The sequence below is a fragment of the Streptacidiphilus jeojiense genome (genome assembly GCF_000719095.1).
GTDB lineage: Bacteria > Actinomycetota > Actinomycetes > Streptomycetales > Streptomycetaceae > Streptacidiphilus > Streptacidiphilus jeojiensis.
Window position 1 is genome coordinate 1 of sequence record NZ_JOEH01000026.1, and the last position, 112,773, is coordinate 112,773.

The following is a 112,773-nucleotide window of genomic DNA, read 5'->3' on the forward strand; positions in this document are numbered from 1 at the left end:
TGAGCACCACCCGAAGCCGCCTAGGCCGACTCGTCCGCCAAGGCGTCCTCACCCAACCCGGACGAGGCATCTACCAAAAACGGACTTAACGCCCTCTGACACCTCCTCGGGCGAGGGCGGTTCGACCCAACCGAGTGCCGCACCTCCACGGACCAGGTCCGCCAGGATCCGATGGGCCGACTCCGAAAACCGGGCCCCGAGGTCCGGATCGGAGGCCAACTCCTTCACGTCGAGGATGACGGGCTCACGGCTCCCGCCGCTGGTCACGGTCGTATTCATGACCAGCAGCCTAACCAGATCAAATCCCGGAGGAGACCCTCCGCCCCCGGGGCCAATCGTGAACGCGGCACGTTACTGACCCACGTTTCCAGGGTGTGAAGCAAGCGGCGCATCCTGCGCAGCGTGCGCTGGGGCCACGTAGCAGTGCGCGGTGGTGACCATCTTGACGGACCGTCGGAGATCACGGGACTGTCGTAGAACACCCTGCAACACGTTTGGTAGGGGAGGGCATCATGGCGCTACGTTTCATCGGGATCGACCCCAGCACGGACACCGGCGACTCGCCGACCGTTTGGATCGACGAGGATGCAAGGGAGTTCGTCATTCAGGGATGGAGAGCGGGCGAAGGTCTGCGTGAGCAGGTGACTGCGACACCTGCGCCGAACCACAAGGCGGGCGTCCCTGACCACGAGGACGTGATCCGCGTTCCGCTGCGAATGGCCGGTGTGCTTAGGAAGGCGTGCGATGTCGCCGACGGCCTTGGCTGACCTCTTCAAAGAGGCCCAGCACACCGCTGTACACCTGGAACTGCGCGACCTGTATGCGGTGGACCACGAGTCAGCCGCCTACAAGGCGTGGCGCCGCGAGGGACACCGCGGTGAAGAGGGGATGGACCCCGACGGTCCGTACTGGGGAACGTGGACGCGCACGGTGCGTGAGGCGGTCGCTCGCGGTGTGGCGGTGCGGCGGGCACGGGTCGTCTCGGAGCCGGTCAGCGACTACATCCGCTACGAGCACTCCGGTACGGCAGTGAACCTGGCTGCGGGCGAAGAGGTCCGCTGGCTGCCTCGGGCCCAGGCGAGCGACCTGCTTCTGCCGGGCAACGACTTCTGGTTGTTCGACTCGACAACTGTGCGACTGGGCCTCTTCTCCGGTGACGGCGCTCTGGTGGGCCATGAAGTGTCCACCGACCCCGGTCTTGCCCAACTGTGCGACGAGGCATTCCAGCGCGTGTGGGAGCGGGCCGTCCCGCACGAGGAGTACAAGATTCAGTAGCCGTAACGTCGAACACAGCACAATGTCCCGGTCTCCCAGTTCTTCCGCCCAGCAGGCGCGCGAGCGTGTCGCCGCGCGGCTGCACGAGCTCCGCAGCGACGCCCGGTTGACCACGCGGGCGCTGGCCGAGGCGTGCGGCTGGGCCGCGTCGAAGGTCTCCCGGATCGAGAACGCGATCACCGCGCCCTCGGACGCCGACCTGTGGGCCTGGTGCCGCGCCTGCGGCGTTGCGGCCCTTGCCCCGGACCTGGAGGCGATGAACCGCCAGGCCGACGAGCTGTGGACCGAATGGCACCGACGCCACCGCCCCGGCCTGCTGGCAGCCCAGGAGCGCCAGCTCCGCATCGACACCGAAGCCCAGCTGCAGCGCTCCTACAGCAGTGTCGCGATCCCCGGGGCGTTCCAGACCCTGAACTACACCATGGCGATGCTCTCCGCCTTCAACCGGTTCCACGACGGGCAGGCCGCAGCCCCCGACATCGAGGCAGCTGCCGCCAAACGGCAGGAGCGCTCCCGGCTCCTGCGCTCTGGCAAGCACCGCTTTGTCGTCCTGATCGAGGAGCACCTTCTCCTGCATCGCTTCGGCAGCACCGCGATCCTGGCCGAGCAATTGCAACACCTTGCCGAACTCCAGCGCCTGCCCGGGGTGGCCATGGGCATCGTGCCGCTCTCCGCCGAACGCCCGGCGATGTGGTGTCCGGAGTCATTCCACATCTACGACCGCGCGCGGGTATCGGTGGAGACGCTGACCGCGATCATCAGCATCACCGTGCCGGCCGACATCGCCCTGTACGAGAAGGCGTTCGGTGCGCTCGGGTCGATGGCCGTGTACGGACCTGCAGCCACCCGGAGGATCGAGAGAGCGCTGGATGTGCTGCTGCTGTGAGGGGCGACGCGGTGTGCAACACGGCAGAACAAGCCTCGACCTGGACCCCGGCTCGGGAGGAGCGTGATGATCCGTCAGCACACGTACCAGCAATCCCCGGAGCCCACGATGCCCGACGCCCCCAGAGACTGGCCGACCGATCCGGCAACCCGCTGGTTGGTCAAGCAGTACACCGGCCCCTCCAAGAACATCTACGCCCGCTGGCGGGACCCCGGCGTCCTGTCCTTCCCGTTGGGAGAGAACTTCGACGCGATCGTGGTCACCCTGCACCTGGGCCGTGCGGTCGTCGAGGCGCTGCGCAGCTCAGACCTGCTGGTCGGCCCGGTGGTGGTGGACCAGCGCTCCGCCCACGCCACATTCCTGGTCCCCGCCGGGACGGCCGGGACCTGGACCCACCCCTTGACCGTCGCGCACGGCGTGGGCGAGTCGTTCTTCTGCCCGGAGCCGAGCAAGGTGGCCTGCCGCCGTGGCTGGCTGGTCAACCCCGACCAGGCCGGGGTCCTCACCGACCCGGATCAGCTCCTGACGGCGCTCGAGAGTGCCGGCGAGGAACTGATCGACAAGCAGCTGATCACAGGGAGTGGCGGCCGATGAGCGCCCCTCCCCTCGCACTCGACACCGCCCAGGTTGTGCGAGCGCTGCGCGAGGCCCTGCACGCCCGGGGCATAACGACCCCCGTGGAGGACGGTGCCCATCTGTTCCCCGAGTCGACCAAGGGCTGGGTACGCCTCGGGCTGCTCGACCTGGACAGCGCCGCGCTCCTGGTGAGACTGCTCGCGCAGACCCCCGACTCACCACCGAGGGCGGGCTGTGAGTCCTAGCCAGCCGCTGCCGCTGTTCGAGCAGCCGGCGCGGCCCGACGAGGTCCGCGCGCAGATCGGCACGTCGGGGCGCGACCGGCGCAGCCGCGTCGTGGGTGTCGTCGTCGATTGGACACCGTCCCGTCTGCGAATGCGGCGGCACGGGCCCTTGGACTGGACCGGGGTGCACGACGATGTTGTGCCCCTGGCAGGTCCCTTGGCCACTGCGGGGATGGCCTGTCGATGCGTCAGAATGCCGTCGTAGCAGTCGGGCCCGCGCAGTCTCACATCCGGGACCTCAGCGCGTCGACCTCACAGCCCGGCGCGAACGGGTCGAAGCCGTGCTCGACCAGCCAGCGAACCGCCAGCAGGCTTCGCAGCGACCACCAGGCGTGGATCACGTCGAGGTCGATGTCGGCGCCGTAGCCGGCGACGACGTCTTCGAGGTGCTCCTCGTGTCCGAGCGTGAAGGTGGCGAGGTCGTACAGGGCGTCTCCCCGGCCCGCCTCGGACCAGTCGATGATGCCGGTGACCTCGTCGCCGTCGACGAAGACGTGGGCGATCTGCAGGTCGCCATGGGTGAACGCCGGAGTCCACGGCCGCAGCGCGGCCTCGGCGACCCGACGGTTGTGGGTGACCAGGTCCGCGGGCAGGAGGCCGTTCGTCACCAGCAGCCCGCACTCGTCGTCGAGTTCCGCCGCCAGCGCGGCGGTGCTCCGCCCGGCCCGGCCGGGCCACGGCGGCAGCGGCGCGTCGTGCAGCTTCCGGATGGCGGCGCCCGCCGCGGCCCACGCCGCCGGCGACCCGGTCGACGGCCCGCCGAGGCGTCCGAGCGTCGTCCCCGGGAGCGCGGCGATCGCGAGCACGGGCGGCCTGCACCACAGCACCTCCGGGGTCGGCACCGGCGCGAGGGACATCGCCTCGACCTCGACGTCGAGGCGCGCCTGATCGGCGTCCACCTTCAGGAACACGTCGCCGACGCGCAGGGTGGCGCGCTCGGAATGGGCGACGACGACTTGGACCTCATCCATGGGCGACCAGTATCCCGGGCCGGGCGACGATCGCCGAGGGGCCTAAGCCGGCGGGGCGACCAGGGTGTCGGACTGGTCGGCCCGGCGCAGGGCCTCGGCGACGAAGCCGTTCGCCTTCAGTTCCTCGACCAGGTGGCGCAGGAAACCGACGGTCTCGGGCAGCCGGGTCCTGGTCGTGCCGACGGCCTGCTGGATCTGCATGAACCGGTCCTCGATCAGGCGGTACTCCGGATGCGCCGCGACGAACTCGGTCATGGGCTGCCTGATCCCGGCCGCGACCTCCAGCCCCCCGGCGCGGAACGCGTCGACACCGTCCTCGCCGTCCGCACCGCGCACGATGCCCGCGTGCTGGAGCGTCCGGGTGAGGTAGAGGTCGTAGGCGGAGCCACGCTTCACGCCGATGCGCACGCCGGCCCGGTCGACCTCGGCCACCGTGGTGATGGCCGAGTCCTGGGGCACCGCGAACACCCCCTCGATGACCACGTACGGTGCGGTGAAGGCGACCTCGGCTTCACGCGCGGGCTCGACGGCCAGGAAGCACATGTCGGCCAGGCCGGACGCCATCGCCTCGTAGGACTTCCGCGCCGCGTCGAAGCAGAGGAGCTCCACCGGCAGGCCCAGCCGCGCGCCGACCTCCCGCGCGATGTCGACCGTGACACCTGAGGGAGCCTCCGGCATGCCCTGCGCCAGGACCGGATTTCCCAGGTTGACGGAGACCCTCAGTACGCCACTGGGAGCCAGGTCCTTGCTGATGGCAGCACTCTCGATCATGAAGCGGATTATATGACCACGCACGACCGAGCCACCGGAAGCGCCCAGGCCGTAGCCGAAGGAGTCGCCAGACGCCCCGTCACGCCGGGCCGGGTCGTCCCGAGGCGGACGTGGGCGATCTTCACGGTCGGCCTTGCCGCCGCACCGTACGCGACACCAGGATCCCGGGCGGGCACGTGGTCTCCTGGGGGTCGGGGCGAATCGGGCCCCCGTCGAAACCGGACAGGGTTCCGGTGCCATTTGCTGAGCGGACGCGGTTCCGGTGATGAGGCCGGTCCTTCCGCCGCACTGCCAGGGAACGAGGAGTGCCATGGGTGAGAGCCTGATCACCACACCGTTCGGTGCCACCAGCACGGCTGCCGAAGTCGTCGCGGGAGTCGACCTGACCGGCAGGCGGGCCGTGGTCACCGGCGGGTCCTCGGGCATCGGCGTGGAGACGGCCCGCAGCCTGGCGGCGGCGGGCGCCGAGGTGACACTCGCCGTGCGGGACACCGATGCCGGCCACCGGACCGCGGCGGACATCGCCGCGTCCACCGGACGCGCCCACCCGCTGGTCCGCCGCCTGGACATCGCCGACCAGGCATCGGTACGGGCCTTCACCGACGGGTGGAGCGGTGCGCTGCACGTTCTGGTCAACAACGCCGGGGTCATGGCCGTTCCGGACCTGCGGCGCAGCGCCGAGGGCTGGGAACTGCAGTTCGCCACCAACCACATGGGTCACTTCGCCCTGGCTCTGGGCCTGCACCGGGCACTGGCCGAGGCCGGCTCGGCGCGGATCGTGGCGGTCAGCTCGGTCGGCCACATCGACGGACCCGTCGACTTCGAGGACCTCAACTTCGAACGCCGTCCGTACAACGAATGGGCCGCCTACGGTCAGTCCAAGACCGCCAACATCCTGTTCGCCGTGGAGGCGTTCCGGCGCTGGGCCGACGACGGGATCACCGCCAATGCACTGAACCCCGGCCGCATCCCCTCCACCCGCCTGATGCGGCATATGGAACCCTCCCCGCAGGCTCTCGCTCCGGGGAACGCCAACAGCACCGGCGTCTCCGTCAAGACCGTGGAGCAGGGCGCCGCCACCTCCGTGCTGCTGGCTGCCTCCCCGCTGCTGGACGGCGTCGGAGGGCGCTACTTCGAGGACTGCAACGAAGCCGGACCGCACCAGCCCGGGATCCGGCGCGGTGTCGCCGACTACGCCCTGGATGCCGACAACGCCGCCCGGCTGTGGCGGGCCTCGCTCGACCTGCTGGCTGCGGTGTAGCTCGGTCTCTCCGTAAGGCGTGAAGTGCAGTGCGAGGCTGGGGCTACCACCAGGGAGTATTTCTGTCGTGGCGGGGGAGGCGGGCCGTGCGCAGACTCGTAGCGAGAGCCGGGCGAAAGAGGTCGCCCCGGCGATCGTGGAAGCGAGCACCTGGTCATGAGCAACACCACGCAGCACGTCGCCGTCGTCACCGGCGCCTCCCAGGGCATCGGCGCCGCCCTGGTCACCGCCTACCGCAAGCTCGGGTACGCGGTCGTGGCGACGTCCCGCTCCATCGAGCCGTCCGACGATCCGGGGCTGCTGACGGTGCGTGGCGACCTGGCCGAGCCGGGTATGGGAGCCCGCGTCGTCGAGCAGGCACTGGCGCGGTTCGGGCGGATCGACACGCTGGTCAACAACGCGGGGATCTTCGTCGCCAAGCCGTTCACCGAGTACACCGACGAGGACTTCCAGGCGGTGGCCGGCCTGAACCTCCGCGGCTTCTTCGAGATCTCCCGCAGCGCCGTCGCGGCGATGCTCGCTCAGGGCGGTGGCGGCCACCTGGTGAACGTCTCCACCAGCCTGGTCGACCACGCCGATTCGCACGTGCCCTCGGCGCTCGCCTCGCTGACCAAGGGCGGCCTGAACGCGGTCACCAGGTCGCTGGCGATCGAGTACGCCTCCCGCGGCATCCGGGTCAACACCGTCGCGCTGGGCATCATCCGCACCTCGATGCACCCGGCCGACACGCACGCCGACCTCGCCACGCTGCATCCGCTCGGCCGGATGGGCGAGATCGAGGACGTGGTGGACGCCATCCTGTACCTGGAGAACGCCGGATTCGTGACCGGCGAGATCCTGCACGTCGACGGAGGCCAGAGCGCCGGGCGGTGACCCCCGAGCAGGGCCCTGACGACCGATCATCTCCCAGGAGGAGAGCCGATGAACAGCACAGCGGGCAACGAGAAGGTCCTGCGCGGTGTCCTGGACGCGTGGAAGGCCGCCGTCGACGCGCACCAGCCCGAGCGGGTCGCCGCCGGCTTCACCGAGGACGCGATCTTCCAGGGGCTCCACCCCTACAGCGTCGGCAGGCAGGGCGTCGCCGACTACTACGCCTCCCAACCGCTCGGGATGACCGCCGAGTACCGGATCCTGGAGACCAGGCAACTGGGCGAGGGCCTCGTGCTGGGCTACCAGACCGTCGACTTCTCGTTCACCGACCGGCCGACGCTCACGGTGTACCTGAGCCTGGTGGTCCGTCAGCAGGCGGACGGCTGGTACATCAGCCACTACCAGGTCTCCAGGCTCCGCTGAGGAACCGGCCGGCGGGACCGCACAGCCTCCGGCCGGAAGCTCTCTGAAGCCCACTCCCAGGCCGAGGGCTGACGCGCGTTCGACAAATGAACGCAGTGAGACCTCTTGACGGTCATTCATGGGCCTGTCTTGATATGTGACGGCGCAACGAGTGCGGTGAGGCTGCGGGACTTGAACCGATGGCTGCCCCACTCCCTGCTCGTGCGCGGTCGCCACCTTTCACCCACTCCATGAAGGGTCTGACGTGTCAACGAGACTGGGAGCGCTCCCATATCTGGCGGGCCGTACCTCGCTGCGGATCGGGCTGGCCCTGGCCGCGGTCGGGGCCGCGCTGGGGGCGGCCGTCGCCCTCTCGCCGTCGGCCGGGGCCGCCGGTGCGGTCGGCGCCGGCTACTGGCACACCTCCGGCAGCCGCATCCTCGACGCCGGGGGCAACACCGTGCGCATCGCGGGCATCAACTGGTACGGCTTCGAGACCCCGGACGCGGTGGCCCACGGGCTCTGGAGCGCCGACTACAAGGCCGTCATCGACGACATCAGGAACCTGGGCTACAACACCATCCGGATCCCCTTCTCCAACCAGATGGTCGAGACCGACCCGGTGCCCACCAACCTCGGCTACTACGGCAGCACCGGCCCCATCAACACCGACCTCAAGGGCCTCACCTCACTGCAGATCCTCGACAAGATCGTCGCCTACGCGGGCCAGGACGGACTGCGGATCATCCTCGACGACCACCGCTCCGAGGCCGGCAACAGCGCGGAGCAGAACGGTCTCTGGTACACCAGCGCCTACCCGAACTCCGCCTGGCTCGCGGACTGGGACACCATGGCCAAGCGCTACGCGGGCAACCCCACCGTGATCGGCTTCGACCTGCGCAACGAGCCGCACACCCCCGCCTACACCGCCTACTCGGCCGGCGCGACCTGGGGCAGCGGCGACCCCGCCACGGACTGGCGGCTGGCCGCGGAGGCCGCCGGGAACCGGGTCCTCGCCGACGACCCCGGCGCCCTGGTCTTCGTCGAGGGCATCAGCAACTACCCCGACGCCACGGTCAGCGGGGGCTACTCGACCGACTGGTGGGGCGGCAACCTGGACGGCGCCGCGGCCTACCCGGTCACGCTGACCTCGCCCGGCCACGTGGTCTACTCCGCCCACGACTACGGGCCGCACGAGTACGCGCAGAGCTGGTTCAACTCCACCACGACCCCGGCCAGTCTGGCGGCGGTGTGGGACAAGCACTGGGGCTACCTGGCCGAGCAGGGCATCGCCCCGGTCTGGGTGGGGGAGTTCGGCACCCCCAACGCGGCCACTGACGCGGCCGACAGCACGGCCGGATCCCAGGGCCAGTGGTTCAGCAGTCTGGTCGGCTACATCAAGACCAACAGCCTGAGCTGGACCTACTGGGCGCTCAACGGCGAGGACCCGTACGCACTGCTGGACAACGGCTACGACCCCACGCCGGTCTCGGCGGCCAAGCAGTCCGCACTCAACGGCATCGAGTTCCCGCTGGCCGGGAGCGGGGCCGGGAGCCCGAGCGCCTCGGCGAGCGCGTCCGCCACACCCACCACCGGCCCGACGGCGTCGGGTAGTTGCAAGGTGACCTACACGCTGCAGAGCGAGTGGGCCGGCGGCTTCAACGGCGTGGTCGACATCAAGAACACCGGCACCGCCGCCGTCAACGGCTGGAGCCTCGGCTTCACCTTCGGCGGGGACCAGAAGGTCACCAACTCCTACAACACCGCCCTCACCCAGAGCGGCACCAAGGTCACCGCCGCCAACCTCGCCTACAACTCCACGATCGCCCCCGCAGCCGATGTCAGCTTCGGCTTCCAGGGCACCTGGGCCGCCAGCGACGCCGCACCGTCGGGGTTCACCCTCAACGGCACCCCCTGCGGCTGACCCGGCCCCACCGACCTCCGGGCGCACGCGGAAAAACCGCGCACGCGTGCGCCCGGAGCACCACCCCAGCGGACCGCCCTCATCCCCCACCCGGGAAGGACCATCCCGTGCACCTCCGACCCCGGCTCCTCCTGCTCCGGCTCGACCCGATCCGACGCCTCAGGGTGTCCCTGCTGATCATGGCCCTGGCCGCGCTGGTCACCCCCCTCGCCGCGAGCCCCGCCGCCCACGCCGCCGACGGTACGTCGATCTGCACCGCGACCGGCACCCTGCCGATCAACAACGGCGAGTACACCCTGCAGTCCAACGAGTGGAACTCCAGCGCCTCCCAGTGCGTCACCGCCACCGGCGGCACCGCCTGGTCGGTGTCCACCGCGAACTTCAACCTCACCACCAGCGGACCCCCGGCCACCTACCCCTCGCTCTACAAGGGCTGCCACTGGGGTGCCTGCACCACCGGCAGTGGGCTGCCGATCCAGATCAGCCAACTCGGCAGCGCCACCTCGTCCTGGAGCACGGTCCAACCCGCCTCCGGCGCCTACGACGTGGCCTACGACCTGTGGATCAACTCCACCCCCACGACCACCGGGCAGCCCGACGGCACCGAGATCATGATCTGGCTCAACAGCCGCGGCGGGGTCCAGCCCTTCGGGTCGCAGACCGGGACGTCCACGGCCGCCGGCCACAACTGGAACGTCTGGACCGGCCAGCAGACCTCATGGAAGATCATCTCCTATGTGCTGCAGGGCGGCGGAACCTCGGTCACCGGACTCGACGTCAAATCCCTGATCAGCGACGCGGTCTCACGCGGCTCGGTCAACCCGGCGCACTACCTGATCGACGCCGAGGCCGGCTTCGAGATCTGGCAGGGCGGCCAGGGACTCGGCACCAGCAGCTTCTCCTTCGCCGCCACGACCACCGGCAGCGGCGGTGGCGGCGGAGACACCACGCCGCCCAGCGCACCGACCGGCCTCACGGTCACCGGCACCACCAGCAGCTCCGCCTCGCTCAGTTGGACCGCCGCCACCGACAACACCGCCGTCACCGGATACGACGTGTACCGGGGCGGGACGCTGGTCGGTACCACCGCAGGAACCTCCTACACCGACACCGGACTGACCGCCTCCACTGTCTACACCTACACGGTCAAGGCATTCGACGCCGCCGGAAACCTCTCGCCCGCATCAGGCAGTGCCACCGCGACCACCCAGGCCGCGTCCGGAGGCGGCGGCGGTGGAACCGGCGGCTGCACAGCCGCACTCGCCGTCACCAACCAATGGACCCCCGGGTTCACCGACACGGTCACCGTGACCAACAAGGGCACCGCGGCCACCCATGGCTGGACCGTCACCTGGACCTGGCCCAACGGCCAGCAGGAGACCAGCTACTGGAACACCGCCCTGACCCAGACCGGCAGCGCCGTCACCGCCACCAACCTCAGCTACAACGGCGCCATCCCCGCAGGCGGCAACACCACCTTCGGCGTCCAGGGCACCTGGAGCGGAACCAACGGCACACCCACCCTCAGCTGCACCGCCAGCTGACCGCAGTCGGCGGCCCCGGACGCGGTTCCACCCACCGCGCCCGGGGCCGCTCACTCCTGCACGGACCCCGGCCGTCTGCATATCCTGGCGAACGTGATCGAATACGAGACCTTTGACCTGGGTGACTTCCCGCTCCAGCACGGAGGAACGCTTCCCGGAGCGGTGCTGGCGTACCGGACCTACGGCGAGCTGGCACCGGACCGCTCGAACGCGATCGTCTCCCCGCACTGGTTCGCCGGAACGCACACGGCCAACGAGTGGCTCATCGGCCCCGGGAAGGCGCTGGACACCGATCGCTACTTCGTCGTCGTGCCCGGCCTGTTCGGCAACGGGCTGTCCAGCTCGCCGAGCAACACGGCCGCGCCCTACGACCGGGGCCGCTTCCCCAAGGTGACCATCCACGACAACGTGTCCGCCCAGCACCGGCTGGTGACGGAGCGGTTCGGGATCGAGCGCCTGGTGCTGGTCGCCGGCGCGTCGATGGGCGCGGGGCAGACCTACCAGTGGGCGGTCAGCCACCCCGACATGGTCGAGCGGATCGCCCCGATCGTCGGGTCCCCGCGCACCAGCCCGCACAACCAGGTGTTCCTGGAAGGGATCCGGGCCGCCCTCACCGCCGACTCGGCGTTCTGCGACGGCGACTACGAGGACCAGCCACGTACCGGGCTGCGCGCCTTCTCCCGGGTCTACGCGGGCTGGGGGCTGTCCCAGGCGTTCTACTGGGAGCGTTTGTACGAGCAGCTGGGATTCGCCACCCTGGAGGACTTCCTCGTCGGCTTCTGGGAGGCCAACTTCGGCGACTGGGACGCCAACGACCTGCTCACCATGGTCTGGACCTGGCAGCACGCCGACGTCGGCCTGACCCCCGGATTCGATGGCGACACCGTGGCCGCACTCGCCTCGGTCAAGGCGCGGGCGCTGGTGCTGCCCTCGGAGCGGGACCTCTACTTCCCGCCCCAGGACGAGGAGTGGACCGTCCGGCAGATGTCCGACGCCAGGCTCCGCGTCATCCCCGGTCTATGGGGACACCTGGCGGGCGGCGGCGCCGACCCGGAGGCAGCCGCGTTCATCGAAGCGAGCCTGCGCGAACTGCTGGCAGAACGCTGAACGCTGGCCTGGACACCGGTCCCGTTCCCGGTCCCGTTCCCGTGCGGCCTCAGCGGTCGAAAGCGCCGCTGGGCCGCGCGAGTCCGGATTCGTAGGCGTAGACCACGGCCTGCACCCGGTCCCTGAGGTGGAGTTTGGCCAGGACCCGGCTGACGTGGGTTTTGACGGTTCCTTCGGTGACGTGGATGCGTGCGGCGATCTCCGTGTTGGACAGGCCCCGGGCGATGAGTGCCAGGACCTCGCGTTCACGCTCGGTCAGCGCCTCCAGTCCGGGCGCCGGGGTGGGGGTGAGGGGCGCGGGCAGGGTGCCGACATGGCGGTTGATGAGCCGTCGGGTGACGCTCGGGGCCACCACCGCGTCACCGCGGACCACCACGCGGACGGCCGACAGGAGATCGGCCGCGAGGGTGTCCTTGAGCAGGAATCCGCTGGCACCGGCGTGCAGGGCGGCGTAGACGTACTCGTCGAGGTCGAAGGTGGTCAGGATCACGATCCGGGCACTGTTCGCGCCGTCGGCGCAGATGCGGCGGGTCGCCTCGACTCCGTCCACATCGGGCATGCGGACGTCCATCAGGACGACGTCCGGGCGGAGTTCGGCCGCCAGGGCCGCGGCCTCGGCCCCGTCGCCCGCCTCACCGACGACCGCCATGTCGGGAGCGTTCTCCACGATCATTCGGAAGCCGGTGCGGACCAGGGCCTGGTCGTCGGCGAGCAGGACGCGTATCACTCGGCGTCACCCCCGCTGCCGGTGGATGGGGAGCCCGGCCCGTACGACGAACCCGCCCGCGTCGCCGGGTCCGGCGCTGAGGTGGCCGCCGAGCAGGGTCACCCGCCGACGCATACCCGGCAGCCCATTGCCGCTGCCGACGGTGCCCGCGCCGTCGCCGGTGGGGCCCTTGCCGTCGTCGCCGACCTCGATGGCGATCTCGGTGTCACTGTAGGAGACGACCACATCGGCGCTCGCGCCGGGGCCCGCGTGCTTCATGACATTGGTCAGCGCCTCCTGCACGATGCGGTACGCCGACAGGTCGACCGGCGACGGCAGCGCGGCAGGTGATCCCTCGATCCGCAGGTTCACCGGCGTGCCGGAGTCCCGTACCCGGGTGAGCAGGCTCGGCAGGCGGGCCAGCCCGGACTGCGCATGCCAGGCGTCCTCCACCTCGCCGAGCGCGCCGAGCACCCGGCGCATGTCGGCCAGGGAGTCGCGTCCTGTGCTGACGATCGTCTGCAGGGCGGCGCGGGTGTCGGCGGGACGGTTGTCCAGCGCGGCCTCGGCGCCCTGTGCCTGGACCACGATCAACGACAGGCCGTGAGCGACCACGTCGTGGACCTCGCGGCTGATCCGTCCGCGCTCGGCGGCCACCGCGAGCGTGGCCTGGTGGTCCTGTTCCCGTTCGAGGTCCTGGGCGCGCGCGTGGAGCTGTTCGAGGTAGGCGCGGCGGTTGCGGCTGCCGTTCCCGACCGCCCAGGCGGCGATCAGCCCGGACCCCAGCACGGGCAGGCCGCGCCATGGATCGGACCCGCTGTCGTGGCAGGACGTGTCGACCCTGCCGGCCCGGGTCGGCCCTGACGGGACGTCACTGCGGCTGCACACCCGCAAGGTCGGTATCCGCAGCGACTGATCGACGGGGGAGCCGCCGATCAGCCAGGCCGCGCCCAGCAGCAGCCCGGCCAGGGCCAGCAGCGAGGTGAGCCGCGAGCACCGGGCCGCGACCGTGCAGAGAAGCACCAGCACGGCCAGGTCCATCACGGTGGGAAGCACGCCCACGGCCACCCGCACGATGGTGGACACCGCACACACGATGAGCATCGGCACCGGCCGACGCCGGCGCAGGGTGACGGCGACCACGGTGAACGCCGTGGCGACCCACCAGGCCCACACCGCACCCGACCCGCCCCACCCGGCGCCGACGGAACGGTCGGCCTGAACCCGCACCAGGTCGAACGCGTCGTTCACCAGCAGGCACGCCACCAACAACCCGCAGGCCAGCGCCGCGTCCTGGACCATCGGCCGACGAATCCCGGCGCGAAGGGCGACAACCACCGGAGCCATCATGGTGGGGGAGTCTACGGACGGCTGCTGTGCGCGGTATCTGCCGTACGGAGGAGGCCCACGCGCTGCCGTACATCCCTGGACAGACACGGCTGTTGGACGTCAGCCAGACGCGCGGGCCGGTCGGTGCGCGGCAGGGTCGTGCCATGAACCGAACGATGGAGAACGATCACGTCCGCGACGGCCTCGGCCGGCGGGCCTTTCTGCGGCGGGCCGGCCTGGCCGCGGGTGCGAGCGCGGTCCTGCCGCTGCTGGGCGCTGCGGGATACCCGGCGGCCCCGACCGGTGACCCCGACCAGCTGTTCCAGTCGGGGCAGTTCGCCGCCGCCGAGCGGGGCTACGCCCGGCTGCTGCGCGACGATCCCGACAATGCGCACGCCGCAGGGCAGTTGGGGTACATCGCCCTGCTGTCCAACCGCTTCGACCGCGCCGAGCACTACCTGGGCGCGGCGCACCGGCTGGCCCCCGAGGACGCGAATGTCCAGCGGCGGCTCGCGGACTGCTTCGTGCGCCAGGACGCGTTCGCCCGGGCCGTGCCGCTGCTGCCGGCCGCCCAGGCAGCGCAGCTCGCCAGCGTGACCGGTGCGCCGTACCAGGTGCACGGGGCGCAGGCCACCCGGGTGCCCTTCCTCGACATCGACCCGCTGCCGCAGGTGGCGGCAGCCGTGAACGGGGCGGCACCGGGGAGATTCGTCCTCGACACCGGCGCCATGGGCCTGACCCTGACCACGGATGCGGCGGAGCAGGCAGGGCTTCGCGCCGTCTCCACAACGACGGCCACCATCAACGGCAGGACCGTCACGACCTTCCTCGGCATCGCGCCGACGCTGCGGATCGGGGCGATCGAACTGCGCAACGTGCCGGCTACTTGGACGGACGGGGCGATTCTGACCTTTCCGAACGGTGTGGTGCCGGCCGGGACGATCGGAACCGCGCTCTTCTACCACTTCCTGACCACGATCGACTACCGGGGCCGGGCACTTGTCCTGCGGCGCAGGACGACCGCGCAGCAACGGGCGTTCCAGGCCGGCGCGGCTCGCGCCGCGCTTCGTCCGCAGCCGCTGTGGCTGGCCGGCGACCACCTCCCCTGCACACTGGGGAAGCTCAACGACTACGGTCCGCGGGTGGCCGTCATGGACACCGGCACTGTCGCCATTGGCCTCAACACGAGTGTGGCCAATGCCGAACGGGCAGGCATCACCATCGACTGGTCCGACCCGATCCCGGTCAACGGCGGTACGGCCACGGTCTATCCGATCACCCCGGACCGGATCAGCATCGGGGACGCGGTGGGCCGGCACGTTCCCGGCTCGGTCGGACCGACACCGTGGGAGGCCATGACCGGGTTCGACATCCTCGGCAATTTCACCCACGAGTTCTTCAAGCCGTTCGCCGTCACCTTCGACTTCGTCGGCATGCACCTCTACGTCGGCTGACGGCTCTGTTGCGCGTAGTGGCGGGCTGCCTTGGCGCGGTTGCCGCAGCGGGACATGTCGCACCAGCGGCGGCGGCCGTTCTGCGAGGTGTCGAAGAAGGTGAGGATGCAGCGCTCGTGCGTGCATTCGCGGATCCGCTGCGGCCCGCGCGCGAGCAGCTGCAGGTAGTCGTCGGCGGCCAGCCAGGCGGGTAGCCAGGTCGGGTCGGTGACTTCGGGTTCCTGGTGCGGCAGGCCGTCGGCGTCCAGGGTGCGCAGCACCCGGCCGTGGGCCAGGACGGCGTTCAGCGTGGTGACGTCGTGCGGGTCAGCGCGCAGCGCGAGCAGGGCGTCGCGGGCCTCCAGCAGCGCGGTCAGCGTCGCCGGCTCGTCGGGTGCGCGGCCGGTGAGGCCGTTGGACGCCAGCCAGACGGCGAGGCCGTCGGGCTGCTGGAAGAGCCGGCCGTCGTGCCAGCGGGTGTTCAGCAGGTCCAGCGACAGCGGTTCGCCGCGCAGCGGTCGGGGATCGACGAGGACGTCCATACGACCACTCTAACTGTTCAGCAGCCTTGGAACGGTTGCATGCCCTGACGTCTAACCCTTATGGTCATGGTGAACGGTTAGAGCAGTTCCTTTCGAATAGGAGCCCCGCCATGCCCGCCTCCCTGCGCACCGGACACGTCGGCATCAACGTCACCGACCTGGACCGCTCGGTCGCCTTCTACCGCGACGTCCTCGGCCTGCACGTACTCGGCGGCTCGGCCCCCGGCACCGCGCCCGAACGCCGCGTCGCCCAGCTGGGGAAGGACGGGTCGCTGGTGCTCACCATCTGGCAGCAGGCCGCCGGAGCCCACCAGCGCGACCAGGCCGGGCTGCACCACCTCGCCTTCGAGGTCGACACCGTGGAGGAGGTGCGCGAGGCTGAGTGGGCGCTGAAGGAGCGCGGCGCGACCTTCCAGTACGACGGCGTCGTCCCGCACGGCGAGGGCCGCGACTCCGGCGGGGTCTTCTTCAGCGACCCGGACGGGACGCGCCTGGAGGTCTTCACCGTCAGCGGCGTCGCGGGGGAGGGCAAGGCCCCGTTCGCCGACGCCCCCACCTGCGGCTTCTTCTAGGCCATGGTCACCGTGCCCACGGCGGGCTACCACGCCGGCGAGCGCGCAGCGCAGGCGCGCACCGGGGAGACCGAGCGGGCCGAGCACCTCGGCCGCAGCATCCGCGACACCGTGCCGGCGGTCGCCGCAAGCTTCCTGGCGCAGCGTCAACTACTGGTCGTCGGCGCCGCGGACGCGGACGGCCGGATGTGGGCGACGGTGCTCGCCGGCGAGCCGGGCTTCGTCTCCGTCCCCGACGAGCGGACGCTGAGCGTCGCAGCCCTGCCACATCCGGACGACCCGCTGCGCGATGCCCTGCGCGGCCCGGCCACCCAGGTGGGCACGATCGCACTCGAATCGGCCACCCGACGGCGGATGCGCGTCAACGGAACCGCGCAGGCACGGGATGGCGGCTTCCTGCTGCACGCCGAGCAGGTCTTCTCCAACTGCCCCAAGTACATCCAGAAGCGCGTCCCGGTTCCGGCAACCCCGACCGCCGCGCCAGGGCCGGGGCGGCGGGGACGGGAGCTGACAACGGCTCAACGGCTCGTCATCGGCACCGCGGACACCTTCTTCCTCGCCACCGCGGACCGCGAGGGGCAGGCAGACGCCTCGCACCGGGGCGGCAACCCGGGCTTCGTCGAGTCCCTCTCCCCGACCACGCTGCGCTGGCACGAGTACCCGGGCAACGGCGCCTACATGACGCTGGGCAACCTCGAACTGAACCCGCGCGCCGGGCTGGCCTTCCCCGACTGGGAGACGGGCGACCTGCTGCTGCTCACCGGTACGGCCCGGACCGACTGGCAACAGCGGTCGGTCACCTTCCACCTGACGGCGGTGGTCGACCTGCCCGGTGCCATGCCCCTGCGCTGGAGCGAACCGCAGTACTCACCCGCCAACCCGCCACTGAGCGTCAACAGTTGCCGCTGAGCGGCTCCACCGTTACGGAGGACCCGGTCTTGAGGCCCAGCGCCTGCAGGTAGTCCCCCTGGTTCACCCGGTACCAGACGTTGTCCGGGCCGCTCGCACCGCCGACATCGTCCAGCTCCGTGCACCAGTTCTCCGGCCGGACGACCTTGCGGTAGGTCTCGGTGCCCTGCTGCACCTGGGTGCAGACGGTGTGCTCCTCGTTGGTGTACGTGGTGCGCTTCTTGCTCCCGGAGCCGGTGGTGTGCCGCACCCGTTCGGTCTCGGTGCGGCAGCGGCGGACCATGTGCGGCCGGGTGGCGGTGCGGGCCAGCAGTGTGACGTGGCGGGTGGCCACCAGGCGACCGGTGACCGTAGTAGGGCTGGGCGCGACTTCCGCGGACGCGCCGTCAGCACTGGCGCCGCCGGTGGCGTCGCAGCCGCAGAGCAGCACCATTGCCGCCACCGCCGCCGCCACCGAACGAATTGCCACCCCGCGCGCGAAACCCTGCACGTCCCCTACCTCTACACCTGTGACCAGTGGTTCTTTAGATGCGGAAGCATATCGTCCGACTGGGCGGCCCGAGAGCCGGTCCCTTCGTCGAGCAGTGGGCCGGAGCCGCGCTAGTGTTCGGCTCCGGGCCCTGGCTGCGGCTGTTCAGGGGCGCTGTACGCAACCTCGACCCCAAGGAACGCCGAGCCGATGACGCAGACCCCGCTCGCCAGCACCGTGAGCGCTCCCGAGCAGGACGGCCCGGAGACGGACACCGCCCTCAGGTGGGCCCGCTTCCTGACCCGAGCCGTGGACCCGACGAACATCGTGCTCGGGGTGATGCTGGGCTTCGGCGCGGTCCGCTACGGGCTGTCAGGTGCCGTGTGGGGGCTGGTCGGTGCGTTGTTCTCCGCGGTCCTTCCGCAACTGGGCATCACGGCCGGGGTACGACGCGGCCGGGTGGGTGACCGGTACGTCGGCGACCGGGCCAGGCGGGTGGTGATCCTGCCGTTGATCATGGTGTCGGTGGGTGTTGGGCTCGCCCTGATGTACTTCGGCGGTGCACCGCGCCCGCTGACCGCGATGATCCTGGGTCAGTTCGCGACGATGGTCCCGGTCACTGCCATCACCACCCGGTGGAAGATCTCGATCCACACCAGCGCAGGAGGCGGCGCGGTCGCCATGCTGGCGGTGGCCTTCGGCGCGTGGGCCCTGCTCGGCTACGCCGTCGTGGCCGCAGTGGGGTGGTCGCGGGTGGTGCTGCGGGACCACACCCGCGCCCAGTGCCTGGCCGGAGCCGTGCTCGGGTCCCTGGTCGCCGGCTCGGTCTTCTGGGCGGCGCGCTGAGCGCAGGGGCACTGAGCGGATCGGGGCGACGCCGCCACCCCTGGCCGGTATTGAGCCGGAATTGCGCACGGAACGCCCTAGCCTGGGCAGACGCAGTGCGCAGCACCCTCTCTCTCAATGACCGGTGACAACCCAGTGCGGAGCGGGACGAGACCTTGAGAATCTATTCGCAGATCCCTGCACGCAGGACCCGTCAGGTCGTGGCCGACCTGCTGGCCCTGGCCGTGATCGCGGTGTCGGTGTGGTTCGCCCTGCTGATCCATGACGTGATCATGCGGCTGGCCGCTCCGGGGCGGGCGGCGCAGAGCGCCGGTGACCAGCTCGCCGGCGGACTGAACGACGCGGGCAACGCCGCGGCCAGGGTGCCGCTGGTGGGGGACACCCTGAAGCGGCCGCTGCTGTCGGCGGCCGGGGCCGGCAACGGCCTGGCCTCGGCGGGCGAGTCGGTGCAGCACACGGTCAGTCACCTGGCGTTCCTGGTGGCGTTCGTGCTGATCGCGGTGCCGGTACTGCTGGTACTGCTGGTCTGGCTGCCGCCCCGGATCCACTGGATCCGCGGAACGGTCAACGCTCGCCGACTGCTGGACGCCCCCGGCGGCGCCGACCTCTTCGCGCTCCGGGCGCTCACCGGCCCGCTGCGCAACCTGGCCACGGTCGAGATCCCGCCCGGCGGCCTGGCCGACGCCTGGCGCCGGGGCGACGCGTCCGTGATCGACGACCTCAGCCGCATCGGCCTGAAGCAGGTCGGGCTGCGCCCGTGACGCCCCCCGCCGCGCCCCGGGATCCGCCTCAACGGGTCCCGGGCGGAGTCCCTCCGTCGCGCGGGACGGCCATGAGGTAGGCGAGGACGGCGAGTACGCGGCGGTTGTCGTCGTCGGAGGGGGCCAGGTCCAGCTTGGTGAAGATGCTGGTGCTGTGCTTGGACACGGCCTTCTCGCTGATGAAGAGCCGGTGCGCGACCGCGCTGTTGGAGCGCCCTTCGGCCATCAGCTCCAGGACCTGGCGCTCCCGGTCGGTGAGCCGGGACAGCGGTTCGCTGCGCCCGCTGCGGCCGAACAGCTTGGTGACCACCTCGGGATCCATGACGGTGCCGCCGCCGGCGACCGTACGGATCACGTCGACGAACTGGCCGTCGCTGAACACCCGGTCCTTGAGCAGGTAGCCGACCCCTCCGGCCTGGTCGGCGAGCAGTTCCCGGGCGTAGATCTGCTCGACGTACTGCGACAGCAGCAGGATCGGCAGACCGGGGATCTGCTGCCGCGCGGACAGTGCCGCGCGGAGCCCGTCGTCGGTGTGGGTGGGCGGCAGCCGGATGTCCACGATCGCCAGGTCCGGCCGGAACTCCAGGAGTGCGGCCAGCAGGCCCGGCGCGCTGTCGGTGGCCGCCGCGATCTCGAACCCACGGGCCTTGAGGAGCCTGACCAGCCCTTCGCGGAGCAGGAAGAGGTCCTCCGCGACGACTATCCGCACGGCACCTCCATGACCACGATCGTCGGGCCCCCGGGCGGGCTGCTGATCGCCAGGATGCCATCGAAGGCCGCCAGCCGTCGCTCCACCCCGGCCAGTCCGCTGCCCGCGGCTGGATCGGCGCCGCCCACGCCGTCGTCGACCACCTCGATCCGCAACTGCCCGCCGGTCCGGGCCATCGAGATCCGCAGGCTGCTCGCCGAGGCGTGCCGGACGGCATTGGTGACCACCTCGGCGACGGCGAAGTAGCAGGCCGACTCGATCGGGGCGCCGAGCTCTCCGAGCGGCTCGATCTCGGTCACGCAGGGCAGTGGCAGGTCCAGCGCCAGCGCCCGGACCGCCTCGCCCAGGCCCCGGTCGGCCAGCACCGGCGGGTAGATCCCGCGGACCAGGCTGCGCAGTTCCTCCAGCGCCGCCGCCGACGAGACCCGGGCCTCCGCGACCAGTGCGACGGCCTCCTGCGGGCTGCTGAGGAGGATCTCCTCGGCGGTCAGCAGGTTCATCCCGATGGCCACCAGCCGCCCCTGGGCGCCGTCGTGCAGGTCGCGCTCGATCCGGCGCAGCTCCGCGGCCGCGGAGCTGACCGCCTCGGCCCGGGTCTCGGTCAGCACCCGCACCCGCCGGGCGAGCGCCGGATCGGGCTCGCGCCCGAGCAGCCGCCTGGCGTCCGGCAGCACGGTCAGCGGCAGCAGCCGCAGTCCCAGGGCCAGCAGCAGCGTCCCCTGGATCCCGCCGAGCACCACCAGATGGTTGGCCGCGTCGGCGGAGAAGCCCGACACCGGCCAACTGCCGGCGCCGAAGGTCCGCACCACCAGGGAACGACCGAAGATGCCCTGGACGATGCCGTTCACGCCGATCCCGAGCAGACCCAGGACCGCCAGGTCCGCCGCTGCCCGCGGCCTGCGCACCAGCAGGACCACGGTGGCCGCCAGGAGCGCCAGCCCGACGAAGTAGGCGGTCACCGCGCCACCGATCCCGGCGTCCGGCGGTGCGGCCGACCAGGGATCGAGGCTGGACAGGCCACCGAGCATCACCACGACGGCGGGCAGCAGCAGCGCCCAGCGCGCGGATCGTGCCGCCTCGTTCCCGGCCGGGCGCCCCGCCCTGCCCGCCGCCGGTCGGACCAGCCCGATTCCGGCGACTGCGGCCAGCACCAGGACGCCGAGGACCGCCGGCAGCAGATCCAGCCGCAGGGTGTGCCCGTGCGCGACCGCGTTCACCCCCACCAGCAGTTCACCGCTCGCGACCGCGACCACCGGCAGCAGACCCGGCCTGGGCGCCGGCCCCTGCCGGAGCAGCATGGTCGCCAGCAGGCCCGCCAGCAGCAGCGCCACCGGGAGCACCCCGACCGAGGCCAGGTCCGGTACGTTCACGAAGACCGAGTTGCCGTGCGCTCCGGGGTTGTGCAGGTCCACCACCAGCACGGACACGCTGCCGTAGGCGGCCATGCCCACCAGCGCGGCGAGGACCGGCCAGCCGATCCGCGTGACCGGACCCGCCGCTCGCACCGGGCGCTCCGGCGCCCGCTCCACCCTGAAGGCCGCCAGCGCGCAGAGCGCGGTCAACGCCATGATCACGCCCTGCGGCCAGGCCCCTGTGGGCATCGGAAACGGCCACATAGTCGGCCCCCGTCCTGTCTCGTCCGGCTTCTCCCGGGCCGCACGCTGCGACCTGGGATCATGCTGCTGCCCGGACCGGGCGGACGCCATGGACCGGAACCCACTCACCAGGTAGGCCTACACCTACCTCCGCCGGAACCACCCCCTAGGCTGGTGCCCATGACGGCAACGGGCTGGACCGGAATCGGCCGGGACGAACAGGGGGTCGTCACCCGGTTGTCAGCCCGGGGGCAGGGCCTTGCGGAGGTCCCGGCCCTGGGGCCGGAGGGACTCGGCCTGCTGCGCACTATCGACCTGTCGTTCACCACGATCGCCGACCTCCCCGGCGAGCTGAAGTCGCTGCCCTCGCTCACCGAACTGCGCCTGGACGGCAACGGGTTGGCGGCGGTCCCGGAGGTAGTGCTCCAGCTCCCGCAGCTCGAACTGCTCAGCCTCTACCGGAACCGGCTGACCTCCGTGCCGGCGGCCATCGGGGGACTGCACACGCTGCGCACCCTGAACCTGGCGGACAATGAGCTCCAGGAGATCCCCGAGACGATCGGAGGTCTCAGCGAGCTGCACACGCTCGATCTGGGGCACAACCGCATCGATTCGCTGCCCGACTCCATCGGCCGGCTCACCGGACTGAGCCGCTACCTCTACCTGAGCAACAATCAACTCACCTCAGTACCAGCAACATTGTGCGGACTGACCCGGCTGCGCTACCTCAACGTCACCGACAACCGGCTGACCGGCCTCCCGGCCCGCTTCGGCGACCTCGCCGCCCTGCAGGAGCTGCGGCTCTACCGCAACCGGCTGGCCTCGCTCCCCGAGTCGATCGGGGCCCTGTCCGACCTGCGCGAGGCCCATCTGATGGACAATGAGCTCACCACCCTGCCCGACTCCATCGGCGACCTCGCCGACCTGCGTGAACTCCGGCTGATGGACAACCGGTTGAGCGCGCTCCCGACGTCCCTCGGGAAGCTGCACCGGCTGACCCGGTTGGACCTGCGGAACAACAGCTTGAGCGCACTTCCGGAGTCGGTCGCCGAGCTGACCGCGCTGACCCATCTGGATCTGCGCAACAACCGGCTCGATGACCTGCCCGCCGGGCTGGCCCACCTGCCGGCCCTGGAGAAGCTGGACCTGCGCTGGAACCTCATCGACCCCTGGCCGGACTGGTTGCAGGGGCTGGAGCAGCGCGGATGCGCCGTCCTGCGGTGAGCTGAGGGTGGATCAGTTCCCCGGCAGCAGCGCGACATCGGACACCGGTCCGAGGTGGCTGAGCTTGTCGGGGTTGGACACCGAGTGGACCGCCCGGATCGCACCGTCGACGATCTCGAGTTCCAGCACGCTGGCCACCCGCCCCTGGGAGTCGGACAGCACCGCGCCGGGACGGCCGTTGACCAAGGCCGGCTGCAGCGAGACGCCGACCCTCCCGGTACGGCGGAACCCGCCGATGAGCAGTTGGGCGACGCGCCGCAGTCCGGTCAGCGACGTGCCGATGGCCCGGGCCTTGCCGCCGCCGTCGCCGTGGAAGACGACCTCGGGCGCGAGCATGGCGAGCAGCGCGTCCAAGTCGCCGCCCGCGGTGGCCGCGAAGAACCTGCGGGCGAGTTCCTCGCCCTCCGCGCGCCGGGCCGGTGGCGGCGGGCTGTCGACCTCATGCCCTTCGGCGGCCAGGTGCTTCCTGGCCCGGGCGAAGATCTGCCGACAGTTGGTCTCGGACTTGCCGACGGCGGCCGCCAGGTCCGGATAGCCGTACCCGAAGGCCTCGCGCAGCAGGAACACCGCCCGCTCCACCGGGGAGAGGGCCTCCAACAGCACCAGGAACGCCATCGACAGCGAGTCGGCCAGCTCGGCGTACTCGGCCGGCCCCGGCCGGTCGGCGGATACGACGACCGGCTCGGGCAGCCACTCGCCGACGTAGGACTCCCGGCGAACCCGGGCCGAGCCCAGGTAGTTGATCCCCAGGCGGGTCACCGAGGTGGTGAGATACGCCTTCAGTTCGAGGATCTCGGTGCCCGCCTGCTGCGCCCGGGTCACGCTGAGGAAGGCGTCCTGGACGATGTCCTCGGCGTCGCCCACGGAACCGGTCATCCCGTAGGCGATGGAGAACAGCAGCGGCCGGTAGTCGGCCATGTCCGTCGCAACTGCTGTGCCTGGCACGGGATCTCCTCGCTCTGTCTGCGCAGCAGGTTATCCGAGGCGCGGGCCCGGCCGCGCCGGCGGGAGACGCAGGTCACATCCGCTGCTGTCACAGCTCGACGGGGTGCCCTGTCTCAGAGGGACGACAGCAGACAACGGACATCGGACCACGGACCCCGCAAGGAGACACGTCGTGAACATCGCTCTGTGGATCGTCGCCGGAGTGCTCGCCGCCGCCTACTTCCTCGGCGGCGGCTACAAGGTCGTCACGCCGAAGGAGAAGATCGCGGCGGCCGGGCACAGCGCGCAGTGGGTCGAGGACTTCAGCAGCGGTGGCGTGAAGGCCATCGGGACCCTCGAAGTACTGGCCGCGCTGGGCCTGATCCTGCCCGCCGTGCTCGACATCGCGCCGGTACTGGTGCCGCTGGCGGCGCTCGGCCTGGTGCTGATCATGGCCGGTGCCACGGCCACCCGGATCAGGCGGCACGAGGCCGCCCTGGTGCTGGTGGACCTGACCTATCTCGTCCTGGCCGGCTTCGTCGTGTGGGGCCGTTTCGGCCCCGCTGCCTTCGGCGGCTGAGGAGCGGAAAGAACAGGACTAGACAGCTATAGACATGTCTAGATAGGTATGCCTATCGTGAGGGCATGAGCGAGGTACTCAGCAAGCACCAGCGGATCGCGGATCTCCTGACCCAGGAGATCCGCGCCGGTCGGCTGCGACAGGGCAGCCAGCTGCCCGGCGAGCACGCGCTGACCAAGCGTTTCGCCGTCAGCCGCACCACCGTGCGGCAGGCCCTGCGGAAACTGAGCGACGAGGGGCTGATCGCCACCCGGGCTGGGATCGGCTCGGTGGTCACCTTCGACGGCACACCGCTGGACGACCGCGAGGGCTGGACCGCGGCATTCGCCTACGCGGGAACACCGCTGGCGGCCACGGTGCTACGCCTGGAGGGCCTCCTGGACGCCGAGCTGGCGCAGCGGCTGGGGCTGGCCGAGGAGACCGGGTTCCTGGCACTGGACCGGGTGCGGTCCCTGGCGGACTCCGACGGAAACGGGGACGTCCCGGTCTCGCTGGAGCTCAGCCGCTCGCTCCTGGTCCCGGAGCTGGCCGAGATTCCCCGCACCGGACTGCTGGACGGTTCGCTGACCCGGACCCTGGCCGCGGCCGGTCTGATCCAGCGTCGGGGACGGCAGGTCGCCTCGGTGGCCCCGCTGCCGCCGAGCGAGGCCACGGCGCTCGCCCGACCTGCCGGTGAGGCCTTCCTCAAGGTCGAGCGGACCAGTTGGGACCAGGACGACGGCTTCGTCGAACACGTCACCAGCTGGCTGTCGCCCGAACACTTCCGGCTGGAGCTGACCTTCGGCGGGCCCGCAGGCTGAACCCGCAGCACGGACCCCACCCCGCAGTACCGACCGACATGACCAGAGTCAAGGACAGGCGCATGCACAACCAGAACGCTCTCCACCCGACGGCCACCATCACCGACACCGCAGTGGGGGACCGCGCTCTGGGAGCCCTCTACGGGCTCGCCCTGGGCGACGCGCTGGGGATGCCGACGCAGGTGATGTCCCGGGCCGCCATCACCTCCCGCTTCGGCCAGGTCACCGGGTTCGAGCCGGGCCCGCCGGACAACCCGGTCGCCGCCGGACTGCCCGCCGCGAGCGTGACCGACGACACCGAACAGGCCGTGCTGGTCGGCCGGCTGCTGGTCCGCGGTGACGGGCACATCGACCCGCACACCCTGGCCCGGGAACTGCTCGACTGGGAAGCCACCATGAAGGCGCGCGGCTCCCTGGACCTGCTCGGTCCCTCGACCAAGGCCGCCCTGGACGCGGTGGCCCGCGGAGCCTCGGTCGAAGAGGCAGGACGGACCGGCACCACCAACGGCGCGGCCATGCGGGTCGCCCCGGTCGGCATCGCCTTCCCGTTCGGGTCCGAAGGCCGCGACGGCGACCTCGACGGTGATCTCGACCTCGACGGGTTCCTGGACCGGGTGGTGGAGTCCTGCCAGGTCACCCATGCCACCGGCATCGGGATCGCCGCCGCCGCGGCCGTCGCAGCCGCCGTCAGCGCCGGCGTGTCCGGCGCCGGCCTGGACCGGTGCATGGACGCCGCCGAACAGGCGGCCGCCGCAGGTTCGCTGCGCGGCGCCTGGGTCGCCGGCGCCGACATCGCCACCCGCATCGGCTGGGCCCGGCGGCTGGTGACCGGTGTGCCCCGGGACCAGGCGATCGAGCTGATCGTCAACCTCGTCGGCACCAGCGTCGCCAGCCAGGAATCCATCCCGGCCGCCTTCGCCGTCCTGACCCTGGCCGGCGCCGACCCCTGGCAGTGCGGACTGATCGCCGCCAACCTCGGCGGCGACTGCGACACCATCGGCGCCATCGCCTGCGCCATCGCCGGCTCCGTCTCGGGCCACGCGGCACTGCCCGCCGAAGCCGTCACCGCCCTCGACGCCGTGAACGGCATCGACCTGCGCGGCCTCTCGGCCGATCTGCTCACCCTCCGGTCCGCCACGCACGGCTGACCCTCCGTCACCCGCAGCGGGCCCCGATGACCGGCCCCCACAGGCCGGCCACGCGCCGTCCCGCGCCACCTGACCCCGCGTCAACTGCGGGGCACCCCATCACACTGAGCAAGGAGGTACCACCGTGAGCGACTCAACGGCGAGCGAACGGGTGGGAACGGTAGAGACCCGAGGCATTGAACCTGTCCCCGACGCCGAACGGCACGGGCAGTCGCGCCAGATGTTCTGGACCTGGTTCGCGGCCAACATCAGCATCCTGGGACTGCCGCTGGGCGCCAGTCTGGTCGCGTTCCACGCGCTGAACATCTGGCAGGCCGTACTGGTTGCGGTCATCGGCTCGTTCGGGTCGTTCGCCATGGTCGGCGCGCTCAGCATCGCGGGAAAACGCGGCGGAGCCCCGGCGATGACACTGTCCCGTGCCGTCTTCGGCGTGCGCGGCAACCTGGCACCCACGCTGATCACCTGGATCAGCCGGGCGGGCTGGGAGACCATCAACACCACCACCGCGGCCTACGCCATGCTGGCGCTGGTCTCCATCGCCTTCGGCTGGCACCAGAACGACGCGCTCACCATCCTCTGCCTGCTGCTATTCATCGGCCTGACCCTGGTGATCAGCGGGCTGGGCCACGCCACCATCATGTGGATCAACCGCTGGGCGACCTATGTGTTCGGCCTGCTCAACCTGGTCGTGATGGGCTTCCTGGTGGCCACGGTGGACTGGCACGCCGTACTGCACGCCCACCCCGCACCGCTGAGCGCGGTGATCGCCGGCGCCGGCGTGATCGCGGCCGGGACCGGCATCGGCTGGGCCAACGCCGGCGCGGACTACGCCCGCTACCTGCCCCGCAGGACGCCCGCCGCCCGCCTGGTCGCCGCCTCCGCGTTCGGGGCGGGGATCCCGCTGGTCCTGCTGATCTCCCTGGGCGCGCTGCTCACCGCCGGCGACACCTCGCTGGCCACCGCCTCCGACCCGGTCGCCGCCATCAACGCCATGCTGCCCAGCTGGATGGCGATCCCCTACCTGATCGCCGCCGTCGGTGGGCTGCTGCTGTCGAACCACCTGTCGGTCTACTCCGCCGGGCTGACCCTGGTCACCCTGGGCATCCGCGCCAAGCGCACCGTGGCGGTGGGCCTGGACGTCATCGTCACCCTGGTCGGCGGCGTCTACTTCATGCTGATCGCCAAGAACTTCTACGGCCCCTTCACCACGTTCCTGACCATCCTGGCGGTCCCGATCACCGCCTGGGTCGCGGTCTTCGGCACCGACCTGCTGCTGGGCCGCAGCTACGACGCCAAGGCCCTGATGGACACCGGCCGCGGCAGCCGCTACTGGTACCGCGCGGGCGTCAACCCCGCCGCCGTGGCGGCCTGGGCGGTCGGGATCGTCGTCGGACTGCTGCTGACCGAGGTCAAGACCAGCGACACCGACATCTGGTTCTCAGGCCCCTGGTCCGGCAGTTGGCTCGGCGCCAGCGGGCTCGGCTGGGTGGTCACCTTCGTCGTCACCGCAGCGCTCTACGTGCTGCTGCGTCCGCTGGACCGCACCGTGGTGCGGGAGCACCAGGACCAGGCCGCACTGCGGAACCCGGCAGCCGCCGGCACCGGCGATGCCGGGAGCGACGGCGGCCAGGACGGCATACACCCGCTCGACCCCCGTATCCAGGCCGTCGACCACCACTCCAGCACCACCACGACGGGATCCCGATGAGCACCGACGACCGCACCCGGGCCGACGCCGAGCCCAACACCGGCGGCCCCCGACTCTTCCTGGCCGGCAGCGTCCTGGTCGACCTGGTGGTCCGGATCCCGACCCTCCCCGAACGCGGCGGCGACATGCTCGCCGAGTCCGCCGAGTTCACCACCGGCGGCGGCTTCAACCTGCTGTCCGCCGCCGGCAGGCTGGGACTGCCCGGCACCTACGCCGGTCCGCACGGCACCGGCACCTTCGGCGACCGGACCCGGGCCTCGTTGGCCGCCGAGGGCATCGACCTGCTGCTGCCCGCACGCACCGGCCAGGACACCGGCTTCAGCATCGCCCTGGTCGACAGCGGCGAGCGGACCTTCGTGACCAGCTCGGGCGCGGAGGCGGACTTCACCGACGCGGACACCGAAGCCCTCGCCGCCCAGCTCCGCCCGGGCGACGTCGTCCAGGTCTCCGGATACGGCCTGGTGCGCCCGGCCACCGGGGAGACGCTGGCCGCGCTGGTCGGACGGCTCCCGGACGGGGTGCTGCTGAGCTTCGACCCCGGACCGCTGGTGGCCGACATCCCGCCCGCCCGGCTGGACCGGATCCTGGCCCGGTGCGACTGGTTGAGCTGCAACGCCCGCGAGGCCGGGCTGCTGACCGCAGGCGCATCGGGCCGCGAGGCGGCCCAGGCGCTGCGCGCCAGGCTGCGCCCCGGGGCCGGAGTCGTGGTGCGGGCGGACTCGGACGGCTGCTGGGTGGCACCGCCCGCCGCCGGCGACCGGGCCGATGTCCAGGCGCCGGTGCACCTGCCGGGCTTCGAGGTCACCGCGGTGGACGCCAACGGCGCCGGCGACGCCCACGTAGGAGCCTTCCTGGCCTTCCTCACCCAGGGCGCGGACCCCCTCGAAGCCGCACGCAAGGCCAACGCCGCCGCAGCCTACGCAGTCACCCGCCGCGGCCCGGCCACCGCCCCCGACCGCCCCGAACTGAACCGTTTCCTGGCAACGGCGACCACCCGCCGGGACGCGGACTGACGTCGACCCGGCCCCCGGACGCAGCCCGTCCGGGGGCCGGGTCGACGGATCAGGGCGACCACTGGTTGACTGCTCGTCCGGCGCGGCCCAGGATTGAGCTGGAAAGCGCTTTCCCAAGCTTTCCCACAGCTGCAGTCAGGAGGAACCAGGTGCCACCCAGCAGGTCAGGTGCGGTCGGGGTCGAGTCGGTCGTGGCGATGGACGTCGGGGGGACGGAGGTGAAGACGGCGGTCCTCGCGCTGGACGGGAGCGTGCTGGAGGCCGGTTCGTGGCCCACCCGTCGTGAGGACGGGGCGATCGCCACGGCGGAGCGGGTGCTCGGGCTGGGGGTGGAGCTCGTGTCCCGGGCGGTCGAACTGACCGGTCGTCGGCCGCTGGCGGCCGGTGTCGTGGTGCCGGGTGTGGTGGACGAGGGTGCCGGGGTGGCGGTGCACGCGGCCAATCTCGGCTGGCGGGAGCTGCCGCTGCGGGCGCGTCTGGAGGAGCGGCTCGGGCTGCCGGTCGCCTTCGGGCACGATGTGCGGGCCGGTGCGCTGGCCGAGCAGCGGCTCGGGGCGGGGCGCGGGCAGGACCCCTTCCTCTTCGTTCCGCTGGGGACCGGTATCGCCGCCGGCGTCGTGCTGGGCGGACGGCTGGTCCCGGGGTGGGCCGGCGGTGCGGGGGAGATCGGCCATCTGACGGTGCGTCCGGACGGTGAGCTCTGTGGCTGCGGCGGTCTGGGGTGCCTGGAGACGGTGGCGTCCGCGTCGGGCGTGGCTGCCGGCTATGTGCGCGCGGGCGGGGCCCCGGGCAGTACCGCGGCGCAGGTCGCGGCGGCGGTGCGGGCCGGCGACCCGGTGGCCGGGAAGGTGTGGGCGCAGGCCGTCATCGCGCTGGCGGACGCGTTGGCCACCTGCGTGACGGTGCTGGCGCCGCAGGCCGTCGCCGTCGGCGGCGGGTTGGCCCAGGCCGGGGAACTGCTGCTGGCCCCGCTGCGGGAGGCGCTGTCGGAGCGGTTGAAGCCGTTCCAGCCGTCGCCCTCGATCGTGGCGGCGGAGCTGGGCTCCCGGGCGGGCTGTCTGGGGGCCGGGTTGATGGCCGGTGATCTCGTGGCCGGTGATCTCGTCGGTGGTCCGGTGAGCGGTCCTTGAGCGGTTCTTGAGCGGTGCGGTGGGCGGTGCGGCGACGTGTCCGGGGGAGATTCATGGTCGATTCATCCGCTTGCAGCGGTTGACCTGCTGCGCAGCCGCCGCAGATGATCGTGGGCAGCGACAGGTGCAGCCAACGGCCGCCGTGTACTGCCGGTTTCGGGCCTGCTCACCGCCGCGTCGATGCAACCCGCCCAGCCACCCCCTGCACCAGGAGGCCGACTCATGGCCAGCCGTGATCCCGCCCGTCCCAACGTCCTGCTGATCCTGTCCGACGACCAGGGGCACTGGGCCATGGGCTGCGCGGGCAACCCCGAGATCCGCACCCCGCACCTGGACGCCCTGGCCGAGCGGGGCGTCCGCTTCAGCCGCTTCTTCTGCACCTCACCGGTGTGCTCGCCGGCCCGGGCGTCGCTGTTCACCGGTGAGCTGCCCTCGCAGCACGGCGTGCACGACTGGCTGTCGTACCACCACGCCGGTCGCACCGGGATCGACTTCCTGGCCGAGCGGACGCTGTTCACCGATCTGCTGGCCGACGCGGGGTACCGGCTCGGCCTGTCCGGGAAGTGGCACCTGGGGGCCAACGACCGTCCCCGGAAGGGCTTTGTGCACTGGTACGCGCACGAGAGCGGCGGTAGTCCGTACTACGGGGCCCCGATGTACCGGGACGCCGTGCGCACCGAGGAGCCCCGCTACCTGACCGACGCGCTGGGCGAGGACGCGGCGCAGTTCCTGAGCGCCGAGGCGGACCGCCCCGAGCCGTTCCACCTCTCGCTGCACTTCACCGCCCCGCACAAGCCCTGGCGCGGCCAGCACCCGGAGGAGTACACCGACCTCTACGCCGACTGCGCCTTCACCAGCTGCCCGCAGGGGCCCGCGCACCCCTGGCAGCCGGTCACCGAGGACGGTTCCCCGGTGGGCGGCGAGAGCGACACCCGGGAGGCGCTGGTCGGCTACTTCGCCGCGACCACCGCGATGGACGCGGCCATCGGCCGGGTGCTGGAGCGGCTCGACGAGCTTGGGCTCACCGAGTCCACGCTGGTGGTGTTCACCAGCGACAACGGCTTCAACGCCGGCCACCACGGGATCTGGGGCAAGGGCAACGGCACCTTTCCGCAGAACATGTACGACAGCTCGGTGATCGTGCCCTGCCTGATCTCCCAGCCCGGCCGCATCCCCGGCGGCCGCCACTGCGACGCGCTGCTGTCGCAGTACGACGTGCTGCCGACCCTGGTCGAGCACCTGGGGCTGGACCACACCCACGACCCGGCCCTGCCCGGCCGCTCCTTCGCCGACATCCTCGCGGGCACCGACGCGACTGTCGGAGCGGACCGCGAACGGGTGGTCGTCTACGACGAGTACGGGCCGGTGCGGATGATCCGCACCCGGGACTGGAAGTACGTGCACCGCTACCCGCACGGTCCGCACGAGCTCTACCACCTGGCCGCGGACCCCGGTGAGGAGCACAACCTGGCGGCGGACCCGGCCCACGCCGCCACCCGGATCGACCTCGCCGCCCGACTGGACGCCTGGTTCGCGCGGTACGTGGACCCGGCCCTGGACGGCTCGCGGCTGCCGGTCACCGGCTCCGGGCAGCGCACCCCGGTCACCCCGGGCGCGCTGCCCACGGCCTTCGAGCCCGGTCCCGAAGCCAAGGCCTGAGCCGGCGTCAGGACCGGTCCGGGACCGGTCCGCTCAGCCGGTGGTGACCACCAGTTGGGGCTGGTAGGCGCTGCTCTCCCGGGAGTTGAGTACCACCGCGAGGCCCGCACCGGACTGCCACAGGGCCAGCCCGATCCGGCCCGGGGCGGCCAGCTGGGAGGTCACGTCGAAGGACAGCCAGGCCTTGGTGCCGGTCACGGCCGCGCTCGCCAGCAGGTCGCCGAGCGCGGGCCGGTTGTTCCAGGTGAGCCCGGTCTCGGTCCAGCCGGTGTCGCCGACGGCGTAGGCGTCCAGGGTGGTCTGGGTGCCCCCGGAGTCCGAGACGAAGCCGTACACCTGCAGTACCGCCGAGGTGACCGTGGCACCGGCCAGGGCGCTGGTGTCGAACGCCAGGTAGGCGGCCCGGCTGTAGCCGCCGCCGGTGGTGCCGGTGTTCTTGGCCACCAGCGTGGTCGCGGTGCCGTAGTTGGTGGAGGCGTAGGAGCCGTCGCGGACGAAGGCGTCGGCGACCGCGGCGAGCTGGGTTCCGGTGACGGTGAAGGAGGCGTGCTGGGTGGTCCCGGCGGTGCCGGTCAGGTTCACGGTCACGCTGAGCGCCGACGAACCGGCCGTGGCGGTGACCGTGGAGTCGGCGATGAGGACGGTTCCGCCGCGGGCCACGGTCACCGTGACGGTGGTCGCGAGCTGGGTCGGGTCCGAGACGCCGATGTCGACCCGGTCGCCGTTCTGCTGCACCACCACCGCGCAGGGCGCGCTCGCGGTGATCACGCCGGCGGTGCCGGCCGCGAAGAAGTTGGCGGCGGTCAGCCCGAGGCGGTCGCAGCGGACGGCCTGCACGCTGCCGGTGTTGGCGAGCACGGTGACCGTGGGCTGGCCGGCCCGGGCGGCGGTCTGCGCGGCGGTGAAGCCGGGCAGCAGCGCGTAGGCGTAGGCGGCGCCCGAGGGAGCGGTGCCGTGGTCCAGGCCCAGGGTGAGGTAGGGCCGGGTGACCGGGTCGGTGGGACCGCCGGTGTTGATGTCGCTCCAGGCCCCGGTGCGGTCGGTCAGTGCCGCCTGCACGGTGGCGCCGCCGGGGAAGAGGTACCCGCCGGTCCGGTCCGAGTGGGCCCAGCCGGCCACCGGCAGCGAGGCGGACCAGCCGGCCGAGACGCTCTGCGCGGTGCCGTCGACGGTGAGCGTGTAGGCGCCGTCGGTGTGCAGGTTGCGGTTCTCGACGGTGGTGGTGACGTCCGCTCCGCTGCCGCCGGTGATCCCGGCGCCCAGCGCGAACACGCAGTCGTCCAGCAGGAACCAGGACTTCTTGGCCACCAGGGTGGAGCCGTAGCTGCGGAAGCTCATGCTCGCGGATCCGAAGCCGCCGGGCACGGCGGCCCCGCCGGCCCAGGTGGGGGTGGGGCGGTAGCCGGTACCGACGCCGTCGGCCAGGGCGAAGGTGTCGGTGGTGGTGCCGGGCATCCGGTAGGGGTCGACGGTGGGCCAGAAGCCGTCGGTGAACTGGGCCAGGTCGTCGGCCAGGTAGAGGTAGCCCATGCCGTCGCCGGTGTGCCAGCCGTGCAGGTTCTCCCCGTTCAAGGACTCGAAGCGGGCGATCCTGGCCGAGGACATGGCGATGGCGTAGGCCCAGCCGGGGCGGCGGTGCACGGCGCGGTCCATCCCCGGGAAGAGCACCAGGCCGTCCGGCTCGGTGCCGGCGCCGGTGCCGGTGTCGGCCAGTACCGGTGCGGCGTTGGCGATGGCCGGGATGGCGGCCACGGCGTCGAAGGAGGCGTAGCCGTTGTCGGCGGCGATCCAGCCCTTGGCCCGGCTGCGGTAGTCCGCGGCCTGGACCGCGGAGGCGGACAGGGCCAGCTGCAGCACGGCCTGGGTGATCAGGACGCCGTCGTCCAGGTCGCTCTCGCCGATCCGGGAGACCGCCCGCCCGCGCACGGCGTCCAGGCACAGGCCGTTCCACACCCAGGGCGCGAAGGCGGAGTCGACCGAGCCGTAGATGTGGGCCGCGGCCGGGTCGGTGACCGCCCAGTCGGTGCCGTCGACCAGCTGGAACAGCGCGGCCAGGTCGAGCAGCAGCACCATGCCGTAGGTGCCGGTGTAGGGGATGTAGCTGTGCTGGACGAAGGAGCCGTCGGCGTACAGCCCGTCGCTGCTGGTCACGTAGGGGAAGACCGCGGACAGCGCGGAGACCGCGGTGGTCAGCCGCTCGCTGTCGCGGCCCAGGATCCCGCGCAGGGCGACGACCTGGCACAGGTCCACCCGGTTGGCCCCGGTGGAGGTGGTCCGCGCGGTGCCCTGCTTGTTCATCGTGGGGTCGGCCACGAAGGTGTCCACGGCGGCCGTGTAGGTCGCGATCTGCGTATCCGTCAGGAGCGGTTGGACCAGCAGGGCCGCGTTCAGCAGGGCCTTGGGGGAGCCGACCTCCCAGTCCCACCAGTTGCCGCTCTCACTGGCGCCGGAGTTGTAGGCCTGCGCGGCCAGGAAGTCCAGGCCGGCGACCACGTCGGCGCCCAGCGCGGCGTTGCCGTACAGGTCCTGCCCGCTGCCGTCGGTGGCGGTGGTGCCGGGGGTGGCGTAGGCGGTGGCCATGGCCGCAAGCTGCTTGTAACTGGTGGTCAGATTGGCGGAGTCGGTCAGGGTGAGGCCCGGCCAGAGCGAGTCCGCGCCGGAGTCGGCGGCGAGGGTGGTCCAGTAGCCGGTGGCCTCGGTGCTGAGCGTGGTCAGGGCGGGGGCGTAGGCCGGGTCGGTGGGGTCGATGGAACCGCCGGTCAGGATGGCGGTCCAGGTGGCGCGCAGGGCGTCGTAGGCGTCGGTGGCGTAGGCGCGCAGTGGGGGCGCGGCGAACGCGACGGCGGCTGCGGTCGCCGCCGTGGCGGCGAGTTGGAGGAAGCGGCGGCGGGGGAGTGCGTCCATCGTTGCTCCAGGCGGACGGGTCCGGCGGACCGGAATCGGGGGGTTGGCGCACCGTAGGAATCGGCCAGGGCATGAGTCAAGACTCTTTCCGCTATGAATCGTCAGCTCCCGATCCAGGGCAATTCAGGCATGTATCCCAATACTCCCCGGAGTTGGCCTGCGAACGGATATTCATGCGTGATTCATTGCCTTGACGGCCGTTGACCGGCGGATGAATTCGGGGAAATCATGGGCCCACCCCGCAGGTCCAGACTCCCGAGGAGTGACCGTGTCCGCTGCCGCCCCGTCCAGATCCGCCTCCCGCCCCCACGCCTCTTCGCCGCTGCGCCGCGCGGTTGTGGCCACCGCCATCGGCACGGCCCTGGCGCTCTCCGCCTCCGCCTGCGCCTCCTCGACCGGGAGCAGCGGTTCGGGATCGGCCGCCGCGGACTCCTTCACCTACTGGTCGATGTGGACCAAGGACGAGCCGCAGGCCAAGGTGCTCCAGGCAGCCCTCGCGCAGTTCACCAAGGACACCGGGGTCAAGGTCACCGTGCAGTGGAAGGGCCGTCAGGTCGCCACGCAGCTGGCGCCGACCCTGAACACCAACAACGTTCCCGCCGACCTGATCGACTCGGCGGACCGCTTCGCCTACGCCCAGCTCCAGGCGACGGGACAGGCCCTGGACCTCACCCCGGTGCTGCAGCAGTCCGTTCCCGGCGAGAGCGGCAGCACCGTCGGCAGCGTCATCCCCAAGAGCTATCTCAACCTGGCCACCACCGACGGCGCGCTGTGGCAGATCCCCTACGAGGTGCTCACCGACCAGATCTGGTACAACGGCACGACGCTTCCCCAGGTCGCCGCCAACCCCCCGGCCACCTGGGACGAGTTCACCAAGCTGCTGGCGCAGCGGAAGACCGCCCGCGGCGGGGCGGGCCCGCTGGCGCTGGACGGGGACATCGCCGACTACAGCGCGTACTGGACCTACTACGCGGTCCTGCGCGAGCTGGGCCCGGGCGCCTTCGGCGCCGCCGCCACCGACAAGACCGGGGAGAAGTTCGAGGCCCCCGGGTTCCTGGCCGCCCTGGACAAGGTCGAGGCGCTGATCAAGGCCGGCGACTTCACGGCCGGCTACAACGGCTCCAAGTGGCCCGCCGTGCAGCAGAAGTGGGCGGCCGGCAAGTCCGACTTCCTGCTGCTGGGCACCTTCGCCCCCAGCGAGACCGGCCCCTTCGCCCAGTCCGGGTTCAGCTACCGCTCCTTCGCCTTCCCGGCGTTCAGCGCCGGCGGGGACACCACCGAGGACGTCTCGCTGATCGGCTTCTCGATACCCAAGAAGGCCAAGCACGCCGCGGCGGCCGAGAAGTTCATCGCCTACTTCCTGGCCAAGGACCACCTCTCTGGCATCGCCACCACCGCCAAGAACCTCACCCCCCGCACCGACATCGCCGCGCCGGCCGAACTGGCCGACGCCAAGAAGGCGCTGGACTCCGGAAAGGTCGTGGAGACCCTGGACGGGGTCAAGGAGACCGCCGCCGAGTGGTACACCAAGGTGTTCCTGCGGCTGAACACCTCCTTCGTCGACGGCAAGCTGAGCGTCGCGGACTTCGCCGCCAAACTGAAGTCCGGCTCGGTCGACTACTGGAAGATGGCCCAGTGACCGCGGTGCTCGACGGGCGGTCCCGCACCCGGCGGGCCGCCCGCCCGGCCCCGGCCCGGCAGGCCAGCCCGCTGGCCGCCCGCAGGCGCCGGCTGTTCTGGCCGCTGCTGGTGCCCGCGCTGCTGGTGTACGGGGTGTTCTTCGCCGGCCCCTCGCTCTTCACCGTCTGGCTGAGCCTCAACAAGTGGGCCGGCGCCGGGCCGATGAGCTTCGTGGGCCTGCGCAACTACCAGCGGCTCTGGTCCGACCCGACGTTCCACTCGGCCTTCGGGAACACCCTGTGGATCATCTTCGGCGTCGGCGGGCTGACCTTCCTGGTCTCCTTCGGGCTGACGATGGTGCTGCGCGACATGGCCGGACGCAAGGCGGCCCGGGCGATCCTGTTCTTCCCCAACATCATCTCCAGCGTGGTGCTGGCCATCCTGTGGGGCTTCCTGTTCCAGCAGGGCGGCCTGGTCGACTCCATCCTCGGGGCGACCGGCTGGCACCACCCGCCGAACTGGCTGGGCCAGGGCGACCTGTTCCGGGTCATCATGATCGGCCTGGTGTGGACCTCCACCGGCTTCTACACCACCATCCTGATGGCCGCCGTCGACCAGATCCCCCCGGACCTGTACGAGGACTGCGAACTGGCGGGCGCCAACGCCTTCCAGAAGTTCCGCTATGTGACGCTGCCGCTGATGTGGGACGTGGTCGGGGTCTGCGCGGTGCTGTGGACCATCAGCGCGGTGAAGGTCTTCGAGTTCATCTACGCCTTCGCCGGAGCGGCCGGGCAGATGCCCGACACCGGGGTGTGGAACACCGCCCTCTACACCTACGGAGAGGCCTTCGCCTCCGGCGGCGTGCCCCGCTACGGCTCCGCCGCCGCCAGCGCGGTGGTGATGGTCGCGCTGGTCGGGCTCCTGGTGGCGCTCATCCGCCGGGTGATGCGCCGCGACGCCGTGCAGTTCTGACGACACTGCGCAGTTCTGACCCCAGATAGTCCCATCACGAGAAAGACAGGAGGCCGGTCCCGATGGCGGACACCCTTCCCGGGCCCTTCACGCGGCTGCGCGGCCGACTCACCCCCACCAGGATCCTCGGCGTCCCGATCGTCTGGCTCTTCGTCGCCTTCAACGTGCTAGTCGGGCTGTGGATGCTGCTGTCCTCGGTGAAGTCGGCGAGCGAGATCTTCACCAGCCCCTGGCGGCTGCCGCACGAGCTGCACTGGGACAACTACCAACGCGCCTGGACCCAGGGCCAGTTCGGCCAGGCCGCCGGCAACACCCTGGTGGTGGTGGCCGGCACCGCGCTGGGCACGCTGGCCCTGGGCGCCCCGGCGGCCTACGCGCTCAGCCGCATCACCACCCGCTGGAACAGCGGCTTCACCATGTTCTTCGCGCTGGGCCTCGGCGTGCCGGCCCAGGTGGTGATGCTCCCGCTGTACGTGGTCATGAACGACCTGCACCTGGTGGACTCGCTGTTCGGCCTGATCGTGGTCTACATCGCCACCTCGCTGCCCTTCACCACCTTCTTCCTCACCGGGTTCTTCGGCACCCTGCCGGTGGAACTGGAGGAGGCGGCGGCCCTGGACGGCGCCTCCCCCTTCCGAACCTTCTGGCAGGTGATGCTGCCGCTGGCCCGCGGCGGCCTGGTCACCGCGCTGATCCTGAACGTGATCCAGCACTGGGGCGAGACGGTGTTCGCGCTGATCTTCATCCAGAGCACCGGCCACCAGACGCTGTCACTGGCGCTGCTCGGATTCCTGCAGCAGATGCAGTACAACGGAGCCGACTGGGGCGGCCTGTTCGCGGGCGTGGCCCTGGTGGTCCTGCCGGTGCTGGCGTGCTACGTCTGGCTGGGCCGCCGCATCATCGAGGGCATGACCGTCGGATCGGTCAAGTGAGCAGCCGTACACGCGGCACGGGGGAAGAGGGATCGATGACACCGCACGCGGAGCAGCCGGGCGGCTCCCTACCGCACCAGGCACGGGATCTGAAGTTCCGTGAGCTGGCGGCGCAGCTGCGGGAGCAGATCCGGGACGGCTCCTGGCCGCCGGGCAGCAGGATGCCCACCGAGCTCGAACTGGCCCGCAGCAGCGGGACGTCGGTGAGCACGGTCCGGCGGGCCGTGGACGACCTGGTCTCCGAGGGACTGGTGTCGCGCCGGCAGGGCGCGGGCACCTTCATCCGCGCGGCCCCCGACGAGGCGGCGGCCCGCGCCGCGAGCCGCCCGCTGGTGGGCGTGCTGGTGCCGGACACCACCTTCTACTTCCCGCGGGTGCTCCAGGGGATCGAGGAGGGACTGTCCGCGGCCGGGGCCCGGCTGCTGCTGGCCTGCTCCGGCTACGAGGCCGCCCGCGAGGAGAAGGAGCTGAAGGACCTGCTGGACGCCGGGGTGCAGGGGCTGCTGCTGGTGCCCACCCTCAACCGCGAGGAGCCGTACGAGCGTTACCTGCGCCGGCTGGCCTCGCTGGAGGTGCCCAACGTCCTGGTGGAACGGCGGGCCACCTCGCTTGGCGCCACCAACGAGTACGTCTGCAGCAACCACGAGGCCGGCGCCTACGACGCGGTGCGCCATCTGGCGGCGCTGGGCCACCGCACCATCGGCCTGACCCTGCGCGAGGGCAGCCCCACCACCGGTCCGGTCCGGCACGGGTTCCACCAGGCGATCGCCGAACTCGGCTGCACCTCCGAGGAGTTCAGCGCCAGGAGGGAGGAGTGGAGCCCGTCCACCGCGGACCGCTGCGTCGCCGCGCTGCGGGACGCCGGCGCCACGGCGGCGGTCTGCTTCGGCGACCGGCAGGCGATCCTGCTGCTGGCCGCCGCCCGCAGGGCCGGCCTGACCGTCCCCGCCGACCTGGCCCTGGTGGCCTACGACGACGAGATCGCCGACCTGGCCGAGGTCCCGCTGACCGCGGTCGCCCCGCCCAAGCACCAACTCGGCCGCACCGCGGCGGAACTGCTGCTGGGCCGGCTGGAGCGGCCGGACCTGCCGTCCCATCAGATCCTGCTGCGGCCGGGCATCACCGTGCGGGCCTCGTGCGGAGCGGTACGGGCCGCCCCGGCAGGCTGAGCCGTCCGGGGAGCCGCCCCCGATCGCCCCGATCCACCCGAACCACCTGAACCACCCCGAACCCACAGAGAAAGAGGAACCCTGGTGACTGACATCCGGCTCGGACTGGTCGGCGCGGGCGCCGTCGGCGTACTGCACGCCGACGCCGCCCAGCATGTCGCCGGCGTCCGGGTGACCGCCGTCTGCGACCTGGTGGCCACCACCGCCGGTGCCGTAGCCGCCCCCTGGGGGGCCGCGGTGTTCACCGACCACCGGGAGCTGATCGCCTCGGGACTGGTGGACGCCGTCGTGGTGAACACCCCGCACGCGCTGCACACCGCCATCGTGCTGGACTGCGCCGCGGCCGGCCTGCACGTGCTGGTCGAGAAGCCGATGGCGACCACCGTCGCCGACTGCGCGGCCATGGACCTGGCCTGCCGGGCGGCGGGCGCGGTCCTCTTCGTCGGCCACATCCAGCACTTCCTGCCGCCGATGGCGGCGGCCAAGGCGGCGGTCGACGCCGGGGCCATCGGCCCGCTGCTGATGGTCGACGACCGGCGCAGCACCGACTACCGCCCCGGCACCCGCCCCTCCTGGTTCTTCGACCCGGCGGTGGCCGGCGGCGGCGTCTTCGTGAACATCGGCGCGCACTGCGTGGACCGGCTGCTCTGGCTCACCGGCCGCCGCGTCCACGCGGTGAGCGCCACCGCGGCCCACCGCGAGGCCTATCCGGTGGAGACCGACGTGCTGGCCAGGCTGGAACTGGACGACGGCGTGGTCGGACACATCGCGGTGACCAGCGCGGGGCTGCCCAACCACAACGAGGTGGTGCTGATCGGCGAGCACGGCGCCGTCAAGGTCGCCCGAGGCGCCGGGGCCACCCTGCACCCGTACAGCGGACCCGACGCCGGCACCCCGGTCCTGCTCGCCGCCGAGACCCCGGAGGACGTGCCGACGGCGTTCCAGCACCAGCTGGCCGCTTTCGCGGCAGCCGTCCGCGGTGAGGAGGCGCCCGCCGTCAGCGCGGAGCACGGCCTGCGCGTGGTCGCCGCCCTCACCGCCGCCTACCGCTCCGCCGAGCACGGCGCCCGCGTCGTCCTGGACGAGGACCCGACCGCAGCACTGGCCGGGCAGCTGTAGGAGGTCCGATGTGGACTGCTGCAGCACGGCGCGGTCCAGCCCGCGCCTTCGTTGACAAGCGCTCAGGTCCGTCCCTAGCGTGGCCCCCCGGTGAACTTACTCGGCGGTAGGGAACAGCATGGCCCGTGAGCGCGCGTACGACCTCGTCCTGTTCGGCGCCACCGGCTTCACCGGGGCGCTGACCGCCGACTACCTGGCCTCGGCGGCGCCGGACGGCTGCCGGTGGGCCCTGGCCGGCCGCGACCGGGGCAAGCTGGAGGCGCTCCGGTCGCGGCTGGCCGCCGACCGCCCCGCGCTGGCCGAACTGCCGCTGCTGGTGGCCGATTCGGCCGACCCCGCCGCGCTGCGCGAGGTGGCTGCCGCTAGCCGGGTGGTGATCTCCACGGTCGGCCCCTACGCGCGGCACGGGGAACCGCTGGTGGCCGCCTGCGCCGAGGAGGGGACCGACTACGTCGACCTGACCGGTGAGCCGGAGTTCGTGGACCGGATGTACCTGCGCCACCACGAACGCGCGGTGGCCAGTGGTGCCCGTATCGTGCACGCCTGCGGGTTCGACTCGGTGCCGCACGACCTCGGCGTCCTGTTCACCGTCAACGCGCTGCCGCAGGGCAGCGCCGAGCGGCCGATCAGGGTGCAGGGCTTCGTGCGGGCCGGCGGCACGGTCTCCGGCGGGACGCTGGACTCCGCACTGACCGCCTTCTCCCGGCTGCTGCCGATGGCCCGGGCCGCCCGCGCGCGCCGGGCGGCCGAGCCGCGGCCGGCCGGACGCCGGGTCCGCGCGGTCACCGGCCTGCCGCGCCGGTCCCGCGCGGCAGCGGCCTGGGTGCTGCCGCTGCCCACCATCGACCCGCAGATCGTGGCGCGCTCGGCCGCCGCGCTGCCCGGCTACGGGCCGGACTTCCGCTATGCGCACCACGCCGCGGTCAGACTGCTGCCGGTGGCCCTGGCCGCGGCCCTCGGCGCGGCGGCCCTGGTCGGTGTCGCCCAGGTGCCGCCGCTGCGGCGCGCCGTCTCCTCGCTGCGCCGGCCGGGCCAGGGACCCAGCGACCGGCAGCGGGCCGACAGCTGGTTCACCGTCAGGTTCGTCGGCGAGAGCGGGGGCCGCCGGGTGGTCACCGAGGTCTCCGGCGGCGATCCCGGCTACACCGAGACCGCCAAGATGCTCGCCGAGGCCGCCCTCTCGCTGGCCTTCGACCCGCTGCCGCCCACCGCCGGACAGGTCACCACCGCCGCGGCCCTGGGCACCGCCCTGATCGACCGCCTCACCGCCGCGGGACTGCGCTTCACCGTCCTGGACCCGCCGCCGAGCGGGCCGCCCACACGTCACCCCGCCCCGGCCGGCCGCTGAGGAGCCGTCAGGCCAGGCCGTCCCAGCCCCAGCGCGGGGTGGGCCCCGGGTCGCCGAGGTCCTGGCCCACCGGGTCGGCGGAGACGTCGCGGGCGATCGCGGTTCCCCAGTCGAAGTACTCCAGGACCCGCCGGCGCAGCAGCTCGTCGTCCGGCAGCTCCTTCTCGACGGCGGTCGTCATCAGCTCCATCCAGCGCAGCCGCTGCTCCTCGGTGATCGACAGGCCGAGGTGCGAGCGCAGCAGCGACTGGTGGCCGCCGAGCCCGTCGGTGAAGCCGGTGGGGCCGCCGAAGACCTCGGCGAGCCAGACCGCCACATGCTCGACGTGGGTGCGGCTGAAGTCGGCGAAGACCGGCGCCAGCAGGGGGTCGGCCAGCACGGCGTCGTAGAAGGTGTTGCTCAGCCGGCGCAGTGCGTCGATCCCGCCGACGGCCTCGAACAGGGTCTCGGAACGCTCGGTCATGCTGGTCCTCCCGTGGTGTGTGCCAGGTCCGCCTGTGCACAGTCTCCGTCGGAAGGGCGCGTCGCGGTGCCGAACCGGGGGAGCCGCGGACCGCGTCGTTCGACTGCGTCGGCCGACCCTGCCGGTCGGTACTGGTCAGTGCCGGGCGTGGCGCTGGTGCTCGTGCGCGGCCCGGTGCCGGTCCGCCGGCCCGGCGGGGTTCGGCTCGCCGGGGGCGGCGGCCGGGCGCAGGCCGGCCAGGGTGACTGTCACCAGGCGGTGCACCGCGCTCTCGTCCGGCAGGCTCCCCGCCGCCGAGAGTGCGTGCAGGCAGTAGAGCGCGAGTTCGTCGGGGGAGACGTCCGCCCGCAGCGCGCCGACCGCCGCGGCCTCGCCGAGCACCTCCTGGAACAGGTCGACCAGCCGCTGCTCGGCGCGGGCGAAGGGCTCGCCGCGGTGGACGAGTGCGGCGACGTCGATGCCGGCGTGGCGGGCGCGGTGGTGGCAGATGAGGGCGTAGGTCCCCAGGACCGCGTGCAGCCGCTCCTCGGGCGTGCCGGCCCGGTCGCGGAGTTCGGCGAGCTGGGCGAGGTGCGCCGCGACGTGCTCCTCGTGGCGGGCGATCAGGATCGAGTCGACGTCGGGGAAGTACTTGTACAGCGTCGCCCGCCCGATCCCGGCCTGCTCGGCGATCTGCGTCATCTTCACCGACGCCAGGCCGTGCTCGCCGACCAGGGCCGCGGTGGTCTCCATGATCGCGTCGCGCACGGCATGGCGGTGCGCCTCGATCGTCTCGTTCCACAGTTTCGGCACACCTGCATGCTACACATTGACGCTACCGAGACAGAGCGTCTTGGCAGCGACTCAATGTCTCGTAAAACCGAGGGCCGTCCCGACGGAGGCGCCGGTTTCCGCGAAACCGTCAGAATCCGACGCATCGGCAGGGAGTCAGAGGATGATCGAGGCCATCGGCCTCGGCAAGCGCGACGGAGACACCACGGCGACGCCCGGGCCGGACGGCGGACGGGCGGTCCGGCTGGGCCGAACAGGGGAGTGCGGACTTGCCCCGCCCCTCCGCAGGGAATGGATCGCTGCGCTCTGCCCGATCCTCCTCACCCACTCCGGAGCGATATGCGCGCCGTGCCGCGTACAGCCGTCCTGTGCGCCCTGACCGCAGCCGTGATGGTGGCGCTGCTGCTGCCCGCCACCCCCGGGGCCCGGGCCGCCGTGGCCCGGCGCCCGGCCGCGCCCCAGGCCCTGGTCTTCGACGAGGAGTTCAACTCGCCGAGCTGGGGGCGCCGGGGCGCGGTGTGGGCCGAGTCCACGGTCGCCTACCCCGACGGCGGGAGGGCCGACCGCAACGACGCCAAGCTCGACCAGCTGGAACCGGCGGCGATGCGGATCAGCCACGGCGCGCTGCAGGTCACCGCCACGGCCAGGACGGCCCACGGCCCCTGGCGGACCGGCCTGCTGAGCACCGAGCCGTACGGCTCGGGTGCCGCGGGCGGCAACGGCTTCCAGCTCAGGACCGGCGACTACGCGCAGGTCCGGCTGAAGCTCCCCGGCCGTCAGGACGGCGGCGGCCACGGCGCCTGGCCGGGCCTGTGGACCTGGCGCGACGGCAACGAGGTCGACCTCATGGAATGGCACAGCGAGACCCCCGACATCATCGAGTTCGCCAACCACTCCGAGGGCGCCGACACCTTCGCCTTCGTCCACTCGCCGCTGGTGGGCTTCGGCAAGTGGATCAACGTGGCGGTGCGCTTCAACGCGGATGACGTGAGCTGGTACGTCGGGGACGACACCCACAGCCTGCGGTTGGCGCAGAGCGACCGCACCGGTGTCGGCCCGGACTGGCACGCCTACCTGATCGCCAATCTCAGCGTCTCGGCCCAGCCCGGCCGGTTCCCGGTCTCGACCCGTCCGATCACCCTGCTGATCGACCGGATCCGGGTCTACCGGTAGGCCGGGGCCCGGCGCCGCAGCGCGGGGTCGAGCAGCGCCGGCGGGGTGTCCAGCTTCTCGTGCGCGGCCAGGTCGACGCCGGGGGCGACCACGGTGTCGATCGCGTCCAGCACGTCGCCGGGGAGCACCGTGTCCGCGGCGGCCAGCTGGGCCCGCAGGTGGTCCAGGGTGCGCGGGCCGATGATCGCGCTGGTCACCCCGGGATGCGCGGTCACGAAGCCGAGCGCGAGCTGAATCAGCGTCAGTCCGGCCTCCTCGGCGACCTTGGCCAGCTGCTCGACGGCGTCGAGCCTGGCCCGGTTGGCGGGCAGGGCGGTGTCGAAGCGCTGCGGCATCAGCCTGGAGCGGTTGGTGCTGACCGTCCGGCCCGCGCGGACCGCGCCCGACAGCCAGCCGGAGGCCAGCGGGCTCCACGCCAGCACGCCGAGCCCGTACTGCTCGGTCACCGGCAGGACGTGGGTCTCGATCCCGCGCTGCAGGATCGAGTAGCTGGGCTGCTCGGTGACGTAGCGGGCCAGGTGGTGTTCGCGGGCGGCCCACTGGGCCTGCACGATGCGGTAGGCGGGGAAGGTGGAGGAGCCGAAGTAGCGGATCTTGCCCGCGCGCTGCAGGTCCGTCAGCGCCGAGAGCGTCTCCTCGTCGCTGGTGTCCGGGTCCCACCGGTGGATCTGGTAGAGGTCGACGTGGTCGACGCCGAGCCGGCGCAGGCTGTTCTCCAGCTCGGTGACCAGCCAGCGGCGGGAACTGCCGCGGTGGTTGCGCTCCTCGCCCATCGGCAGGGTCGCCTTGGTGGCCAGCACGATGTCGTCGCGGCGGCCGGCGATGGCCTTGCCGACCATCTCCTCCGACTCGCCGGCGCCGTACATGTCGGCGGTGTCGATGAGGTTGACCCCGCCCTCCAGGGCGGCGTCGACGATGGCGGTGGCCTGGTCCTGGGTGGTGCTTCCGATGCTGCCGAAGTTCATCGCGCCCAGCGCGAGCGAGCTGACCTGCACACCGGTGCGGCCCAAGGTGCGGTACTGCATGACTGTGTTCCTCCGTCGCGGGTGAAGCATGGTGGCACTGCCCGGCTTGGTCGCCGGGCTCCTGCTCTGGCATCATTCGAATAAGCGGAACGTTGCTCCGCTAACGATACGGAACTATGTTCCGCTTTGGCAAGCGGCGCATGTGGACAGTGGAGGAAAGGGCGCAGTGACCGACAACGGCGAGGCGGCAGAGGCGGGCGCGGGCGCGGGGGCCGCGGTCCGGCCCAGGCGGGCGGACGCCCGGCGCAACCAGGAGGCACTGCTGGACGCGGCCGCCGCGGTCTTCGTCGCGTCGGGCGTGGAGGCGCCGGTGCGCGACATCGCCGCCGAGGCCGGCGTCGGGACCGGCACCATCTACCGCCACTTCCCGACCCGGGCGGACCTGATCATCGCGGTCTACCGGCACCAGGTCGAAGCCTGCGCCGAGGCCGGCCCGGCCCTGCTGGCCGCCGGCGGCAGCCCGCACGCCGCGCTGGGGCAGTGGATCGACCTCTTCGTGGACTTCCTGGTCACCAAGCACGGACTCGCCGCCGCGCTGCGGTCCGACCAGGCCGGCTTCGAGACGCTGCACACCTACTTCCTGGACCGCCTCGTGCCGGTGTGCAGCCGACTGCTGGACGCCGCGGTCGCCTCCGGCGAGATCCGGTCCGACCTCACCGCCCTGGAACTGATGCACGGGGTGGGCAACCTCTGCATCGGCGCGGACAGCGACCCCCGCTACGACGCGCGCCGACTGGTGGAGGTCCTCGTCGCGGGGCTGCTGCGCCAACCGCGCTGACGGGCCATCGGGGGAGGGCCGGCCCGCCGGGGCGGGAACGACGACGTGGGTCCCCGCCCTTGCAGGCGGGGACCCACGGGTGCAGCCGGGCTGCCGGGGAGGTTTCCGGTCAGGCCTGGCTGCCGCTGTGGCGGCGGCGCAGCACGACGGCGCCGATGCCCACGGCACCGATCAGGGCCGCGCCGGCCGCCAGGTCGGCGGTGTTGGCGCCCTGGCTGGTGGAGCCGATGCCGGTGTGCACGGTGCCGGAGGGAACCTTGGCGTCCGGGCAGACCCGGGCCGCGAAGGAGGCGGCACCGTTGGCGGCGCTCTGCAGCGCGGTCAGGTTGTCCCGCTCGGCGGTGCCGGGGTGGCCGCCGCCGGCGACCTGCTTCTTGTAGTCCGACACGGCGGCGTTGTAGGCGGCCTCCGCCTTCTCGGCGGCCGTCACGGCCTTGGCGCAGGCCCGGGAGGCCTGCGGCGTCGCCGCCTGGGCTGCGGGGGCGACGAGGGCCAGGCTCGCGCCCAGAACAGCAGTACCGACAACGGCGTGAATGGAACGCATGCTTGTGCTACCTCCAGCAAGCCCCGGGCGCGGCACGGTGTACCGCTTCCAACCCTGGCTCACAGGAATCACACAAGTCGGACTCCCCACCCACCGCATGTCGGCGTCCGGTCCGAACGGGTCGCGGTCGCGGTGTGTCGCGCCGGTCAATGCCGCATACCTACTGCTCAGCGTGGTAACGGTCCGTCAGGGGACGAAGTGTCAGCTGACGCCCCAAAAGGGTGACGGGGTGTCGGCTGCGGTCGGCGGTTGGTGCTGTTTGTGAGGGTGTGGCCCGGCTGACTGGTTCATACCAAAGCTCGCTACGATCCCGCCGGGGCCCAGGGGTCGGAACGGGCCCGGGGTGGATCGGAGGGGTGGGACAGTGGCGCGTTGGAAGGCGTTGCCCGGCGGGCTCGACCCGGCGGTGGTGGAGTTCGTGGGCGGGTTGCGTTCTGCGAAGGACGACAGCGGACTGACGCTGAGACGGCTCGCCGTCAGAACCGGCTACAGCGCCTCGTCCTGGGAGCGCTATCTCGGCGGGCGGCTGCTGCCCCCGCCCGAGGCGGTCGAGGCACTGGCCGAGCTGGCCGGGACGGACTCGGCCCGGCTGCTGGCCCGGTACGAGATGGCGGCGGACGCCTGGCGCCGGGAACAGCCCGAGGACTCCGGGCAGCCAGGGGACGACGGCGTCGCCCCGGTCGGACAGGACGTCGGACCGGACGTCGGACCGGACGACCCCTCAGCCGTACCGGTGCAGGCCGCGTCCACGGCCGACGAGGCCGAGCCTGCCCCACCTGCCGAGCCTGTCGTGCACGCCGTGCCTGCCGTCACGGCGCCCGCCGGCCAGCGCAGCCGGGCGCGCCTGCAACTGCTGGTCACCGCCGTCGTCTCGGCCGCGCTGGGCGCGACGGTGGCGACGCTGGTGGTGCTCGCGGGCCAGGGCCGGTCGGTGGCCGCCCCCGCCCGGGTGGGTGCGGTGGCGCGGCCGGTCGACTACGCCTGCGACTACGTCCGCAGAGCGGGCCGCTGGTACGCAGGGAACAGCACCACCCTGACCGACCCGCTCGAGGTCGACATGTCCGGTCCGGAGGTGGCCGAGCTGCAGTGCCTGCTGCAGCGTGCGGGGATCTCCCCCGGCGGCATCGACGGCAACTTCGGCCCGCTGACCGAGGCCGCGGTCATCCAGGCGCAGAAGACCTACCGGCTGGACGTCGACGGACAGGTGGGGCCGCGGACCTGGGCGGCGTTGCGCGGATGAGCCACATCCCACCCGAATGCGTGCGCCTGGCCGCCGAGTTGCGCCTGCTGCGCGAGCGCTGCGGGCTGACGCTGTCCGCGCTGTCCGCCGCGTCGCCCTACAGCAGGTCGTCCTGGCAGCGCTATCTGGCCGGGCGGACACTGCCGCCCTGGCCCGCCGTGCGCACCCTGTGCGAGCTGGCGCAGGAGCCGGAGCCGCGGTTGGAGGCGATGTGGGAACTGGCCGAGTCCGCGTGGAGCCGGCGGACGGCGACACTGGCGACGCCGTCGGTTCCGTCGGTCTCTTCGGCCCAGCCGGTCGGCCCGGTCGGGAGCTCGCAGGACGCCGACGTCCGGACCGAGGAACCGCCTACGGCCGAACCCGGCGAACCCGGCGAACCCGGCGAACCCGGCGAACCCGGCGAGCCCGGTCCTGTCGTGCCCGCTGCCGCTCCCGCCGGGGGAGCGGCCGGACGGGCCCGGAGGCGGTGGACGATCGGCCTCGCCACCGGCGCCGTCGCGTTACTCGCCTGCGCGGCCTTCACCGTCTCGGCCGCGGACGGCGGCGCCTCGCCCGGCGCCGGCTCCGCACACCCGTCGTCCTCGGCTTTCCACGTCGGCTGCACCGGAGCCGCCTGCGACGGGCTGGACCCGGGCACGGAGCTGTGCGGAGTCGAACCGCAGACCCTGCTCCATGTGCAGACCCCGGCCGGAGTCGGGCTCGAGATCCGGTACAACCCGCTCTGTCGGGCCGCCTGGGCCAGGGTCTGGAACGCCAGGTCCGGCGACCGGCTCAGCCTCTCCACCCAGGGCCGGCCGACCCAGAGCGCCACGGTCTCGCACCCGAGCAACGTCGACCCGTTCGTCTACACGCGCCTGGTGGCCCTCGCCGGTGGGAGTGCTCCGTTGAAGGCCTGCGTGACCCTCGGGCCGGGCAAGGCCGCCGAGTGCTACTCGGCGACACCGCCCTGACCAGGGACGACATCGTGCGGTGCGGGATCCGGCGGGCAGTCAACGCCCGGCCGGGGCCAGGGCCTCGGCGCGGGCGAGACGGATGGCGCCGGAGAGGTCCGCGTCGGTGCCCAGCGCGCCGACGACCAGCGTCAGGGAGGAGGCGACCGCCGGGGCGCAGTAGCGCTCGATCTGTTCCGACAGACCGCGCAGCACATGGCGGCCCGCGCCCCCCAACGCGCCGTCGAGGACCAGCAGGCCCGGGTCGAGGAATGTGCACAGGTCGGCCAGCGGACGGCCGAGGGCCCGACCGACCTCGCGGAGTACCCGGGCCGGGGCCGGCTCGTCGGCGTCCGCGAGGCGGAGCACCTCGGCGAAGTCCAGCGGCCGGTCGTAGGCCGTCTCCATCAGCTCCACCAGCGGGCGGCGCGCCCGGGCCGACAGGCAGCCGCGGGCTCCGCAGATGCACAGCGGCCCCTCGTCGTCCGCGTGGATGTGCGCGATCTCCCCGGCGAAGCCGGAGGTCCCCCGGTACAGGGCGCCGTCGAGCACCAGCCCGGCGCCGACGCTGCGCTCGCCGAGCTTGAGGTAGACCTGGCAGCGGTGCCCGCGCCCGGCACCCGCGTGCGCCTCGCCGAGAGCGCCGAGGTTGGCGTCGTTCTCGATGACGACGGGCACGCCGAGCCGTTCGGCCAGGGCACTGGCCGGGTCGGGACGCAGCCAGGGCGCGAACCCGGAACGCGGCGCGCCGGTGCCGCCGTCGACAGGGTCGGGGACCGGCAGCCGAGCGGGCGGCAGGCCCACGCCGCGCTGGAACGGGGCGGGCACCCCCAGCATGATCCGGTCGAGCGCCCCTCCGCCCGCCTCGCTCAGGAACATCCAGGCCGGATCGAGGACCTGCGGGTCCGACGGGTCGTCGGGGACCGAGAGGTCGCTGCGGGCCAGGACCGTGCCGCCGTAGGTCGCGACGGCGATCTGCAGCCGGCCGTGCGCCCAGATGACCGCACCGACGGTGCGCGGCGGCGCGGTGGGGACCAGCAGCATCGCGGGCCGACCGGCCCGGGCGCCTGCGGCGCTAGCGGCGGGCCGCTCGGCCAGCGCGCCGGCCCGCAGCAGTCCGGTGACGGCCGTGGTCACCGTGCCCAGCGGCAGGCCCAGTTCCTCGGCGAGCTCGGCTCGGGTGGTCCCGTCGCAGGTCCGGACGGCGCCCAGCACCCGCTGCCTGGCGTCCATGGCTGGCCTCCAATTCCCCTGACACCGCGATAAAGAGAGGTGGGCGCATACCTGCTGCGCAACCGCCCAGCCGTCGGTATCGTCCGTCTGACGCCTGCTCACCATGACTGGTATTTCCCTTATTTGAGGAGAATAGATGCCCGGCCGGAGGACCGCAACAGACGCCCGCCCGCCTGCTCCGCCGCGAAAGGAACCGCCGTTCGCCGCGCTGGCCTTCCGGCCGTTCCGCTGGTGGTTCCTGAGCCAGATCACCTCGGCCTCCGGCGGCATGACGCAGGCCGTGGCGACCTCCTGGCTGGTGCTCACGATGACGGGCAGCGCCGTCGGGCTCGGCGTGCTCTCGGCGGTGACCATGCTGCCGAGCCTGATCGCCGGGGCGTGGTGCGGCGCCGCGGTGGACCGGCTGGACCGGCGCCGGGTGCTGATCGGGACCCAGGGCGCGCTCGCCGTCCTCAGCCTCGCCCTGTACCTGCTGATCGCGACGCATGCCGTGGCCTACTGGTCGATCCTGCTGCTCTCCGGCGGCAGCGGGCTGGTCAACGCCCTGGACGGACCGGCCCGTCAGGTCTACGTCCTGGACCTGGTCGGGAGGGCGCGGTTGAGCAGCGCCGTCAGCCTGTACGAGGTCATCCTCAACACCTCGCGGGTGTTCGGCCCGGCACTCGGCGGCGTGGTGCTGGTGCTGTGGGGCGCGGGCGCCTGCGTCCTGGTCAATGCCGCGTCCTTCCTCGCCCCGCTCGCGGTCCTGCTGCTGCAACCACCGGCCCTGCAACCGCCGACGCCTGCAGCCACGCCCGCGCACGAAACGCCCGAACCGCCCGCCGCGCCGACGGCACGCCGGGGCGCCGCCCGCGCCGGTCTGCGCTACGCATGGTCCGTCCCGGCGATCCGCTCCTGCCTGCTGATCGCAGCGGCCTGCGGGATCCTGTTCAACCCCGGTGTGCTGATGCCGCTGCTGGCCGACCGGGTCTTCCACCTGGGTGGCGGCGGCTACGGCGCACTGCTGTCCGTCTTCGGTCTCGGCGCGCTGCCCGGCGCCCTGTTCGCCGCGCGCGGCGACGAGCCGACGGGCCGTCAGGTCGCCCTGCTGGCAGCGGCGACCGGCCTGAGCACGGCCGCGACGGCGTGTGCGCCGGACCCGGTCCTGCTCTACGTCGGCATGGCCGCGGTCGGGTTCACCTCGATCTGGATGGTCGCCCGGGCCAACACCCTGGTACAGCTGCGCGCGGCGCCCGAACTGCGCGGCCGGGTCATGGGCGCGTGGACCATGGCGCTGCCCGGCGCGAGCCCGGTCACCGGTCTGGCGATGGGCACCCTCGCGGACCTCGCCGGCGCCCGCACCGCATTCGGCTGCGCCGGGCTGCTGCTGCTCGCCATCGTGGCTGGTACCTGGCGCGGACTCGCGGGATCCGGGCCGTACCGGGCCGGCTGACGACGGGTCGGATTTGGTGAGTCTGTACGCGCGAACGCTTGACAGCCATGTGCATGCCCCGTAGAAATCAGCTGGCTAGAGAGCGCTCTCTTCCGCACGAATCAACGCCAACCGGCCCTACGGGCAGGCGTGCTGCGCCGTCACTCCGCCGCAGCTCCGCCATGCCCGCTGCTGGAACCGAGAAGGCGCGAGCCGCGCTGAAGGGAAGGCAACGTGTTCGTCATACCGCGTATCGGCCGGGGGCCCGGCCGACGAAGCGAACCTCGAAGGCAGGTGCCCCGGACATCGGCGAGGGGGCGCTCGCTCCTGGCCACCGTGGCACTGCTGGCCGGATGCCTGTCCGGCGCCGTCGCCACCACGATGGTCGCCGCCCCCGCCGCGCAGGCGGACACCGTGCCGCCGGCGCCGTCGGGTTGGACCACCGTGTTCGGCGACAACTTCGCCGGGGCAGCCGGCTCGGCACCGTCGTCGGCCAACTGGTTCTACGACATCGGCACCGGCTACGGGACGGGGGAGAGCGAGCAGACCACCAACTCGACCGCCAACTCCTACCTGGACGGCAACGGCCACCTCGTCCTGAAGGCCATCAACAACGGCGGGACCTGGACCTCGGCACGGCTGGAGAGCACCCGCGAGGACTTCCAGGCACCGGCCGGCGGCAAGCTGGAGATGACCGCCTCGATCGAGCAGCCCAACCCCGCCAACGGCCTCGGCTACTGGCCCGCGTTCTGGGCCCTGGGCTCCCCGATGCGCGCGGGCGGCGGATGGCCGCAGTCCGGCGAGATCGACATGATGGAGGACGTCAACGGCCTGAACGAGGCCTCGCAGACCCTGCACGACTCGGCGAACAGCCCCGGGCACGGCCTGATCGCCTGTCCCGGCGCGGGATCCACCTGCCAGACCGGCTACCACACCTACTCGGTCATCATCGACCGTACCGACACCAGCGCCGAGACCCTGCAGTTCCTGATGGACGGCACGGTCGAGAGCACCATCACCGAGGCCTCGGTCGGCACCGCCGCCTGGCAGGCCGCCATCGACCACGGGTTCTTCATCATCTGGGACCTGGCGATGGGCGGCAACTACCCGGACGGCGTCTACGGTTCGGCGACCCCCACGGCGGCGACGACCTCGGGCGCCTCGATGAGCGTCGGCTACGTGGCCGTGTACGAGCAGGGCGGCAACTCCACCCCGACCGGCACCGCCACCGCCACCGGTGCGCTCAAGGGGATCAACAGCCTCTGCGCGACCAACCAGAACTCGCTGAACACCGAGGGCAACCCGATCGGGGTGAGCGCCTGCAACGGCAGCGCCGGCCAGCAGTGGTCGCCCTACAGCGACAACACCGTACGGGTGCAGGGCGGTTGCCTGGACGTGGTGAGCGCAGGGACCACCAGCGGCACCAACGTCGACTGGTACCCCTGCAACGGCACCGCCGCCCAGGGTTGGACCCACCAGGCCAACGGCGAACTACTGAACCCGAGTTCAGGGCTGTGCCTGACCGATCCGGGCGGCAACACCGCCTCCCGGCTCGACATCGAGACCTGCACCGACTCCGCCCAGCAGCAGTGGACGATGCCCACCGGCAGCGGAGGCACCGGGAACACGGTGACGGTGACCAATCCCGGCAGCCAGACCTCGACCGTCGGAACGGCAACCAGCCTGCAGGTACAGGCGAGTGACTCGGCGTCAGGCCAGACCCTCACCTACGGCGCCAGCGGGCTGCCCGCCGGGCTGTCGATCAACGCCTCGTCGGGCCTGATCTCGGGCACCCCGACGGCCGCAGGGACCTCCAACGTCACGGTGACTGCCAGCGACACCACCGGGGCGGTCGGATCCACCTCCTTCAGCTGGGTGGTGAACGCGGCCGGCGGCAGCGGGTGCGGTACGACCAATGTCGCGCTGAACAAGACGGCCACGGCTTCGTCGGCGGAGAACGTGGGTACGCCGGCGCAGGATGCGGTCGATGGTGATACGGGGACGCGTTGGTCCAGTGCGTTCTCGGATCCGCAGTGGTTGCAGGTGGATCTGGGTTCGGTGCAGAGCATCTGCAAGGTGGTGCTGGCTGAACAAGACGGCTACGGCTTCGTCGGCGGAGAACGTGGGTACGCCGGCGCAGGATGCGGTTGATGGTGATACGGGGACGCGTTGGTCCAGTGCGTTCTCGGATCCGCAGTGGTTGCAGGTGGATCTGGGTTCGGTGCAGAGCATCTGCAAGGTGGTGCTGTAGCTGAGTACCGCTCAGCGCTCGTTGCTAAGCACTCAGGTGCGGGGTGGACCGGGAATCCGATTCCCGGCCCACCCCGCACCGACGCCGTCAGGGCACCGGCTAGGCCGTGGCCTGGGCCCGAGTGGCGTCGGTCTCCGTGCCCTCCTACGCGCGGGCCCGGGAGCGGACATGGTCGACGTAGCGCATGGTGAAGACGAGCGGCAGGGCGAACGCCGCCGTCTGCACGATGATGCGGCCGACGGCGGAGGAGTGCGCCAGGGCGGCGAGCCCGATGCATCCGGCCGCGAACGAGGCGGCCCATACCGCCGAGATGATCATATTGACGCGCAGGAACAGCGGGTTGTCCCAGACCGCGCGCGGCATGCTCTGCCGGGCAACGCCGAGGGTGAAGGGCTTGCACACCAGCAGCGACCCCACCGCGATCACCCCGAGCGCACCCGACGCCATCGCCGGGATGTACGCATGCAGCGCGGTATGCGGATCCGTGAACGCGAGCGCGGTGAGTCCGGTGAAGTAGGCGCTGGTTCCGAGTTCCATGATCTGCGCGTCCAGCGGCAGTCCGCCGCGGGTCTTGCGCACGATCTCGACGACCGAGACGACGAGCGCGAACAGCGCGGCCCACTTCCACTGTGCAGAGGGGATGACCGCGAAGGCGATCCATGGCGCAAAAGCGCGCAGGTAGGACACGGGAGGGCTCCCTCGATACGACTGACATGTCTGGACTGACAGGTCGAAGCTAAAATCTCGTCACCAACATGTCAATCCAGAAATATCGACAGCGACAGGTGTTCCCCGAGATGTCGACTGGCCACCCGTCCGAACCGGAAGCTAATGTCAACGGTCATGAGCCTGCGACATGCACTGCTGGGGCTGCTGCGCGAGCAACCCGCCAGCGGATACGACCTGATGCAGATCTTCAAGCTGTCGCTGGGCAACACCTGGCCGGCCACGCAGGGCCAGATCTACCCGGAGCTCGGCAAGTTGGCCGACGCCGGTCTGCTGTCGGTCTCCGAGCAGGGTGCGCGCGGCCGCAAGGAGTACGCGCTGACCGAGGCCGGACTGGCCGAAATCCGCCACTGGCTGCTGGAGACGGAGCCGGAGCTGCACCCGCGCAGCGAGTCGCTGCTGCGCATCTTCCTGCTCGGCGCGCTCAGCCGCGAGGAGTCGGAGAACTACCTCCGCTGGCTCACCGAGGCCTCCGGCAAGGAGGTCGCCACGCTGGAGGCCATCGAGGCGACCTCCGCCGACTGGCCCGACACCGACCTGGCGGAGTACAGCGGCCTGGCACTGGAGTACGGCAAGCGGCTCTGGCTGATGACGGAGGAATGGTCGGCCTGGGCCGCCGACCAGGTCGCCGCCCGCACCAAGGCCAAGCAGGACCAGGCGGAGCGGGACCCGGCCCAGGAGGAAGAAGACCAGAAGTAGCGGGGCCGCAGTCCCGGCTCCCACTGCGTCAGCGCACCGACGCCTCGCGCAGGACCGACCAGGCGTCGGCCGGCGGACCCAGGTGCCTGAGCTTGTCGGGGTTGATCACCGTACGGATCGTGCGGATCCGCCCGTCCAGGATGTCCAGGGCCAAGGTGTTGACGACCCTGCCCTCCCGGTCCCGGACGACCGCTCCCGGCTGGCCGTTCACCCGGTGTGGCTGTACGACCCCGCCGATCCGGACGAAGGACGGCACCAGTGCGACCAGCACCCGCGCCACGCTCTCGGCACCGAGGATGCGTTCGGCCAGCTGCGGCGACTTGCCGCCGCCGTCGCCCACCATCTGCACGTCGGCAGCCAGCAGTTCGCGCAGCCCGTCGACATCGCCCTCCCGGAGGGCGTCGAAGAACCGGTCGGCGAGTTCCTCGCGCTCCCTGCGGTCGGCCTCGAACCGGGGACGGCCCGCGTCCATGTGCCGACGCGCCCGTAGCGCGAGCTGGCGGCATGCCGCCTCCGAGCGCCCCACCGCCGCAGCGACCTCGGGGAAGCCGAAGGCGAACACCTCCCGCAGCACGAACACCGCACGCTCCAACGGACTGAGCCGCTCCAGCAGGAGCAGGGCCGCGACGGAGACCGATTCGGCCAGTTCCGCCGAGCGCTCCGGGTCCTGGTAGGGATCGGTGAGCAGCGGCTCGGGGAACCACGGCCCGACGTACTCCTCCCGGCGGACCCGGGCCGAACGCAGCACGTCGATCGAGATCCGGGTGACCACGGTGGACAGGAAGGCCCGGACCGAAACCGGCTGCGCCGAGGAGCCCTCGACGCGCAGCCAGGCCTCCTGGACCGCGTCCTCAGCCTCGCTCACACTGCCGAGGATCCGGTAGGCGATCGCGAACAGCAGCGGTCGCAGCTCCTCGAACTCCTCGGCCCGGGCGGACATCGGGGCCGGACCCGGACCCGCCCCTCCTGCCGCGACCACCCGCATGACATCACCTTCCGATCCCGGAGACCGTCTCCGTGACAGCAGACGAGACAGCCCGGCCGTCTGTGACATCCCGCCCACGCCCGCAGTCACCTGTCAGTGCCTCGTGATTGACTCCTCAGGCGCGGCTCTCCACGGACAGGAAGGAAGGCCCCATGAAGCTTCTGCTCACCTCCGGCGGCGTCAGCAACCGGACCATCCGTGACGCACTGGTCGACATGCTGGGCAGACCCATCGCCGAGTCGACCGCCCTGTGCATCCCGACCGCGATGTACGGCGTGCTGCCCGGGACTGCCGTCATGACGTGGCGACAGATCGCCGGGCAGACCCCCACCCCCTTGGTCGAACTCGGGTGGAAGTCCGTGGGAATGCTGGAGCTGACCGCGCTGCCCAGCATCGACCGGGAGAACTGGATCCCCTTGGTTCAGGAGACCGACGCCCTGCTGGTGTGCGGCGGCGACGTGCTGTATCTGCACCACTGGATGCGCGAGTCCGGCCTGGCGGATCTCTTCCCGTCGCTGAGCGAGACGGTCTACGTGGGGCTGAGCGCCGGCAGCATGGTGATGGCCCCGCACGTCGGGCAGGAGTTCGTCGGCTGGAAGCCCGCCGCGGGCGGCGACAGCGGGCTGGGCCTGGTCGACTTCTCGATCTTCCCGCACCTGGACAATGCGGAGTGCCCGGACAACACCATGGCCGACGCCGAGAGATGGGCCGAGCGGATACCGGTGCCGGGGTACGCGGTCGACGACGACACGGCCATCACCGTGGTGGACGGTGCCGTCGAGGTCGTCTCCGAAGGGCACTGGAAGCTCTTCGACCGCTAGGGTGCTGCCGCCCGGTTCAGCGCGCAGCGGCTTCCCAGATGAAGCCGTCCGGGTCGGTGAAGGGCTCGGGGGAGTCAGCGGTGATGGCGAGGCGGTGGGATCCGGTGCCGTCGGGGGCGACGCCGGCGTCCTTGGCCAGGGCGCGGCGGCCGTACAGGGCCAGCTTGACCGGGCTCGACGGGTCGGCGGCGAACTCGACGTACTTGCTGCCGAAGCTCTTGCCCACGGTCAGCCCGTGCTCCACGTAGAAGCGCTTGCTGTCGGACATGGACTCGACCCCCAGCAGCAGCGCGATCTCGTCGAACTCCTTGGTGACCGGGCCCTGGTCCTTCTTGTTCGAGGTGGCGACCTTCCAGATGGTGCCGTCCGGGGCCTGGACGCTGCCGCCGTAGCCCCAGAGGGACTTGGTGACAGGCTTGATGCTGGTGGCGCCGGCGTCGAGGGCGGCGTCGACGAGGGCGTTGACGTTGCCGGGCTGGGACACGATCAGTGACAGCGTGAACCCGCGGAAGCCGGTGCTCGGCGCCTCCGAGGCGCGCAGGCGGAGCACCTGGGGGTCCAGTTCGAAGGCGGCCGCGTAGAACTTCTCGGCGGCGGCGGGGTCGGTGACGTCGATGGTGACGAATTCGATGGAAGTCATGCTGATAACGCTAGGAGAGGTGAGGTGGCCGGTGCTTCTTGATTCCTGACCGGTCCGCCCGGGTGTCACACCGGCGGCTGCGGCGGTGTCTTCATGCAGACACGCACACAGACACAGCACCGAGGAGAACACCATGACACCGCGCATTCCGAAGGCGGAGCTCCCCACCGAGTTGCGGGAGAACCTGATCGAGCAGCTCGGCGCCGTGCCCGAGCCCGTCGAGGTGATGTTCAACCACCCCGCACTGGCCACCGACAACCTGGCGTTCTCGGCCAGGGTGGGCGCCTGGGACGTGGCCGACGCGAGCCTCAAGACGTTCGCGCACATGGCGGTCGCGGCGCAGGTCGGCTGCAGCTGGTGCCTGGACATCAACTACTTCGCCGCTCTGAACCAGAACCTGGACCTGGCCAAGGCGAGCCAGGTGCCGCGCTGGCGGGAGTCGGAGGTGTTCACCCCGCTGGAGCGCGACGTGCTGGAGTACGCCGAGGCCATGACGAACACCCCGACGACCGTCACCGACGAGCTGTCGGCGAGCCTGCTGGACCGGCTCGGCCCGGCGGCGCTGGTCGAGCTCACCGTCTTCATCGGCTTCGCCAACCTGTCGACCAGGACCAACACGGCGCACGGGATCACCTCACAGGGCTACTCCGACGCCTGCGAGATCCCGCTGACCGCGCGTCCGGCCGGCGGCTCCCGGGTAGCGTCGACGGCATGAGCGATGATCCTTTCGTCACCCATCGCAGCCTGCTGTTCACGGTCGCCTACGAGATGCTCGGGTCGGCGGCCGATGCCGAGGACGTGCTGCAGGAGTCCTGGCTGCGGTGGGACGGCGTGGAGCGCTCGCAGGTGCGCGATCCGCGGGCGTACCTGGTCCGGATCGTCACCCGGCAGGCGCTCAACCGGCTGCGGACGCTGTCCCGCAGCCGTGAGGAGTACGTCGGGGAATGGCTGCCGGAACCCCTGCTGACCAGCCCCGATGTCGCCGAGGACGTCGAACTCGCGGAGAGCGTCTCGATCGCGATGCTGACCGTGCTGGAGACGCTCGGGCCGACCGAGCGGGCGGTCTTCGTGCTCCGCGAGGTCTTCGACCTTCCCTACGGCGAGATCTCCGAGGCCGTCGGGAAGTCCGCGGCCGCGGTGCGGCAGATCGGCCGGCGGGCACGGGAGCACGTGGCCGCCCGCCGGCCCCGGGTGCAGGTGAGCCGGTCGGAGCAGCAGGCCGTGGTGGAGCGGTTCCTGGCGTCGTTGCGCACCGGGCAGTTGCAGGAGCTGATGGAGGTGATGGCGCCGGACGTGGTCCTGATCGCCGACGGCGGCGGGGTCGCGGCCGCCGCTCTGGCTCCGCTGCACGGGGCCGAGCTGGTGGCGAGGGTGCTCGCGCGGGCGGACCGGGAGACGGTGGACGTGCTCGAGACCACGACCGTGTGGCTCAACGGCGCACCGGCGGGCCGGTTCGAGATCGACGGGGAGCCGACCGCGGTGAGCCTGGTGGTGGAGGAGGGGCGGGTCACCCGGGTCTACCTGATGCGCAATCCGCGGAAACTGACCCGGCTGGACGAGCCGGCCGAACTGGCCAGGTAGGGCTGGCCGGGTAGGGCTGCCGTTGCTGCGGCGGCAGGGGTGCATTGTCCTCGACGAAATATGTCCCAGCTTTGAGCCTGCTCTCAGCCGGATCTCAGACATCGAATGGATCTTGGCTGGCAGCAGGCGCGGACGGCCTCGGTCGAGAGCGCCGTTCGGGGGTCTGCACGATCATGGGGGACGGCCATGCCGCATCAGCAGTTGTCCGACACACCGTCAGCAGGCCGGGGATCCGGCGCGATCGGGGACTGGTTCAACCGGGTGTCGCTGCGCGGGCGCCTGGTGCTGCTGACGGCGCTGGCCGTCTCGGTGGCCGTGGTGCTGTGTGCGACGGTGAGCTGGTTCCTGGCCCAGCAGCAGATGATGCAGCAGGTCGACCAGACCCTGAGGCAGTCCGTCGAGCGCGCCGGCAACGACGCGATGGGCAATCTCCCGGCCCTGTGCCGGGAGTCGACCGAAGGCGGACTGGACCGGCCCACCGTGCTCTTCGCCGACGGGAAGGCCTGCGCGCCGGCCGACGGCACCGGGGTGGTGGTCACCCCGGCCGATGTGGCGATAGCCGCCGGCGGGACGTGGGGGCCCGGCGCCTCCAGCCACTTCCGCGAGGGCAGGACCGAGCTCGGCAGCCCGGTCGAGGTCTACGTGGTCAGCGTGCCGGTGGGGCAGCTGCGGATGGCCGTGCTGGTCTCGCAGCCCCTCGAACCCGTGCGCAGCGCCCTGGACCAGCTGATGCTGTTCCTGATCGCGCTGGCCGTGGTGGTGATCGGCGGCACGGTCTGGGCGGCACGTTGGGCCGCCAGGACGGCACTGCGTCCGGTGGGCCGTCTCACCGAGGCGGTCGAGCAGATCGCCCGCACCCAGGAGCCCGGCACCACGATCGCGGTGTCCGGCCGGGACGAGATCGCCCGGCTGGGGGAGTCGTTCAACTCCATGAGCAGCGCGCTCGCCAGCTCCCGGGACCGGCAGTCGCAGCTGATCGCCGACGCCGGACATGAACTGCGCACGCCGCTGACCTCGCTGCGCACCAATGTGGATCTGCTGGTGCGCAGCGAGGAGTCGCAACGGGCGCTGCCCGAGCAGACCCGGTTGCGGATGCTGCGCAACATGAAGGCGCAGACGGTCGAGCTGTCCACGCTGATCGGGGACCTGCTGGAGCTGTCCCGGCCGAGCCGCCCCGCGGGTTCGAAGCCGTTGGGGGTGCAGCCGCTGCACGACATCGTGGCCCGTGCCCTGGACCGGGCCCGGCTGCGCGGCCCCGGGCTGGTCTTCAGCGTCGAACTGCATCCCTGGTTCGTCCGCGCGGACGCGCACGCGATGGAGCGCGCGGTGGTCAACCTGCTGGACAACGCGGTGAAGTTCAGCCCGCCCGGCGGTGCCGTGGAGGTGCGGCTGGGTGCCGGGACCCTGACGGTGCGCGACCACGGCCCGGGCATCCCGGCCGAGGACCTGCCGCACGTCTTCGAGCGGTTCTGGCGCTCGCCCTCGGCCCGGCAGATGCCGGGTTCGGGGCTGGGCCTGGCGATCGTCGCGCAGACCGTCCGCGACGCCGGCGGGGAGGTGTCCCTGGCGGGTGCGGCACCGTCCGCTGACGGAACGACAGGCGGCGCCCTGTGCACCGTCCGGCTGCCGGGGGCTCCGACACCTCCGCCGCCGACACCTCCGCCGGCCGGGCAGTTCACGACATCCGCATCCTGACGGCGACACACCGACAAGTTTTCTTGTCTTGACAAATTTTATCTTCGGGTCGATCCTGGAGTGGTGCTGGACATCGCTGTGATTGAAGAACCCGCTGCGGCCGAGGCGTCCCTGGACCCGATACGGTCGCGGATCCTGGCCGCCCTGGCCGAGCCCGGCTCGGCCGCCATGCTGGCCGTCCGGCTGGCGCTGCCCCGGCAGAAGGTCAACTACCACCTGAAGGAGCTGGAACGGCACGGACTGGTCGAGCTCGCCGAGGAACGCCGCAAGGGCAATGTCACCGAGCGGGTCTACCGGGCCACCGCGGCCTCCTACGTGATCTCGCCCAGCGCCCTGGCCGCCGTCAGTCCGGACCCATCCCGCGCCCCGGACCAGCTCTCCGCGCGCTGGCTGCTGGCGGTCGGAGCCAGGCTGGTGCAGGAGGTCGGGATGCTGCTGACCGGCGCCGCCCGGGCCCGGCGGCGGGTCTCCACCTTCGGCATCGACGCCGAGGTCCGCTTCGCCACTGCGGCCGACCGGGCCGCCTTCACCGACGAACTGGCCCGGGCCGTGGCAGCCCTGGTCGCCCGCCACCACGATGAGAACGCCCCGGGAGGCCGGAGCCACCGCCTGGTCGTCGGCCTCCACCAGATCCCCACCGCCCAGGAGAACCAGATCGTGCAGGAGAACCGAACCGTGCAGGAGGACCCGCGATGACGCACCCCTTCGAGATCGAACAGGAGACGACCCTTCCGGCGACCCCGGAACAGGTCTGGGAGGCGATCGCGACCGGACCGGGGATCGACTCCTGGTTCATGGGCCGCAACGAGGTCGAGCCGCGCGAGGGGGGCACCGCCGCCATGGACGTCGGCGGGCAGCGGGAGGAGGCGGTGATCACCGCCTACGATCCCGGCAAGCGCCTCGCCACCCGCACCCCCACCTCCGGCGACGGCCGCTTCATGGCCTTCGAGTACCTGATCGAAGGACGGGACGGCGGCAGCACCGTGCTCCGCGTCGTCCACAGCGGCATGCTCGGCGACGACTGGCAGGACGAGTACGACGCGCTGCGCCGCGGCTGGCCCTTCCACCTGCACAGCCTGCGCGAGTACCTGGCGCACTTCCCCGGGCGCACGGCCGTGCCGGTGTTCGCCGTCGCACCGTCGGGCGAGCGGTCGGCGCAGCAGACCCGGTCGGCCCTGGCCCGCGCGCTGTCGCTGCCGGAGCCGGTCGTCGTGGGAGCCCGGGCGCACGCCGAGATCGCGGACCTGCCGCCGCTGGACGGCGAGGTGGTCTGGGCCGACGACGAGCGCTTCGAGGTCCGCGGCAGCGACGCGATCCTCACCTTCCACCACGGCTCCGGCATGGTGCTGATGTTCCATCACCTGTTCGGACCGGACACCGACGGGGCCGAGGCCGCCTGGCAGCACTGGCTGACCGGCCTCCTCGGCTGACCCCGCACACCGCGAACCACCGACCAGGCACCACCAACCCAGGAACCACCGACCAGCACCACACACCCAAGGAGATCACCATGCGTACCCTGATCAGCTCCGCCTTCGTCTCGCTCGACGGTGTCATGGAGGCCCCGGGCGGCGAGGACGGCTACCGCAACGCCGGATGGACCTTCAAGGAGGTCGAGTTCGTCCCCGAGGCGTTCGCCATCAAGGGTCGGGAGCAGGAGGAGTCCACCGCGATCCTGCTGGGCCGGGCCAGCTACCAGGCGTTCAGCCCGGTGTGGCCGGAGATGGCCGAGTTCGGCCACTACCGGACCATGCCGAAGTACGTCGTCTCCACCACCCTGACCGAGGACGGGCTCGTCTCGAACTGGGGCGAGACCACCATCCTGCGCTCGCTCGACGAGGTCGCCGCCCTCAAGGAGACCGACGGAGGCCCGATCATCGTCCACGGCAGCGTCGCCCTCAACCACAGCCTCGCCGACGCCGGCCTGATCGACCGTTACCACCTGCTGGTCTTCCCGCTGCTGCTCGGCGCGGGCAAGCGACTCTTCCCCGACACCGACAAGGACACCCAGAAGCTCCAGCTGGTCGAGCACGCCGTGTACCCCAACGGCCTGCAGCTGAACGTCCTCGACGTGGTCCGCTGACCGAGGTGGGTTGGCGGAGCTGTCCAGGAGGTCCACCGTGGTGCCGACGTCGGAGTTCGAGCCGATGTTGACCGCGTGCACGGTCATGGCCAGTGCGCGGGAGCAGTCCTGCTCGCCCACGAAGGTCAGTTGCAGCCCCGCCCCACGGGCACCGGTCACTACCGGATGCGAGGGGGACCGTGAAGTAGTGGCCCCGGTTCCGGTCGTGCCGGGGGCGCGGTGGTGCCGGGAGGTGATTGCATGGGAGACGTGCCGACGAACGACGACGCTGACCACACCGCCGACGCCGACCTGTTGCGGCGGTTGGACGACCTCTACACGGTCCGGCCGCCGTGGGAGATCGGGCGCCCGCAGCAGGCGTTCCTCGGCCTTGCCCGGTCCGGATCCATGGCCGGGCGGGTGCTGGACGTCGGCTGCGGCACCGGTGAGCACGTGCTGATGTGCACCGAGATGGGCCTGGACGCCTGCGGCCTGGACCTGGCCGCCACCGCCCTGCGGGCTGCGGAGGACAAGGCGCGCCGGCGCGGCTCCAGCGCGCGGTTCCTGCATCACGACGCGCGCAGGCTCGCGGAGTTGGGGGAGGAGCAGTTCGACACCGTGCTCGACTGCGGGCTGTTCCATCTGCTCGATCCAGGCGACCGCGGTGCCTTCGCGGCGGGGCTGCAGACGGTGCTGCGCCCGGGCGGGCGCTACTTCCTGCTGTGCTTCAGCGACCGGGAACCCGGCGAGGCAGGCGAGCGTGGACCGCACCGGCTGACGCGGGAGGAGATCACGGCCGCGTTCGCCGACCGGCTGCGGATCGACTCCATCGAGCCGGCCACGATCGAGATCGTCCTGGACCGGGAGGACATCCGGGGCTGGCTCGCCGCGATGACGAAGGTCGGGGAGACCCCGACGCACTGACCGCCCGCCGACGGGGTCGGCGGGCGTCAGGTGGCGGGCCTGGTGCGGCCCGGTGTGGGTCAGCCGAGGTTGTCGGTGATGAAGTTGGCACCGTCGTACGAGCCCCAACCGGTCACCTCGTCGTAGCCGGTGCCGGCGCTGTAGGCGCCGTTGCTGCCGCTGGTGACGTCGTGGAAGTCGTTGCTGTAGTTGGAGCCGGTGGCGTCGGTGTAGATGGCCGAGTTGGCGTAGCCGAGGGCGGACCCGCTCGACGCCGCCGCGTAGTCGTCGTAGATGGCGGTGAAGGCCGCCCAGTTCGGCGCGGCGGCGCTGGTGCCGCCGAACTCCTGCCAGGAGCCCGCCTCGTAGATGGCCCAGCCGGTGTTCGGGTCGGCCACCGCGGCCACGTCCGGCACCGTGCGCTTGGAGCCGCTGTTCACCGAGGACTGGAAGGACGGCGTGGCGTAGTACGAGGAGACGCCGCCGCCGCTGCCGTCCCAGGCGGTCTCGCTGCTCCAGGCGTTGGCCGAGGTCAGCGTGAGCGAGGTGCCGCCGACACCGGTGACGTAGGGGTCGGCCGCCGGGAAGTCCACCGAGGTGCCGCCGTTGCCGGCGTCGTCCGAGCCGCTGTCGCCCGAGGCGGCGTAGACGGACTGGCCCTGGGCGGCGTCCTCCTTGTAGGTGGTGTTGTCGGCGCTGCGGTTGGCGGAGGTCATGGCCGCCTCGTTCTCGCCCCAGCTGATGGAGACGATCGGCGCGGCGGAGGAGGCCAGCGCGGAGTACATGGCCTCGTCGCCGGCCACGGTGTTGGGGGCCTCGTAGACCTTGATCTTGGCGCCGGGGGCGAGGGCCTGGATGACCTCGATGTCGAGCTCGACCTCGTCCTTGCCGGAGCTGTCCGTGGTTCCGCCGCTGACCTTCACGACGGTCGGGGTCGAGGGGCTGAGCCCGAACTGGGTGTCGTAGGCGGTGACGTCCGACTGGGTGAAGGTGGAGAACTCGACCAGCGAGATGGTCTGGCCGGTGCCGTCGTAGCCGCCGCTGACCAGGGAGGTGAGGTCATAGGCCTTGCGCGCCTGAGTGGGCGTCAGGCCGGAGATGGCGTGCGAGGTGGCGTTCGGGGTGACCTTGCGCTGGGCGAAGTGCGCGTGCTGCGCGTGGTTGTTCAGGCCGGCCACGTCCACGACGTCCGCCGCGAGGGCGGCGGGCAGCTTGGGGTCGCTGTCGTTCGCGTAGAAGCCCTGCTTGGTGGTCTTGTCGGTGTAGTTGACCAGGCTGACGCCGAAGGCCTTGCCGACCTGCCGGGCGGTGCCGGAGGCGGTCACCGACAGGTGCCCGCCGGACACCGGGGCGACGGTGAGGCCCTGTGCCTTGAGGTAGCCGGTCACCTGGGCGACGGTGGCGTCGGAGGCGCCGTAGCGGGCCGCGAACTGGGCGACCGTCAGGTAGTGCTTGTAGAGCTTGGAGGTGGGGTCCGCCACCTGCTTGAGGAAGGCGTCCAGGCCCGCCTCGTCGCGCGCGGCCAGGCTCACGGTCACCGATATCCGCTGGGACGGGGCCACCGCGCCGTGGCGAACCGCCTGCTGCACGGCCGGGATCACGTCGCCGTGCACCGCCACGTTCGGAGCCGGGGCGGCCTGGGCCGCGGGGGAGCCGAGAACGGCGAGGACGGGCAGCGGCGCCACGAGGGCGCCGAGGATCTTCAGACGACGAGCGTTCATGGGGGGTGTCCTCCAGCGGAGAGGGTCCTGCCGAGCAGGGATGCGACCCCCAACCTAGGAAGGCATGGTCATGTCACATAAGCGGAGGAAACCCTTGCACCCGATGCCCCCTCCCTTGCTCCCCGCGCCCGCACCCTTGTTCCGCTGTTCAGCCGGTCAGCGTCTTGACCAGTTCGGTGCGCGACCGCACCCCGAGTTTCCGGTAGACCCGTGACAGCGAGGCCTCGACGGTCTTCACGCTGACGAAGCAGGCCGCGGCTATCTCGCGGTTGGTGGAGCCCGCTGCGGCGAGCGCCGCGATCCGCTGCTCGGGAACGGTGAGCGCGGCCGGCTCCGCGGCACCGCTGCCCGAACGCGGCACCCGGCCCTGCTCGATCCGGCGCAGCCAGGGAAGGGCCCCGGCGGTCCGGCACAGTTCCCACGCCTCGTCGGTGGCCCGCCGCGCCGCGGCGTGCCGTCGTCGTCGGCGCTCCAGGTCGGCCAGGGCGACCAGGGACCGGGCCAGTTCGAGCGGGATCGCCTGCTGCCGCAACCGGTCGACGGACGCCGCCAACAGCTCCTCGGCCTCGGTGAGTTCGCCCAGGGCCAGGCAGCGCAGCGCGGCGGCGCGCTGAAGCCCGGCGAGCACGCCCAGGCGGCCGAGCCGCCGGGCGGTGGCCGAGACCTCGTCGATGAACTCCCCGGCCTCCGCCAGCGATCCCTCGCCGACCAGGGCCTCGGCGAGGTCGGGGTGCCAGCGCCCGATGCCGGGGTCCACGATGCCCATGGACTGCTCGATGGACCGCACCTCGCGCAGCACCGCGGCGGCCGGGCCCGGCTCGTCCGCGAGCAGGTGCACCCGTCCCAGCACGGTGGTGTTCCACAGGTACCAGAAGCGGTCGCCGTCCTGCTGAGCGCTCCGCGCGCCCTCCTCGGCCAGCAACCGGGCCCGGTCCAGCGAGCCGTTGGTCGCCTCGGCCGCGGCGGCCGCGTACGCCACCGGCCCGTCCAGGCCGTCGATGTCCTGGCTCAGGGCGGCGGCGCGCCGGGCCGCGGCCAGGGCTCCGGCGCAGTCACCGGCACGGTTGCGGATGTCGGTGAGCAGGATCTGCGCCCGCAGCGCGTCCTCGACGCCCACCTGGTCCCCGAAGCGGTCCAGGGTCGCCGTGATCGAGGCCTCGGCCTCGGCGAGGCGGTCCGCGTGCAGATGGAAGATCGCCTCGGTGGAGAGGGTCTCCCACAGCCGCAGGTGGTCCACCCGGTGCGCCCGGGCGACGGCCAGTGCCTGCGCCAGCGTGGTCTCCGCGTCCTGGTCCCCGCCCAGCCGCTGCAGGTAGGCGAGCGAGGTCAGCGCCTCGACCCGGGTCATCACCGCGGCCCCGCCCGCGGCCTCGGCCAGCGCGGCGGCCCGACGCGCCTCGACCGCGGCCTGCCCGACCCGTCCGGCCAGCAGGTCCCGGTCCGAGGCCCAGCAGCGCAGCTGCGCCTCCAGGGCGGGGGATCCGGCGGCCTCGACCAGCCCGTCGGCGATCAGCCGTCCCTCGCCCTCCAGGGCCTGTCCCGCGCACATGAGCAGGACGATCCGGGCCCGGATCCTGGTCGTCGGGTCCTCCTCCTCGTTCAGCACGCCCTGGGCCTCGCGCCGGGCGTCGTCCCACAGCCCGGCGTCGCAGGCGTACTGGGCGCTGGCGATGCGGCGCTGCGCGCGCACCGGGCCGGCGTCGGCGGGGGTGCGGGCCAGCGCCAGGGCCGACAGTTCCGCCGCGGTGGCCGGGGCCCCGCGGCGCCTGGCCGCGTCGGCGGCGACGGCCAGGGTCGTCGCCACGCCCTCGTCCCTGGCCGGGTTGGCCAGCGCCAGGTGCCTGGCCCGCTCCACCGGTTCGGTCACGGCGGTGGCGAGCCGGGCGTGTGCGGCCCGGCGGGCCTGCCCGGATGCCTCGGCGTACAGGGCGGATCCGATCAGCGGGTCGTCGAAGCGGATCTGGCCGTTCAGGTCGATCCGCAGCAGCCCCAGCCGTTCGGCGGTCTCCAGGTGCACGGCGACCGATTCGTCCCCGGCGGTCGCCAGCAGGGTGAGGTCGGGGCGGGCCGCCGCACTGGCCAGGACCAGGGCCTGGACCACCTCCTCGGGCACGGTGCGCAGCCGGTCGAGCAGCAGTGCGCGCAACGGGCCCGGGATGTCGGTCGGGGTCCCGGTCCGGTCGGCGGCGGCCGGCAGCGAGCGCAGCAGCTCCAGCGCGTAGAGCGGGTTCCCCCGGGAGAGCCGGGCGATCTCCCGTACCGTCGCGGCCGGGAGCGGGGCCCCCGCGCTCTGTTCGAGCAGCCGGGTGAGGTCGGTGGAGTCCAGTGGCGGGACCGTCAGCTGCAGGCTCCCGGCCGGGCACAGACCCGCGTGTGCGGGCGGCTGTCCGTGCGGGACCCGCTCGCTCGCCAGTACCCGCAGGTTGAGACCGGCGGTCCGGCGCGAGACGAACCCCAGGATCTGCGCCGTCGGGCCGTCCATCCACTGGATGTCGTCGACCACGAGCCACACCGGCCCCTCGGCGCAGAGCCGGCGCAGCAGGGTGAGCACCGCCAGGTGCACCCCGGCGCCGTCGACCGCCGCCCGGGGGTCGTCACCGCGCAGCAGGACCGCACGCAGCGCCTCCCGCTGCCCGGCAGGCAGGCCGCCGACGGTCTCGTCGGACACCGGTTCGAGCAGGTCGATCAGGCACATGAACGGCAGCGGGACCTCCGCGGCCGCCGGGGAACAGCGCAGCACCCGCACGCCCCGGGCGAGCGCCTGCTGCGCCAACTGGTCCAGCAGGTGGGACTTCCCGATCCCGGCCGGGCCGGTCAGCAGCAGGCCGGGAGCCTGCCGCAGGCCGTCCCGGGCGGTGCGGCGGAGCTCGTCCCGGTTCGCGGACCCCAGGTTGTTATCGCTCACACCACGTCCCTCCGCACGGCCGGAATGCTGCTACCGGGCGGTATTGTGACACTTTCAGGTGTCGTGCATGAGTCCGCCCGGATTTCGGCTCGTGGATCGGCTTCAACAGCCCTGTGCCACCGTGCCGTTGGGTGCAGATCCGGGAATCGGCTGGAGGACCTTGGGCTGCTTCCGGTGCCACACCAGCGGGTGGCTGCTGTGGTCGTTGCTCATCGCGAGCACCCGCAGCACGACGATCTCGTGGTCGCCGGCCGGGTAGCGGTGCTCGACCGCGCACTCCAGCCAGGAGGGGGCGTCGTCCAGGAAGACGGCGCCGGAGGCGGTCCCGGTCGTGCCGATGCCGCGGAGCCGGTCCTGCTTGTTGCGGGAGGCGAGCTGGCGGGTCTTGCCGGCGTGGACCTCGCTGAGCAGCGAGATACCGAGGACCGGTGCGCCGGACAGCAGCGGCCAGGTGGTGGAGCCGCGCTGGACCGCGAAGGAGACCATCGGCGGCCGGTAGGAGACCCCGACGGTGAAGGAGGAGGCGATCATGATCACCGGCTCGGCCCCGACCAGGGTGGCGATGGCCACGACGCCGGACGGGAAGCCGGAGAACGCGGCCCGCATGTGTTCCGGGTCCGTGGTGAATTCGTGTGCGGAGGCCATGGCGATCAGTCCGTCCGGACGCCGAGGTCGGCGACCTGTCGTAGCCGTCGGTGTGCTTGACGTTGGTGTGCGAGCTGTGTCCGGGCGTCGCGCTCGTCGTTCCGCATCGCGTCGACCAGTTCGTCCGCGTCCGCGAACGCCCGCTGCGTGCGGATCAACTGATGGATCGTCATCTCCACCCGCAGTCCGTAGAGGTCGCCGTCGAAGTCGAGCACATGCGCCTCGACGGTGTGGGCCCGGCCGGCGAAGGTCTGGTTGGAGCCGATCGAGATCAGCGCCGGGCGCGGCACCGGCCAGGACGGGGTGCGCAGGGATCCGAGGTAGACGCCGTCGGCGGGGGAGCGGGCCGGGAGGTCGAGGGCGATGTTGGCGGTCGGGTAGCCGAGGCGGCGCCCGACGCGGGAGCCGGGTACGACCGTGCCGTCCAGGGCCTCGACGGCGTCGCTCCGACCGGCCGGCAGCCGCGCCGAGGCGGCGGCGCCGACCAGTGCCGCGGCGGCCAGCACGGCCAGCGCCGCGGCGTCACCGGTCGCCGCCACCACCACGGCGGTGACCGCACTGCCCAGCACCGCGCCCAGCTGCTTGACGGCGTTGAAGGCGCCGGAGGCGGCGCCCACGGACCCGGCGGGCGCCGCGGTCACCGCCGCGATCGAGAACGGCGACCAGACCGCGGAGTTGGCGACCCCGTAGACCGCGAAGGCGGCCGACAGCGACCAGGGCGGGGCGTGCAGGGCGATCAGCACCGCGGTGGCGCCGGTGGAGGCCACCAGCGCGGCCGAGCCGACCAGCCCCACCGTGCGCAGGCCCGCCGTGTTGTTCAGCCTGGCCGACAGCGGCGCGCCGGCCAGCGCGCCCAACCCCATCGGCACCAGCGTCAGGGACGCGGCGAAGGCACCCAGGCCCCGGTCGTCCTGGAGGTAGAGCATCAGCGGGACGGGGGCCGAGCCGACGCAGAACGCGGCGGCGGCCGCTCCCCAGGAGGCGGTGACGAAGCCCCGGCTGCGCAGCAGCGCGACCGGCAGCAGGGCGGCCTCGCCCGAGCGGCGCTGCAGCCAGGTGACCGCGACGACCAGCAGCACCCCCAGCACCGCGCAGAGCCACCTCGGCACACCGGCCACGGCCGTGCCGGAGGCGCCGGTGCCCTGGATGCCCAGCACCAGGGCCAGCACACCGAGGGCGTTGCCGGCCATCGCCCACAGCGGGGTGCGGCCGGCGCGCCGTTCGGAGGCCGGGAGCCAGACGAGCGCCGCCACCACGCCGACCACGCCGAGCGGCAGGTTGACCGCGAAGATCGACGGCCAGCCCCAGCCGCCGACCAGGAGCCCGCCGAGCAGCGGACCGGCGACGGTGGCCGCGCCGCCGACGGCGCTCCAGATCCCCAGGGCGACCGCCAGCCGCGGCGGCCGGAACAGGGTGCGGATGATGGTCAGGCACTGAGGGGTCATCAGGGCCGCGCCCAGCCCCTGCAGCATCCGCCAGGCGATCAGTGCGCCGACGGTCTGCGCCAGTGCGCACAGCAGCGACGCGACGGTGAACCCGGCCAGGCCGAGGACGTAGACCCGCCGGTGGCCGAAGCGGTCCCCGAGCCGGCCCGCGACCAGCAGCGGGACCGCGTAGGCGAACAGGTAGCCGCTGTTGACCCACAGCGCCGTCGGGACGGTGGTGTGCAGTCCGGAGGTCAGCGCGGGCAGGGCCACCGAGGTGATGGTGCTGTCGAGCAGCAGCATGAAGAACCCCAGGCACAGGGTGCCCAGCGCCAGCCGGCTGCGCAGCCGCTCCCCGACGACTCGCTCGCCGGATGCGCTGCCCACCGATGTGCTGCCCACCTCAAACCGCCAGGTTCTCGCGCAGGGTGCGCCCGGGGTAGCGCGGGGCGAGCGCGCCGCGCCGGCGCAGCTCGGGCACCAGCAGTTCGCTGATCTCGGCGAACCCGGACGGCATGGCCAGCGGGGTGGCGAACATGTAGCCGCCGCGCGAGCCGGTCGCGGCGAAGTTCTGCTCCAGGGCGTCGGCGACCGAGGCGGCGTCGCCGACCAGGGTGTGGTCCAGGCCGGTGGCCGCGGCCCAGCCGTGCTCGAAGAACTCGGCCCTGGTCATGGTGGTCTGCGGACCGGAGGCGGCGACCAGTGCGCCGACCAGTCCGGCCGGGCTGGCCTGCGCGGCGACGATCTCGTCGCGGAGCTCGCCGAGCCGGAACGAGGCCGGCAGCGTGGAGAAGTCGTAGCCGGCGTTGTGCGACAGATAGGTGCCGACCGCCTCCTCGCTCCAGAACTCCAGCACCGCCTCGCGCCGGGCCCGGGCCTCCGCGGCGGTGCGGCCGACGATCACCTGGGTGGCCCAGAGGATGCCGACCCGGGCGGGGTCGCGTCCCTCCTGGACCAGCGCCTCGTCCAGCAGGGTGCGGTGGCGCTGCTGGCCGGCCAGGTCGGCGCCGAAGCCGAAGATCAGGTCGGCGAAGGACGCCGAGGCGGCGATCCCGCGCGGGGAGTTGCCCGCCTGCACGATGACCGGGTGCGCCTGCGGGCTGGGCACGCTGGCCAGCGGGCCCTTGACGGTGAAGAACTTCCCGGCGTGGTCGATCGGGTGCACCTTCGCCGGATCGGCGAAACGCCCGGACTCGCGGTCGCGGACGATCGCGTCGGGGGCGACCGAGTCCCACAGCGCCCGGCAGACGCCGATGAACTCCTCCATCCGCTCGTAGCGCAGATCGTGGTCGGGCAGCTGCTGGTAGCCGTAGTTGGCGGCGTCCGCCCCCCGGGTGGAGGCGACCACGTTGAAGGCGATCCGCCCGCCGGTGACGTGGTCCAGGGAGTTGAGCAGGCGCGCCACGTAGAAAGGGTGCATGTAGGTGGAGGAGTAGGTCAGGCCGAAGCCGATGTCCGAGGTGACCGTGGACATCGCCGCGATCACCGGCGACATGTCGTGCCGGGGCCACTGGATGCCCCACTCGACGGCCGGGGCGATGCTGCCGCGCCAGGTACTGGGCACGCCGGAGCCGTCGCCGAAGAAGAGCATGTCGACGCCGGCCCGCTCGGCGGTCTGCGCCAGCTCCATGTACATCCGCACGTCGGGGAAGTCGCGGCCGATCCAGCTGCCCGCGCGGGCCCAGCGTCCCTCGGTGTGGGTGAAGGACAGGTCGTAGGCCAGGTGCATGCCGCTCATCGGGTCGCCTCCTTCCACAGCGCGACGACCTCGTCGGCGTCGCAGAGCACGGCGGTGTTCAGCCGCAGCTGCACCAGGGCCGCCCGGTGCACGGCGAGGTCGTAGGCGGCGGTGGCGTCCTGGGGGAGCAGCACCGGCCAGTCGTGCTGCAGCGCGTCGACGGCGGTGGCCTGCACGCAGCACTCGCTGGTGAGCCCGGTGACGGTGAGCCAGTTCGCGCCGGTGGCGCGCAGCCGCGCGTCCAGGTCGGTGCCGAAGAAGCCGCTGTAGCCGCGCTTGACCACGCGGGGTTCACAGTCGGCGGGTCGCACCCGGTACCACTCGGCCCCCGGGGTGCCCAGGACGCAGGGTTCGTCCGGGCCCATGGGGGCGTCGTAGTCGCCCTGGCGCAGCCAGTTGCTTGCCCGCCACGGTCTGGCCGGGTCGCTGCCGAGCTCGACCCACACCACCGGCACGCCGAGTTCGCGGGCGGCCCCGACCAGGTCGCCGATGCGGGTGACGGCCGCGCCCAGGGCGGTCAGCGCCTGGTCGGTGAGGCCGTAGCCGCCCAGCAGCAGCGGGTCGGCGAAGTCGCGCTGGACGTCGACGACCACCAGCGCCGGGGTGCGGCCCGGGCCCGAGAGCTGGGCCAGCTGTGCCTGCCGTGGATCCGTCATCGGGCGTCCCCCGCCTGGTCGTGGGCGCGCAGCACGGGCAGCACGGTCTCGCCGAACAGCACCATGTCCTGGTCGTACTCGGGGAAGATCAGCATCAGGCCGTCGAGTTCGGCCTCGTCGACGATGTACTTGATGTGCTCGGTGACCGTGTCGGCGGAGCCGGCGACATAGGGGGTCTGGAAGGCGGCCTCGCCCACGGCGCCCGCCGCCCAGGCCCGCGCCTGGTCCTCGGAGATGCCCCAGGAGGTGTGCATCAGCGCCAGCGCCTCGCGGTCCAGGCCCTCGCTCCACTGCTGGACCTTCTTGGCGGCCAGCTCGTCGGTCTCGTCCTGGACGACGGTCAGCATCGAGTAGGTCCGGCAGACCCGGCCGTTGGCCGCGGCGCGCCGGTGCACGTCGCGGGAGAGCTCCTTCATCTCCTCCAGGGTCTCGCCGGCCAGGAAGGCGCCGTCGGCGTACTTGGCCTGGAAGGCGCGGGCGTCCTCCGACTTGCCGGCGCTGATCAGGGTGGGCCGGGTGGCCGGGTGCGGGCGGGACTGGCAGTCCGTCAGGTCGAACCAGGGCGTGTGCATGGTCACCGAGTCCTCGGTCCACAGCCGCAGCACGGCCTCGGTCCACTGCTCGGTCATCCGGTAGCGGTCGGCGTGCGTCAGTTCCGGGTCCCAGACGCCGAACTGCTCGAACTCGGCCGCGTAGGACCCGTTGACGATGTTGGCCCCGGCGCGGCCGCCGGAGATGTCCTGCAGGGTGGTGTACATCTTCGCCGCGACGGCGGGGTTGTGCAGGTTGGCGTGCAGGGTCGCCCAGATCTTGACCCGGCTGGTCGCCTCGGCCAGGGCCGACATCAGCGTGATGGACTCCAGGGAGCGGCCCCAGTGGTCGGTGGAGCCGCCGAAGCCGCGCCACTTCGCCATCGACATGACGAAGTCCAGGCCGATGTTCTCGGCGTGCACGGCCGCACGCCGGTTCCAGGCGTAGTCGGCCTCCGGGTGCGGGGCGGTGGTGGAGAGCATCCACCCTCCGTTCCCGATGGGGAGGAAGATGCCGTATTCCTTCGCTGGCACGGTAGCTGGCCTTTCCGGTGGAGTGCTGCGGGTGGGGTGGGGAGGGTGCTGGGGTGGGTCAGGGTGCGGGCCAGATCAGCTCGGTCCCGTTGTAGACGGCCTCGACGGCGGAGTCGTCGAACCATCCGGCGGTGTCCTGGTCCGTGACCGAGGCCGGGATGACGGAGTAGGTGTGCAGCATGTCCGTGAGCTTGGTGATGTTCGCGGGGTCGATGCCGCCCAGCGGCCGGCCGGGGGTCGGGTTGTCGCTGACCACCTTGGTCTCGGTGGTCCAGATGGCCGCGTTGAGCTTCTTGTCGTAGGTCACCCCGGACAGGTCGGCCGCGTAGCCGACGCACTGCGCGACATGCGTGGTGCAGTAGTCGTAGGCGTGCAGGGCGGCGCGCAGGACGTCCTGGACCGCGGTCGGGTGGGCCTTGGCGAAGGCCGGGTTGACCGCCATCGCGCCCAGCGAACTGGGGATCCCGTAGGTCACCGGCTGCCAGACCGTCACCTTGTGCCCGGCGGCGGCGAGTTGGTTCGGCTCGTTGGAGATGAAGCCGGTGAGCGCCTTGAGGCCGCCCTGGCCGCGGGTCAGCACGGTGGGGTCGTAGCCCTCCTTGACCACCTTCAGGCTGTTCCAGCTCACCCCCGCCTTGACCAGCATCGCCCTGACGCTGACCGGCATGGCGCCCTTGTCGCCGACCACCGCGCCGTTGAGCTGGGTGAGCGCGGTGGTGCCGGGGTTGGTCATCAGGATGTCCAGGCCGGCGTCGGAGTAGGAGGAGATGCCCTCGATGTCGATGCCGTTGGCGCGGGCCTGGATGACGTCCTGCTCGGAGACGGCGGCGACACTGGCCTGGCCGCCGGCCAGCAGCTTGGTGTTCTGGGCGGTGTCACCGCTACCGGGCACCAGCTTCACCTTCAGACAGAGGTCGTCGAAGTAGCCGAGCTTGCTGGCGGCGACGTACTCGAGGATGGAGGCGGAGGACTGGAACTGGTAGCCGGACAGGTAGGTGACCGTGCCGGCCGCCTTGTTCTGCGCGCAGCGAGCCGCCGAGATCGCCGACCCGGTGGAGGCCGTGGTGGTGCTGCCGGAGGAGGAGCCGCAGGCCGCGGCGGCGAAGGTGATGGCGACGGTGCTGAGGGCGGCGAGGCCGGATCTGACGAGGTGCGTGCGCATGCGGAACTCCCTGAGGGGTGATCGGGTGAAGGGGAAGCGGGCAGGAGGGGACGCCGCACCGGCTCGCGGGCGGTTCGGGAAGGGCGGCGCGCTGTGGGGTGGACGGCCCGGCGCCGCAGGGCTCCTGAGCGGACGTCAGTCGGAGGTCACTTGGTCCGGTCGGACGAGGAGCTCTCGTGCCAGTGCAGGGCCCGGCGCTCGGCGAGGGTGATGACCAGCATCACCAGCACGCCCATCAGCGCGAGCACGAAGATCGAGGCATAGACCACGGCCAGGTTGTTCATCGACGAGGCGGTGCTGATCACCGTGCCCAGGCCACCGGTGGAACCGGAGGCGGACAGCTCGGCCACCACGGCGCCGATCACCGACAGCGGGCTGACGATCCGCAGCGCCGCGAAAAGGTACGGGAGCGCGTTGGGCACCCGCACGTACGCCAGCATCTCCAGGCGGGAGGCGTCCATGGTCCGGTAGACCTGCAGCACCTGCTGCGGCACCGAGCGCAGCCCGGTGGTGGTGTTGATCAGGATCGGGAAGAAGCAGATCAGCGCGGTGATGACGAGCTTGGGTGTCGCCCCGAATCCGAAGGCGACGACCAGGGCCGGGGCGATCGCCACCACCGGGGTCACGTTCAGCACCACGGCGATCGGCATGACCGCCCTGCGCACCACCGGTACCTCGCTGACCAGCACCGCCAGCACGAACGCCGCGACGAAGCTGATCGCCAGACCCGCCGCCGCCTCGCCCAGGGTGATGCCCGCGTTCTTGAGGTAGTAGCCGAAGTCGTCCGAGAGGGAGCGGCCGATCGACGGCAGCGGCGGCAGCAGGTAGGGCAGCTTGGCGGCTCCCCACTGCCACAGTGCGCCGAGGATCGCCAGCATGGCCACCAGCGGCAGCCAGACCGCGGGGCGGATCCAACCGATCCGGGAGCGGGGGTGCTTCAGGCTGTAGCGCGACGGCTCGGCGGGCGGGCCGGCCACGGCCGGCTGCGCGGGGGCCGCCTGTTCGGGGGCCACCTGTTCGGGGACGATGCTCATTTTCCGCTCCCCCTCACGCCGCATCCGCCGACCGCCAGGCGCGGTGCAGTCTGTCCCTGATCAGGTCCTCGTACTCGTGGAAGCTGCTCTGCTCGAACAGCCGCTGGTTGCGCGGGCGGGGCAGGTCGATGTCGATGACGTCGACGATGCGGCCCGGACGGGGAGCCATCACCACGACGGTGTCCGAGAGGCGCACCGCCTCCTGCACCGAGTGCGTGATGAACAGCACGGTGGTCTTCAACTCGTCCCACAGGTCCAGCAGTTGGTCCTGCAGGGTCTCCCGGGTGAACTCGTCGAGGGCCGAGAAGGGCTCGTCCATCAGCATCACGTCCGGCTGCAGGCCGAACGCCCGGACGATGGCGGTGCGCTGCTGCATGCCGCCGGACAGCTGCGCGGGGAGCCGGTGCACCACCTCGCCGAGGCCGGCCCGGCGCAGCAGCTCCAGCATGTCCGGCGGGGCCTTGCCGGCGCCGCGCTCGCCGAGGTCGCCGATGCGCTCGCGGCGCCTGGCCGCGGCGGTGTTGATCCGCTGCGGGAGCGTGACGTTGCCCAGCACCGACCGCCACGGCAGCAGCGCCGGGGTCTGCGGGACGAACCCGATGAGCTTGGCCGCGCAGGCCTGGTCGGGGGTGACCCCGTGCACCCGGACGCTGCCGCCGTCCGCCGTCTCCAGGCCCGCCACCAGCCGCAGCAGCGTCGACTTGCCGCAGCCGCTCGGTCCGATCAGGCTCACGAAGCGGCCCGGCCCGATCGACAGGTCCACATCGCTGAGCGCCACCATCGCCGACGCCCCATGGCCGTACACCTTACGGGCGGAGTCCAACTCGATCGCTGACACCTTCATGCCCACCCTCCACGCCATTGGCGATCGCACGTACTCGATCTCGTATGACGGAGAGCGTGCGTAGCGAGAGCTCGGTATCTGCCACGCGGAAATCCGTTGTCTTGGGCAGGAACCTAGTCAGGCCGTGTTGCGCGGAAGGCGGCCCGGGGATTACGCGAACGTTAAGTCCGGCGGGGCAGCGGGGCGACCCGCTCGCCGTCGAAGACGTACACCTCGACGCCCATGTCGGCAGCGGCGATGGCCACCCAGCCGCCCAGGGCCTGCACCAGCAGCTCGGTGACCACCAGGACGGCGCGCTCCGCGCTGGGCACGCCGGCGCGCAGCCACAGCAGCTTGAACAGGTCGGCCATCACCTTGTTGCGGTAGGCCGGCTTGTAGGCGCCCTGATTGGCCACCAGCTGCACCACGATCCGGCCGTCCGCGTCGATGCCCTCGACCTCGACCCGGTTGCGGTTCTCCAGCACCAGCGGCCGCGGCCGCAGCGCGGTGCCCAGCTCCGCGCTGATCGCGAGCAGCATGCGCTGCTCGAGGGAGCCGTCGGCGAAACGGCCCCACTCGGACGGTGCATCCACGATGGTCAGGCGCATTCGGTGATCATACAGTCCGGGTCCGGACGGCTCCGGGGAGAGCGGGGCGGTGTCAGTTCGGCGCCCCGAACCAGACGGCCAGGGCCTGGTCCAGCCCTTCGGCGGGGTGGGTGTCGGCGTCGGTGGCCCAGGCGACATGGCCGTCGGGCCGGATCAGCAGGGCGGCGGCCGGCGGCTCCGGGCAGTCGGCGGCGACGACGTTGACCCGGTCCTTCCAGCCCGCCGCCGCGCCGGCCAGGGCGCCCGTGCCGGTGAGGTCGAGCAGGACACCGCGGGCGGGGTGCAGCAGCTCAGCCGTGCTGGTGATCCCCGAGGGCGTGGTGAGGGCGAGGTCGGGGGCCCACCGGCCGGCCAGCGGGTGCCGGTCGGCCGGGCCCGTGTCGTAGCGGGTGTCCAGCGCGTACATCAGGTTGAGCAGGTGGCGCAGCGGTTCGCGGTACTGCAGCAGCGGCCCGAGGACCTCACGCAGGGCCGCGACCCTGGCGTCCGCGCCCGCGCCCATCAGCGTGCCCTGGGCGCGGGTGTGCAGCAGGACGCGCTCGCCCTCAGGGTGCCGCTCGCTGTGGTAGCTGTCCAGCAGGGCCGGCGGTGCCCAGCCGGCGACCGTGGCGCCGAGCTTCCAGCCCAGGTTGAAGGCGTCCAGCAGACCGGTGTTCAGCCCCGGTCCGCCGGCCGGGAGGTGGATGTGGGCCGCGTCGCCGGCGATCAGGACCCGGCCGCTGCGGTATCGCGCCGCCTGGCGGCTGGAGTCGGTGAACCGGGAGAGCCACCGGGCGCCGCTGATCGGCAGGTCCCTGCCGGCGTTCGCCCTGCGGATCGCGGCCCGGAGCTCGTCCAGCGTCATCGGGGCGTCGCGGTCCAGGTCGGCGGGGTAGGGCTCGGTGATGATCACGCGGTAGTAGCCGGCCCCGAGCGGGATGAGCGGGACCCGCACGTCTGGGATGTCCTGGGGCGTCAGATCGCCTTCCAGGGTGACGTCGCCCAGGCGCAGTAGGAAGGTGGGCGGGATGCCCGGGAACTCGATCCCGGCCGCCTTGCGGACGACGCTGGTGCCGCCGTCGCAGCCGACCGCGTAGCGGGCCCGCAGCTGTCCGGGGCCCTGCGGGCCATGCACCTCGACGCTGACGCCGTCGTCGTCCTGGTGCAGGGCGGTGACCTCGTGGCCGCGCCTGATCTCCACGCCGAGCTCGCGGGCCCACTCGTTCAGCAGCTCCTCGGTGGCGGCCTGCTGGATGAACAGTCCGCGCAGGCCGAGGCCGTCCAGCTTCCCCGCGTCCAGCGGGATCAGGGCGAAGTGCGCGGAGGTCGGGAACGCGACGGCGGCACGCTCCTGGAAGTGCCCCAGCCGCCCCCGGCGTTCCAGCGAGTCCACCGAGCGGCCGAGCAGCCCGAGCGCCTTGGACAGGCCGGTGGGCCGGTCGAGCCGTTCCAGCACGATCGGGCGCGCCCCGGCCAGGTGCAGTTCGCAGGCGAGCACCAGGCCGGTCGGCCCGGCTCCGACGATGACGACATCAGCATCCACGTGGCAGTCCCCTTGCTGGCTCGGGTCGGCGGCGTGCGGGGGTGTGCCATCGCACCGTAGACCTGTCGGCAGGATGCCAACAAGCGACCGGGGCCGGCGGTTCGGCCCCGGTGACGACTCGTCAGATGACCTGTGCCTCAGGCGGATCGGACCGTCGCGGCGAGCGCCGGGGCGAGCGCGCCGCGGAGGAAGTCACCCGCGGCGTCCAGCGCGGCGTCGGCCTGGTCCAGTTGGCCGGTACCGGCGAAGCGCTGGTAGACGTGCGGCAGTCCGGGGCGGATCTGCAGGTCCACCGGGACGTCGAAGGCGGCGGCGCGGGCGGCCAGCGTGACCGCGTCGTCGAGCAGGATCTCGTGCGAGCCGACCTGGACCAGGAGCGGCGGCAGGCCGCTGAGGTCCGCGGTCAGGCCGGGGCTGGCCAGCGCGGACCGGGGGTCGGCCGGGCCGAGGTAGTCCGCGGCGCCCTGGCCCAGGGTGTCCGCGGTGAGGACCAGGTCGTCACCGGCCCGGGTGGTGACGGAGGCGCCGGAGAGGGTGAGGTCGGACCAGGGGGAGAGGACGACGGCGGCCGACGGGAGCGGCAGCCCCGCGTCGCGCGCGGCGACCAGGGCCGCCACCGCCAGCCCGCCACCGGCCGAGTCGCCCGCGACGGCGATCCGCGCGGGCTCGACGCCGAGGTCCAGCAGCCCGCGGTAGGCGGCCAGTGCGTCGTCCACCGCCGCCGGGAACGGGTGCTCGGGCGCCAGCCGGTACCCGACCGAGATGCCGCGTCCGCCCGCGCGGGCCGCCAGTCCAGCCGCCAGCGGTACCCCGGCTGCCGCCGAGCCCAGGACGTAGGCACCGCCGTGGAAGTACAGGACCACCGGCGTGGACCGGTCGGTGCCCGGTGGCTCGGCGAAGACCACCGGCACGTCGCCGAGTTGGCCGGGCCGGGTGGTGATGCCCGGCGGCAGCGGGGTGGCCGCCCGCATGGCGTCGAAGAACTGCCGCTGCTGGTCGAGGCCGGGCGCGGGGTCGGCGACGGGGCGGTTGCGCAGGGTGTGCTGAAGGGTTTCCAGCTGAGTCCGAGTCATGCCGCTACCGTGCCGCCGGGCCGCCGACCTGTGAATCGGACCCGATTCCCTAGGACCAGCCGTCCTAGGCCGATACCGCCGCCGGGCCCCCGGCGGCCCGCCTGACGTCGCATGATGGGGGCATGGAGATGGACCGACGTCAGCTCGCCGACTTCCTGCGCCGGTCGCGGCACCGACTGCGGCCCCGCGAGGCCGACCTGCCTGAGGGGCGGCACCGGCGTACGCCCGGGCTGCGGCGCGAGGAGGTCGCGCAGCTCGCCGGGATGTCGGCGGACTACGTGATGCGGCTCGAACAGGCCCGCAGCCCGCAGCCGTCGACGCAGATCCTGGCCGCGATGGCCCGGGCGCTGCGGCTGACCGAGGACGAGCGGGACCACCTCTACCTGCTGGCGGGCCATCCGCCACCGGTGGGGCGGCTGGCCGGTGCGCATGTGCGCCCCAGCCTGCAGTACCTGCTCGACCACCTGCGGGAGACCCCGGCCCAGCTGCTGGGCGACCTCGGCGACCTGCTGGCGATGAACGCGCTGGCGGAGGCGCTGTTCGGATGCGTCTGCACGGTCAAGGGGCCGGACCGCAACATCATCTGGCGCTGGTTCACCGACCCTGCCGTGCGCGCGGCGTACCCGCCGGAGGAGCACGACGAGCACGGCCGTCAGGCCGTGGCCGATCTGCGCGCGGCCGTGGCCCGCCGGGGCACCGACGAGGCGTCGGCCGCCCTGCTGAAGCGGCTGCGCGCGGCCAGCGACGAGTTCAGCCGGCTCTGGGACGAGCACGAGGTCGGCGTCCGCCGGCGCAGCCGGCTGCGGGTGCTGCACCCGGAGGTCGGGGCCATCGTCTTCGACTGCGAGGTCCTGCTGACGCCTGCCGAGGACCAGCGCCTGGTGGTCTTCACCCCGCCGCCGGGCTCCCCGGGCGTGGACGCGCTGGACCTGCTCGCCCTGCTGGGCCCGGCGACGGCGCACCGCAGCCACAGGTGAGCTGCCGCAGTCGGGAGGGAGGAGGGGCGGAGGAGGGAGAACACACTCCCCGCCACTAATAACCTATACCGCAGAGGGGGCCTTGCGGCAAGGCCCCGGTACTGCCGCACAATCGACGGTCGAGGCCGTAACCTGCGGAAACGGCAGGTCCTCGGGTTAGTCAATGGAGCTTGTCTTGGTCCCCATGTCATCGTCCTCGTCCGATCTCGATGCGGTTGGCGGTGCCGGGGCGGGCTGGCGCCTCGGAGAGCTGCGGGTGGAGAACGCGTACGTCACCGGGCTCTACCGGCGCCTCGACGCCCAGCGCGAACTGGCGGCGACCAGGCTGCGCGAGGTCCATCTGCTGGAGAGCGGCGGAACCTACCAGTCCCGGCTGGAGCGCGACGCGCTGGAGGTGCATCACACCCGCCGGCTGGCCGAACTGCACGCCGCCGAGTACGGGCTGTGCTTCGGCCGGATCGAGGGCGCCGACGGCGAGCGGCAGTACATCGGCCGGATCGCCCTGGCGGACGAGGACCACGAGCCGTTGCTGACCGACTGGCGGGCCTCGGCGGCGGAGCCTTTCTACCGGGCGACGCCCGCCGCGCCCGGCGGTGTCGTGGGCCGACGGCACCTGCGGAGCAAGGGCCGGAGCGTCGTCGACTTCGACGACGACGCCTTCGGCGTGGACGCCCTGGAGGGCCGGGACAGCTCCGAACTCAGCGGTGAGACCGCGCTGCTCGCCTCGCTGACGGCGGCCAGGACCGGGCGGATGGGCGACATCGTCGCCACCATCCAGGCCGAGCAGGACCGGGTGATCCGCTCCGAGCTCGGCGGCGTGCTGGTGGTCCAGGGCGGTCCGGGCACCGGCAAGACCGTGGTCGCGCTGCACCGCGCCGCCTATCTGCTCTACACCCACCGCAACAGGTTGGCCAAGAGCGGTGTGCTGGTCATCGGGCCGAACACGACCTTCCTGCGCTACATCGACGCGGTCCTGCCGGCGCTGGGCGAGAGCGAGGTCGTGCTCTCCAGCATCGGCACGCTCTACCCGGGCGTGACCGGGACCGATACCGAGACGCCGGAGGCGGCCGCGGTCAAGGGCGACCTGCGGATGGTGCGGGTGGTCGCCGCCGCGCTGGACGGCCTGCGGCAGCTGCCGGAGGAGTCCTGGACCGTCACCGTGGGCCGCAGGTCGCCCTACCGGGAGGAGCTGGAGGTCAGCCGGGCGCTCTGCGAGCGGGCGCAGGCCGCCGCGCAGCGGACCGGCGAACCCCACAACGCGGCCAGGGCCGCCCTGGTCGAGCGGATCACCTCGGAGCTGGCCCTGCGCATCGCCAGGGACCGGGCCGCCAGGGACCAGGGCAGCAAGATGGACCTGGGCGAGGTGGCGGACCTGGCCGACGCGCTGGTCGAGGAGCCGGACCTGCAGGCCCTGGCCGACCGGCTGTGGCCGCTGCTCAGCCCGGAGCAACTGCTCACCGCCCTGTTCGGCTCCGCGGAGCTGCTGGCGCGGGCCATGCCGGACTTCTCCGCGGCCGAACGCGCCGCGCTGCTGCGCGAGCAGGGGCCCTGGACCACCGCCGACGTGCCGCTGCTCGACGAGGCGGCCGAACTGCTCGGCCCGCTGCCCGGCAGCAGTGCCTCGCACCGGACCGAAGCCGCCCTCGACGCCCGGGAGCTGGAGTTCGCCAAGCTGGTCCTGGACGACTTCGGGGTGGGGCTGGTCGAGATGGACGCGGAGATGCTGGCCCGTCAGTACCGGGGCGAGGAGTCGCTGCGGCCGCTGGCCGAGCGCGCCGCCGAGGACCGGACCTGGGCCTTCGGGCATGTGATCGTGGACGAGGCGCAGGAGCTGTCCGCGATGGACTGGCGGCTGCTGGCCCGGCGCTGCCCCGGGCGCTCCATGACGATCGTCGGCGACCTGGCGCAGACCGGCGCACCGGCCGGGCTGAGCTCCTGGGGGGAGGCGCTGGACGAGTACACGGCCGGGCGCTGGCGCACGGTCGAACTGACCGTCAACTACCGGACCCCGGCCGAGATCATGCGGGTCACCGAGGGCGTGCTGCGAGCGGTCGACCCGGCGCTGCCGGCCCCCAGCGCGGTGCGCAGCGGCGGGACCCGTCCCTGGAGCCTGCGGATCCCGGCGGACGACCGGGCGGCGGCGCTGCGTGCGGCCGTCGAGGCGGAGGTCACGGCGCTGGACGGCGGCCGGATGGCGGTCATCCACGCCCCGTCCTGGCCGGCCGAACTGGTCGACGCGCTGGCCGGGTTGGACGGCGTCACCGTCCATGACGGCCCGTCGGCCCTGGACTCGCCGGTGGTCCTGATGACGGCGGCGCAGTCCAAGGGACTGGAGTTCGACGCGGTCCTGGTGGTGGAGCCGGCCGAGATCCTCGCGGCGCACAGCCGCGGCGTGAACGACCTCTACGTCGCCCTCACCCGCGCCACCAGGAGCCTGGGAGTGCTGCACAGCGGGGACCTGCCGGCCATGCTGCAGGGCCTGGACCCCCGCTGAGGCCGTGGCGGGCAGCGAACCGTGGCGGGCAGCCCGTACCGTGATCCGGTGACAACTCAGGTGATCGTTCTGAACGGCGGGTCCAGTTCGGGCAAGTCCGGGATCCTCCGGTGCCTGCAGGTGGTGCTGCCGGATCCGTGGCTGGCCGCCGCGATCGACTCGCTGGTGGAGGCGCTGCCTCCGTCCATGCGGACCACGGAGGGCGGCATCGCCTTCGGCGAGGACGGCGGGGTGACGGTCGGCGCGCAGTTCCGGGAGCTGGAGGCGGCCTGGATGGCGGGGGTCGCGGCGACGGCCCGGGCCGGCGCCCGGGTGATCGTCGACGACGTCTTCCTCGGCGGCGCGGCGTCCCAGCAGCGCTGGCGCAGGGCCCTGGCCGGACTGGAGGTGCTCTGGGTCGGCGTCCGCTGCGAGAGTGCCGTCGCCGCGGGTCGCGAGGTCGCCCGCGGGGACCGGGCCCGGGGGATGGCCGCGGCGCAGGCGGAGGCGGTGCACCGGGGCGTGGTCTACGACCTGGAGCTGGACACCACCCGCACGGAGTCCCTGGACTGCGCCCGGGCCGTCGCCGCCCGGGTCGGGTAGGGGCGGGCCGATGACCTCACGTCCCACGCTGGTCGTCGTCAGCGGTCCGCCCGGATCGGGCAAGACCACCTTCGCCCACGCGTTGGCCCGACGGGTCGGCTGCCCGGCGATCTGCCGTGACGAGATCAAGGAGGGCATGGTGCACGCCGCCGAGGGATTCGTGCCGGGGCCGGCCGACGCCCTGAGCCTGCGCACCCTGCCGACCTTCTTCGGCGTCCTGGAACTGCTGCTGCGGGCCGGGGTGACCGTGGTGGCCGAGGCGGCGTTCCAGGACCGGCTGTGGCGCCCCGGCCTGGAACCGCTGCGCGACCTGGCGCGGATCCGCATCGTGCACTGCACCGTCCCCGCGGAACTGGCCCGGCAGCGTCAACTGCGCCGCGGCGCCGACAACCCGGTGCGCCGCGCGCACGCGGATCCCCGCCCGGACGACCCGGCGGCGAACGCCGCAGTCCACGACGCCTTCGTCCGGGTCGCGCTGGACGCACCCTGGATCGAGGTCGACACCTCCGACGGCTACACCCCGGCGCTGGAGGAGGTCCTGGCGTTCGTCGACGGTCCTGGCTGATCACCGTCCCCGACGCCGAGGCCGGCGAGCAGCCGAAGAGCGTCCTGGTCACTGCTGTCCGGTTCCGGAGCCAGGGTGATCAGCTCCTGGCCGGAGCCGTCCGGCAGGGTGAAGCGCTCCTGGTGCAGGGTGATCGGGCCGACTGCCGGATGGTGGAAGCGCAGCGGCCCGTGACCGCGCACGCTGACCTCGGCGGCGGCCCACAGCTCGCTGAACCGGCGGCTGCCGATGGACAGTTCGCCGATCAGCGCGGCCAGCCGCGGATCGGCGGGGAACTCGCCGGCGGCGTGGCGCAGCTGGGCCACGGTGTCGGCGGTGCACGACGACCGGTCGGCGTACAGGTGGAAGCGGTCGGCGTCGAGGAAGACCATCCTGGCCAGATTGCGGTCCTCGACCGGTACCTGGTCCAGGCCGCAGTAGAGCAGACCGGCCATCCGGTTGTACGCCAGCACGTCGATGCGGTGGTTGAGGATCATCGCCGGGTAGTCCGCCACCGTGTCCAGGATCTGCCGCAGCTGCGGCCGGACCGTGTCGGTGGTGCCGGCCGGCCGGGGCCGGCTGCTGCGCTGCCCGGCCAGCCGGTGCAGGTGGTCGCGGGCCGCGTCGTCGAGTCGCAGCGCCCGCGCCAGCGCGTCCAGCACCTGCTCCGACGGTTGCGTCGCCCGGCCCTGTTCCAGCCGGGTGTAGTAGTCGACGCTCACGCCCGCCAACTGCGCCAGCTCCTCGCGGCGCAGACCGGCCACCCGGCGACGGGCGGTCAGGACCACCACGCCCACCGATTCCGGCGGCACGTGCGCCCGCCGCGACTGCAGGAACGTGCCCAGGTCCCCGAGATCATCCATGCGCCCCAGTATGCGTGCGGGCCGCTGGCAGCGGCCGCGACAAGGGTGGTCCTGCCAGACCCAGGAACCGGTGTCCGACCGTCCGGCAGACTCTGGAACGGTGCCCGGTACCGGGCGCAGGATCCTCGGCATGAACGTACTCATCGTCCACGCCCACCCCGACCCGCACTCGCTGACCGCCTCGCTGAAGGACCTCGCCGTCGAGGCCCTGCGCGCGGACGGCCACGAGGTCGTGGTCTCCGACCTCTACGCGATGAAGTGGCAGGCGGCGGCCGGCTTCGACGACTTCGACGGCATCACCGGCCCGGACTTCATGCACGCCTCCGGTACGGCCTACGGATCCGGTCGGCTCGCCCAGGACATCCGCGTCGAACAGCAGAAGCTGCTCGACGCCGACCTGGTCGTGCTGCACTTCCCGCTGTGGTGGTTCACCGTGCCCGCGATCCTCAAGGGCTGGATCGACCGGGTGTTCTGCTACGACTTCGCCTACGGCGCCGGGATACCGCGCTACGGTGCCGGCCCGTTCGCCGGGAAGCGGGCCATGGTCGCCACCACCGTGGGCGGCAGGGCCGGCCACTACACCGACCGCGGCGTCAACGGCCCCATCGCCGACCTGCTGTTCCCGATCAACCACGGCGTGCTGTTCTTCACCGGCTTCGACGTACTGCCGCCGTTCGTCGAGCCCAGCGCCGTCCACCTGGACGACCGGCAGTACTCCGGGATCGCCGACCGCTACCGGCGACGGCTGGCGACCGCCTTCACCGCCGAGCCGATCCGCTACCGCCCCGAGTCCGGCGGCGACTACACCGGCCTGACCCACCCGGACGGTTCGGAACTGGCCCCGGGCACGGAAACCCCCGACAGCAGCGGATTCGCCCTGCACACCGCAGGCCCGGACCGGCCCTGACCGTCCCGTGAGTGCCGTCCCGCGCTGGTGTAGAACAGTCGCGGGACGGCACTCGCGCCGGGTCCCGCACGGAGCAAGGGGAGCAGCACAGATGAGTGGACGGGTCGTCGTCACCGGGGGCAGCGGGAAACTCGGCCGAGCCGTGATCGGGGAGCTGGCGGCCAACGGCTGGCAGGTCGTCAATGTCGACACCACCGCGCCGGCCGAGCAGATCTGCCCCTTCGTCAAGGTCGACCTGACCGACTTCGGACAGGTCGTCGGAGCGCTGACCGGGGTCGACGACCGCTACCGGCGGGTGGACGCGGTGGTGCACCTCGCCGCCGTCCCCGCCCCCGGGCTGCGCCCCGACGCGGCGACCTTCGCCAACAACGTGCCGGCCAGCTACAACGTGTTCGCCGCCGCCCGGGTCGCCGGGATCCGCAACGTCGTATGGGCGTCCAGCGAGACCGTCCTCGGGCTGCCCTTCGACACCCCGCCGCCGTACGTTCCGGCGGACGAGGAGTACCCGCCGAGCCCGGAGAGCACCTACTCCCTCGGCAAGCACCTGGAGGAGCAGATGGCCGCCCAGTTCTGCCGCTGGGACCCGGAACTGAAGATGATCGGACTGCGCTTCTCCAATGTGATGGACGTCGCCGACTACGCCGCCTTCCCCTCCTACGACGCCGATCCGACGCTGCGCAGCTGGAACCTCTGGGGCTACATCGACGCCCGTGACGGGGCCCGGGCCGTGCGGCTGGCGCTGGACCACCAGGCCACCGGGGCCGACGTCTTCATCATCGCCAGCCCGGACACGGTGATGTCGCGGAGCAACGACGAACTGCTCGACGCGGTCTACCCGGACGTGCCGCGGCGGCGCGCCTTCGGCCCCAACGAGACGCTGCTCTCCATCGACAAGGCCCGGCGGGTGCTGGGCTACCACCCGGTCCACAGCTGGCGCGACGAGGTCGGCGGCCGGTAGGCGCCGGGGCGGCCTCCGATTCAGCAAGGCTGGTGCTCAAAGGCATCAGATTTTGCTGTTGGACAGCTCAATTCCGGGTGGGCAGACTCGGAACCGCATGCCGACCCTGGAGGAAGACCGATGGAGTACCGCACTTTGGGCAGCACCGGCACGGTGGTCTCGACCCAGTGCCTGGGCACGATGACGTTCGGCAACGAGAGCAGCGAGGAGGTGTCCTGGGCCCAGCTGGACCGGTTCGTCGAGCTGGGCGGCAACTTCGTCGACACCGCCGACGTCTACTCGCGCGGGGTGTCCGAGGAGATCATCGGCCGCTGGCTGGCGGCCCGGCCCGGGATGCGGGACCGCCTGGTCATCGCGACCAAGGGGCGCTTCCCGATGGGGGAGGGGCCCAATGACGCCGGTCTGACGCGCACTCACCTGACCCGGGCGCTGGACGCCAGCCTGCGCCGGCTCGGGGTCGAGAGCGTCGACCTCTACCAGGCCCACGCCTGGGACCCGCTGACCCCGATCGAGGAGACGCTCGGCTTCTTCGACGACGCGGTGCGCGCCGGCAAGATCCGCTACCCGGGCGTCAGCAACTTCCTCGGCTGGCAGCTGCAGAAGGCCTCGCTGCTGGCCCGGTTCCGCGGTCTGGCGCCGGTCGTGACGCTGCAGCCGCAGTACAACCTGCTGGTTCGCGACATCGAGTTCGAACTCGTGGACGTCTGCCGCAACGAGGGCATCGGGATCCTGCCGTGGTCGCCGCTGGCCGGCGGCTGGCTGACCGGCAAGTACCGGCGCGACCAGGACCCGACCGGTGCGACCCGGCTGGGCGAGGACCCGGGGCGCGGCATGGAGGCCTACGCCGCACGCAACGCGCAGGAGCGCACCTGGCAGGTCATCGACGCGCTGCGGGAGGTCGCCGAGGGCCGCGGGGTGCCGCTGTCGCAGGTGGCACTGGCCTGGGTCGCGGACCGGCCCGCCGTCACCTCGGTGATCCTCGGTGCCCGCACCCTGGAACAGCTCGACGACAACCTCGCCGCCGCCGAGCTGCACCTGTCCGAGAAGGAGACGGAGCGGCTCGACGAAGCGAGCGCGCCGGTCGTCTCGGTTTACCCCTACGGCGTCCCCGGCGTCCAGCAGCGCTCGCGCACCCTGCCCGGCTCCGCCTGACGGGTGCGGCACGCTCCGGTCGGGGCCGGCGTCAGCGGGCCTGCCTGACTGCCTCGGCCACCTCGGCCGGCGAGGCGTTCCAGGGGGCGCCGTGGCCCGGGAGGACCCAGGAGGCCTTGAGCTGGGCGAGCCGCTCCAGCGAGGCGATCGCCTCGGCCGGGTCGTCGGTGAACGGTGCGGGCTGCGGCCCGGTGCGTCCGGTGAGGACGTGCCGGGTCGTCAGGGCGTCCCCGACGAAGACCGCGTCGGCGAGCGGCACGTGCACGGCGACGCTGCCGGGCGAGTGCCCCGGCATCTGCACGATCACCGGGCTGCCGGGCAGGTCCAGGGTGTCGCCGTCGGCGACCTCGACCACCTCGCTGACGTACTTGGTGCGCATGCCGTTCTTGCGGATGGAGTAGCTGAAGAAGCCGACGGTGGGGCCGACCCGCATCGGGCCCATCGCCGTCTTGGGCTTCTCGCCGGTGCGGGTGCGCACCGCGTCGGCGGCGTGGACGAAGACCGGCACCCCGTGGTCGTGCCGCAGCCGTTCGGCGAAGCCGATGTGGTCGGAGTCCCCGTGGGTCAGCACCAGCCCGCGGATGTCGTCGGCGGTCTTGCCCAGAGTGCGCAACTCGCGCTGCAGGTCGTTCCAGTGCCCTGGCAGACCCGCGTCGACCAGGGTGATGCCCTCGTCGGTGTCGATCAGATAGCACGCGACCACGTCGTTGCCGAGGCGGTGCAGGTGCGGAGCGAGCTTCATGGTTCCCCCTTCGCGGGTCCGGACGATACGATGGCTACGATATGTAGCCTTGATGGCTACGGTCAATAGCTTTTGGGTGCGGAACGGAAAGGGCGGACGGTGCCGACTCCTGAGAAGACTTCGCTGAGCGCCATCGTCGCGGCGGGCCAGGACCTCCTGGAGTCGGGCGGCCAGCAGGGACTGACGATGCAGGGCGTCGCCGAACGCGTCGGGGTGCGCGCTCCCTCCCTCTACAAGCATGTCCGCGATCGCGCGGCGCTGCAGGCCGCGGTGGCCGAGGCCACCGTCGACGACCTGATCGTCCGGTTGGAGACCACCGACGGCTCGCTCGAAGGGCTGGCGCACGGATACCGCGGGTTCGCCCGGGAGCGGCCCGAGGGCTTCCGGCTGATGCTCTCGGTGGTCACCCCGCCCGAGACGCTGGCCCGCGCCGCCGTCCCGATCCTGCACGCCTCCGCCGAACTCGCCGGCGAGGAGGACGCACTGGAGGCCGCACGCCTGGTCACCGCATGGGCCACCGGCTTCATCGGGATGGAACTGGGCGGCTCCTTCCGGCTCGGCGGGGACGTCGACCGCGCCTTCGCCTACGGCCTGGCCCGGCTGCGCCAGGCGCTGGTGAGCGGAGCGGAACTGCCGGCCGGATGACCGCCGCTCAGGCGCCCGGCGCAGACCTCTGGAGGTGGTCGCCGACGGCCGCCAGCAGGTCACCGGCGAGGACGTCGGAGCTGTCGGAGGCCCAGCAGACGTAGCCGTCGGGACGGATGAGCAGCGCGGCGGCGCCCAGGTCGTCGTCGGTCACGGCACGGACCAGGTCGACCCGGGGCGGGAGCCCGAGCCCGGCCGGGACGGCGCCGGCCAGGTCCAGCAGCACGGCGTGGCCCGAGCCGAACAGCGCCGACAGCCGGACCGGGCCGTTCTCGGTGACCAGGTCGGCGTCCGGTATGCGCTGCCCGGTGAGCGGATGGGCGCCCGGCAGCGGGTAGCCCAGCGACAGGCCGGACATCAGCCCGGCGATGTGGCGGTTGGCGTCGGGCAGGCGCAGCAGGTCGACGAAGATGTCCCGCAGCGCGACCACGTCCTCGCTCGGCCTGGGGTCCGCCAGGACGCGCTGCGCCGAGGTGTGGTGCAGGACCTGGGCGCCGACCGGGTGCCGTTCGAGGTGGTAGCTGTCCAGGAGGCCGTCCGGCGCCCGTTCCTGGACGGTTGCCGCCAGCTTCCAGCCCAGGTTGAACGCGTCCTGGATGCCGAGGTTGAGACCCTGGCCGCCCAGCGGCGGGTGGATGTGCGCGGCGTCGCCGGCGAACAGCACCCGGCCCGCGCGGTACTGCTCCAACTGCCGGGTGGCGTCGCTGAACCGCGAGGCGTTGTCGACCGAGCCCAGGACGGTCTCCGGGCCGTACAGGGTCTGCAGGGCGGCGGTGATCTCCTCGGGGGTGACCGGGCTGCCGCGGTCGATCTCGACCTGGTCGTCCACGCGGCCGAAGGTGACCCGGTAGCGGTCGCCGCCGAGCGGGACCGTCATCGCCCAGTAGCCGCCCGCCTGGCGCATCAACGTGCTCATGTGCCCCAGCTGCTGCGGGACCAGCGACGAGACGGCGGACAGGCGGAGGTCGGCCAGCACCGCCTGATGGGTCCCGGGCCTGCCGGGGAACGGCAGGCCGAGCAGGGCCCGCACCGTGCTGTGCCCGCCGTCGCACGCGACCAGGTACTGGGCCCGCACCCGGGTCCCGTCCGCCGTCACGACGACACCCTCGTCGTCCGCGCTGACCCCGGAGACGGCGGCGCCGCGCAGCACCCGGGCGCCGACGGCGGTCGCCCGCTCCTCCAGCACCTCCTCGATCTCCCACTGCCCGATCGCGATCGGGGTGGGGTGCCTGGTCCGCCAGGGGGTGCAGTCCAGCGGTACCGGCAGGGCCGCGAAGTGGCCGCCGACCCCGTCGCGCGGTGCCGCCCGCTCCAGCAGCGGTTCCAGCAGTCCGCGCGACTCCAGCAGCTCGGCGGTGCGGGGCTGGATCCCGCCGCCCTTCACCTGCTCGATGCGCTGCGGCAGCTGCTCCAGCACCAGGGTGCCCACCCCGGCCAGGGCCAGTTCGTAGGCCAGCATCAGTCCGGTCGGGCCGGCGCCCGCGACCACGACCTCGGTCTCGATTTCGGTCAGCATCCTCGCTCCGCCTCATCTCTCGCACTCGAAGCAAATGTACACCAGGTGCAGAAATCGTCCCGGGGCAGCTCTCTGCTACGGTGGACGCCGTGGACGGCAAGCCAGGACTGCGGGAGCGGAAGAAGCAGCGCACCCACGCGGCGATCTCCGACGCGGCGATCGCGCTGTTCCTCGAACGCGGCTTCAACCAGGTCTCGGTGGCCGAGGTGGCGGAGGCCGCCGAGGTGTCCAAACGCACCCTCTTCGCCTACTTCCCCACCAAGGAAGACCTGGTGGTGCACCGGCTCGCCGACCACGAGACCGAACTCGCCCGCGTCGTCAGGGCCCGCCGGCCGGGGACCACGCCGCTGACCGCGGTGCGCGAGCACTTCCTCGCGGGACTGCGCGAGCGGGACCCGATCACCGGGCTCAACGACCATCCCCAGGTGCTCAGGCTCACCCGGATGATCCTGGACGCGCCCACACTGGTGGCCCGGATGGACCGCTTCAAGGCCGCCGCCGAACGCGCCCTGGCCCAGGCCCTCCAGGAGACCGCTGACACCCCGGAGCTCACCGCCCGCCTGGCCGCCGTCCAGATCGTCGGAGTCCGCTGGACGCTGGCGCAGGACAACGCCGACCACCTGGCCCGCGGGGAGTCGGCCGACTCCCGCTCGGCGGGCGCGGTGGCCGACGCGGAACAGGGGTTCGCACTGCTGGAGAACGGACTGCGGGACCTGGGCTCGCGGCACTGACCGGCCCGCGAGCCCAGGCTGCTGACGGGGCGTCTAGAAGCCCGAGTCGCCGCTGCCGCGGGTGATGGTGTAGCCGCCGGGGTTGTTGAGGCCGCCGGAGGCGGTGTTGCTGACGGTGACGCCGGTGGCGGTCATGCTGCCGGTGACGTCGTTGATGTTGATGCCGTAGGTGCCGGCGCCGTTGATCACGTCATTGGTCAGCGCCAGGTTGCTGATCTGGTGCGCGTAGCTGAGCAGTACGCCCTCGTAGGTGCTCCTGCTGATGGTGTTCCCGCTGACCGTCACCGGCTGGGTGATGTCGGACTGGTTGGCGTAGATCCACAGACCGCCCAGCGAGGAGGACCAGTTGGAGTTGTAGGAGCCGGTCCGGGTCAGGGTGTTGTCCAGCACGTAGGTCGGGCCGGTGAAGCCCGAGCCGAAGGCCGTGCTGATGGTGACGCCGGAGCCGAAGGCCACGGTGTCCGCGACGGTGTTGTCCTCCACGGTGTTGTCGCCGCCGCCGTAGACGCCGATGCCGTTGGCCTGGATCGGGCTCTGGACCGTGTTGTAGGCCAGCACGTCGCCGGTGACGTTGCCGCCCTCGGTGTCCAGCGCCAGTTCGTCGTCGCCGGTGTTGCGGACCACGCTCTGGTCCACCCGGGAGTTGTCGGAGCCGCCGTTGAAGTGGACGCCGTCGGCGAAGACGTCGCGGACGCGTGCCCCCGAGACGTACAGGCCGTTGGCCGAGTCGGTCCAGATGCCGACCTTGGCGTGCTCGACCCAGACGTCGAAGATCAGCGACCCGGGGCCGAAGTTGCCCTCGATCCCGGCCGCGCCCGAGTCGTTGTTGCGGCTGGTCTGGTCGCCGTCCATGGTCAGGTCGGCGATCTGGTCGGTGCCGCCGGTGGCGAACAGGCCGCCGGAGCCGTTGACCGCGGTGGAACGGATGACGGTGTACCACTCGCCGGCGCCGCGCACCGACACGTTGTCCAGGCTGACCTGGCCGGAGATGTCGTAGGTCCCGCTGGGGAACCACAGGCCCTTGCCGGTACCGGACAGGGCGGCCAGCGCGCTGTTGACGGCGGAGGTGTCGTCGGCGCCGCTGTTGGGGGTGACCCCGTAGCCGGTGACCGAGACGTAGCCGGCCGGCATGGTGAGGGCCGGGTCGACCTGCTCGGTGTCCACCGCGTCGATGGTGTAGGAGGAGGCGGTGTCGGCCGCGTCCTTCTGCAGCTTCAGCACGGTGCCGGCCGGCCAGTTGCCGATCAGCGCGCGGGTCTCGTCGTAGAAGTGGTGCGCCGCGCCGCTGCTGGGCGAGCGGGTGTCGTAGTAGCCGCCGCCGTACAGCCAGGAGTACTGGGTGGTCAGGGTGAGGTCCTGGACCTTGCTGCCGTTGGCGTACAGCGCGATCGGGGCGGTGGCGGTGGAGCCGTCGCTGTTGGCCGGGATCGAGTAGCGCAGCACGATCGAGTCGGCCGGCTTGCTGAGGGTGATCTGCTCGTACTGGCCGGTGGAGGTGAGCTGCACGGCCTGGCGGCCGGTGGCCTCGGCCTGCAGGCTCGGGTAGGTGGTGCTGTACGGCAGCACGGTGCCGTTGGTGCTCACCCCGGAGGAGGTCGCGGTGTACTCGGTGTAGGGCACGGTGGCGCCGGTGGCGGCCAGCGGCAGGCCGCCGGTCACCGTGACGTCGTCCAGCGCGATGTTGCCGCTGTCGCCGCTGCCGGTCTGCAGGCCGACCAGGTTCAGGCCGGTGCGCAGCGCCACGTTCTGAGTGGACGTCAGCCAGCCGCTGCCGGCGGGCAGGCTCAACTGGCCGCTGCGGACGCCGTTCAGGTAGAGCGAGATGGTCTGCGCCGAGCCGCTGGAGTTGGCGTAGCGCAGGACCACCGGGTAGGTGCCGGCGGACGGGGTGTCCACGTCGACGACGGCCTGGGAGCCCTGGGCGGTGAAGCCGGTGAGGTATCCGCTGCCGCTGTAGCCGGCGGTGGCGGTGGCGACGGCGGGGCCGCCGGTGAAGAAGGCGGTCTCGGCCTCGTAGGCCTGGCCGGACGGCGGCGTGCTGGAGGTGGAGGTCGGCGTGGGCGTCGGGGTGGGTGTGGGCGTGGAGGTGGCGGACCCGACGGTGATGTTGTCCAGGTTCACATTGCCGCTGTCGGTGCTGTCGAACTTGTAGCCGACGGTGTTGCTTCCGGCCTTGAGGGTCAGGCTGTCCGCATGGGTGCCCCAGGTGTTCCAGTCGGCGGTGGCGGCCAGTTGGTCCTGCTGGACCTTGGTGCCGTTGACGTACACCGACAGGGTCATCACCGAGCCGGTGCCGTTGGCGTAGCGCAGGGTGACCGGTGTGCTGCCGGCGCCGGAGGCGTTGACGGTGAAGACGGTGTCGGCGGTGCCCTTGTCGGTGTCGGTGTAGCCCTCGACGAAGCCGGTGCCGGTGTAGCCGGTGTGGTCGGTGCCGACCACGGCGCCGCCGGACAGTGCGGCCGACTCGGCCTCGTACTGGCCCGCGGGCGGTGCGCCGGCCGGGGTCACCGCGATGTCGTCCAGGTTCACATTGCCGGAGTCGGTGCTGTCGAACTTGTAGGCGACGGTGTTGCTGCCCGCCGCCAGGCTGAGGCTGTCGGTGTGGGTGGCCCAGGCGTTCCAGTCGGCGGTGGCGGTCAGTTGGTCCTGCTGGACCTTGGTGCCGTTGAGGTACACCGACAGGGTCATGGTGGCGCTGGTGCCGTTGGCGTAGCGCAGTGCCACGCTCGCCGTCCCGGCCGATGCGGCGTTGACGGTGAAGACGGTGTCGGCACTGCCCTTGTCGGTGTCGGTGTAGCCCTCGACGAAGCCGGTGCCGGTGTAGCCGGTGTGGTCGGTGCCGACCACGGCGCCGCCGGACAGCGCCGCCGACTCGGCCTCGTAGGTGGTGGTCGCGGCCGAGGCCGTCGGCGCGGACCAGGCGACCAGGGCCATCAGCAGGGCGATGAGGGTGGACACCGCGGTGAGCAGTGCGGTGGTGTGCGGTCTGCCGTCACGTGGGGTGGGCATGACGCTCCTGGGGGTGGGAGGAGGCGTAACGAATTGACCGGCACGGTAGTGCTACGGATAATTCCAGGCAATATCCGGCGAGAAATAAGAAATTTCTCGATGTCACAGCAGCGGGATCGCTTTCGCGACTTTCGCACCCGCCTGGCCTGGGGAAATAATCCCCAGGAAGGGTCGCCCCTCGATACCCGACATGAAATTAACTGCTGTCAGCTGTCGAGTTCTTGCCCGTGGTTGACCGGTGCCGGGCCGGTGGAACTCCGGACCACCAGTTCGGGTTCGTGCAGCAGTTCCTTGGGGGTCGGCGCATTGCCGCCCATCTGGTTGACCAGCAGGGTGACGGCGGCCTTGGCCATGGCTTCGATGGGTTGGCGCAGGGTGGTCAGCGGCGGGTCGGTGTAGTTCATGAAGGCCGAGAGCAGCTCCGCGGCCGCGGCCTGGCCGCCCTCGAAGGAGAAGAGCGCGTGCGCCACCGGCTGCCGCGAGCCGGCCGGCGCCAGCGCCCGGAAGGCGGCGACCTTGCGCTCGGAGGGGGTGTGGTCCTCGGGGCCGACCAGCAGTCCGATCCGGCGGTGGCCGAGCGAGGTCAGGTGGGCGTGGGCCTGCTGGACGGCGGCGGTGTCGTCGGTGGAGACCTGCGGGAACCCCAGGTAGTCCACGGCGGCGTTGAGGAGGACCACCGGGACGCCGCGACCCAGCAGTTGCCGGTACTCGTCGGCGCTGAGGCCGCCGCAGAAGACCACGCCGGAGACCTGCTGGTCCAGCAGCATGGTCACGTACTCGGCCTCGGTCGGGGAAGATCGGGTTCTGCAGTTCCGGCAGCACCAGTCCGACCAACCGGGCGCGGACGCCGCGCAGTTGGGTGGGGCGTTCGTAGCCCAGCACGTCCAGGGCGGTCAGCACGGACTGGCGGGTGGTGTCGGATACGCCGGGCTTGCCGTTCAGGACACGGCTCACGGTCGCTTCGCTGACACCGACCCTCTTGGCGACTTCCGCGAGTCTACGAGTCATAGGACAGAACTATGTCATGAATCTGCGTTGGCTTGCGCAAGCAAAAGTCGGAAAGTCCCTGAGGTGTCGACTTCTTGCGTAAATAAGTTTGGCTATTGCGTGGCTGTTGGTGGCGTCGTAGCTTGTGCAGCACGCCGGAGCGATCAGCCCCTCACCTGGGGGGTTGCGGATCCGGGGGCCGAAGCCGCCGGCCCCGTGGCGTCTGAAGTGCAGCCCCGGACCCGCGACCCACCCGTCCGGCCTGCGCTGTCATGGCGGCCGTCGCATCTTACTCACCCTCAGGGATCTTCAGATGACTGGTAGCAGCATGGGCTCAAGAGCCCGCACGGCCGTCACCGTCGCGCTTGCGGCAGGTTTCGCACTCACCGTCAGCGCCTGTGGCAGCTCCAGCTCCGGAGCGGGCTCCGCCTCGCCCGCCGCCAACGGGCCGGTCACGATCACTGTGGGCTGCGAGCCCCCCACCACCCAGGCGCAGCCGCGCGCCGACTGGCTCGCCGACGTCGCCGCCTTCGAGAAGCTCAACCCGAACATCACCGTCAAGGGCGACGACGCCAACCCCTGCGACGACCCGGCCACCTTCAACGCCAAGCTCGCCGGCGGCAAGATGGACGACGTCTTCTACACCTACTTCACCGACGGCGCCAACGTCGTCGCATCCGGCCAGGCCGCCGACATCCAGTCCTACGCGAGCCAGATCCACGGGCTGTCCGACATCCAGCCGGCCCTGCTGAACATCTACCGGCAGGGCGGCACCGACTCCGGGCACCTCTACGGCATCCCCAAGGGCAACTACAGCCTCGGCCTGGTCTACAGCAAGACCCTCTTCCAGAAGGCCGGTCTGGACCCCAACAAGCCGCCGACCACCTGGGACCAGGTCGAGGCCGACGCGATCGCCATCAGCAAGCTGGGCGGCGGCGACGTCGGCTACGCCGACTACAGCGCGGCCAACACCGGCGGCTGGCACTTCACCGCCGAGCTCTACTCGCGCGGCGGCACCATGGTCACCCCGGACGGCAAGTCGGCGAACTTCGACGACGCCAACGGACTGGCCGTGCTGCAGTTCCTGCACAAGATGCGCTTCACCGACAACGTGATGGGCACCAAGCAGGGCCTGCAGTACAACGACCTGCTGCAGATGATGGCCTCCGGCAAGCTCGGCATGTACGTCGGCGACCCGGTCACCCTCACCACCATCCACGACCAGTACCACGTCTCCTACGACGACATGGCCGTCGGGCCGATGCCCGGGGAGCAGGCCACCCTGGTCGGCGGCGACGGCTACATGTTCAACAAGAAGGACACCCCGGCCCAGATCGAGGCGGGCATCAAGTTCGTCAACTACGAGTTCCTCACCTCCGGCCAGGGCATGAACTTCAACTACCCCCGCCGGGCCGCCCAGAAGGAGCCGGTCGGCCTGCCCGAGCCGGACCTGTGGACCGGGGCCACCGCTTCCAGCGACGCCACCGCCATGGCCAAGTACGCCAACCTCCCGGTCCAGAACTTCGCCTCCTACGTGGCCGCGCTGCCCACGATGAAGCTGCTGGTCGAGCCGCCGCAGGCACAGGCGATCTACGCCCAGGGCGACAAGGCGGTCTACGGCGCGCTGACCAACCCCAACGCCAACCTCCAGCAGCTGCTGGACACCTTCAAGGCCGCGACCAACAGCATCCTGGCCAACACCCCGTAGCAGCCGGACCGCCCCGGCCCCCGGAGCAGCACGATCCGCCTCCGGGGGCCGGCCGGCGGTCCCCCGATCCCCTCGCAACCCCTCGGACGAGAGACCCACCCAGATGGCGACGATCAACGTGACCCACGCCGTGGCCCGCGACCTGAAGGCGGCGGCCAGGCCCGCACGGCGGGCCTCGTTCGGCCGCAGGCTGCGGCGCAACGCCACCGGCTACCTGTTCCTGCTCGGAGCGGTGATCTGCTTCGCACTGTTCTCCTGGTACCCGATGATCCGTGAAGTGATCATGAGCTTCCAGGTCACCAACTTCGCCGGCGCCACCAGGTGGGTCGGACTGCGCAACTACCAGCACATCATGTCCGACCCGGACTTCTGGAGCGCCTGGCGCACCACCGGGCTGTTCACCCTCTTCGCGCTGGTCTTCGGCTACGCGGTCCCGTTCTTCACCGCGATCGTCCTGAACGAGCTGCGGCACGCCCGGTCCTACTTCCGGCTGCTGGTGTACCTGCCGGTGATGATGCCCCCGGTGGCCGCGGCCTTCCTCTGGCGCTGGTTCTACAGCCCGGACGACTCCGGGCTGTTCAACGGGGTGCTGCACCTCCTGCACCTGCCGACGGTGCAGTGGTTGCAGTCCTCGCACACCCTCGCGGTGCTCTGCCTGGTGCTCTTCTCCACCTGGATCAACATGGGCGGCACGGTGCTGGTCTACCTCGCCGCGCTCCAGGGCATCCCCGGCGAGATCTACGAGGCCGCCGAGATCGACGGGGCCGGGCTGTGGCGCCGGATCTGGCACGTGACGGTCCCGCAGACCCGGCTGATCCTCTCGCTGATGCTGATGCTGCAGATCGTGGGCACCATGCAGGTCTTCACCGAGCCCTATGTGATCACCGGCGCCTCCAACGACACCACCAGCGTGGTCTACCTGATCTACCAGTACGCCTTCAACTTCAACAACTACGGCAGCGCCTCGGCGCTCGGCTGCATGCTCCTGCTGGTCCTGGTCGGATTCGCGGGCGGCTACCTGTGGCTCAGCAGCCGTGCGGGCGAGGAGTGACCGCCATGGCAGCAGCGCACGAACCCCGGACCCGGACCCTGGTCTCGCAGGTCCAGCTGGACCGCCCGGTCGGCCGCACCGTGTACTGGACCGTCTTCTGGACGCTGATGGTGCTGTTCGCGGCGGTCTTCCTGTTCCCGCTCTACTGGATGGCCAGCGGCGGCCTGAAGTCCTCCCAGGAGATCATCCGGACCCCGCCGACCGTGGTCCCGCACCAGGTACACCTGTCGAACTACGTCGCCGCCTGGAACGACGCCGACCTCGGCCGGCTCATCCTGAACACCGTGATGTACGCACTGGGCGCGCTCGCCTTCCAGCTGGTGTTCGACGTGGCCGCGGCCTACGCCTTCTCCAAGCTGCGCCCGGTGTTCGGCAACGCCGTGCTGTTCGCGATGCTGGCCAGCCTGATGATCCCCACCACGGTCATCGCCCTGCCGACCTATCTGACCGCCAACAGCCTGCCGTTCGTGCACTGGAGCCTGCTCAACACGCCGTGGGCGATCTGGCTGCCCTCGGTGGCCAGTGCGTTCAACATCTTCCTGCTGAAGCGGTTCTTCGACTCCATCCCCACCGAACTGCTGGCCGCCGCTGCCGTCGACGGCGCCGGACCGCTGCGCACGCTGTGGTCCATCGTGCTGCCGATCTCACGTCCGATCCTGGGCGTGGTGTCCATCTTCGCGGTGGTGGGTGTCTGGAAGGACTTCCTGTGGCCGCTGCTGGTGCTCACCGACACCTCGGTGCAGAGCGTCAACGTCGGCCTCAACCAGCTGAGCGTGGGCATCCCGCAGAACGTGCTCATCGCCGCGCTGGCCATCGCCTGCGTGCCGACGATCGTGTTCTTCCTGATCTTCCAGCGGAACATCATGGCCGGCCTCACCGCCGGCAGCATGAAGGGCTGAGCGTCTCCCCGACCCTGCCCCGACCGGCACCCCCTGCCTTGAGGAGACACCGCCGTGCAACACATCGACCACAACCCGGACCAGGCACACGTGCCCGCCGACTGGTGGCGCGGCGCCGCGATCTACCAGGTCTACGTCCGCAGCTTCGCGGACGACAACGGTGACGGCGTCGGCGATCTGGCCGGAGTGCGCTCCCGGCTGCCCTATCTGGCGGAACTCGGGGTCGACGCCCTGTGGTTCAACCCCTGGTACCCCTCGCCGATGGCGGACGGCGGCTACGACGTGACGGACTACCGGGACATCGATCCGGTGTTCGGGACGCTGGCCGAGGCCGAGAAGCTGATCGCCGAGGCGTCCGACCTGGGGATCAGGACGATCGTCGACATCGTGCCGAACCACGTCTCGGACACCCACCGGTGGTTCGCACAGGCGCTGGCGGCGGACCCGGGGTCGCCCGAGCGGGCAAGGTTCTGGTTCCGTGAGGGGCGTGGCGCGGACGGGGAACTGCCGCCGAACGACTGGCCCTCGCAGTTCGGCGGATCGGCCTGGACGCGGGTCGCCGACGGGCAGTGGTACCTGCACCGTTTCGCCTCGCAGCAGCCGGATCTGAACTGGGGCCATCCGCAGGTGCGTGCGGAGCACGAGGACGTACTGCGGTTCTGGTTCGACCGAGGTGCGGCGGGAGTGCGCATCGACTCCGCGGCGGAGGTGGCCAAGGACCCGTCGCTGCCGGACCTGGCCGCGTCGCCGGTGCCGCATCCCTATGTGGACCGGGACGAACTGCACGACATCTACCGGTCCTGGCGCAGGGTGGCCGACTCGTACGCCCAGCCGCGGGCGCTGATCGGGGAGGTGTGGCTGCCGGATCCCGAGCGGTTCGCGCGCTACCTGCGCCCCGACGAGCTGCACACCGCCTTCAACTTCGGCTTCCTGGCCTGTCCGTGGGATGCACAGCAGTTGCGGGAGCAGATCACCACGACACTGGCGGTGCACGCGCCGGTGGGGGCGCCGGCCACCTGGGTGCTGGCCAACCACGACATCACCCGGACGGTGACGCGCTACGGCCGGGCGGACACCGGCTTCGACTTCGCGACCAAGGGGTACGGGATCGCGACGGACCTGGCCACAGGCACCCGGCGGGCCCGGGCGGCGGCGATGCTGACGCTGGCGCTGCCGGGGTCCGTGTACCTGTACCAGGGCGAGGAGCTGGGTCTGCCGGAGGTGGAGGACATCCCGGCGGACCGCATCGAGGACCCGATGCACCACCGCACCGCGGGCGCCGACCCCGGCCGCGACGGCTGCCGGGTCCCGCTGCCCTGGGACGGGAGCGCTCCCTCGGCCGGATTCGGCCCGGACGGCGGAGCCGAGCCCTGGCTGCCGCAACCCGCCGGCTGGAGCGACTTCTCGGTGGCCGCGCAGAACCAGGACCCCGACTCGATGCTGACGCTGTACCGCACCGCGTTGCGGCTGCGCCGGGCCGAGCCCGGCCTCGGCGACGGACCGATGGACTGGACCGGCTCGCACCCGCAGGTGCTGGCCTTCCGCCGGGGCCCGGACTTCACCTGCGCCGTCAACCTCGCCCCCACCCCGCAACTCCTGCCCGACCACACCTCGGTGCTGCTCAGCAGCGCCCCCCTCGACGGCGGCCTGCTGCCGCCCGACACCACGGTCTGGCTGCGGACGGCCTGACCCGCGGTCCCGGCGGCCTGCCCACCGCGGATCCCTGCGCCGTACCGCAGCCGTACAACCGGTCGCGCCGCCTCGAGGGGTGGTGGCGCGGCCCGGAGCCTCCGGCCGAAGCGTCCCGGCCGACGTGCCTGTCGCCGGTCCACTCCCCACCGTCGCCGGAGGCTCCACCTCCCCTGCCCGGGTACCACCCGATTCCCAAGGAGTCGTCCCGTGTCCATCCCCGTAGCCCCGAGCCGCAGACCGCTGCGCGGCACCCCCCGGAGCAGCCGCCGCCTGCGCGCCGCCATCACGGCCGCGCTGCTCGCGGGCCCTGCCCTCGCCCTGACCCTTCCGTCGACCGGCGCCGCCGCCGCGACCGGGGTGCCCGCCGCGCCGGGCGCGGCTGTGCCGTTCACCGAGTACAACGCGGCCACCAGCCCGTTCGCGCACACCAACGGGACCGTGCTCGGCCCCGACTACCGGTACGGCAGCCTCGCCGCCGAGGCGACCGGTCGCCAGGCCGTCCAACTCGTGGGTCAGGGACAGTATGTGAGCTTCCGTCTGACCAGGGCCGCGAACGCGGTGGACTTCCACTACGCGATCCCGGACTCGCTGCACGGCGGCGGCATCACTGCCCCGCTGAGCCTCTACGTCGACGGCAGGGCCACCACCGCGCTGTCGCTGACCTCACAGTTCAGCTGGCTCTACGGCACCTATCCGTTCCGCAACACCCCGGGCACCGGAGTGCCGGACGGCCAGGTGCCGCACGACTTCTACAACGACGTCAGATACCGGTTCGCCACCACCCTGCCAGCCGGCACCGTGGTCAGACTGCAGGTGGACCCCGGCGACAACGCGCCCTGGTACGCCATCAACACCGCCGACTTCGAGCAGGTCGCCGCCCCGACGGCCAAGCCGGACGGGTACGCGGACGTCACCCAGGCCCCGTACAACGTGGACAACACCGGCGCCACCGACGTGACCGGGGCCCTGCAGCATGCCATCGACACCGCCTCGGCCGCCGGACAGGGCCTCTACCTGCCCCCTGGCACCTACACCGTCAGCAGCCCGCTGAACGTAAACGCCATCGCCATCGCCGGCGCAGGCGAGTGGTACACCCTGCTCACCGGCAGGAACGTCGAGTTCAACGGGCAGCAGAACCCGCCCAGCAGCCATGTGGACATCTCCGGGCTGGCGATGTTCGGCAACGTCGACGTGCGGGACGACAGCAACAGCGAGGACACCGGCTTCAACGGCGGGTTCAGCGACTCCACCATCTCCGACGTGTGGATCCAGAACGAGAAGGTGGGAGCCTGGATCGTCGGCCCCAGCAGCAAGCTGACGATGCGCAACCTGCGGATCCAGGACACCACCGCCGACGGCATCAACCTCAACGCCGCCGACGGCCCGGTCACCGGAGCACTGCTGCGCGACAACTTCCTGCGCAACACCCAGGACGACGGCCTGGCACTGTGGTCCGAGAACTACGGCGACACCGACGACACCCTCACCCACAACACCGTGGACTCGCCCGGACTGGCCAACAACATCGGCGTCTACGGCTCCGGGGCCGGTGACGTCATCAGCGACAACCTGCTGCAGGACACCGTCACCCGCGGCGGCGGCATCGGTATCGGCCAGCGCTTCGACTCGGTGCGCATGTCGGGCCCGCTGGACATCACCGGCAACGTCCTGGCGCGCACCGGCCAGTGGGACCCCGGATGGGACTACGGCGTCGGGGCCATCTGGTTCGACCCGCAGCAGGGCGACATGGACTCGGCGGTGAACATCACCGGCAACGCCCTCCTGGACAGCCCCTACTCGGCGTTCATGTTCCAGAACTCGAACGCCTACACGGGTTCGGCGGTCACCACCCCGCCGACCGCCGGACACAGCGTCAGGAACGTCAGCATCAACGACAACCTGGTCGCCGGCGTCGGCAGCTACGTGTTCCAGGACCAGGCCCCCGGCTCCGTCTCGGTGTCCGGGACGGTGGCCACCGGTGTCGGCAAGTCCGGGATCTTCAGCTGCGGCGCGGGCTTCGCCATCAATCGCGGCCCCGGCGACTTCGGCTGGTCCAGCTCCACCTGCGGCATGCCGGGGACCAGCCCGCTGTGGACCTACCCCTCCACCACCACCTTCGAGAACGCGACCGTCGGCACCGCGACCCCGGTGCAGCGGATCGCCGTCATGAACACCGGCACCGCCTCCGCCACCCTGGGCACGATCACGGCCAGCGCCGGCTTCACGGTCACCCCCGACCCGACCTACCCCTGCGCCACCTCGCTGCACCCGACCTCGCCCACCGACAGCGCCAACTGGTGCATGGTGGACGTCTCCTACACCGCGGGCGCGGCCGGCATCACCCAGGGCACGCTGACTGTCCCCAGCAGCGAGGGACGCCCCGCCACGGTGCAGCTCGTCGGCGACACCGACCCGATCGGCGGCACCGGCGGCGTGGCACCGCCCAGCAATCTGGCGTTGGACGCCACCATGACGGCGAGCAGCTCGCTGGAGTACTTCCCGGCGACCAACGCCAACGACGACAACGACGGCTCCTACTGGGAGAGCGAGGACGGTCAGCCCTTCCCGCAGACCCTCACCGCGGACCTCGGCTCGGTGCAGCCGGAGAGCAGTGTGGTGCTCACGCTGCCCTCCAACTGGGGCAGCCGGGTGCAGACACTGTCCGTCCTCGGCTCCACTGACGGGACGGACTTCACCACCTTGGTCCCCTCCGCTGACTACACCTTCGACCCGGCCACCCAGAACAAGGTGACCATCACCCTGCCGCCGGGCACCAACGACCGGTACCTGCAGCTCTCGGTCACCGGCAACACCGGCTGGACGGCGGCGCAGCTGTCCGAGTTCGAGATCTTCGGATAGCCGCGCAGGCCGCAGGACCGGCGTCCGGGATGCGCGATCCCTGACCTCACGCACCCCGGACGCCTCTTCTTCACTCAACGGGCAAGGAGATTCCCCGCCATGGCTATTCGTGTACAGACCGCCGAGTGGTGGCGTGACGCCGTCATCTACCAGGTCTATGTACGCTCCTTCGCCGACGCCGACGGAGACGGGATCGGCGACCTGGCCGGGGTCCGTGCGAAGCTGCCCTACCTCGCCGAACTGGGCGTCGACGCGCTCTGGTTCAATCCCTGGTACCTGTCGCCGATGGCCGACGCCGGCTACGACGTGGCCGACTACCGGCGCATCGACCCGGTCTTCGGGGACCTGGAACAGGCCGAGGCGCTGATCGCCGAGGCACACCGGCTCGGCCTGCGGGTGGTCGTGGACGTGGTCCCCAACCACCTCTCCGACCAGCACGCCTGGTTCCAGGAGGCACTGGCCGCCGAGCCGGGCTCCGAGGTGCGCGATCTGTTCTGGTTCCGCCCCGGACGCGGCGAGAACGGCGAACTGCCGCCCAACAACTGGGACTCGGTCTTCGGCGGCCGGGCCTGGACCCGGGTGCCGGACCCGGACGGCAGCCCGGGGGAGTGGTACCTGCACCTGTTCGCCTCCGAGCAGCCCGACCTGAACTGGAACAACCCCAAGGTCGCCGAGGAGCACGAGTCCATCCTGCGGTTCTGGTTCGACCGCGGCGTGGACGGGGTCAGGATCGACTCGGCCACCATGCCGGCCAAGGACCCGGACCTGGCCGACTTCGACCCGGAGCACCCGCCGGTGCCGCATCCGTACGTGGACCGCGACGAGGTGCACGGCATCTACCGTGGCTGGCGCGCCGTCGCCGACAGCTACGCCGAACCGCGGGCGCTGATCGGCGAGGTCTGGCTGGACCGGCCCGACCGGCTGGCCGCCTACCTGCGCCCCGACGAGATGCACACCGCCTTCAACTTCGACTACCTGAACTGCCCGTGGGACGCGGAGCGGCTGCGGGAGGTCATCGACTCCACCCTGCAGGGCCACGCCCCGGTCGGCGCGGCGGCCACCTGGGTGCTGTCCAACCACGACGTGACCCGGCACGTCACCCGCTACGGGCGCGCGGACACCTCGATGGGTCGCAGCCCGGCCCAGCACGGCGCGCCGGTCGACCTGGCCCTGGGCACCCGCCGCGCCCGGGCGGCGTTCCTGCTCAGCCTGGCCCTTCCCGGCTCCACCTACATCTACCAGGGCGAGGAGCTCGGACTGCCGGAGGTCCAGGACCTGCCCGACGAGTCCCGGCAGGACCCCTACTTCTTCCGCACCCAGGGCGCGGACATCGGCCGCGACGGCTGCCGGGTGCCGCTCCCCTGGAGCGGGCAGGCGCCCCCGTTCGGCTTCAGCCCGCAGGGCGCCCCGGCGCCGCCCTGGCTTCCGCAGCCGGCCGACTGGGCCGGGCGCACCGTGTCAGCCCAGAGCGGCACGGCCGGCTCCACGCTGGAGCTCTACCGCGAGGCGCTGCGCCTGCGCCGGCACCGCCCGGAACTGCACGGCGACCGGTTCCGCTGGCTGGCCGAACCGGACCGGCGGACCCTGTACTTCGCCCGCGGCGGGTCCTTCCGCTGCCTGGTCAACCTCTCCGACACCCCGGTGCCGCTGCCCGAGGGAGCGGAACCGCTGCTGGCCAGCGTGCCCATGGCGGCGACTGCCGTGGTGCCGGCCAACACCACGGTGTGGCTGAGCTGCGCCGAACCGGGCTGACCGAACGGGCGCGGGGCGCGGGGACCGGAAGGTCCCCGCACCCCGCGCCCGTCGTCACACCCCCACCTGGCGGGTCAACTCCTCGGCCTCGCGCACCGGGTCGGTGCGCGGGCCGGTCGAGCCGCGCACCACCAGTTCGGGTTCGTGCAGCAGTTCCTTGGGGGTGGGTGCGCCGCCCTGGATCTGGTTGACCAGCAGGGTGACGGCGGCCTTGGCCATGGCTTCGATGGGTTGGCGCAGGGTGGTCAGCGGCGGGTCGGTGTAGTTCATGAAGGCCGAGCCGATGCGGTGGTCCTCGCGGCCGCCGGCACGGGCGGTCAGCGAGCGGAAGGCGGCGATCTTGCGCAACGAGGGGGTGTGGTCCTCGGGGCCGACCAGCAGTCCGATCCGGCGGTGGCCGAGCGAGGTCAGATGGGCGAAGGCCTGTTCCACGGCGGAGGTGTCGTCGGTGGACACCTGGGGGAAGCCCAGCCGGGCGGGGGCCGGACCGTACGCGGGCTCGCGCTGCTGCACCCCGGAGTAGTCGACGGCGGCGTTGAGGAGCACCACCGGGACGCCGCGGCCCAGCAGTTGCCGGTACTCGTCGGCGCTGAGGCCGCCGCAGAAGACCACGCCGGAGACCTGCTGGTCCAGCAGCATGGTCACGTACTCGGCCTCGGTCAGCACCAGGCCGACCAACCGGGCGCGCACGCCGCGCAGTTGGGTGGGGCGTTCGTAGCCGAGCACGTCCAGGGCGGTCAGCACGGACTGGCGGGTGGTGTCGGAAACGCCGGGCTTGCCGTTCAGGACACGGCTCACGGTCGCTTCGCTGACGCCGACCCTCTTGGCGACTTCCGCGAGTCTACGAGTCATGCAACGACTATGGCATGCACTCCCACCTATTTGCATAGGCCCATTGGTGCATTGCAAGAAGATATCCAGTCCATGCGCTGCGATGTCGACTATTTGCGCAAGCGGCTGAGCTCGGACTTCCGGACAGGGACATCGTGCCTGCCCCGAGGGGTCGTCGTCCAGCAGGCAGCGCCGGGTCTACCGGGAGCGCACCCGGCGCCAGGCGCGGCCGGTGAGCGGGCCGGCCCGGCGGGCCACGGTGCCGGCGAAGCGGACCGCCTCGGCCGCCGCCGGGGCCGGGTCGTCCCGGCACAGCCAGGCGCGCTCGGTGCCCCGGCGCGGCAGCAGGTCCCCCGGGAGATTGCGCAGCTGCCAGCCGCGGACCGCCGCGGACAGCAGGTCGAGCTGCCCGAGACCGAAACTGCGGGGCGGTGCCTGCGCACCGCGCGGCAGCGGCCGGCCGGTCAGGTCCAGGTGCAGGGCGCGCACCACGTCCAGACCGTCCACCGTCTCCAGCAGCCGGAACTGGGCGCCGGTGCGCGGGTTGAAGTCGACCAGCTTGTACTGCCCGTCCCTGCGGTCCAGCCGCCAGTCCAGGTCGGCCACACCGCGGTAGCCGATGCGGCGGCAGAACTCGGTGGCCAGCTCGGCCAGGAACGGGTTGTCCAGCGCGCGGGCCCGGGTGGTCACCCCGGCGTCCGGCGGCCAGGAGCGGATCTTGAACCCGGTGAGGACCAGCGGACGGCCGCCGTCGGCCGGGCAGTAGAGATGGGTGAACCAGTCCTCGGCCTGCTCCTTGGGGATGCACTCCTGGACCAGGACGGACGGCATGCGGCCCGGCGGGCAGGCGGCCAGCAGCTCGCGCTCGTCGCGCACCACCGTGGTGTGCCCGACCGCCGGGGTCCGCAGCCGGGTCCACGCCTCCAGGTTCTTCAGCACCAGCGGGTAGCCCCAGTCGCGGCCCGCCGCCACCAGCCCGTCGTGGTCGGCCGGGGCCCGCGAGCGCGGGGTCGGCGTGCCGTGCTCCAGGCAGAGCCGGTGCAGCCCGCCCTTGTCGGCCAGCCGCCGCGGCAGGCTGCCCGGGACCGGCGGCAGCAGGAACCACTCGGACAGCCGGTCGGCGTGCTCCGCCAGCAGCAGCGCGGCCTCGTCGTCGGTGGCCACCGGGACGCTGCGGCGGCCGATCGCCCGGCCAACCGCCAGCAGCAGGTCCACCAGCGCGGCCGGCTGCTCCAGGCCGGTGGTGGGGGTGACGAACCGTCCGGCCGCGTAGCGGGACACCGCCGCCGGGGTGAACCGGTCCTCGACCATCGCGTGCACCGGCACCCCGGTCCGGCCCAGCGTCCGCAGCACGCCGACGCCACCGGCGTGCTGCGGATAGCGGCCGATCTTGACCAGCAGCGCAGGGACCGTACGGTCCGGCTCGGGACCTTGCAGGGCGACCATGGCGACCTCGAAGCGGCCGGGCGGCGGCGTCCGGCCAGGTGCAGCCCATTGTCCGAGCCGGTACCGGCCGCCGCGAGCGGGGACGCCCTGCGGCGGGCCGCCCGCCGCGCGCCGTGGCCGCACCTGTTGTCCACTGGAAGATGATCCGCGCCGAGGAGGTCCGACGATGGCTGTGCCCCGCTCCACCGCCGCCGACGCAGTGCCGGTCACGGTGATCGGCGCCGGACCCTACGGCCTGGCCGCCGCCGCGCATCTGCGCGCTCGCGGGCTGCGGTTGCGCGCCTTCGGCGAACCGATGGACAGCTGGCGGACGCGGATGCCGGCCGGGATGTTCCTCAAGTCCACGCCCTCCGCGTCGAGCATCGCCGACGCGGCCGGAGCCTGGAACCTGGACCGGTTCCGGGCCGCCGAGGGCCGCCGCTCCGAGGGCGACCTGCACCCGGTGCCGCTGGACGAGTTCGTCCGCTACGGCCTGTGGTTCCAGCGGCAGATCCTGCCCGACCTGGACACCACGGCGGTGCGCGAGGTCGACGCGGTGGACGGCGGCTTCCGGATCGAGCTGGCGTCGGGGGAGACCTTCGCCAGCCGCTCGGTGGTGCTGGCCACCGGACTCGGCCCGTTTCCCCGGATCCCCGGCCAGTTGGTGGAGCTGGCCCGGGCGGGCCTGGCCTCGCACCCGGCCGAGCACGCCGACCTGTCCGGCTTCGCCGGCAGGCGGGTGGCGGTGATCGGGGCGGGCCAGTCGGCGTTGGAGAGCGCGGCGCTGCTGCGCGAGGCGGGCGCCGAGCCCATCGTGGTGGCCAGGACCGACCGGCTGCTGTTCGGCGAACCCCCGGCCGAGGACCGTCCGGAGCAGCGCCCGCTCTCGCTGCGCCTGGTCAAACCGGCCACCCCGCTGGGCCCCGGCTGGTCGCACCGGGCCTTCAGCGGCGCCCCCGGCGCCTATCGGTACCTGCCGTCGGGGGTGCGCGAGCACTTCCTGCGCACCGTGCTCGGCCCGTCCGGGGCCTGGTGGCTGCGGGAGCGGGTGGAGGGCCGGGTGGAGGTGCTCACCGGCCACGGCGTGCGATCGGCCCAGGCCGCCGACGGCGGTGCCCGGCTCACCCTGGCGGACCGGCAGGGCGGCAGCAGGGTGCTCGAAGCCGACCACGTCCTGGCCGCCACCGGCTACCGGGTCGACGTGGACCAGATCGACCTGCTGGCCCCGGGCCTGCGTGCGCGGGTACGCAGGGACGGCGGGGCGCCGAAGCTCTCCGCCGGGTTCGAATCCTCGGTACCCGGCCTGTACTTCACCGGCCTGGCCGCCGCCGCGACCTTCGGTCCGCTGCTGCGCTTCGTCTGCGGCACCGGCTTCGCCGGCCACCGGATCAGCGCCGCTGTGGTGGCCCGCGGATGACACCGAGGGGGGTCCGGTGACCGGCAGCACCGTCTGGGCCGCCCGGACGGCCCGGGCGGATCCGGACTCCCCGGCGGGCACCGTGCCTGCTCTGGCCGCGCGGGCCGCACTGCCGCTGGCACTGCTGCTCTGGCTGCTGTCGCTGCGCGGGGTGGACCTCGGCGCGATGGGGGACCTGGGGCTGATCCAGGTGCTGCCGGTGCTGTTCTGGGTGGCCGTCGCGCTGCTCACCCTGGGCTTCGCGCTCGCCGTGCGCGACCGGAGGGTCGGCAACGGCTGGCTGGTCGGCTATCTGCTCGGACTGATCGCGGTCATCCACGCCACCCCGGCCCTGCTCTACCCCGAACTGCGCTACGCCTGGGCCTGGAAGCACCTGTCGGTGATCGACGCCATGCTGCGCAACGGCGGTTCGGTGCCGCACGCGGCCGCGCTGGACATCTACAACCAGTGGCCGGGCTTCTTCCAGCTGAACGCCCTGGTGCTGCGGGCCACCGGGCTGCACTCGGCGCTCGGCTACGCGGCCTGGACCCCGCCGGTGGTCAACGCCCTGGTGCTGGCCCCGCTACTGCTGCTCTACCGGTCGGTCAGCCGGGACCGCAGGCTGGTCTGGGGCGGCGCCTGGATCTTCTACGCCTGCTCCTGGGTGGGGCAGGACTACTTCTCGCCGCAGGCGTTCGGATTCCTGCTCTACGTCGTGGTGCTGGCCACGGTGTTCCGGCAGCTGTCAGCGGTCCCGCGGCGGGGCTGGGCACCGTCGCGGCTGATCCTGGTCCTCGTGCTGCAGGCGGCGATCGTCTCCTCGCACCAGCTGACCCCGCTGATGCTGGTCACCGCGCTGGCCGCGCTCTCGCTGCCGCGCGCCAACCGGCGGATCACCGTGCCGCCGCTGCTCGGCGCGCTCGGCCTGATGCTGCTCTGGGACCTGACGGTGGCCCGCCCCTACATCTCCGCCAACCTGCACAGCTTCGGCAGGGCGCTGCTCACCCCGGACGGCAACGCGGTCGCCGGCATCGCCGGACTCGGCGCCGCCGCACCTGGCCAGGTGCTGGTGGACTGGGTGGACCGCGGGCTGTCCGCGACCGTGGTGCTGCTCGCCCTGCTCTGCTTCGTACGGCGCCCCTGGGTGCGCCGTACCGGCATCCCGCTGATCGCGCTGTCGCCGCTGCCGCTGCTCGCCGCGAACAGCTACGGCGGGGAGATGATCTTCCGGGTCTACCTGTTCGCGCTGCCGGGCACCGCGTTCCTGATCGGCGCCCTGGTGCTGCAGCCCGGACCGCGGGCCCGGCTGCGCGAGGCCGGCGCGTTCCTGGTCGCACTGGCACTGCTGGCCGGCCTGTTCTTCGGCTACTACGGCAAGGAGCTGATGAACCACTTCACCCCCGCCGAGGTCGCCGCCTCCCGGTACGTCACCGCCACGGCGCCGCCGGGCTCCGCGGTGGTGGCGCTGACCGGCAACGTTCCCGGCTTCTACGACCACTACGACCAGCATGTGCTGATCCAGCTGAGCCAGGAGGACACCGAGGTCACCTCGCTGCTGCTGCGCGACCCGCTGGCCGGCCTGCGGCTGGCGGTGGGCGGCGCGGACCGGGTGGAGCCCGGCTACCTGGTGCTGACCCGCGGTCAGGCGGCCGAGTGCTACCTCACCGGGGTGCTGCCCGCGGACACCATGAACCGGCTGCAGACCGCCGTCGACCGGGCCCCGGGCTTCAGCGTGGTCTACCGCAACGCGGACGCGGTGGTCTACCGCTTCGTACCGGTGGGGGCCGAGCGATGAACGGGCGGCCGATGCGGCGGATTCCCGGCGGACCTGTGGCCGTCGAGGTGCTGCTGGCCGGCTCCGGGTGGATCGCGCTGGCCTCGACGCTGCTGCCGGCGGCGAATCCGCTGCGGGTGCTGCTGGTCACGGCGTTCCTGGTGGCCTGTCCCGGTGCGGCGGCGGTGCGGTGGGCGGCGCCTGCCCCCGACTCCCGGCGCCGTGCCTCCACCGTGCTGGAGACCGGCTGCCTGGCCGTGGCGGTCAGCCTGGCGATCGCGGCGCTGGTCGCCGAGGCGTTCTTCCTCGGGCATGCCTTCACCGCGACGCGGGTGGTGGCGACGCTGGCGGGGCTCACCACGCTGCTGGTGCTGGCCCGGTACCCGGGCCCGCGACTGCGCCGCCGGGCCCGGGCCGATCCGGATCCGTCCGGCTCCGGACGCCCGGCGGACGCCGGGCCCGCGCTGCGGGTCGCCCGTGGGCTGCTGGCGGCAGCCGTGCTGGCGGCGACCGGCGCCGGCTGCGCCGACCGCCAGTCCGCCCCCTCGCTCTCGCCGCTGCCCCCGACCGGCGCCACGTCCAGTGCCGTGCCCTCGCCCGGCACCTCGACCGCAGGCAGCGTCCCCGGGCCGAGCCCGGCGGCTCCTGGCCCGTGGCACGCGGTCTTCCAGGACGACTTCACCGGCTCGGCCCTGGACACGTCCCGCTGGACCACGTGCTACGACTGGAACGTGGCCGGCTGCACCAACGCCGGGAACCACGAGAGCGAGTGGTACCTGCCCAGCCAGGTCACCGTGGACCAGGGCGTGCTGAGCCTCACCGCCCAGCGCCAGGCCACCACCGGCTCGGACGGCCTGCACTACCCGTGGCGCTCGGGGATGGTCTCCACCGGACGCGACTCCTGGGACGCGACCCCCCGGCACACCTTCACCTACGGCTACTTCGCCGCCAGGCTCCGGATCCCCGCCGGCGCCGGGTTCTT

Annotated in this window: 101 protein-coding genes and 1 pseudogene (1 of these 102 only partly in view); 64 read left to right on the plus strand and 38 right to left on the minus strand. The window is 72.0% G+C overall.

What is annotated here, in order from left to right; all coding sequences use genetic code 11:
• Positions 1-512: 512 nt before the first annotated feature.
• The 5 genes from IF29_RS0130295 (at position 513) to IF29_RS0130315 (ending at position 2,982) form a co-directional block, all read left to right on the plus strand.
• The gene (locus IF29_RS0130295) at positions 513-767 is read left to right on the plus strand and encodes a hypothetical protein (RefSeq protein WP_030261538.1); all 255 of its coding nucleotides are present in this window, start codon (positions 513-515) and stop codon (positions 765-767) included.
• On the plus strand, positions 745-1,275 hold the full coding sequence (locus IF29_RS0130300) for a DUF6879 family protein (protein ID WP_030261540.1): 531 nt from the start codon (positions 745-747) through the stop codon (positions 1,273-1,275). Before IF29_RS0130295 ends, IF29_RS0130300 begins: the two co-directional genes overlap by 23 nt.
• 22 nt (positions 1,276-1,297) lie before the next feature.
• Entirely contained in the window at positions 1,298-2,161 is an 864-nt protein-coding gene (locus IF29_RS0130305) for a Scr1 family TA system antitoxin-like transcriptional regulator (RefSeq protein WP_030261542.1), read from the plus strand.
• A gap of 66 nt (positions 2,162-2,227) precedes the next feature.
• The gene (locus IF29_RS43985; RefSeq protein ID WP_051726221.1) at positions 2,228-2,755 is read left to right on the plus strand and encodes a hypothetical protein; all 528 of its coding nucleotides are present in this window, start codon (positions 2,228-2,230) and stop codon (positions 2,753-2,755) included.
• Complete coding sequence (locus IF29_RS0130315; RefSeq protein WP_030261546.1) at positions 2,752-2,982, plus strand: hypothetical protein; 231 nt, start codon at positions 2,752-2,754, stop codon at positions 2,980-2,982. Before IF29_RS43985 ends, IF29_RS0130315 begins: the two co-directional genes overlap by 4 nt.
• A gap of 263 nt (positions 2,983-3,245) precedes the next feature.
• On the opposite strand, the gene IF29_RS0130320 is transcribed toward IF29_RS0130315, so the two are convergent.
• Together IF29_RS0130320 and IF29_RS0130325 are read right to left on the minus strand one after the other, a co-directional pair.
• Positions 3,246-3,992, minus strand: coding sequence for a phosphotransferase family protein (locus tag IF29_RS0130320; protein ID WP_030261548.1), 747 nt, complete (start codon positions 3,990-3,992; stop codon positions 3,246-3,248).
• 42 nt (positions 3,993-4,034) lie between these two features.
• Positions 4,035-4,763 carry a transporter substrate-binding domain-containing protein gene (locus tag IF29_RS0130325; protein WP_030261549.1) on the minus strand — a complete coding sequence of 243 codons (729 nt, stop codon included), beginning with the start codon at positions 4,761-4,763 and terminating at the stop codon, positions 4,035-4,037.
• Positions 4,764-5,073: 310 nt separating this feature from the next.
• Between IF29_RS0130325 and IF29_RS0130330 the strand changes: the two genes are divergently transcribed.
• The 6 genes from IF29_RS0130330 (at position 5,074) to IF29_RS0130355 (ending at position 11,871) form a co-directional block, all read left to right on the plus strand.
• Entirely contained in the window at positions 5,074-6,024 is a 951-nt protein-coding gene (locus IF29_RS0130330) for an SDR family NAD(P)-dependent oxidoreductase (RefSeq protein ID WP_030261551.1), read from the plus strand.
• A 156-nt stretch (positions 6,025-6,180) separates the two neighbouring features.
• Positions 6,181-6,897: an SDR family NAD(P)-dependent oxidoreductase gene (locus tag IF29_RS0130335; protein ID WP_030261553.1), complete on the plus strand. Its 717-nt coding sequence runs from the start codon at positions 6,181-6,183 to the stop codon at positions 6,895-6,897.
• A gap of 48 nt (positions 6,898-6,945) precedes the next feature.
• Positions 6,946-7,317, plus strand: a complete 372-nt coding sequence (locus tag IF29_RS0130340) for a YybH family protein (RefSeq protein WP_030261554.1) — start codon at positions 6,946-6,948, stop codon at positions 7,315-7,317.
• 244 nt (positions 7,318-7,561) lie between these two features.
• On the plus strand, positions 7,562-9,220 hold the full coding sequence (locus tag IF29_RS0130345; RefSeq protein WP_051726222.1) for a cellulase family glycosylhydrolase: 1,659 nt from the start codon (positions 7,562-7,564) through the stop codon (positions 9,218-9,220).
• A gap of 107 nt (positions 9,221-9,327) precedes the next feature.
• Positions 9,328-10,764 (plus strand): GH12 family glycosyl hydrolase domain-containing protein, encoded by a 1,437-nt coding sequence (locus IF29_RS48625; protein WP_051726223.1) that lies wholly within the window; start codon positions 9,328-9,330, stop codon positions 10,762-10,764.
• Positions 10,765-10,857: 93 nt separating this feature from the next.
• A complete protein-coding gene (locus tag IF29_RS0130355) occupies positions 10,858-11,871 on the plus strand; it encodes an alpha/beta fold hydrolase (RefSeq protein WP_084715229.1) in 1,014 nt (337 codons plus the stop codon).
• A 49-nt stretch (positions 11,872-11,920) separates the two neighbouring features.
• Here the strand turns inward: IF29_RS0130355 and IF29_RS0130360 are convergent, their stop codons facing one another.
• Together IF29_RS0130360 and IF29_RS0130365 are read right to left on the minus strand one after the other, a co-directional pair.
• On the minus strand, positions 11,921-12,598 hold the full coding sequence (locus tag IF29_RS0130360; RefSeq protein ID WP_030261561.1) for a response regulator: 678 nt from the start codon (positions 12,596-12,598) through the stop codon (positions 11,921-11,923).
• Positions 12,599-12,604: 6 nt separating this feature from the next.
• Positions 12,605-13,927 carry a sensor histidine kinase gene (locus IF29_RS0130365; RefSeq protein ID WP_198037592.1) on the minus strand — a complete coding sequence of 441 codons (1,323 nt, stop codon included), beginning with the start codon at positions 13,925-13,927 and terminating at the stop codon, positions 12,605-12,607.
• A 143-nt stretch (positions 13,928-14,070) separates the two neighbouring features.
• Here IF29_RS0130365 and IF29_RS0130370 point away from each other — a divergent pair, with 143 nt between their 5' ends.
• Complete coding sequence (locus IF29_RS0130370; RefSeq protein ID WP_198037593.1) at positions 14,071-15,360, plus strand: aspartyl protease family protein; 1,290 nt, start codon at positions 14,071-14,073, stop codon at positions 15,358-15,360.
• Here the strand turns inward: IF29_RS0130370 and IF29_RS0130375 are convergent.
• Positions 15,348-15,881, minus strand: coding sequence for a CGNR zinc finger domain-containing protein (locus tag IF29_RS0130375; RefSeq protein ID WP_030261566.1), 534 nt, complete (start codon positions 15,879-15,881; stop codon positions 15,348-15,350). The genes IF29_RS0130370 and IF29_RS0130375 overlap by 13 nt on opposite strands.
• A 110-nt stretch (positions 15,882-15,991) precedes the next feature.
• On the opposite strand from IF29_RS0130375, the gene IF29_RS0130380 reads away from it, so the two are divergent.
• Both IF29_RS0130380 and IF29_RS0130385 read left to right on the plus strand, forming a co-directional pair.
• Entirely contained in the window at positions 15,992-16,453 is a 462-nt protein-coding gene (locus IF29_RS0130380; protein ID WP_030261568.1) for a VOC family protein, read from the plus strand.
• Between the two features lie 3 nt (positions 16,454-16,456).
• Positions 16,457-17,362, plus strand: coding sequence for a pyridoxamine 5'-phosphate oxidase family protein (locus IF29_RS0130385; protein WP_030261570.1), 906 nt, complete (start codon positions 16,457-16,459; stop codon positions 17,360-17,362).
• On the opposite strand, the gene IF29_RS0130390 is transcribed toward IF29_RS0130385, so the two are convergent.
• Positions 17,346-17,831: a hypothetical protein gene (locus IF29_RS0130390; protein ID WP_157624004.1), complete on the minus strand. Its 486-nt coding sequence runs from the start codon at positions 17,829-17,831 to the stop codon at positions 17,346-17,348. The genes IF29_RS0130385 and IF29_RS0130390 overlap by 17 nt on opposite strands.
• Before the next feature lie 210 nt (positions 17,832-18,041).
• Here IF29_RS0130390 and IF29_RS0130395 point away from each other — a divergent pair, with 210 nt between their 5' ends.
• Both IF29_RS0130395 and IF29_RS0130400 read left to right on the plus strand, forming a co-directional pair.
• Entirely contained in the window at positions 18,042-18,677 is a 636-nt protein-coding gene (locus IF29_RS0130395) for a phosphatase PAP2 family protein (protein WP_157624005.1), read from the plus strand.
• A 200-nt stretch (positions 18,678-18,877) separates the two neighbouring features.
• The gene (locus IF29_RS0130400) at positions 18,878-19,438 is read left to right on the plus strand and encodes a hypothetical protein (protein WP_232242664.1); all 561 of its coding nucleotides are present in this window, start codon (positions 18,878-18,880) and stop codon (positions 19,436-19,438) included.
• 28 nt (positions 19,439-19,466) lie between these two features.
• Here the strand turns inward: IF29_RS0130400 and IF29_RS0130405 are convergent, their stop codons facing one another.
• Complete coding sequence (locus IF29_RS0130405) at positions 19,467-20,147, minus strand: LuxR C-terminal-related transcriptional regulator (protein ID WP_051726226.1); 681 nt, start codon at positions 20,145-20,147, stop codon at positions 19,467-19,469.
• The gene (locus IF29_RS48010) at positions 20,138-21,748 is read right to left on the minus strand and encodes a sensor histidine kinase (protein ID WP_063757649.1); all 1,611 of its coding nucleotides are present in this window, start codon (positions 21,746-21,748) and stop codon (positions 20,138-20,140) included. Before IF29_RS48010 ends, IF29_RS0130405 begins: the two co-directional genes overlap by 10 nt.
• A gap of 174 nt (positions 21,749-21,922) precedes the next feature.
• On the opposite strand from IF29_RS48010, the gene IF29_RS0130415 reads away from it, so the two are divergent.
• Positions 21,923-22,966: a leucine-rich repeat domain-containing protein gene (locus IF29_RS0130415; protein WP_030261580.1), complete on the plus strand. Its 1,044-nt coding sequence runs from the start codon at positions 21,923-21,925 to the stop codon at positions 22,964-22,966.
• Positions 22,967-22,978: 12 nt separating this feature from the next.
• Here IF29_RS0130415 and sigJ read toward each other — a convergent pair whose 3' ends face one another.
• On the minus strand, positions 22,979-23,884 hold the full coding sequence (sigJ, locus tag IF29_RS0130420) for an RNA polymerase sigma factor SigJ (RefSeq protein ID WP_030261582.1): 906 nt from the start codon (positions 23,882-23,884) through the stop codon (positions 22,979-22,981).
• Between the two features lie 199 nt (positions 23,885-24,083).
• Between sigJ and IF29_RS0130425 the strand changes: the two genes are divergently transcribed.
• The 7 genes from IF29_RS0130425 (at position 24,084) to IF29_RS48015 (ending at position 31,928) form a co-directional block, all read left to right on the plus strand.
• Positions 24,084-24,470, plus strand: a complete 387-nt coding sequence (locus IF29_RS0130425; protein WP_030261583.1) for a DoxX family protein — start codon at positions 24,084-24,086, stop codon at positions 24,468-24,470.
• A 65-nt stretch (positions 24,471-24,535) separates the two neighbouring features.
• The gene (locus tag IF29_RS0130430) at positions 24,536-25,270 is read left to right on the plus strand and encodes a GntR family transcriptional regulator (protein WP_030261584.1); all 735 of its coding nucleotides are present in this window, start codon (positions 24,536-24,538) and stop codon (positions 25,268-25,270) included.
• 62 nt (positions 25,271-25,332) lie between these two features.
• Entirely contained in the window at positions 25,333-26,418 is a 1,086-nt protein-coding gene (locus tag IF29_RS0130435; RefSeq protein WP_051726227.1) for an ADP-ribosylglycohydrolase family protein, read from the plus strand.
• Positions 26,419-26,542: 124 nt separating this feature from the next.
• Entirely contained in the window at positions 26,543-28,126 is a 1,584-nt protein-coding gene (locus tag IF29_RS0130440) for a purine-cytosine permease family protein (protein WP_157624006.1), read from the plus strand.
• Positions 28,123-29,139, plus strand: a complete 1,017-nt coding sequence (locus IF29_RS0130445; protein WP_051726228.1) for a PfkB family carbohydrate kinase — start codon at positions 28,123-28,125, stop codon at positions 29,137-29,139. The genes IF29_RS0130440 and IF29_RS0130445 overlap by 4 nt, the downstream gene beginning before the upstream one ends.
• Positions 29,140-29,336: 197 nt before the next feature.
• The gene (locus IF29_RS0130450) at positions 29,337-30,269 is read left to right on the plus strand and encodes an ROK family protein (RefSeq protein WP_030261589.1); all 933 of its coding nucleotides are present in this window, start codon (positions 29,337-29,339) and stop codon (positions 30,267-30,269) included.
• 222 nt (positions 30,270-30,491) lie between these two features.
• Positions 30,492-31,928: a sulfatase family protein gene (locus tag IF29_RS48015; protein ID WP_030261593.1), complete on the plus strand. Its 1,437-nt coding sequence runs from the start codon at positions 30,492-30,494 to the stop codon at positions 31,926-31,928.
• A 33-nt stretch (positions 31,929-31,961) separates the two neighbouring features.
• Here the strand turns inward: IF29_RS48015 and IF29_RS42490 are convergent, their stop codons facing one another.
• Positions 31,962-34,832, minus strand: a complete 2,871-nt coding sequence (locus IF29_RS42490; RefSeq protein ID WP_051726229.1) for a polysaccharide lyase family 8 super-sandwich domain-containing protein — start codon at positions 34,830-34,832, stop codon at positions 31,962-31,964.
• Between the two features lie 268 nt (positions 34,833-35,100).
• Between IF29_RS42490 and IF29_RS0130465 the strand changes: the two genes are divergently transcribed.
• The 6 genes from IF29_RS0130465 to IF29_RS0130490 all read left to right on the plus strand — a co-directional run bounded on the left by IF29_RS0130465 (position 35,101) and on the right by IF29_RS0130490 (position 41,992).
• Positions 35,101-36,471: an ABC transporter substrate-binding protein gene (locus IF29_RS0130465; RefSeq protein ID WP_157624007.1), complete on the plus strand. Its 1,371-nt coding sequence runs from the start codon at positions 35,101-35,103 to the stop codon at positions 36,469-36,471.
• Positions 36,468-37,424, plus strand: coding sequence for a carbohydrate ABC transporter permease (locus IF29_RS0130470; RefSeq protein ID WP_051726231.1), 957 nt, complete (start codon positions 36,468-36,470; stop codon positions 37,422-37,424). Before IF29_RS0130465 ends, IF29_RS0130470 begins: the two co-directional genes overlap by 4 nt.
• 62 nt (positions 37,425-37,486) lie before the next feature.
• Positions 37,487-38,356, plus strand: a complete 870-nt coding sequence (locus IF29_RS0130475; RefSeq protein ID WP_051726232.1) for a carbohydrate ABC transporter permease — start codon at positions 37,487-37,489, stop codon at positions 38,354-38,356.
• A 35-nt stretch (positions 38,357-38,391) separates the two neighbouring features.
• Positions 38,392-39,525: a LacI family DNA-binding transcriptional regulator gene (locus tag IF29_RS0130480; RefSeq protein WP_030261602.1), complete on the plus strand. Its 1,134-nt coding sequence runs from the start codon at positions 38,392-38,394 to the stop codon at positions 39,523-39,525.
• 84 nt (positions 39,526-39,609) lie between these two features.
• Positions 39,610-40,644: a Gfo/Idh/MocA family protein gene (locus tag IF29_RS0130485; protein ID WP_051726233.1), complete on the plus strand. Its 1,035-nt coding sequence runs from the start codon at positions 39,610-39,612 to the stop codon at positions 40,642-40,644.
• Positions 40,645-40,762: 118 nt separating this feature from the next.
• Complete coding sequence (locus IF29_RS0130490; protein WP_037597195.1) at positions 40,763-41,992, plus strand: saccharopine dehydrogenase family protein; 1,230 nt, start codon at positions 40,763-40,765, stop codon at positions 41,990-41,992.
• Positions 41,993-41,999: 7 nt separating this feature from the next.
• Here IF29_RS0130490 and IF29_RS0130495 read toward each other — a convergent pair whose 3' ends face one another.
• Together IF29_RS0130495 and IF29_RS0130500 are read right to left on the minus strand one after the other, a co-directional pair.
• Positions 42,000-42,455 carry a group II truncated hemoglobin gene (locus IF29_RS0130495; RefSeq protein ID WP_030261605.1) on the minus strand — a complete coding sequence of 152 codons (456 nt, stop codon included), beginning with the start codon at positions 42,453-42,455 and terminating at the stop codon, positions 42,000-42,002.
• 135 nt (positions 42,456-42,590) lie between these two features.
• A complete protein-coding gene (locus IF29_RS0130500) occupies positions 42,591-43,247 on the minus strand; it encodes a TetR/AcrR family transcriptional regulator (protein ID WP_051726234.1) in 657 nt (218 codons plus the stop codon).
• 327 nt (positions 43,248-43,574) lie between these two features.
• Here IF29_RS0130500 and IF29_RS42495 point away from each other — a divergent pair, with 327 nt between their 5' ends.
• On the plus strand, positions 43,575-44,399 hold the full coding sequence (locus IF29_RS42495; RefSeq protein ID WP_157624008.1) for a LamG domain-containing protein: 825 nt from the start codon (positions 43,575-43,577) through the stop codon (positions 44,397-44,399).
• On the opposite strand, the gene IF29_RS0130510 is transcribed toward IF29_RS42495, so the two are convergent.
• Positions 44,390-45,424, minus strand: a complete 1,035-nt coding sequence (locus IF29_RS0130510; RefSeq protein ID WP_030261608.1) for an aldo/keto reductase — start codon at positions 45,422-45,424, stop codon at positions 44,390-44,392. The genes IF29_RS42495 and IF29_RS0130510 overlap by 10 nt on opposite strands.
• Positions 45,425-45,590: 166 nt before the next feature.
• Between IF29_RS0130510 and IF29_RS0130515 the strand changes: the two genes are divergently transcribed.
• Positions 45,591-46,202, plus strand: a complete 612-nt coding sequence (locus tag IF29_RS0130515) for a TetR/AcrR family transcriptional regulator (RefSeq protein ID WP_030261609.1) — start codon at positions 45,591-45,593, stop codon at positions 46,200-46,202.
• Between the two features lie 109 nt (positions 46,203-46,311).
• On the opposite strand, the gene IF29_RS0130520 is transcribed toward IF29_RS0130515, so the two are convergent.
• Positions 46,312-46,746, minus strand: coding sequence for a hypothetical protein (locus IF29_RS0130520; protein ID WP_030261610.1), 435 nt, complete (start codon positions 46,744-46,746; stop codon positions 46,312-46,314).
• Between the two features lie 364 nt (positions 46,747-47,110).
• Between IF29_RS0130520 and IF29_RS0130525 the strand changes: the two genes are divergently transcribed.
• Together IF29_RS0130525 and IF29_RS48630 are read left to right on the plus strand one after the other, a co-directional pair.
• Positions 47,111-47,986 (plus strand): peptidoglycan-binding protein, encoded by an 876-nt coding sequence (locus IF29_RS0130525; RefSeq protein ID WP_030261612.1) that lies wholly within the window; start codon positions 47,111-47,113, stop codon positions 47,984-47,986.
• A complete protein-coding gene (locus IF29_RS48630) occupies positions 47,983-48,936 on the plus strand; it encodes a helix-turn-helix domain-containing protein (RefSeq protein ID WP_084715237.1) in 954 nt (317 codons plus the stop codon). Before IF29_RS0130525 ends, IF29_RS48630 begins: the two co-directional genes overlap by 4 nt.
• 39 nt (positions 48,937-48,975) lie before the next feature.
• On the opposite strand, the gene IF29_RS0130535 is transcribed toward IF29_RS48630, so the two are convergent.
• Positions 48,976-50,148 carry an ROK family transcriptional regulator gene (locus tag IF29_RS0130535; protein ID WP_051726237.1) on the minus strand — a complete coding sequence of 391 codons (1,173 nt, stop codon included), beginning with the start codon at positions 50,146-50,148 and terminating at the stop codon, positions 48,976-48,978.
• Positions 50,149-50,284: 136 nt separating this feature from the next.
• Here IF29_RS0130535 and IF29_RS0130540 point away from each other — a divergent pair, with 136 nt between their 5' ends.
• The 3 genes from IF29_RS0130540 to IF29_RS49095 all read left to right on the plus strand — a co-directional run bounded on the left by IF29_RS0130540 (position 50,285) and on the right by IF29_RS49095 (position 53,810).
• Complete coding sequence (locus IF29_RS0130540; RefSeq protein WP_051726238.1) at positions 50,285-51,580, plus strand: MFS transporter; 1,296 nt, start codon at positions 50,285-50,287, stop codon at positions 51,578-51,580.
• Between the two features lie 315 nt (positions 51,581-51,895).
• A complete protein-coding gene (locus tag IF29_RS49090; RefSeq protein WP_051726239.1) occupies positions 51,896-53,710 on the plus strand; it encodes a ricin-type beta-trefoil lectin domain protein in 1,815 nt (604 codons plus the stop codon).
• The gene (locus tag IF29_RS49095; RefSeq protein ID WP_408640824.1) at positions 53,682-53,810 is read left to right on the plus strand and encodes a discoidin domain-containing protein; all 129 of its coding nucleotides are present in this window, start codon (positions 53,682-53,684) and stop codon (positions 53,808-53,810) included. Before IF29_RS49090 ends, IF29_RS49095 begins: the two co-directional genes overlap by 29 nt.
• A 144-nt stretch (positions 53,811-53,954) precedes the next feature.
• Here the strand turns inward: IF29_RS49095 and IF29_RS0130550 are convergent, their stop codons facing one another.
• A complete protein-coding gene (locus tag IF29_RS0130550) occupies positions 53,955-54,497 on the minus strand; it encodes a DUF3159 domain-containing protein (RefSeq protein ID WP_030261620.1) in 543 nt (180 codons plus the stop codon).
• Between the two features lie 156 nt (positions 54,498-54,653).
• Here IF29_RS0130550 and IF29_RS0130555 point away from each other — a divergent pair, with 156 nt between their 5' ends.
• On the plus strand, positions 54,654-55,235 hold the full coding sequence (locus IF29_RS0130555) for a PadR family transcriptional regulator (RefSeq protein WP_030261622.1): 582 nt from the start codon (positions 54,654-54,656) through the stop codon (positions 55,233-55,235).
• 28 nt (positions 55,236-55,263) lie between these two features.
• Here IF29_RS0130555 and IF29_RS0130560 read toward each other — a convergent pair whose 3' ends face one another.
• The gene (locus tag IF29_RS0130560) at positions 55,264-56,220 is read right to left on the minus strand and encodes an RNA polymerase sigma-70 factor (RefSeq protein WP_232242666.1); all 957 of its coding nucleotides are present in this window, start codon (positions 56,218-56,220) and stop codon (positions 55,264-55,266) included.
• Between the two features lie 152 nt (positions 56,221-56,372).
• On the opposite strand from IF29_RS0130560, the gene IF29_RS0130565 reads away from it, so the two are divergent.
• Positions 56,373-57,041: a Type 1 glutamine amidotransferase-like domain-containing protein gene (locus IF29_RS0130565; protein ID WP_030261625.1), complete on the plus strand. Its 669-nt coding sequence runs from the start codon at positions 56,373-56,375 to the stop codon at positions 57,039-57,041.
• A 16-nt stretch (positions 57,042-57,057) separates the two neighbouring features.
• Here IF29_RS0130565 and IF29_RS0130570 read toward each other — a convergent pair whose 3' ends face one another.
• Positions 57,058-57,681: a VOC family protein gene (locus IF29_RS0130570; protein WP_030261627.1), complete on the minus strand. Its 624-nt coding sequence runs from the start codon at positions 57,679-57,681 to the stop codon at positions 57,058-57,060.
• A 133-nt stretch (positions 57,682-57,814) separates the two neighbouring features.
• Between IF29_RS0130570 and IF29_RS0130575 the strand changes: the two genes are divergently transcribed.
• From IF29_RS0130575 to IF29_RS0130605, 7 genes are all read left to right on the plus strand, one after another.
• The gene (locus tag IF29_RS0130575; protein ID WP_030261629.1) at positions 57,815-58,396 is read left to right on the plus strand and encodes a carboxymuconolactone decarboxylase family protein; all 582 of its coding nucleotides are present in this window, start codon (positions 57,815-57,817) and stop codon (positions 58,394-58,396) included.
• Positions 58,393-59,262: an RNA polymerase sigma-70 factor gene (locus tag IF29_RS0130580; RefSeq protein ID WP_030261630.1), complete on the plus strand. Its 870-nt coding sequence runs from the start codon at positions 58,393-58,395 to the stop codon at positions 59,260-59,262. The genes IF29_RS0130575 and IF29_RS0130580 overlap by 4 nt, the downstream gene beginning before the upstream one ends.
• Before the next feature lie 186 nt (positions 59,263-59,448).
• Positions 59,449-60,957: a sensor histidine kinase gene (locus tag IF29_RS0130585; protein ID WP_084715239.1), complete on the plus strand. Its 1,509-nt coding sequence runs from the start codon at positions 59,449-59,451 to the stop codon at positions 60,955-60,957.
• 63 nt (positions 60,958-61,020) lie between these two features.
• Complete coding sequence (locus IF29_RS0130590; RefSeq protein ID WP_037597203.1) at positions 61,021-61,653, plus strand: ArsR/SmtB family transcription factor; 633 nt, start codon at positions 61,021-61,023, stop codon at positions 61,651-61,653.
• Positions 61,650-62,387, plus strand: coding sequence for an SRPBCC family protein (locus IF29_RS0130595; RefSeq protein ID WP_030261638.1), 738 nt, complete (start codon positions 61,650-61,652; stop codon positions 62,385-62,387). Before IF29_RS0130590 ends, IF29_RS0130595 begins: the two co-directional genes overlap by 4 nt.
• A gap of 80 nt (positions 62,388-62,467) precedes the next feature.
• Positions 62,468-63,040: a dihydrofolate reductase family protein gene (locus IF29_RS0130600; protein WP_030261639.1), complete on the plus strand. Its 573-nt coding sequence runs from the start codon at positions 62,468-62,470 to the stop codon at positions 63,038-63,040.
• Between the two features lie 249 nt (positions 63,041-63,289).
• A complete protein-coding gene (locus IF29_RS0130605; protein WP_232242667.1) occupies positions 63,290-63,943 on the plus strand; it encodes a class I SAM-dependent methyltransferase in 654 nt (217 codons plus the stop codon).
• A gap of 59 nt (positions 63,944-64,002) precedes the next feature.
• On the opposite strand, the gene IF29_RS0130610 is transcribed toward IF29_RS0130605, so the two are convergent.
• The 13 genes from IF29_RS0130610 to IF29_RS0130670 all read right to left on the minus strand — a co-directional run bounded on the left by IF29_RS0130610 (position 64,003) and on the right by IF29_RS0130670 (position 80,297).
• Positions 64,003-65,643, minus strand: a complete 1,641-nt coding sequence (locus IF29_RS0130610; protein ID WP_030261643.1) for a S53 family peptidase — start codon at positions 65,641-65,643, stop codon at positions 64,003-64,005.
• Positions 65,644-65,791: 148 nt separating this feature from the next.
• A complete protein-coding gene (locus IF29_RS0130615; RefSeq protein ID WP_030261645.1) occupies positions 65,792-68,548 on the minus strand; it encodes a helix-turn-helix transcriptional regulator in 2,757 nt (918 codons plus the stop codon).
• A 102-nt stretch (positions 68,549-68,650) separates the two neighbouring features.
• On the minus strand, positions 68,651-69,193 hold the full coding sequence (locus IF29_RS0130620; protein WP_051726240.1) for a flavin reductase family protein: 543 nt from the start codon (positions 69,191-69,193) through the stop codon (positions 68,651-68,653).
• 5 nt (positions 69,194-69,198) lie between these two features.
• On the minus strand, positions 69,199-71,004 hold the full coding sequence (locus IF29_RS0130625; protein ID WP_198037595.1) for an MDR family MFS transporter: 1,806 nt from the start codon (positions 71,002-71,004) through the stop codon (positions 69,199-69,201).
• A 16-nt stretch (positions 71,005-71,020) separates the two neighbouring features.
• Positions 71,021-72,355: an NtaA/DmoA family FMN-dependent monooxygenase gene (locus tag IF29_RS0130630; RefSeq protein ID WP_030261651.1), complete on the minus strand. Its 1,335-nt coding sequence runs from the start codon at positions 72,353-72,355 to the stop codon at positions 71,021-71,023.
• Complete coding sequence (locus IF29_RS0130635; RefSeq protein ID WP_030261653.1) at positions 72,352-73,011, minus strand: cysteine hydrolase family protein; 660 nt, start codon at positions 73,009-73,011, stop codon at positions 72,352-72,354. Before IF29_RS0130635 ends, IF29_RS0130630 begins: the two co-directional genes overlap by 4 nt.
• On the minus strand, positions 73,008-74,075 hold the full coding sequence (locus tag IF29_RS0130640; protein ID WP_030261655.1) for an LLM class flavin-dependent oxidoreductase: 1,068 nt from the start codon (positions 74,073-74,075) through the stop codon (positions 73,008-73,010). The genes IF29_RS0130635 and IF29_RS0130640 overlap by 4 nt, the downstream gene beginning before the upstream one ends.
• Positions 74,076-74,133: 58 nt before the next feature.
• Positions 74,134-75,237: an ABC transporter substrate-binding protein gene (locus IF29_RS0130645; protein ID WP_030261657.1), complete on the minus strand. Its 1,104-nt coding sequence runs from the start codon at positions 75,235-75,237 to the stop codon at positions 74,134-74,136.
• Positions 75,238-75,383: 146 nt separating this feature from the next.
• On the minus strand, positions 75,384-76,271 hold the full coding sequence (locus IF29_RS0130650) for an ABC transporter permease (protein WP_030261659.1): 888 nt from the start codon (positions 76,269-76,271) through the stop codon (positions 75,384-75,386).
• Between the two features lie 13 nt (positions 76,272-76,284).
• On the minus strand, positions 76,285-77,115 hold the full coding sequence (locus IF29_RS0130655) for an ABC transporter ATP-binding protein (RefSeq protein ID WP_030261661.1): 831 nt from the start codon (positions 77,113-77,115) through the stop codon (positions 76,285-76,287).
• Between the two features lie 161 nt (positions 77,116-77,276).
• Positions 77,277-77,702, minus strand: coding sequence for a hypothetical protein (locus tag IF29_RS0130660; protein ID WP_030261663.1), 426 nt, complete (start codon positions 77,700-77,702; stop codon positions 77,277-77,279).
• Positions 77,703-77,754: 52 nt separating this feature from the next.
• Entirely contained in the window at positions 77,755-79,224 is a 1,470-nt protein-coding gene (locus IF29_RS0130665) for an FAD-dependent monooxygenase (protein WP_030261665.1), read from the minus strand.
• A 137-nt stretch (positions 79,225-79,361) separates the two neighbouring features.
• On the minus strand, positions 79,362-80,297 hold the full coding sequence (locus IF29_RS0130670; protein WP_030261666.1) for an alpha/beta hydrolase: 936 nt from the start codon (positions 80,295-80,297) through the stop codon (positions 79,362-79,364).
• 128 nt (positions 80,298-80,425) lie between these two features.
• Here IF29_RS0130670 and IF29_RS0130675 point away from each other — a divergent pair, with 128 nt between their 5' ends.
• The 4 genes from IF29_RS0130675 (at position 80,426) to IF29_RS0130690 (ending at position 84,915) form a co-directional block, all read left to right on the plus strand.
• The gene (locus IF29_RS0130675) at positions 80,426-81,274 is read left to right on the plus strand and encodes a helix-turn-helix transcriptional regulator (protein WP_380524827.1); all 849 of its coding nucleotides are present in this window, start codon (positions 80,426-80,428) and stop codon (positions 81,272-81,274) included.
• 256 nt (positions 81,275-81,530) lie between these two features.
• Positions 81,531-83,768 carry a HelD family protein gene (locus tag IF29_RS0130680; RefSeq protein ID WP_232242670.1) on the plus strand — a complete coding sequence of 746 codons (2,238 nt, stop codon included), beginning with the start codon at positions 81,531-81,533 and terminating at the stop codon, positions 83,766-83,768.
• 48 nt (positions 83,769-83,816) lie between these two features.
• On the plus strand, positions 83,817-84,350 hold the full coding sequence (cpt, locus tag IF29_RS0130685) for a chloramphenicol phosphotransferase CPT (RefSeq protein WP_232242671.1): 534 nt from the start codon (positions 83,817-83,819) through the stop codon (positions 84,348-84,350).
• A gap of 10 nt (positions 84,351-84,360) precedes the next feature.
• The gene (locus IF29_RS0130690; RefSeq protein WP_030261673.1) at positions 84,361-84,915 is read left to right on the plus strand and encodes an AAA family ATPase; all 555 of its coding nucleotides are present in this window, start codon (positions 84,361-84,363) and stop codon (positions 84,913-84,915) included.
• On the opposite strand, the gene IF29_RS0130695 is transcribed toward IF29_RS0130690, so the two are convergent.
• On the minus strand, positions 84,864-85,757 hold the full coding sequence (locus IF29_RS0130695) for a helix-turn-helix transcriptional regulator (protein ID WP_030261675.1): 894 nt from the start codon (positions 85,755-85,757) through the stop codon (positions 84,864-84,866). The two genes, IF29_RS0130690 and IF29_RS0130695, sit on opposite strands and share 52 nt — an antisense overlap.
• Positions 85,758-85,887: 130 nt before the next feature.
• On the opposite strand from IF29_RS0130695, the gene IF29_RS0130700 reads away from it, so the two are divergent.
• The 3 genes from IF29_RS0130700 (at position 85,888) to IF29_RS0130710 (ending at position 88,774) form a co-directional block, all read left to right on the plus strand.
• Positions 85,888-86,664, plus strand: a complete 777-nt coding sequence (locus tag IF29_RS0130700) for an NAD(P)H-dependent oxidoreductase (RefSeq protein ID WP_030261677.1) — start codon at positions 85,888-85,890, stop codon at positions 86,662-86,664.
• Between the two features lie 91 nt (positions 86,665-86,755).
• Positions 86,756-87,622 (plus strand): NAD-dependent epimerase/dehydratase family protein, encoded by an 867-nt coding sequence (locus tag IF29_RS0130705; protein WP_030261679.1) that lies wholly within the window; start codon positions 86,756-86,758, stop codon positions 87,620-87,622.
• 120 nt (positions 87,623-87,742) lie between these two features.
• Entirely contained in the window at positions 87,743-88,774 is a 1,032-nt protein-coding gene (locus IF29_RS0130710) for an aldo/keto reductase (RefSeq protein ID WP_030261681.1), read from the plus strand.
• 31 nt (positions 88,775-88,805) lie between these two features.
• On the opposite strand, the gene IF29_RS0130715 is transcribed toward IF29_RS0130710, so the two are convergent.
• The gene (locus IF29_RS0130715; RefSeq protein ID WP_030261682.1) at positions 88,806-89,516 is read right to left on the minus strand and encodes an MBL fold metallo-hydrolase; all 711 of its coding nucleotides are present in this window, start codon (positions 89,514-89,516) and stop codon (positions 88,806-88,808) included.
• 99 nt (positions 89,517-89,615) lie between these two features.
• Between IF29_RS0130715 and IF29_RS0130720 the strand changes: the two genes are divergently transcribed.
• A complete protein-coding gene (locus tag IF29_RS0130720) occupies positions 89,616-90,161 on the plus strand; it encodes a TetR/AcrR family transcriptional regulator (RefSeq protein WP_030261684.1) in 546 nt (181 codons plus the stop codon).
• A 7-nt stretch (positions 90,162-90,168) separates the two neighbouring features.
• Here IF29_RS0130720 and IF29_RS0130725 read toward each other — a convergent pair whose 3' ends face one another.
• Positions 90,169-91,677, minus strand: coding sequence for an FAD-dependent monooxygenase (locus tag IF29_RS0130725; RefSeq protein ID WP_030261686.1), 1,509 nt, complete (start codon positions 91,675-91,677; stop codon positions 90,169-90,171).
• An 89-nt stretch (positions 91,678-91,766) separates the two neighbouring features.
• Between IF29_RS0130725 and IF29_RS0130730 the strand changes: the two genes are divergently transcribed.
• On the plus strand, positions 91,767-92,408 hold the full coding sequence (locus IF29_RS0130730; protein WP_030261688.1) for a TetR/AcrR family transcriptional regulator: 642 nt from the start codon (positions 91,767-91,769) through the stop codon (positions 92,406-92,408).
• Positions 92,409-92,441: 33 nt separating this feature from the next.
• Here IF29_RS0130730 and IF29_RS0130735 read toward each other — a convergent pair whose 3' ends face one another.
• Together IF29_RS0130735 and IF29_RS42500 are read right to left on the minus strand one after the other, a co-directional pair.
• Positions 92,442-95,417 carry a CBM35 domain-containing protein gene (locus IF29_RS0130735; protein WP_084715243.1) on the minus strand — a complete coding sequence of 992 codons (2,976 nt, stop codon included), beginning with the start codon at positions 95,415-95,417 and terminating at the stop codon, positions 92,442-92,444.
• A gap of 206 nt (positions 95,418-95,623) precedes the next feature.
• Positions 95,624-96,425: pseudogene (locus tag IF29_RS42500) on the minus strand (LacI family DNA-binding transcriptional regulator).
• A gap of 292 nt (positions 96,426-96,717) precedes the next feature.
• Between IF29_RS42500 and IF29_RS0130745 the strand changes: the two are divergent.
• The 6 genes from IF29_RS0130745 to IF29_RS0130770 all read left to right on the plus strand — a co-directional run bounded on the left by IF29_RS0130745 (position 96,718) and on the right by IF29_RS0130770 (position 106,365).
• Positions 96,718-98,112 (plus strand): extracellular solute-binding protein, encoded by a 1,395-nt coding sequence (locus IF29_RS0130745; protein ID WP_084715245.1) that lies wholly within the window; start codon positions 96,718-96,720, stop codon positions 98,110-98,112.
• A gap of 103 nt (positions 98,113-98,215) precedes the next feature.
• Positions 98,216-99,163, plus strand: coding sequence for a carbohydrate ABC transporter permease (locus tag IF29_RS0130750; protein ID WP_030261693.1), 948 nt, complete (start codon positions 98,216-98,218; stop codon positions 99,161-99,163).
• A 5-nt stretch (positions 99,164-99,168) separates the two neighbouring features.
• Positions 99,169-100,062 carry a carbohydrate ABC transporter permease gene (locus IF29_RS0130755; protein WP_030261694.1) on the plus strand — a complete coding sequence of 298 codons (894 nt, stop codon included), beginning with the start codon at positions 99,169-99,171 and terminating at the stop codon, positions 100,060-100,062.
• A 54-nt stretch (positions 100,063-100,116) separates the two neighbouring features.
• Positions 100,117-101,751 (plus strand): glycoside hydrolase family 13 protein, encoded by a 1,635-nt coding sequence (locus tag IF29_RS0130760; RefSeq protein ID WP_232242672.1) that lies wholly within the window; start codon positions 100,117-100,119, stop codon positions 101,749-101,751.
• Positions 101,752-101,961: 210 nt separating this feature from the next.
• A complete protein-coding gene (locus tag IF29_RS42505) occupies positions 101,962-104,613 on the plus strand; it encodes a discoidin domain-containing protein (RefSeq protein WP_037597215.1) in 2,652 nt (883 codons plus the stop codon).
• A gap of 99 nt (positions 104,614-104,712) precedes the next feature.
• Positions 104,713-106,365, plus strand: a complete 1,653-nt coding sequence (locus IF29_RS0130770; protein WP_030261698.1) for a glycoside hydrolase family 13 protein — start codon at positions 104,713-104,715, stop codon at positions 106,363-106,365.
• 54 nt (positions 106,366-106,419) lie between these two features.
• On the opposite strand, the gene IF29_RS0130775 is transcribed toward IF29_RS0130770, so the two are convergent.
• Together IF29_RS0130775 and IF29_RS0130780 are read right to left on the minus strand one after the other, a co-directional pair.
• Positions 106,420-107,217: a LacI family DNA-binding transcriptional regulator gene (locus IF29_RS0130775; protein ID WP_051726241.1), complete on the minus strand. Its 798-nt coding sequence runs from the start codon at positions 107,215-107,217 to the stop codon at positions 106,420-106,422.
• Positions 107,218-107,394: 177 nt separating this feature from the next.
• Positions 107,395-108,765 carry a carboxylate--amine ligase gene (locus IF29_RS0130780; protein WP_157624010.1) on the minus strand — a complete coding sequence of 457 codons (1,371 nt, stop codon included), beginning with the start codon at positions 108,763-108,765 and terminating at the stop codon, positions 107,395-107,397.
• Between the two features lie 43 nt (positions 108,766-108,808).
• Here IF29_RS0130780 and IF29_RS0130785 point away from each other — a divergent pair, with 43 nt between their 5' ends.
• The 3 genes in view from IF29_RS0130785 to IF29_RS0130795 are tightly spaced (at most 16 nt apart) and all read left to right on the plus strand, a layout consistent with a single transcriptional unit that may run on beyond the window.
• Positions 108,809-110,038: an FAD-dependent oxidoreductase gene (locus IF29_RS0130785; protein ID WP_030261703.1), complete on the plus strand. Its 1,230-nt coding sequence runs from the start codon at positions 108,809-108,811 to the stop codon at positions 110,036-110,038.
• A 16-nt stretch (positions 110,039-110,054) separates the two neighbouring features.
• Positions 110,055-111,812: a hypothetical protein gene (locus IF29_RS0130790; protein ID WP_051726243.1), complete on the plus strand. Its 1,758-nt coding sequence runs from the start codon at positions 110,055-110,057 to the stop codon at positions 111,810-111,812.
• An 11-nt stretch (positions 111,813-111,823) separates the two neighbouring features.
• Positions 111,824-112,773, plus strand: the 5' portion of a protein-coding gene (locus IF29_RS0130795) for a glycoside hydrolase family 16 protein (protein WP_198037596.1). 376 nt of this gene lie beyond the right edge of the window; 950 of the gene's 1,326 nt are visible here — the first part of the coding sequence; it begins with the start codon at positions 111,824-111,826; its stop codon lies off the right edge, out of view.

What these genes read in the sequence shown, in the direction of transcription:
- IF29_RS0130490 (WP_037597195.1), top strand. Translation starts at nt 40,763, where the DNA reads ATGGCCCGTGAGCGCGCGTACGACCTCGTCCTGTTCGGCGCCACCGGC.
- IF29_RS48015 (WP_030261593.1), top strand. Translation starts at nt 30,492, where the DNA reads ATGGCCAGCCGTGATCCCGCCCGTCCCAACGTCCTGCTGATCCTGTCC.
- IF29_RS0130705 (WP_030261679.1), top strand. Translation starts at nt 86,756, where the DNA reads ATGAGTGGACGGGTCGTCGTCACCGGGGGCAGCGGGAAACTCGGCCGA.
- IF29_RS48010 (WP_063757649.1), bottom strand. Translation starts at nt 21,748, where the DNA reads ATGCCCACAGGGGCCTGGCCGCAGGGCGTGATCATGGCGTTGACCGCG.
- IF29_RS0130495 (WP_030261605.1), bottom strand. Translation starts at nt 42,455, where the DNA reads ATGACCGAGCGTTCCGAGACCCTGTTCGAGGCCGTCGGCGGGATCGAC.
- IF29_RS0130755 (WP_030261694.1), top strand. Translation starts at nt 99,169, where the DNA reads ATGGCAGCAGCGCACGAACCCCGGACCCGGACCCTGGTCTCGCAGGTC.
- IF29_RS0130735 (WP_084715243.1), bottom strand. Translation starts at nt 95,417, where the DNA reads ATGCCCACCCCACGTGACGGCAGACCGCACACCACCGCACTGCTCACC.
- IF29_RS0130570 (WP_030261627.1), bottom strand. Translation starts at nt 57,681, where the DNA reads ATGACTTCCATCGAATTCGTCACCATCGACGTCACCGACCCCGCCGCC.
- sigJ (WP_030261582.1), bottom strand. Translation starts at nt 23,884, where the DNA reads ATGGCCGACTACCGGCCGCTGCTGTTCTCCATCGCCTACGGGATGACC.
- IF29_RS0130300 (WP_030261540.1), top strand. Translation starts at nt 745, where the DNA reads ATGTCGCCGACGGCCTTGGCTGACCTCTTCAAAGAGGCCCAGCACACC.
- IF29_RS0130635 (WP_030261653.1), bottom strand. Translation starts at nt 73,011, where the DNA reads ATGACGGATCCACGGCAGGCACAGCTGGCCCAGCTCTCGGGCCCGGGC.
- IF29_RS0130675 (WP_380524827.1), top strand. Translation starts at nt 80,426, where the DNA reads ATGGACCGACGTCAGCTCGCCGACTTCCTGCGCCGGTCGCGGCACCGA.
- IF29_RS0130785 (WP_030261703.1), top strand. Translation starts at nt 108,809, where the DNA reads ATGGCTGTGCCCCGCTCCACCGCCGCCGACGCAGTGCCGGTCACGGTG.
- IF29_RS0130725 (WP_030261686.1), bottom strand. Translation starts at nt 91,677, where the DNA reads ATGCTGACCGAAATCGAGACCGAGGTCGTGGTCGCGGGCGCCGGCCCG.
- IF29_RS0130610 (WP_030261643.1), bottom strand. Translation starts at nt 65,643, where the DNA reads ATGAACGCTCGTCGTCTGAAGATCCTCGGCGCCCTCGTGGCGCCGCTG.
- IF29_RS0130370 (WP_198037593.1), top strand. Translation starts at nt 14,071, where the DNA reads ATGAACCGAACGATGGAGAACGATCACGTCCGCGACGGCCTCGGCCGG.
- IF29_RS0130650 (WP_030261659.1), bottom strand. Translation starts at nt 76,271, where the DNA reads ATGAGCATCGTCCCCGAACAGGTGGCCCCCGAACAGGCGGCCCCCGCG.
- IF29_RS0130510 (WP_030261608.1), bottom strand. Translation starts at nt 45,424, where the DNA reads ATGCAGTACCGCACCTTGGGCCGCACCGGTGTGCAGGTCAGCTCGCTC.
- IF29_RS0130295 (WP_030261538.1), top strand. Translation starts at nt 513, where the DNA reads ATGGCGCTACGTTTCATCGGGATCGACCCCAGCACGGACACCGGCGAC.
- IF29_RS42490 (WP_051726229.1), bottom strand. Translation starts at nt 34,832, where the DNA reads ATGGACGCACTCCCCCGCCGCCGCTTCCTCCAACTCGCCGCCACGGCG.
- IF29_RS0130630 (WP_030261651.1), bottom strand. Translation starts at nt 72,355, where the DNA reads ATGAGCGGCATGCACCTGGCCTACGACCTGTCCTTCACCCACACCGAG.
- IF29_RS0130750 (WP_030261693.1), top strand. Translation starts at nt 98,216, where the DNA reads ATGGCGACGATCAACGTGACCCACGCCGTGGCCCGCGACCTGAAGGCG.
- IF29_RS0130395 (WP_157624005.1), top strand. Translation starts at nt 18,042, where the DNA reads ATGACGCAGACCCCGCTCGCCAGCACCGTGAGCGCTCCCGAGCAGGAC.
- IF29_RS0130380 (WP_030261568.1), top strand. Translation starts at nt 15,992, where the DNA reads ATGCCCGCCTCCCTGCGCACCGGACACGTCGGCATCAACGTCACCGAC.
- IF29_RS0130620 (WP_051726240.1), bottom strand. Translation starts at nt 69,193, where the DNA reads ATGGCCTCCGCACACGAATTCACCACGGACCCGGAACACATGCGGGCC.
- IF29_RS0130695 (WP_030261675.1), bottom strand. Translation starts at nt 85,757, where the DNA reads ATGGATGATCTCGGGGACCTGGGCACGTTCCTGCAGTCGCGGCGGGCG.
- IF29_RS0130670 (WP_030261666.1), bottom strand. Translation starts at nt 80,297, where the DNA reads ATGACTCGGACTCAGCTGGAAACCCTTCAGCACACCCTGCGCAACCGC.
- IF29_RS0130775 (WP_051726241.1), bottom strand. Translation starts at nt 107,217, where the DNA reads ATGACTCGTAGACTCGCGGAAGTCGCCAAGAGGGTCGGCGTCAGCGAA.
- IF29_RS0130595 (WP_030261638.1), top strand. Translation starts at nt 61,650, where the DNA reads ATGACGCACCCCTTCGAGATCGAACAGGAGACGACCCTTCCGGCGACC.
- IF29_RS0130375 (WP_030261566.1), bottom strand. Translation starts at nt 15,881, where the DNA reads ATGGACGTCCTCGTCGATCCCCGACCGCTGCGCGGCGAACCGCTGTCG.
- IF29_RS0130540 (WP_051726238.1), top strand. Translation starts at nt 50,285, where the DNA reads ATGCCCGGCCGGAGGACCGCAACAGACGCCCGCCCGCCTGCTCCGCCG.
- IF29_RS0130385 (WP_030261570.1), top strand. Translation starts at nt 16,457, where the DNA reads ATGGTCACCGTGCCCACGGCGGGCTACCACGCCGGCGAGCGCGCAGCG.
- IF29_RS0130710 (WP_030261681.1), top strand. Translation starts at nt 87,743, where the DNA reads ATGGAGTACCGCACTTTGGGCAGCACCGGCACGGTGGTCTCGACCCAG.
- IF29_RS0130565 (WP_030261625.1), top strand. Translation starts at nt 56,373, where the DNA reads ATGAAGCTTCTGCTCACCTCCGGCGGCGTCAGCAACCGGACCATCCGT.
- IF29_RS0130435 (WP_051726227.1), top strand. Translation starts at nt 25,333, where the DNA reads ATGCACAACCAGAACGCTCTCCACCCGACGGCCACCATCACCGACACC.
- IF29_RS0130305 (WP_030261542.1), top strand. Translation starts at nt 1,298, where the DNA reads ATGTCCCGGTCTCCCAGTTCTTCCGCCCAGCAGGCGCGCGAGCGTGTC.
- IF29_RS0130690 (WP_030261673.1), top strand. Translation starts at nt 84,361, where the DNA reads ATGACCTCACGTCCCACGCTGGTCGTCGTCAGCGGTCCGCCCGGATCG.
- IF29_RS0130480 (WP_030261602.1), top strand. Translation starts at nt 38,392, where the DNA reads ATGACACCGCACGCGGAGCAGCCGGGCGGCTCCCTACCGCACCAGGCA.
- IF29_RS0130745 (WP_084715245.1), top strand. Translation starts at nt 96,718, where the DNA reads ATGACTGGTAGCAGCATGGGCTCAAGAGCCCGCACGGCCGTCACCGTC.
- IF29_RS0130365 (WP_198037592.1), bottom strand. Translation starts at nt 13,927, where the DNA reads ATGATGGCTCCGGTGGTTGTCGCCCTTCGCGCCGGGATTCGTCGGCCG.
- IF29_RS0130335 (WP_030261553.1), top strand. Translation starts at nt 6,181, where the DNA reads ATGAGCAACACCACGCAGCACGTCGCCGTCGTCACCGGCGCCTCCCAG.
- IF29_RS0130520 (WP_030261610.1), bottom strand. Translation starts at nt 46,746, where the DNA reads ATGCGTTCCATTCACGCCGTTGTCGGTACTGCTGTTCTGGGCGCGAGC.
- IF29_RS0130320 (WP_030261548.1), bottom strand. Translation starts at nt 3,992, where the DNA reads ATGGATGAGGTCCAAGTCGTCGTCGCCCATTCCGAGCGCGCCACCCTG.
- IF29_RS0130330 (WP_030261551.1), top strand. Translation starts at nt 5,074, where the DNA reads ATGGGTGAGAGCCTGATCACCACACCGTTCGGTGCCACCAGCACGGCT.
- IF29_RS0130340 (WP_030261554.1), top strand. Translation starts at nt 6,946, where the DNA reads ATGAACAGCACAGCGGGCAACGAGAAGGTCCTGCGCGGTGTCCTGGAC.
- IF29_RS0130600 (WP_030261639.1), top strand. Translation starts at nt 62,468, where the DNA reads ATGCGTACCCTGATCAGCTCCGCCTTCGTCTCGCTCGACGGTGTCATG.
- IF29_RS0130645 (WP_030261657.1), bottom strand. Translation starts at nt 75,237, where the DNA reads ATGCGCACGCACCTCGTCAGATCCGGCCTCGCCGCCCTCAGCACCGTC.
- IF29_RS0130580 (WP_030261630.1), top strand. Translation starts at nt 58,393, where the DNA reads ATGAGCGATGATCCTTTCGTCACCCATCGCAGCCTGCTGTTCACGGTC.
- IF29_RS0130715 (WP_030261682.1), bottom strand. Translation starts at nt 89,516, where the DNA reads ATGAAGCTCGCTCCGCACCTGCACCGCCTCGGCAACGACGTGGTCGCG.
- IF29_RS0130430 (WP_030261584.1), top strand. Translation starts at nt 24,536, where the DNA reads ATGAGCGAGGTACTCAGCAAGCACCAGCGGATCGCGGATCTCCTGACC.
- IF29_RS0130535 (WP_051726237.1), bottom strand. Translation starts at nt 50,148, where the DNA reads ATGGACGCCAGGCAGCGGGTGCTGGGCGCCGTCCGGACCTGCGACGGG.
- IF29_RS0130315 (WP_030261546.1), top strand. Translation starts at nt 2,752, where the DNA reads ATGAGCGCCCCTCCCCTCGCACTCGACACCGCCCAGGTTGTGCGAGCG.
- IF29_RS0130415 (WP_030261580.1), top strand. Translation starts at nt 21,923, where the DNA reads ATGACGGCAACGGGCTGGACCGGAATCGGCCGGGACGAACAGGGGGTC.
- IF29_RS0130660 (WP_030261663.1), bottom strand. Translation starts at nt 77,702, where the DNA reads ATGCGCCTGACCATCGTGGATGCACCGTCCGAGTGGGGCCGTTTCGCC.
- IF29_RS0130770 (WP_030261698.1), top strand. Translation starts at nt 104,713, where the DNA reads ATGGCTATTCGTGTACAGACCGCCGAGTGGTGGCGTGACGCCGTCATC.
- IF29_RS0130655 (WP_030261661.1), bottom strand. Translation starts at nt 77,115, where the DNA reads ATGAAGGTGTCAGCGATCGAGTTGGACTCCGCCCGTAAGGTGTACGGC.
- IF29_RS0130560 (WP_232242666.1), bottom strand. Translation starts at nt 56,220, where the DNA reads ATGCGGGTGGTCGCGGCAGGAGGGGCGGGTCCGGGTCCGGCCCCGATG.
- IF29_RS0130555 (WP_030261622.1), top strand. Translation starts at nt 54,654, where the DNA reads ATGAGCCTGCGACATGCACTGCTGGGGCTGCTGCGCGAGCAACCCGCC.
- IF29_RS43985 (WP_051726221.1), top strand. Translation starts at nt 2,228, where the DNA reads ATGATCCGTCAGCACACGTACCAGCAATCCCCGGAGCCCACGATGCCC.
- IF29_RS0130475 (WP_051726232.1), top strand. Translation starts at nt 37,487, where the DNA reads ATGGCGGACACCCTTCCCGGGCCCTTCACGCGGCTGCGCGGCCGACTC.
- IF29_RS48630 (WP_084715237.1), top strand. Translation starts at nt 47,983, where the DNA reads ATGAGCCACATCCCACCCGAATGCGTGCGCCTGGCCGCCGAGTTGCGC.
- IF29_RS0130445 (WP_051726228.1), top strand. Translation starts at nt 28,123, where the DNA reads ATGAGCACCGACGACCGCACCCGGGCCGACGCCGAGCCCAACACCGGC.
- IF29_RS0130585 (WP_084715239.1), top strand. Translation starts at nt 59,449, where the DNA reads ATGCCGCATCAGCAGTTGTCCGACACACCGTCAGCAGGCCGGGGATCC.
- IF29_RS0130450 (WP_030261589.1), top strand. Translation starts at nt 29,337, where the DNA reads ATGGACGTCGGGGGGACGGAGGTGAAGACGGCGGTCCTCGCGCTGGAC.
- IF29_RS0130700 (WP_030261677.1), top strand. Translation starts at nt 85,888, where the DNA reads ATGAACGTACTCATCGTCCACGCCCACCCCGACCCGCACTCGCTGACC.
- IF29_RS0130575 (WP_030261629.1), top strand. Translation starts at nt 57,815, where the DNA reads ATGACACCGCGCATTCCGAAGGCGGAGCTCCCCACCGAGTTGCGGGAG.
- IF29_RS0130325 (WP_030261549.1), bottom strand. Translation starts at nt 4,763, where the DNA reads ATGATCGAGAGTGCTGCCATCAGCAAGGACCTGGCTCCCAGTGGCGTA.